Consider the following 115,343-nt stretch of genomic DNA (forward strand, 5'->3'; position numbering starts at 1 on the left):
ACCAGCGCAACGGCATCAGCCTTGAACTCATCGGAATAGGTTGGTCGAGCAGACATGGGCACAATCCTTTCAAACTGTGTCTCACATCAGTAGTACACCTCACTGGGTCCGGCCGTGCTCGCCACCGCCCCGGCGGGCCGGACAAAGCTCACCGCGGCCGGAAGCCCGGACGATGAGCGCATTGTGACCGGCGAACCGGCGGTTCAGTTCGACGTGAACCTCAGCCACGTCCTCGGGGCCGGTCCGAATCGATGGGTGAATCTGTACCGCAAGACCGATTACCTCGGCTTCCCGGTTCTCTATAAAGGTCCGGGAGGTGCCGAGAACGTCGGGACAGACCCCTACGCGCAGGAGATGGATCCCTTCACGTATCAGTTCCTCGTAGTAAGCCACAGCGACTACCTGCAGGCGCCCCAATACGACGCGGCGATTGCCGCCGTCGTCGATTCCCTGCCGGCTCCGGAGACGTAACCCGGGGCCTTGCGGTCTGTAGCGCGCGTCACAGATGGCAGGATGGTATGTATGACTTATTCAGCCGCGGAAGACCGCTATGAATCCATGCCCTACCGCCGCGTCGGACGCAGCGGACTGAAACTGCCGGCCATTTCCCTGGGACTGTGGCACAACTTCGGCGACGACAAGCCCTTCGAAGTGCAGCGGGCCATCCTGCGCCGCGCCTTCGATCTGGGCGTCACCCACTTCGACCTCGCGAACAACTACGGACCGCCCTACGGCGCCGCCGAGACCAACTTCGGCCGCCACTTCAAGGACGACTTCAAGCCGTACCGCGACGAACTCATCATCTCCAGCAAGGCCGGCTACGACATGTGGCCGGGCCCGTACGGCAACTTTGGCTCCCGCAAGTACCTGCTGGCCAGCCTGGACCAGTCCCTGGAGCGCATGGGCCTGGACTACGTGGACATCTTCTACAGCCACCGCCCGGACCCGGAAACGCCGATGGAAGAGACCATGGGCGCGCTGGACCAGGCCGTCCGCTCGGGCAAGGCGCTGTACGCGGGCATCTCGTCCTACACTCCGGAGCAGACCCTCGAGGCCGCGCGGATCCTGAAGGAACTCGGTACGCCGTTGCTGATCCACCAGCCGAGCTACTCCATGCTGAACCGCTGGACCGAGAACGGCAGCCCCAACCTGTACGAGGCCCTGGAGCAGGTGGGCGCCGGCTGCATCGCCTTCTCGCCGCTGGCCCAGGGAATGCTCACAGGCCGCTACCTCAACGGCGTGCCCGCGGATTCCCGGGCAGCGCAGCACAAGTCCCTGGACGAAGCCATGATCACTCCCGAGAACCTGGACCGCGTCCGCGGGCTCAACCGGATCGCCGAGGGGCGGGGCCAGACCCTCGCGCAAATGGCGATCGCCTGGATCCTCCGCGAGCAGGGCGAGGGCTCCTCCGTGACCTCCGCACTCGTCGGCGCTTCCAGCGTCCGGCAGCTGGAAGACACCCTGTCCGCCATCAACAACCTGGACTTCACCGCAGACGAGGTCAATGCCATCGACGAGTTCGCCGTCGAGTCGGACATCAACCTATGGAAGCAGAAGTAACAACGTAACGCTTCAACTGGCGGGGGCCGGGAACAATCCCGGCCCCCGCATGGTTGGGTAAGATGAAAAGGCGCCGAATGGCGCACTGCCAGCGTGCCGCCGTCGTACTTTCCGGTACTAACCGTCCTGGCGGCTGAAGTTGTCTTCAAAGGAGCTCCGTGTCTGCAAATCCGATTCGTGTTGCCATCGTTGGTGTGGGTAACTGCGCCGCCTCGCTCGTCCAGGGCGTGCATTATTACCGTGACGCCGATCCCCAGGCCACGATCCCGGGTCTGATGCACGTGGAGTTCGGCAAGTACCACGTCAACGATGTCCAGTTTGTTGCCGCCTTTGATGTTGACGGCAAGAAGGTGGGCGTGGACCTCGCCGATGCCATCCTGGCCAGCGAGAACAACACCATCAAGATCGCCGACGTGCCCCCGACCGGCGTGACCGTCCAGCGCGGCCACACCCTGGACGGCCTCGGCAAGTACTACCTCGAGACCATCGAACAGTCAACCGAAGAGCCCGTTGACATCGTCGCCGCGCTCCGCGAATCCAAGGCCGACGTTATGGTCTGCTACCTCCCGGTTGGTTCCGAGGATGCAGCGCACTTCTACGCGCAGGCTGCCATCGACGCCGGCGTGGCGTTCGTCAACGCCCTCCCCGTGTTCATCGCCGGCACCAAGGAATGGGCCGACAAGTTCACCGCCGCCGGCGTGCCGATCGTGGGCGACGACATCAAGAGCCAGATCGGTGCCACCATCACGCACCGCGTTATGGCCAAGCTCTTCGAAGACCGCGGCGTCACGCTGGACCGCACGTACCAGCTGAATGTCGGCGGCAACATGGACTTCAAGAACATGCTGGAGCGCGACCGCCTCGAGTCCAAGAAGATCTCCAAGACCCAGGCCGTGACCTCCAACGTTGAAGCCGAGATTGCACCGCGCAACGTCCACATCGGCCCGTCCGACTACGTCCAGTGGCTCGACGACCGCAAATGGGCCTTCGTCCGCCTCGAAGGCCGCAACTTCGGTGATGCCCCCGTATCGCTCGAATACAAGCTGGAAGTCTGGGACTCACCCAACTCCGCCGGCGTGATCATCGACGCCATCCGCGCCGCCAAGATCGGCCTGGACCGCGGCATCGGCGGCCCGCTGCTCTCGGCCTCGAGCTACTTCATGAAGTCCCCGCCGGAGCAGTTCAACGACGACCTCGCCCGTGACAAGGTCGAGGCCTTCATCCGCGGAGACCTCGAGCGCTAAACGCTCTCTCACCTTTGGTGGGTTTTTGCCGGACGCTCTCTCACTTTTTGGTGGGGGAGCGTCCGGCGTTTAAAGCCCCGTGCGACGCTCTCGCACCTTTGGGGCGTTTCTGGCGGACGCTCTCTCACTACATCGAATGCGAAAAGCCGGACACGACCGCGGGATCCACCCAGGCGGACCGCAGTTCCCTTTTGAGAATGCTGACGGCGCGTTCGAATCCATCGGCCAGATCCTCTTTACCGAAAATGAGGACCGTCCAGCCGGCGGCTTCGAAGGCCTTGTCCCGTCGCCGATCGCTGAGTTTCTGTTTGGGCATGAGGTGATGGCCGCCGTCGTACTGGATGGCCACGCGCCGATGGCGGTATCCCAGATCCGCCGACGGCGACAGCGGGTCTGCCTCGCGCAGCGTGAGCTGAAGCTGGGGCTCGGGGACCCCGGCGTCGAGCATTGCCAGCCGGAGCAGGGTCTCCGGGCCGGAATCCGCTCCGACTCGCATGAGTTCCAAGGCTTCGCGGGCGCGGACAATTCCCTGGAGGTTTTTGTGCCGACCCGTCAGGGCGCGCAATTCCTCAATGGTGGTGAACGGTACATCGCGGTTTTCAAACGCCTGCCGGGGCAACCGGATCAACTCGTCACCCAGGCATATGAGGTCCTTCAACGGCAGCACGCGGGCCATGTCCAGCCATGTGCGCGGACGCGTGCTGATGCGGATTCCGTCAACCGATTCGACCTCGTCATCAGCCGCGGTCACCGTATGTCCGATCACGCCTTTGCGGCGAACGCTCGGCAGGGACCGCGGCTTGCTCAGATGCAGTTCCGTGGAGTCAGAGAGCCACGGTGGAAGGCACGAACTGCGAAGACGTGCCGCCGTTACGTGCGAGATCCAGGCACCCGGAGTGGCTGCCGAGAGCGCGCGGGCGGCAGCCTCAAGTTCGAAATCCCAGTCTGCGGGACGGTACAGTCCGCGGCTGACATGCGCGACGTCGGGCCGAAGGAGACGATTCCGAGGTACGCCTTCGGCTGTGGCGTCCGTGAGCGTGAACGGGCCGGATGCCAATGTGGCGGGAAGCGCAGTCTGCGTGTGCATACCGGCATTGTTCCTCAGAGTCGCCGGTGCCCGCAGAAGTTATCCACAGGTGAGAGAGCGTTGCCTGGAAAGGCCCCAAAGGTGAGAGAGGGTTCGTTGGAAACCCACCATATGTGAGAGAGCGTCCGGGGTGGGGGCGGGATAGGTCAGAAGAGGCCGACCGGGTTGCCGTGCGCGTCGACGTCCATGCGCATCGCGGCGGGCTCCTTGGGTAAGCCGGGCATGGTCATGACGGCACCGGTCAGGGCCACGATGAAGCCGGCGCCGGTCTTCGGAATGAGGTCGCGTACGTGGATGATGAAGCCCTTGGGTGCGCCCAGCTGCGAGGCGTCGTCGGTGAACGAATACTGCGTCTTCGCCATACACACGGGCATTCCGCCCCAGCCGTGCTTCTCAATGTCGGCCAGCCTTTTGAGTGCCGGCACCGAGAACTCCACGCCGTCGGCCCCGTAGATCTCCTGCACAATCGTCCGGATCTTGTCCTCCACAGACAGGGTCAGCGGATACAGGTGCCGGAAGTCCGACGGCGCCGCCACCGCGGCGGCGACCTTCGCCGCGAGTTCATCGCCGCCGTCGCCCCCTCCGCCCCGGCCCCAGACGTCGGCGACCGCGGCCTGTACGCCTTCCCGGGCGCACCAGGCGAGCAGCCACTCCAGCTCTTCGGGCGTATCTGTGGCGAACTTGTTGATGGCCACCACCGGCGCGATGCCGAACTTCTCGACGTTGTGCACGTGCCGTTTCAGGTTCCCGACGCCGGCGGCCAGCGCCTCGACGTTCGGCTCCTTGAGCTGGTCCTTCGGGACGCCGCCGTGCATCTTGAGCGCCCGGACCGTCGCCACCACCACGACGGCGGACGGTGCCACGTCTGCGATGCGCGCCTTGATGTCCATGTACTTCTCAGCGCCGAGGTCCGCCCCGAAGCCGGCTTCCGTGACCACGATGTCGGCCAGCTGCTGCGCTGTCCGGGTGGCGATGAGGGAGTTGCAGCCGTGCGCGATGTTCGCGAACGGGCCGCCGTGGACAACGGCGGGCGTGCCGGCGATGGACTGGACAAGGTTGGGCTTGAGGGCATCCTTGAGCAGCATGGTCAGCGCGCCCTGGACACCCAGATCCGCCACCGTGACCGGCTGGCGGTCGTGGCTGTAGCCCACAGTGATGCGGCCTATGCGCTCGCGCAGATCGTCCAGGTCCGTGGCCAGGCAGAAGACGGCCATGATCTCGGAGGCCGCTGTGATGTCGAAACTGTCCTGGCGCGGCACGCCCTGCGCCGGTCCGCCGAGGCCGATGATCACCTCTCGGAGCGAGCGGTCGTTCATGTCCAGGACGCGCTTGAACGTCACGCGCCGCGGATCGATGTTCAGCTCATTCCCCTGAAAAATGTGGTTGTCCACAAGGGCCATGAGCGCGTTGTTGGCCGAAGTGATCGCGTGGAAGTCACCGGTGAAATGCAGGTTGATCTCGTCCATGGGCAGGACCTGGGAATAGCCGCCGCCCGCCGCCCCGCCCTTCATGCCCAGGATGGGGCCCAAGGACGGTTCGCGCAGCGCGATCATGACCTTGTGGCCCGCCCGTGCCAGCGAATCGGCCAGTCCCACCGTGGTGGTGGACTTTCCCTCGCCGGCCGGGGTGGGGGACATGGCCGAGACGAGGACCACTTTCCCGGCGGTCTTTCCCGCGGGGAGCCGCAGCCGGGCGGGGTCGATTTTCGCCTTGTACCGCCCATACGGCTCCACGGCATCGGCATTGATACCGGCCCGCTCCGCGATCTCCCCGATGGGCAGGATGGCGGCCCTTTGCGCGATCTCAAGATCGGTGAGGACCTTGTTTTCAGACATCGATGTCCTTTGGCTCTGTGCGGAACACTGTGCGCGACAATCTATCAGCCGACGATTCAAAGGTGAGAGAGGGTTGGGGGAAAAACGGCTCAAAGGTGAGAGAGGGTTGGGGAAGTTGGGGTCAGCCGGCTGGCCAACTGCTGTTCGACGGCGGCGTGGTACGTTTCCAGCGTGATGGCGGCAGTGCGGTTCCACCCCAGGTTCTCCGCCCGGATGGCCGCAGCCCGCCCCATATCGGCACGGGTGTCCGGATCGTCGTACATCGCTTCGAGCGCGTTCGCCCAGTCCTTGGCATGGTGCCCGTCCACCAGCAGCCCGGTTCGGCCATGGCAGATGGCGCGGGACAGCCCGCCCACCCGGGTGCCCACCACGGGCGTCCCGCAGGCCTGCGCTTCGATGGCCACCAGCCCGAACGATTCACTGTAGGAAGGCATCACCACAACATCCGCCGCCCGGAACCAGGACGCCAGGTCAGACGCGCTGACCGGGGGAAGGTGCGTGACGACGTCGTCCATGCCAGACTCAGCGATCAGGTGCCGGAGGTTGAAGTCCTTGTTGCCGCTGAGGGCACCAAGGATGGTGAGCCGGAGATTGATCTCCGGCCGCCGGGCCCGCAGCAATGCGGCGGCCTTGAGCAGTATCTGCGGGCCCTTCAGCCGCTGGATCCGGCCAGCGAAGACCAGGTGGAATGTCTCCGGCGAAACACCCCGTTCGGCCCGGGACCGCGCCCGGAAGGCGGGAGTGAAGGTGCTGAGGTCCACGCCCGGCGGTGCGACGTCGATCCGGTCGTAATCGGCACCGTAGTGGGACACCAGCTCTCCGGCTTCGGCGGTGGTGTTGGCGATCAGGCGGGCGGCGCCGTCGACGATCCGGTGCTCGCCCTCTTCGCGCCGCCGTGGCTCGGGCTGTTCGCCGGACTCCAGCAGGAGGTTTTTGACTTTGGCCATGGTGTGCATGGTGTGGACCAGCGGCACACCCCAGAGCTCCGAGAGCTCCAGGCCGGCGATTCCGGACACCCAATAGTGCGAATGGATAACGTCGTAGCGGCCGTGCGGCTGGCGCTGGCGGATCTGCTCGATCTCGGCGACCATGTGGTGCAGCAGCTCCGGCAGTTCTTCCTTGGGGATCTTCCGCGGCGGCCCGGCCAGCACGTTGTGGACGCACACGCCGGGGTCCGGATGTTCGACGGCGGCCTGGTTGGCTGACGTGGAGCGCGTGAAGATCTCCACCTCTACGCCGGTCTCGGCGAGCGCGGACGCCAGTTCCCGGATGTAGACGTTCATGCCGCCGGCGTCGCCGGAGCCTGGCTGCTCCATCGGGGAGGTGTGGAGGGAGAGTAACGCGACCCTGCGGATCAATGTCATGACTTCTCCTTCCCACCGCTGGCGCGGCGTGGGCCCCGCTGTTGCCCACTCGGTAAAACACTACTCCAGCCGCTCCCGGGCGGCCTCCCGGCACGTGGCCGGCTGCTAACGTGGCGCGTGTGAATGCAGCCACAACACCGCACAGTTCCGCGGAATACTCGATCCGCCCCGCCACGGACGCCGACTGGCCCGGCATGTGGGCCGTGCTGGAGCCCGTCATCCGGTCCGGCGAGACGTTCACCTGGGACCGGGACACAACTGAGGCCGACGCCCGGGCCCGCTGGTTCAAGGATGCCCCCGTCCAGGCGTTTGTGGCCGTGACGCCCGACGGCGGCGTGATCGGCACCGGCGAACTGCACCCCAACCAGGGCGGCGCGGGCAGCCACGTGGCCAACGCCGGCTACATGGTCCACAGCGGCCACGGCGGCAAAGGCGTGGCACGGGCCCTGTGCGCATACTCCCTGGACGCGGCACGGGACGCGGGCTTCCGGGCCATGCAGTTCAACGCCGTGGTGGAACGCAATGTCCGCGCGGTGGCCGCCTGGCAGGGGATGGGCTTCGAAATCCTCGCCACCATCCCCGAGGCGTTCAACCACCCCACGCTCGGATACGTGGGCCTGCACGTGATGTACCGGAAGCTCTAGCCGCGCCAAAGCCCGCGCAGCGCAGGGAACGCGTGCTCGTAGCCGGCCATGAGCTGTGCCCCCAGGGCGGGGGAATCCACCAGGGGATGCCGGCCGAAAGCGTCGACGGCGGCCGCCCGGTCTCCGTGCGTCGCTGCCCGGACGGTGAGCCGCTCCACCTCCTTGACGCGCTGGAGGAGGGTGAGTTGCTCCGGTCCCGGGGCTGACTGCGTAAGCGGCACCGCGCCGTCGGGCGTTACCGTGCAGGGGACCTCGACGACGGCGTCCGCCGGCAGTCCCGGAATGGCCGGTTCCGGGGTGGTGCCGCCGGGGGCGGTCGCCCCGCCAGGACCGGACGGAAGCGTGTTGGGCGTGTTGAGGATGAGCTGGGCGTCCCCGGCTCCCGCCAACGCGCGCATCACCGCCAGGGCGACGTGTTCGTAGCCGCCGCCGGCGAGGTCGTCCTCGTCGCGCTGCTCGCCGTGGGTCCGCGCCTCCGCGAGGTAGCCTTCCTCCCGCGAGCGGCGGGCGGCGTCCCACAGCGTGTACGCCTCCGCCCCGGCTGAGGCGAGCCGCGGATAGAGTTCGGCCTGCTGGTGGTGGATGGACTCGCCGCGGGTCTGGGCCATGGCGCGCATGGCCGCCGCGGCGCTGTCCCGCTGGTAGTAGTAATAGAGGTATTCGTTGGGCAGGGCGCCCAGGTCCTGGAGGAACGGCTGCGGGAAGAGCCGGCCTTCCTCGAAGGTGCTGAGGGCAGCGGCATCTGACAGCAGTGCGGGCAGCAGATCCTGGCCGCCGGACTCCAGCCGGTGGAGCCAGCCCAGGTGGTTCAACCCGTAGTAGTCCACGCCGTCGAGCGTTCCGTCGGGCAGCGTCAGGCCGGCGGCGCGGGCCGCCCGGTGCACCAGCCCACCCGCGGAATCGCAGATCCCGATGACCTGCCGGCCAAGGACCGGCAGCAGGGCTTCGGTGACCATGCCGGCCGGGTTGGTGAAGTTGATCAGCCAGGCGTCCGGGCAGAACTCCCGCATCTGCCGCGCCAGGTGCAGCATTTCCGGGATGGTGCGCAGGGCGTAGGAAATGCCGCCCGCGCCGGTGGTTTCCTGGCCGAGCAGGCCAAGGTCCTGGGCCACGCGTTCGTCCCTGATCCGGCCGGCCGTGCCGCCGGGGCGGATGGCGGCGAACACCAGGTCTGTACCCGCCAGGGCCTCCGGCAGGGACGTCGTGGTGTGGACGGCGGGGGCCTTGGCACCTGCGTTCGGGCCGGAGGTGGGGCCTCCGGCAGCGCCGCAGTCGGACTCGGGCATGGCGCGCAGCACCGCGGTGATGGCGCGGAGGCGGTCGGGATCGACGTCGAACAGCACCAGTTCGCTGACCAGCCCCGCAAACGCGCCGGACGCCAGCGCCCGGTACACAAGCGGCACGCGGAATCCGCCGCCGCCGGCAATCATAAGCCGCATAGTCAGCAGTCTAGGCGGGCGCCGGGCGCGCCCCTACCGTGGGGCCGCGGCAGGGCGTAGTGTGCCGGACATGGACGCCATCCCGGACCGCCGCTTCGACCCGCTCTCTGCCCTCCGGAAACCGTCCGACGGCGGGTTCGACCTCCTCCTGGCCGGCACTGTCTTCCAGGACATCATCTTCACGGGACTGCCCCACGCGCCCGAGCCGGGCACGGAAATCTGGAGCGAGGGCATGGGCAGCTGCCCCGGCGGCGTCGCGAACCAGGCAATTGCCGCGGCGAGGCTGGGACTGCGCACGGGACTGGCAGCCGCCTTCGGCGACGACGGCTACGGAGACTACAACTGGAAAATCCTGGCCGGGCAGGAACACGTGGACCTGAGCCTGTCGCGCCGCATCCCGGGGTGGCATTCCCCGGTGACCGTCTCGCTCAGCGTCCACAACGACCGTTCCCTGGTGACGCATGGCCACCCGGCGCCCGTGACGTCGTCGGAACTGATCGGTCCGCCCCCGCCGGCGCTCGCGGGCATTGCCGAGCTCGACGTCGAGATTGAACCCTGGGCTGTCGCCGCCCACCAGGCCGGCGTCAAACTGTTCGGGGATGTGGGCTGGGACCCCAGCGGCGAGTGGTCACCGGTCCGGCTGGAAAACCTGCAGTACTTCCACGCTTTCCTGCCCAACCAGCGGGAGGCCATGGCCTTCACGGGGAAGGACAACCCGTGGTCCGCACTCTATGCCTTGGCGGACCGTGTGCCCGTTGCAGTGGTGACGCTCGGGGCGCAGGGTGCCATGGCGGTTGACTCGGAAACCGGTGAGGAGGAGTGGGTGCCGTCGTTGCCGGTGACTGCCTTTGATCCCACCGGAGCCGGCGACTGCTTTGATGCAGCCTTCATCGTGGGCAGCCTGGCCGGATGGCCGCTGGGCAACCGGCTCCGTTTCGCCAACCTCTGCGCCTCCCTGGCCGTGCAGGAGGTGGGCGGTTCGCTGGCAGCGCCCGGCTGGGGAGACATCGCGGACTGGTGGAAGCGGGCCAACTCCCGGCCCGAACGCCAGAGCAGCCAGTGGCTCCGCCGCTTCGGTTTCCTGGCGGACATTATCAGCGACGTCCCGCTGGCAGCGCAGCGCCGCGCCACCGCCACCATCGCGCACCTGTCCGACGCCTGACGCCGTGGCGCCCTGAACCGTGCGCCGGGAACGCGGCGCGATTATCCCGGCCCGGGCCGCCGCACTAGAATCACTAGGGTGACTTATCCCGTAACGACCGGTGACTTCCGCGCGGCCTCAGGACCTGATCCTCAGTACGAGCGGTCCGCCGTCATTGACCTGGACGCCATCCGCCACAACGTGCGGCGGCTGGCAGACGCGGCCTCACCCGCGAGGGTCATGGCCGTGGTGAAGGCCGACGCCTACGGACACGGCGCGGTTCCGGTGGCCCGGGCCGCCCTCGAAGCCGGCGCGTCCTGGCTGGGGGTCGCGCACATCTCCGAGGCGCTGGCGCTGCGGGCCGCGGGCATCGACGCCCCCCTGCTGGCCTGGCTGCACACGGCGGAAAGCAACTTCGCCGCAGCGGTGGCTGCCGGCGTCGACATCGGCTGCTCCGGCTGGGAACTGGACCGGATTGTGGCCGCCGCGCGTGACCAGGAACGTCCCGCGCGGATCCACCTGAAAGTGGACACGGGCCTGGGCCGGAACGGCGTAGCGCTCGATGCCTGGGACCAGCTGCTGGGCGAAGCCATGGAGTACCAGGACCAGGGCCTCCTGCGCGTGGTGGGCATCTTCTCCCACCTGTCCGTGGCAGATGAACCCGAACGGCCGGAAACCGATGAACAATTGGCGGCCTTCCGCGAGGTGCTGGCTGTGGCCGAGGACGCCGGCGTGGACGCTGAAGTCCGTCACCTGGCCAACACCCCCGCCACGCTGTCCCGCCCCGATACTCACTTTGACCTGGTCCGCGTGGGCCTGGGCATCTACGGCCTCTCGCCCTTCGAAGGCCAGACGTCCGCCGAACTGGGCCTCCGGCCCGCGATGACGCTGCGCACCCTGGTGTCCCAATGCAAGCAGGTCCCCGACGGGCAGGGCGTCTCCTACGGCCTGCGCTACCGCACCAGCGGCCCCAGCACCCTGGCGCTGATCCCGCTGGGCTACGCCGACGGTGTGCCCCGCATTGCCACCGGCGGTCCCGTCCGGGTGGCTGGCCGGACCTACCCCGTGGTGGGGCGCATCGCCATGGATCAGATGGTCATCGACCTCGGCAACATCGGCCCCGCCGGCGCAGACCTCTTCGGCGCCGAGGCGGTGCTGTTCGGCAACGGGGACGACGGCGGGCCCACGGCGGACGACTGGGCGGTCGCCGCCGGCACCAACAACTACGAGATCGTGACCCGGATCAGCCCGCGGGTGCCGCGCCGGGTCATCAACGAAAGTCCCGCCGTCGAGCCTTCCGGCAGCCGCCCAGCCGGCGACGTTCCTGGCGCCGGGCGTTCTGCCATCGGCAATCCCGACGCCGGGCAGGCAACACCGTGAGCGTGCTCCCGGCAGAGATGCCCACCTGGGAACAGACGCGGAGAGTCACGACGGCGCATGAGACGCACGCGCTCGGTGCCGCTTTAGGGGCGGAGCTGCAGGCCGGGGATCTGTTGGTGCTGACCGGCGAGCTGGGGGCCGGCAAAACCACCTTCACGCAGGGGCTCGGCGAAGGCCTGGGCGTGCGCGCGGGAATCATCTCGCCCACGTTTGTCCTGGTCCGCATCCATCCCAACCTGCCCGACGGCCCGCGGCCCGGTGGCCCGGACCTGGTGCACGTGGACGCGTACCGGCTGGGATCGGCGTCGGAAATTGACGATATTGACCTGGAAAACACGCTGGACTCGTCCGTGACCGTGGTGGAATGGGGGCGCGGCCGGGTGGAGCACCTGAGCGAGAGCCGGCTGGAAGTGGACCTGCACCGGGCGATCGGGCTGGACGCCATAGGCGCCGCGGAACCAATGCCCGGCCACACCGAAATCCTCGACTTTGACACCGAGGACTTCGACGAACCCCGCACTATCGTGCTGCGCGGGTTTGGTCCCCGCTGGAGCACCAAGCCTGCTCTGGGCGGCGCCATCGAAGGGACACCCTGATGCTCATTCTCGCCATCGACACGTCCGCCGTGGCCAGTGCCGCACTCGTCTCGGACGACGCCCTCGAAGGCGTGGTGGCCAGCTTCTCCACCGAGGACACGCGCAGCCACGCCGAAGTGCTTGCACCCGGCATCGAGGACCTGCTGGCCTCTGCGGGCGTCACCGGCGGGGACATTGACGCGATCGTGACAGGCGTGGGCCCCGGCCCGTTTACCGGCCTGCGCTCGGGGATCGCAACCGCCCGGACGCTCGCCTTCGTCTGGGACAAACCGCTGTACGGGCTGATGAGCCTGGACGCCGTGGCACTGGAAGTGGCTGAGTCCACCGATGCCGCGGCCGAATTCCTGGTGGTCACGGATGCCCGGCGCAAAGAGGTCTACTGGGCGCGGTACAGCCTCGCCGACGGCCAGTTGCCGCAGCTCGAGGACGGCCCGCACGTCAGCTTCGCGGCCGACCTGCCGGACCTCCCGGCCTACGGCGCCGGCGCCGGACTCTACAGTGACGTGCTGCGCGCAGACCCGGGATTCAGCAACGAACAACCGGACGCCCTCTACCTCGGACAGTTCGCCTTGGCCCGGCTGGCAGCCGGCGGGCAGCTGCTCGACTCCACACCCCTGTACCTCCGGGAATCGGACGCCCAGGTCCCCGGCCCACGGAAGCGGGCCCTGTGAGCATGCCGACCAGCGCTGACGGAGTGGTTTTCCGGGACATGACCCTGAAGGACGTGCCCGCCGTGGACGCCCTCGAACAGCGGCTCTTCCCTGCGGACGCGTGGCCGCTGCACATGTTCCTGTCCGAACTGTCCCAGCCGGAAACGCGCCGTTACCTGGTGGCGGAAAGCGGCGGCGAGATAGTGGGCTACGCCGGCCTGATGTGCATCGAGCCCATCGCGGATGTCCAGACCATCGCCGTCGTGCCTGAATGCGAAGGCCGGGGCATAGGCTCTACGCTCCTGAACAGGCTGATCACGGAAGCCGGTCTCCGCGGGGCGGCGGACGTCCTCCTGGAGGTCCGCGCGGACAACCCCCGGGCGCAGCAGCTGTACGTGCGGTTCGGCTTCGAACAGATCCACGTCCGCCGCGGGTACTACCGCGACGGCGTTGACGCCCTCATCATGCGGCTGCAGCTGGTCCCCGAAGCCACTGCCGACCCGGCGTCAGCTGACCCCGCACCAGCCCAGGATCACACAACAGAAGCAGGCCAGCCATGAACCGTTCGCAGCCCCTGGTGCTGGGCATCGAATCCTCCTGCGACGAAACCGGCGTCGGCATCGTCCGCGGCACCACGCTGCTCACCAACACGGTGTCCTCCTCGATGGACGAGCACGTACGCTTCGGCGGCGTGATCCCCGAGATCGCCTCGCGCGCGCACCTTGACGCCTTTGTGCCTACCCTGCGCCAGGCCCTGGCCGACGCCGACGTGTCGCTGGAGGACGTGGACGCCCTTGCCGTCACCTCCGGGCCGGGGCTCGCAGGAGCACTGATGGTGGGGGTCTGCGCCGCGAAGGCCCTCGCCGTGGCCACCGGAAAACCGCTGTATGCCATCAACCACCTGGTGGCGCACGTCGGCGTCGGGCTGCTGGATGGGAAGTCCGACGGCGGAGCTGCCGCCGGCCGTGGGGCCAGCGGCACCGCCGGCCGTCCCGCCAGCCTTGCGGTTGGGCTCGGCCACGAAGGCCGTCTCCCGGAAAACCTGGGCGCCCTGCTGGTCTCCGGTGGGCATACCGAAATCCTGAAGATCCACAGCATCACCAGCGACGTCCAGCTCCTCGGCTCCACCATCGACGACGCCGCCGGCGAGGCATACGACAAGGTGGCCCGCATCCTGGGCCTCGGCTACCCGGGCGGCCCGGTCATCGACAGGCTGGCCCGCACCGGCAACGCCAAAGCCATCCGCTTCCCGCGCGGCCTCAGCCAGCCCAAGTACATGGGCACCGCCGAGGAGCCTGGAAAACACCGCTACGACTGGTCCTTCAGCGGCTTGAAGACGGCGGTGGCGCGGTGTGTCGAGCAGTTCGAGGCCCGCGGCGAAGACGTGCCGGTGGCCGACATCGCCGCAGCTTTCCAGGAAGCAGTGGTGGATGTGATCACGGCCAAGGCCGTCCTGGCCTGCCGGGAGCATGGCATCAAGGACGTGCTGCTGGGCGGGGGCGTGGCGGCCAACTCCAGGCTGCGCGAACTCACCGGCCAGCGTTGTGCGTCCGCCGGAATCAGACTCCACGTGCCACCGCTTGACCTGTGCACGGACAACGGCGCCATGGTGGCGGCCCTCGGTGCGCAGCTGGTGATGGCCGGGATCGGGCCCAGCGGCATCCGCTTCGCCCCGGATTCCTCGATGCCCGTCACCGCGGTCTCACTCCTGGCCTGACCCGACTGCCGCGAAGCTTCCGCCGGTTGAGCCTGTCGAAACCCCGCAGGGACTGCGTTACCCCGTCGGGCCGTTCCGCATCTGCTTGACCAGGTCCAGCACCACGGCCTGCAGGTCGCCGCCGTGCTCTGCAGCGACGCGTCGCTGCCGCTGGTACCCGGCGCCGCGGCGGATGATCTTCTCGACGTCGGCCAGTTCGTCGGGGCAGCCGAGCTTCGCTGCCACCGGCTCAAGCCGGTTCAGGGTCTCCAGGAGGTGGTCGGTGACCAGCTGTTCGTTGCCGGCGGCGTCGAGGATGATGATGGCCTCCATGCCGTAGCGGGCGGCACGCCACTTGTTCTCCTGGATGTGCCACGGCGGCATGGTGGGGATGGTGCCGCCGTTGTCCAGGGTCGTGGAAAATTCATCCACCAGGCACTGGGTGAGCGCGGCAATCGCGCCCACCTCCTCCAGGGTGGCCAGGCCGTCGCAGATGCGCATTTCGATGGTGCCGAGGTTCGGAACGGGCCGGATGTCCCAGCGGATCTCGGACAGGGTGTCGATCACGCCGGTGGTGAACATGTCCTGGACGTAGGACTCGTATTCGTCCCAGGACGGGAACTGGAAGGGCAGGCCCGCCGTCGGCAGCTGCTGGAACATCAGGGCCCGGTGCGACGCGTAGCCGGTGTCCTCGCCGCCCCAGAACGGGCTCGACGCCGAGAGCGCCTGGAAATGCGGGAAGTAATTGACCAGGCCGTCCAGCACGGGGAGTGCCTTTTCGCGCCGGTCGAGGCCTACGTGGACGTGCACGCCGTAGATGACCATCTGCCGGCCCCACCACTGGGTGCGGTCGATCAGCTTGGCATACCGGGCCTTGTCCGTCACGGGCTGCAACTGCGGCGGGCTGAACGGGTGGCTGCCGGCGCAGAAAACCTCCACGCCCATGGGGTCGGTGATTTCGCGCACCGCGGCCAGGGACCGGCTGAGGTCTTCTTTGGCTTCGGCGGCGGTCTCGCAGATGCCGGTGACCAGTTCCACGGTGTTGAGCAGGAGTTCCTGCTTGATGTGCGGGTGTTCGTCGTCTTCGTTGAGTTCGGGGTGCTTGGCGACGACGCCGCTGAGTACTTCGTTGGCCACTGATGCCAGTTCGCCGGTCTGGCCGTCCACCAGGGCAAGCTCCCATTCCACACCAAGAGTTGATTGCTTCGATGAAGCGAAATCAATCTTCATGCGTTCCCCTAACTGTTCAGATATCCCTGGGCACGCGCCGCCTTCAAGTCTAATGCAGGGGTAGCATCGTCTTGATGGCCTTGTTCCTTTGGACCCGTGACAGTATTCACAAAACCACTCTCCTTATTGCGTCCGCTGCCGTGGCCGCCCTGACTGCCTGCACGGCAGTTCCCGCCACCGCCCCGGCGGCCTCTGGCCCTGCACCGGCCTCAACCCCGGAATCAGAGCGGCCGACGACGGCACCTCCGTCCGCTTCTCCCTCACCTGACCCCGGGCTGCTGCCGCTGGGCTGGGGCCCCGAACAGCGGGACCAGGATGCCGCCGCGGCCGCCGTGGCGGCGATGTCGGTCGAGGAGAAGGCCGGCCAGGTGCTGATGCCGGTATACGCCGGTACCGACGCCGAAGCCCAGGCCGGCACCATTGAACGCCTCCATCTGGCCGGGTCCATCATTATGGGCGACAACATTCCGCTCGACGCGCGCGGTCAGGCGGATCCGGCTGCCATGAGTGTTGTCAACGCCCGGCTGGCCCAGGCCGCCAAGGCCGACGGCAGGCCTTGGCCCGGGCTCATCGGCGTGGACCAGGAGGGCGGGATTGTGGCGCGGCTGGGTGCGCCCCTGACCGAATGGCCAACGGCCCTGAGCTACGGGGCTGCCGGCAATGCGCCACTCGCCAAGGACGCCGGCCGCGCTCTGGCCGCGGAGATCGCGTCGCTGGGCTTCACGGTGGACTTCGCCCCCGATGCGGACGTGACCATCGGCCCAGCAGATCCCACCATCGGTGCCCGGTCAATGTCCGGCAATCCGGACGCGGCGGGAGCACTGGCGGTGGCGTTTTCCCAGGGCATGCAGGAGGCCGGCGTCCTGCCCGCCGTCAAGCATTTCCCCGGCCACGGCTCCGTCACCGTTGACTCGCACCAGGACCTCCCGGTGCAGCCCGCGAGCATCGCGGAACTCGAAGCCCGGGACTGGAAGCCGTTCCGGGCGGCCATCGCCGCCGGTATGCCCATGGTCATGACCGGGCACATCGCCGTACCGGCCCTGGAACCCGGCGTCCCGGCGTCGTTGTCCGGCCCCACCTATGCTGCGCTGCGCGGCATGGGCTTCAAGGGTGTGGCGGTGACCGATGCCCTCATCATGGGCGCAGTCCAGCAGCAATACCCGGGAGGCTCCGCAGCAACGGCGGCGCTCGCCGCGGGCGCGGACCTGCTCCTGATGCCCACGGACGTGGGGCAGGCCCACGCAGCCGTCGTTAGCGCTGTCGCGGCCGGAACACTGCCGGCGGCCCGCCTGGACGAAGCAGCTGTCCGCGTGGCCACCATGATGACCTGGCGCGGCCGCGTCACGTCGCCGCCTGCGCGGTCGGCCCCCGCCAGCGCAGCCCCCGGCAGCGGCGCCGACACCTCGGCCCGGGTCTCCGCGGCCGCCGTCACGGTGCTGTCCGGACACTGCGGCGTGCCAATCGTCGAGGGAAGCATCCGGATTGCCGGAGGATCAGCGCAGGACCGGGCGCGGTTTGAGGCTGCCGCAGCGAAGGCCGGGCTCGGCACCGGGGCGGGCCCCCTGGTCAGCCTCATCGGTTACGCCGGTCGGCCGGTTGGGGGCGATATCGCTGTGGCACTGGATGCGCCGTGGCCGCTGCAGGATTCCACTGCCCCGGTGAAGATTGCGCTGTACGGCCGCACGCCTGGCGCCTTTGACGCCCTTGTTGCCGTGTTGGCAGGCAAGGCGACTGCCCCGGGAAAGCTGCCCGCCGCCGTCGGAAGCTATCCGGCCGGGACAGGCTGCCCGTAACGAAAAGTACCCACCCCAACTAGGTAGCGCTATCTGTCGTTTTGAGACCTCAAAACGACAGATAGCGCTACCTAGTTGGGCGAGACGGGTTTAATGGACAGGTGCCCATTCTGAATAAAGACATGACCCTGTGTATTTCGCTGTCGGCCCGGCCCAGCAACAACGGGACGCGGTTCCACAACCACCTCTACGACCAGCTGCACCTGAACTGGATCTACAAGGCCTTCGCCCCCACCGACCTGGCCCAGGCGATCGCCGGCGTCAGGGGCCTGGGAATCCGCGGCTGCGCGGTGTCCATGCCGTACAAGGAGGACGTGATGGCCCTCGTGGATGAGCTGGATCCTTCCGCTAAAGCCATCGATTCGGTCAACACAATCGTGAACACTGACGGGCGTCTGTTGGCCTACAACACCGACTACACCGCCATCGAGCAGCTCCTCGCAAGCAACGCCGTGCCCACGGACTACTCGGTGCTGGTCCAGGGCGCCGGCGGCATGGCCAAGGCCACCGTCGCTGCCCTGCGGGACGCCGGCTTCACGGACGTCACCGTCATCGCCCGGAACAAAGACACCGGCAGGGCGCTCGCAGAGCAGTACGGGTTCCAGTGGCGGGCAACGCTCGACGGCGGCACGGCAGACCTGATCATCAACGTCACCCCCATCGGTATGGCAGGGGGCCCGGAACTGGACTCGCTGTCCTACCCGGAAGATGCGATCGCCGCAGCCAAAGTGGTGTTCGACGTCGTGGCGCTGCCCGCGGAGACGCCGCTGATCAAGGCGGCCCGCGGCGCCGGGAAACAGGTCATCACCGGCGCCGAAGTGGCCACCATCCAGGCGCTCGAGCAGTTTGTGCTCTACACCGGTGTCCGGCCCACCGATGAGCAGGTCCGGGCGGCAGAGGATTTCATGCGCGCCCAGTAGGACGCGCCCACTAGGACAACGTTTGGACAGGTTCCACCGAGATGGCCACCCGGTCCTCCCCAATGCGGGTCAGGACCAGGGTGGCTGTTTTTTGTCCGGCCTTTTTCCCGGCCACCTTGCTTCCGGCGAACAGCTGCTTGCGCAGTTCCTCCGGGGTTACCGAGGTGCCGCGCTTTTTGATGTCCAGCACCGTGATGCCGTTCTCCTTCACCCAGGCCTTGAGCGCCTTGACGTTGTACGGCATCAGTTCCAGGACCTTGTAGGCGCGGGCGAACGGCGTGTCCACCAGCTCCGGAGCGCAGATGTAGGCGATGTGCTCGTCCAGCAGGTGCCCGCCCAGTTGAAGCGCGACGTCGGCCACCAGGCCGGCGCGGATCACCGCGCCATCGGGCTCATACAGGTAGCCCGCTGCCGGACCCACCGGCGCGGCGGGACCGCCGTCGAAGTCTTCGGCGCTGGTCAGCTCGGCGGCACCCTGCGGGCCGAGCAGCAGCGCCGCGCGGCGGATTCCCGGCCGGCGCACGGAGTTGAACCACAGGGCCACTTCGGTGACGTCGCCGCCCACCGATACCCACTGCGCTTCGCAGCCGGCGGGAACTGACTCGTGCGGCATGCCGGGGCCCATTTTTACGCCAACGGCGCGCCCGGTTGCGGCGAGCGATTCCACAAAGGACAGCGGCGGTGAAAACGCCTCAGGATCCCAGATCCTCTTGGTACCCGAGGTGGAGGTGACCCGGCGTGCGGGATCCAGCCAGACGCCGTCGACCCCGTCCAACGGGACGGTGGTGGCGTCGGAGTGCACCACGGTGGCGTTGGGGAAGGGGATCAGGTTGACCGTGGCGCAGGCGGCCGTGGTTTCGTCCATTTCCACGGCCGTGACCGTGATGTCCATCGAAGCCAGGGCCAGAGAGTCTGCGGCAAGGCCGCAGCCGAGATCGGCCACGTGGCGGACACCGGCCTGCGCAAACCGCTCGGCATGCCTGGCGGCCACCGTGAGACGCGTGGCCTGTTCCAGCCCGGCCTGCGTGAAGAGCATGCTCCGGGCGAACTCGCCGAACTTCAGCTCCGCCTTGGTGCGCAGCCGGGACTGGGTGAGGACGGCGGAGACCAGTGCAGGGGAGTGCCCGGCCTTGCGGAGGGCCGCGTTGAGTTCCAAGGACTTGTCCTCGCGGTACGGGCCCAGGGACGCCAGGAGCTCCCAGCCTTCGCTCGTGAGCAGTGGGGCGATCTGGTCCTGCGGTGCTTGAGCCATGGGTTCAAGCCTAGTGGAGGTAGCCCGGCGGCCAGTTCCCGCTAGGGTTAAAGGCATGGAAGACAGCGCAGGCACCCAGCCGTCCGGACTACCCCAAGAAAGAGAGCCGGACCTGGTGAAGTTTGCCCGCCCCGCGCTGATTGCAGGATCCGCAGTGGCCGTGGTCTGCGTCGCGCTGCTGGTAATCATCCTCTTCCTGGACACGTTCAACGCCACCGTCTACTCCGTGGGCGGCAAGAACATCCAGGATGCCACGGACGAGGCACAGGAGATCCGCGGCCTCTACGCCGGGGCGCGCATAGGCGGCATCATCCTGCTGGTGGTCTCGCTGCTGGCTGCCGTGGGCGGCGCCGTGGTGATGTACCTGCGGCGGGGCGCCGTTGAGGAAGGGGACGACGGCGACGAGGACGTCGATCTCGAAGACCTCACCGGCCGGTAACAGCTGTTCGCCAGCGACATAATTCTGGCACTCGCCTTGACCGAGTGCTAACCAATACATAGAGTCATCATTAGCACTCTCCCTAGGAGGGTGCTAACACATGAAGAGCTGCCAGCCAGGCTGCTGCCGGCACCGCGACGACGGTTTGCCAGCCACGGCGAAGCAGCTCAACTGTCCATGAATTTGCTGACGTAGAAGGAGAGGTCCGAGTGTCGGTCTCTATTAAGCCTCTTGAGGATCGTATTGTTGTCCGCCCGCTCGAAGCCGAGCAGACCACGGCTTCCGGCCTGGTTATCCCGGACTCCGCACAGGAGAAGCCGCAGGAAGGCGAAGTTGTTGCAGTAGGCCCCGGCCGCTTTGACGACAACGGCAACCGCGTTCCGATCGATGTTGCCGTTGGCGACGTTGTTATCTACTCCAAGTACGGCGGAACTGAAGTCAAGACCGGTGGCACCGAGTACCTCGTGCTCTCCGCCCGCGACGTTCTGGCGATCGTCGTAAAGTAACTCTTTGGATCCCCGTACTGCTGTTCCGTCCCTGACCGAACAACAGTGCGGGGTTCTGTCTTTGAAAGGACAAAACCATGGCAAAGCAGCTTGCGTTTAACGACGCTGCACGCCGGTCGCTTGAAGCCGGCATCGATAAGCTCGCCAACACTGTCAAGGTGACGCTCGGCCCCCGCGGCCGCAACGTTGTCCTCGACAAAAAGTGGGGGGCACCCACCATCACCAATGACGGCGTCACCATCGCCCGCGAAATTGAGCTTGATGACCCGTATGAAAACCTTGGCGCGCAGCTGGCCAAGGAAGTAGCCACGAAGACCAACGATGTTGCCGGCGACGGCACCACCACGGCCACCGTGCTCGCCCAGGCCCTGGTCAAGGAAGGCCTGCGCAACGTTGCGGCGGGCGCCGCTCCGGGCCAGATTAAGCGTGGCATCGAGGTTTCCGTAGAAGCCATTGCAGCCCGCCTGCTCGAGAACGCACGCCCGGTTGAAGGCACGCAGGTTGCCAGCGTGGCAGCAATCTCGGCCCAGAGCGACGAAATCGGCGAGCTCCTCGCCGAGGCATTCGGCAAGGTCGGCAAGGATGGTGTGATCACCATCGAGGAGTCCTCCACCACGCAGACCGAGCTGGTCCTCACCGAGGGCATGCAGTTCGACAAGGGCTACCTGTCCCCGTACTTCGTGACCGACTCCGAACGCCAGGAAGCCGTCCTCGAAGACGCCCTTATCCTGATCAACCAGGGCAAGATCTCCTCCGTGCAGGACTTCCTGCCGCTGCTGGAGAAGGCGCTGCAGAGCTCCAAGCCGCTCTTCATCATTGCGGAAGACGTTGAGGGCGAGGCCCTGTCCACGCTGATCGTCAACCGCATCCGCGGCACGCTGAACGTTGTTGCCGTCAAGGCTCCGGGCTTCGGCGACCGCCGCAAGGCCATGCTGCAGGACATCGCCACCCTCACCGGTGCGCAGGTCATCTCCGCGGAACTGGGCCTCAGCCTGGATTCGGTTGGCCTTGAGGTGCTGGGTACTGCCCGCCGCATCACGGTCACCAAGGACAACACCACCATCGTTGACGGCGCCGGTTCCGCAGAAGACGTCGCAGCCCGGGTTTCCCAGCTGCGCGCCGAGCTGACCCGCACCGACTCCGACTGGGACCGCGAAAAGCTCCAGGAGCGCCTGGCCAAGCTGGCCGGCGGCATCGGTGTCATCAAGGTCGGCGCAGCCACCGAAGTTGAGCTGAAGGAAAAGAAGCACCGCATCGAAGATGCAGTGTCCTCCACCCGCGCCGCCCTCGAAGAGGGCATCGTGGCCGGTGGCGGTTCCGCGCTGATCCACGCACTGAAGGCCCTCGACGAGGACCCTGCAGTCAAGGCACTCGAAGGCGACGCCGCCGCTGCTGTGGGCATCGTCCGCCGCGCGCTGGTCCAGCCGCTTCGCTGGATCGCCCAGAACGCCGGTTTCGACGGCTACGTTGTCACCGCCAAGGTTGCCGAGCTCGAAACCAACAACGGCTTCAACGCCAAGACGGGCGAGTACGAGGACTTGATCGCCGCCGGTGTCATCGACCCGGTCAAGGTCACCCGTGCAGCCCTGCGCAACGCGGCATCCATCGCTGCGCTGGTTCTCACCACCGAGACCCTCGTAGTGGAGAAGCCCGCTAACGAAGACGAGCACGCAGGCCACAGCCACTAATCCCCACCGTCTCCCTCACCTCGCTTCGCTCGGTCAGGGAACCCTGACGGCGTGGGCCCACTCACCGTCTCCGCACAAGAACCGGTCCAGCTTCGGCTGGGCCGGTTTTTTGTGCCACAAACCACTCGCGGCCCGCTTTTCCCGCCTACGCGCCCGGCGTCGGCGGGCGTGGCAGACTGATGCCATGCTGCTAGACGAGCTCGTGAAAACCACGGATGCCGTCGCGTCGACCCGCTCCCGACTCGCGAAGATCGACGCACTGGCCGACCTGCTGCGCCGGCTCGAGCCCGTGGACATCGCGGCCGCCGTCGGCTTGCTCATCGCCAAGCCGCGGCAGGGCCGTGTTGGGATCGGCTGGCGCGGTATGACAGCAGCCATGGGGGAGCCGGCCGCCGAACCGAGCCTGACCGTCGCCGACCTCGACGCTGCGCTGGACCGGCTGCTTGTCACCGCAGGCGCTGGATCAGCCGCGGAGCGCGCCGCGACCCTCCGGATGCTCACAGCGGCAGCCACCGAGCGCGAGCAGGCCTTCATCGCCGGCGTGCTGCTCGGCGAACTGCGAACCGGCGCGCTCGAGGGGGTGCTGACGGATGCCGTTGCCCGCGCCGCCGACCGGCCCGTCGACGCCGTACGCCGCGCGGCGATGCTCTCCGGCGATCTCGGCGGGACCGCCCTGCTTGCGATCACGGGAACGGCGGCCGAGCTCGACGCCGTCGGCCTCGTCGTCGGCCGTCCCGTGCAGCCCATGCTCGCCGCAACCGCGGCCAGTGCCAGCGTGGCGCTGGAGGTGACGGGGGAAGCATCCGTGGAATACAAGCTCGACGGAGCGCGCATCCAGGTGCATCGCGTCGGCGACGAAGTTCGCATCTACACCCGCACCCTGGCCGACGTGACCCACCGGCTGCCCGAGGTGGTGGAGGTGGTGCGAGGGCTGCCGGTGCGCGATGTGATCCTCGACGGCGAGACCCTCGCCCTCGACGAGGCCGGCGGCCCGCGACCGTTCCAGGAGACCATGTCGCGGTTCGGGGCGGATGCGGCGCGCGCCACGGTGCTGCATCCCTGGTTCTTCGACGTGTTGCACATCGACGGGCGCGACCTGCTCGACGAACCGCTGGCGACGCGCCTCGGCGTGCTGGAGCGCATCGCCCCTGAGCACCGGATCCTGGGGGAGATCACGGCGGACGCGGCCGTTGCCGAGAGAGTGTCGCGTGATGCGCTCGCCGCGGGCCACGAGGGCGTGGTGGTGAAGGCGGTCGGATCGGCCTACGCGGCCGGGCGGCGTGGCTCCAACTGGATCAAGGTGAAGCCGGTGCTCACGTACGACCTGGTGGTGCTCGCCTGCGAGTGGGGGTCAGGCCGGCGGACAGGGCTGCTGTCGAACCTGCACCTCGGAGCCCTCGACCCGGCCGGCGAGTTCGGCGAACCCGGCGGCAACGTGATGGTGGGCAAGACATTCAAGGGCCTAACCGACGCGATGCTGCGCTGGCAGACCGAGATCTTCCAGGAGCTCGAGGTGCGGCGCACGGCGGGCACAGTCTGGATCGAGCCAGTCACCGTGGTCGAGGTCGCGATCGATGGCGTGCAGCGTTCCTCGCGCTATCCGGGCGGAATCGCGCTGCGATTCGCACGCGTCAAGCGCTACCGCGACGATAAGACGGCGGCGGAGGCCGACACCATTCAGACGCTGCGCGCGCTGCTGCGTTCGTAGTTGTGCCGCTTCTCCACCAGGCGTACCGTGGCGCTTAAGTACCGCCGCACCCAGCGTGCGCGGGCCAACAGGTTGGGCGGTTGGTGTCCGAAAGGGGCCAGATGTCAGCTGAAACAGGCATTGACCAGGGCAGGTCAGCCTTCCAGAAACATCGCTGGACCGAGGCATATCAGACTTTCCGTGAAGCCGATAAGCGTGGCGGGTTGCCGGCTGCCGACCTCGAACGGCTGGCTACGGCCGAGATCCTGACCGGGGAAAGCACCACAGGACTGGAGACCCTCACCCGTTCTCACGAGGAGTACCTTGTGATGGGCGACGCCGAGAGTGCCGCACGGTGCGCGGGCTGGATGGGCATGCAACTGATGTTCCTTGGGGAGCAGGCTCGGGCCGGAGGGTGGTTTGCCCGCGGCCAGCGGCTCGTGGATGAACTGGCCGAGCCCAGCGCAGTCCAGGGCCTGCTGCTTGTGCCGATGGGCCTGGGCAAACTTTACGGCGGTGATCCGGCGGGCGCCTTGCAGGTTTTCTCCCGCGTTGCCGAATTCGGCCAGCGGTTCCACGACAAGGACCTGTCCGCGCTGGGCCTCCTCGGCACAGGCCAGGCCACGCTGATGCTTGGTCACCCTGAGAAGGGACTCAAGATGTTCGACGAGGTCATGGTGGCCGTCACGGCAGGTGAACTCTCCCCGATCCCGTCGGGGATTATCTACTGCGCAGTCATCGGCAACTGCCACCTGGTCTTCGATCTGGAGAGGGCCTTGGAATGGACGGCTGCCCTGGATCGCTGGTGCCGTGCACGCCCTGACATGGTGTCCTTCAGCGGCCAGTGCCAGTCGCACCGCGCCGAACTCTTCATGCTCCATGGGGCCTGGGCCGAGGCACTGATGGCGGCTGCGGCTGCCCAGGGACTTGCCGTAAGGGGTGATCCCCAGGCGCTTTACGGAGGCTACTACCAGCAGGGGGAGGTGGAACGGCTGGGTGGAAAACTGGACGACGCCGAAGCTTCCTACCGGCAGGCGGCCCGATCTGGCTATGAGCCACAGCCTGGCCTCGCTCTGGTCTGGCTGGCCCGCGGTGATGCGCAGCAGGCACAAGCGATGATCCGGAGGGCAGCTGGCGCGGTAGACCTCGCTACCCGCCGGAACATGTTGCCGGCACTGGTGGAGATCGAGCTGGCCGCCTCCGACGTGGCAGCGGCGCGGCGAGGTTTTCAGGAGCTGGAAGCCCTGGCCCACGAATACCCTATGCCCATGATCCGGGCCGTTGCCGGCCAAGCGGACGGCGCGGTCCGACTGGCCGGCGGCGATCCCTCCGCTGCCCTGAAACCGCTCCGGGAGGCGTGGAGACTGTGGCAGGAGCTCGGTGTCCCGTACGAAGCGGCGCGCTGCGAGGCGTTGGCCGGCAGCGCCTGCCGCGCACTTGGCGATGAAGCCTCGGCGCTGATGTACCTGGAGGCGGCCCAGGCTTCGCTCCTGGACCTGGGCGCGGCGCCGGCGGCAACGTGGGCGGCATCCCTGCTGCACGAAGGCATGTTGGGTAGCGGGGCCACGCCAGGCACGGCTGGTCTCCTCACCCGCCGCGAGCTTGAAGTCCTTCAGCTGGTGGCAACCGGAAAGGGCAACCGGGCCATCGCCGGCGAGCTGTACCTGAGCGAAAAGACCGTGGCGCGGCATATCAGCAACATCTTCCTGAAACTGGGCCTGACGTCCCGGGCAGCCGCCACCAGCTATGCCTATGAAAACGGACTGACTACATAGAAATACCCAGCCCCATCGTGCATGAAAGTTGCATATTTTGGCCGACGCGGCCGGCAAGGGCACGGCCATAGCCTCAAAGCATGAACCTTCCAGTACTTGCCGGCACACTTTCCACCGTGCTGTTCGCCGTGGGAATGCTGCCGATGCTGGTCAAAGCGGCACGGACCAAGGACCTGGCTTCCTACAGCCTCAGCAACCTGATGCTAACCAACGTGGCCAACGCGGTCCACACCGTGTACGTTTTCAACCTCCCTGCCGGACCCATCTGGGCCCTGCACCTGGCCTACCTCCTGGCATCCGCGCTGATGCTGGCATGGTGGCTCCGGTACCGGGACGACGGACAGGACAGCCGGGCGGACCAGCCCCCGGAAGGTTCAGCCATCACCATCACCTCGGATACCAAAGGAGAGCAGCCATGAACAACAACGGCGTGACCGGCACGCTGGACACCCTGATCATCGGTGGCGGGCAAGCAGGCCTAGCCCTTGGCCACTACCTGAAACAGCAAAACCGCACGTTCCTCATCCTGGACGCACATCCAAGAACCGGCGACGCCTGGCGCCAGCGGTGGGATTCGCTGCGGGTTTTTACGCCCGCAAAATACGACGGACTGCCGGGAATGCCGTTCCCGGCGGACCCGCTGTCCTTCCCCAGCAAGGATGACGTTGCCGGATACCTTGAGGGCTACGCCGAAAAGTTCGGCCTGCCCGTCCTCAACAGTGTGCGGATCGAACACCTGTGGCGGGACGGGAACCGGTTTGTCGCCGCTTCCAACGGCCGGCGCTGGGAGGCGCACAACGTGGTGGTGGCCACCGGCTGCAGCCAAGCGCCGAAGCTACCGGACTTCGCTGCGGAACTGAACGCCGCCGTCGTCCAGTTTCATTCCAGTGAATACCGCAACCTGGGGCAGCTGCAGGAGGGCCCCGTCCTGGTAGTAGGGCTGGGGAACTCGGGAGCGGAGATTGGCCTTGAAGTGTCCCGGACGCATCCCACCATCGTGGCCGGCAAGCCCGGCGGTGAGATTCCCGTCAAGCACGGCCCGACGGCGGCACGGTACTTCCTGCCCGTGGTGCGGTTCGTCGGACTCCACGTCCTCACCCTCAACAACCCGATCGGCCGCAAAGCTGCACCGGCCTTCACAGCCCACGCGGCGCCCCTGATCAGGACAAAGTCCAAAGACCTGGCCGCCGCTGGCGTCAGGCGCGTGCCGCGGATTGCCGGGGTGGAGAATGGGCTGCCGGTGGTCGCGGACGGGACCCGGCTGGAGGTTTCAAACGTAATCTGGTGCACCGGGTTCCGGGATGACTTCGGCTGGATGGATCCGGTAATGCTCGACGGCGGCGCGCTGCCCAGGCAGCGGCGCGGCGTGGCACTGGATACCCCTGGGCTGTTCTTCCTGGGCCAGGAATTTATGTACGCGGCGGCGTCGGCAACGCTGCCCGGGGCATGCCGTGATGCGCGCTATCTGGCGGGCCGGATCCCGGTTCCGGTCACCCGCGAGTCCGCGTCAGCTGCCATCTGAGGCGCCGGGCGGCGGCTTCGGGCAAGCGCCGGGAAACCAGCCGGTAGAAGAACAGCACCAGAACTGCCGCCGCCACGATGCCCATCAGGTTGAGCGCCAGCTGCAGGGCCGACCCCGTTGCTTTCTCAAACTCGCCCAGCACGAGTGCTACGGCCACAAACCCGGCAGCAGGAACTGTGGTCACGGAGATGAAGACACCGATGAGTGCCGCTGACCGCCGGCTGATGACGGACAGCATGCCCGCCGTGCCGGCCAGAACGGCCACGATCAGGGAATAGGGTCCCGGGTGGTAAATGAACTCCACCGCAGACCCTGTGTCCAGGGTGTTGTCCGCGAAGAGGCCCAGTGCCGCGGAGACCCACGTGGTCAAGGCCGCCAGCAGCATGGCCAGCGGGAATCCCACACCAAGCGCCAGGGCAGCACGCCGGCCGAGTGCCCACTGGCGCCGGGCCAAGGCCACTGCCAGCGCCGCCAGGGGGCCGAACTCCGGCCCCACGGCCATCGCCCCCACGATGGCAATGGTGGAATTCGTCACGATGCCGATGGCGGCGAGCTGCGTGGCCAGTATCAGGAAGGCAAGGTAGCTCCACGTGAGCCGGGAGTCCTCGCCCGTCTGGCGGGTGACCTCGTCCCAGATCAAGGCGTCTGCGCCGTCTCCGGGGGCAGACGCCTCCGCTTTGTCCGCGCGCCGGGACAGGACGAGTTCCGGCATGGAGATGGCAATGGATCCCACCTCCTGCGCCTTCAGGACGTGGAGTTTTTCAAGCAGTTCCTCCACCGCTTCCCTGGCAACCTGGACTTCGATGACATCGCCCTGCGGCGACACGGATGCTCCCGGAAAGAGCGCTACCTCGGCGGTTCCCGTGTGCTCCTTGCAAGCGTCCAGCGTCACTGCCGACAGTTCACTGGGCACACAGATCCGCAGCTGCACAATCACTTGGTCTCCCTTCGCTGGCCTGTGGCCAGCATAGTTTGTGGCGCTCTCCGAGGGGCTCGAAGGCGGCCGTTGATTGGCCATCGGCCGCGCGGCTCCGTAGGCTTGATGCTTTGCTTACCCGCTTGGAGAGGTCCTCTGTGTCCAGTGCACCAGCCGAGGCTGCTCCGCGCACTGCGCTGGACGCAAAAACCGGCGAGCGGAAGCCTGCCCGGAAACCGACCTTCCGTCCCGAAGTCCAAGGCCTCCGCGCGCTCGCCGTCCTGATGGTGGTGACCTACCATGTGTGGCTTGGCCGGGTGTCCGGCGGGGTGGATATCTTCCTCCTGATCTCGGCCTTCCTGCTGACGCTGTCCTTCGTCCGGAAGGTGGAGGCCGGCACCTCCCTCAATCTCCTCCGGCACTGGCTGCACCTCTTCAAGCGGCTGCTGCCGGCCGCCGTCGTGGTGATCCTCGGGGTCCTGGCAGGCACCTGGCTGGTCCTCCCGCAAGGCCGCTGGCCCGTCATCCTGGACCAGGCCTGGGCGGCATTGCTGTACCGGCAGAACTGGCTGCTGGCGGATACCGCCGTGGATTACTACGCCCAGCAGCATGCCGCGGCCAGCCCCCTGCAGCACTTCTGGTCCCTGTCCATCCAAGGACAGGTCTTTATCCTGTGGCCTCTCGTCTTCGCCGCTTCCGCTGTTGTGTGGCGGCTCCTCCGGCACCGGTACAACGCCAGCTACCGCGCCGTGGTGGCAGCCGCGTTCGCCGGCGTCCTCGTTGCCTCGCTCGCGTTCTCGATTGACCAGACGGCCACAAACCAGGCCTACGCCTACTTCGACACCCGGACGCGGCTCTGGGAATTTGCGCTGGGCTCGCTGCTGGCCCTTGCCCTGCCGTACCTGAAACCCGGAAAACTCCTGCGTGTCGTGCTCGGCTGGGCCGGCCTGGTGGCCATGGTCTCCTGTGGTTTGCTGCTGACCGTGGACCGGGCGTTCCCCGGATTCGTGGCACTGTGGCCCACGCTGGCCGCAGCCGCGATCATTGTGGCCGGGCAGAGCGGGAGCCGGTTTGGTGTGGACCGCCTCCTGGGCTGGAAGCCGCTGGTTTCCCTGGGTGACAACTCCTACGCCCTCTATTTGTGGCACTGGCCCGTCCTGGTGCTTGCGCTGGCCGCTACCGGCGTTGAGGCCCCCAACCTCATCCAGGGCGCCGCGATCATCGCCGCCTCGGTGGTCCTGGCCGTCCTCACCACCCGCTTTGTGGAAAAACCCCTCCGGGAGTGGCGCTGGCCGCAGGTGCGCACCTGGCGCACCGCCGTCGTCGTGGTTTCCTGCTGTGTCCTGCTGGCCGGACCCGTGGCGGTCTGGCAGACGAGCCTCACCGCGGAGGAAGCCGCCACCGCCGCCCAGCCCCGCGAGCTGACGCCGGGAGCGGCCCTGCTGACCCCCGGTAACGCCGGAGCACCGGCACCGCAGGGCAGGATCATTCCTGGGCCCACCGCCCTGGACAACGACTGGGCCGGAATCCACCAGGCCTGTACGGGAGCGAATGCCACGGGGGACCCTGTTCTTGAAGGCTGCCGGCAGGCGCTCCCCGAAGGCGAACCCACCAAACGGATCGTTGTCCTGGGTGACTCCCATGCCCAGCAGTATCTGGCCGCACTGGCTCCCATCGCGGAAGCCCGCGGCTGGGAGCTGGTCACCCTGCTGATGCCGGCATGCCGTTTCGGGGCCGAATCCGAGACCCGGAACGCCGAGTGCAACGCCTACAACCGGGCCAGCGCAGCGTACGTGCTGGAGCACCGGCCGGATGCCGTCTTTACCGTGGCCACCCTGACCCATGAGGAAGCCCCGTTCGAGACCGAGGTGCCGGCGTACCTCGAAGGCATCCAGTCCATCGCGGATGCCGGCATCGAGATCGTCGGCATCCGGGACAACCCGCGCTTCACCATCAACATGCCCGAGTGCGTCCAGCGCCACAGTGCGGACGCCCCGGCGTGCAACCCGCCGCTGAACGAATCCCTGGTGGAGCCCTCGCCGCTGGAGAGTTACCGCGGGAAGGTGGACGGGCTGCACCTGATGGACCTGAGCGATTTCATCTGCGCCGGCGGTATCTGCCCGGCCGTGGTAGGCAACGTCTACGTGTACAAGGACGACAACCACCTGAGCCGGACGTATGTGGAAAGCATGATTCCCATGTTTGAGGAGCGGCTGCTGGCGGCGACGGGCTGGAACTGACACGCGGCTTTCGGTTATTGGGTGCCGTTGCTCACAATGTGCTCCCGGAATAGGGGGATCGGCGTGGAGGTTCTAATATTTACTCAAAGCTTTCTGCGCGGTGACCGCGCATGAGGCACCCGAATGTACTAAGGCCCTGCACGGACCAGTCCCGTAATGACGGGCTGGTCATTAGCTGCAACCCCTACCCGTGAACCCGTAACCAAGGTAAGAGGCGCACTCATGACCCAGCCCGAGCACAATCCTTTCGGCTTTATCGGCCTGACCTACGACGACGTCCTGCTCCTTCCGGGCCACACGGACGTCATCCCGTCTGAGGCTGACACGTCTTCGCGGATTTCCAAGCGGATCACCGTTCACACACCGCTGCTGTCCGCCGCCATGGACACGGTCACCGAATCTCGGATGGCCATTGCCATGGCTCGCCAGGGCGGCCTGGGCGTCATCCACCGCAACCTGTCCATCCAGGACCAGGCCGACCAGGTGGACCGCGTGAAGCGCAGCGAATCCGGGATGATCACCAACCCGCTGACCATCGGCCCCGAGGCCACGCTGGCCGAACTGGACGAGATCTGCTCGCAGTACCGGGTCTCCGGCCTCCCCGTGGTGGACGAGGGCATGCGGCTCCTCGGTATTGTCACCAACCGCGACACCCGCTTTGTGCCCGAAGCCGACTTCCCGCTGCGGCTGGTCAGCGACGTGATGACCAAGATGCCGCTGATCACCGGGCACGTAGGCATCAGCCGTGAGGAAGCCTCCCACAAGCTGGCCACGAACAAGATCGAAAAGCTTCCGCTCGTTGACGAGCAGGGCCGGCTCAAGGGCCTCATCACCACCAAGGACTTCACCAAGGCCGAGCAGTACCCGCTGGCCACCAAGGACGATGAGGGCCGGCTCCGCGTCGGTGCCGCCATCGGCTTCTTCGGTGACGGCTGGGAACGCGCCATGGCACTGGTCGACGCCGGAGTCGATGCACTGTTCGTTGACACGGCCAACGGCCACTCCCAGGGTGTGCTGGACATGATCCGCCGCCTGAAGTCCGATCCCGTAGCAGCGCACGTGGACATCATCGGCGGCCAGGCTGCCACCCGCGAAGGTGCCCAGGCCCTGATCGACGCCGGTGCCGACGGCATCAAGGTGGGCGTGGGCCCCGGCTCCATCTGCACCACCCGCGTGGTGGCCGGCGTGGGCGTCCCGCAGATCACCGCCATTTACGAGTCCGCCAAGGCAGCCATCCCGGCCGGCGTTCCGTTGATCGCCGACGGCGGCCTGCAGTACTCGGGCGACATCGGCAAGGCGCTGGTTGCCGGCGCCGACACCGTCATGCTGGGTTCCCTCCTGGCCGGTTGCGACGAGTCCCCGGGCGAGCTCATCTTCGTGAACGGCAAGCAGTTCAAGAGCTACCGCGGCATGGGCTCGCTGGGCGCCATGCAGTCCCGCGGCAAGAACACCTCCTACTCAAAGGACCGTTACTTCCAGGCAGATGTCTCCGGTGATGACAAGCTCATCCCCGAGGGCATCGAAGGCCGCGTCGCCTACCGCGGCCCGCTCGCCTCGGTGGCGTACCAGCTGGTGGGCGGCCTCCGCCAGACCATGTTCTACACCGGTGCGCCCACCATCCCGGAGCTCAAGGTCCGCGGCAAGTTCGTCCGCATCACCCCGGCCGGCCTCAAGGAATCGCACCCGCACGACATCCAGATGACCGTGGAGGCGCCGAACTACGGTTCGCGCTAATTCCCGGCGGTTGGAGCCATGTCCCAACCACGCCATCCCGCCGAACTGAACCCAAAAAAGGACCCTCAGCGGCGGTTGGCGCTGAGGCCCTACGCCCGGGCCGTGGCGCAGGTGCTGCGGGTCAGCTTCCGGGCCTCGCCAGCCGCCGTCGTTATGAAAGTAGTCGGTTCGCTCATTTCGGCGACGCTGCCTTTGGTGACCACGTACTTCGCAGCGCTGACCACCACGGCCCTGGCGGCCGCCTACGCCGGTGATTCCGCAGCAGGCCAACAGGCCATTGTGTACGTCATCATCACGGCTGCCCTGGGGCTCTTGTGGGGCGGCTTCAGCAGCGTGGACCGCTACATCCAGCAGCTCATGAGCTTCAAGGTGGGCGCCATCGTGGGCGACCAGATGTACGAGCGCTTCCTGGCGCTGGAGTTCTGGCGCTATGACGATAAGCAAACCGTGGACCTCTACGACCGGGCCAAACGGTTTTCCGATTCCTATGCCCGCGTGCTGGACAGGATCGCGGCTATCTTCACCCAGTTGGTCTCCGTGATCCTGGCCGTGGGCGCCCTGCTGCTGGTCAGCTGGTGGATCGCCGTGATTGTCCTGGTGGCGATTGTGCCCAGCGTCTACCTGCAGTTCAAGCTCTCGCGCGAACAGATCGCCCACTGGAACACCCAGGTGGACTCCCGCCGGCAACGCCGGATGATCGAAACCAACCTGCTCCGCCCCCAGCACATCGCCGAAATGCGGCTCTACGGGATCGTGGGCTACCTGATGGACCTCCGTTCCCAGCTGCGCGATGCTGACGAGCGGCGCCGCCTGGACTTCCAGAAGCGCTACATCCCCAAGCAGCTCGCCGCCGATGCCCTGCAGTACGGCGCCGAGGTGATCTCCCTGATCTGGGTGGTGGGCCAGATCATCGCCCGTGCCCAGCCCGTTGGCCAGTTCCTCTATGTCCAGCAGATCGTCAGCCGCGCACTGTCCACAGCCAACAGCCTGGTGTCCTCCCTCAGTTCGATCGACGAGGATCTCGCCAACCTCAAGGACTACGAGCTGTTCATGGCAATGCCGGTTCATTCGGACCATTCACCGCCGCTGCTCCAGGCGCCCAAAACTGTGGAACTGCGGGACATCCGCTTCACCTACACGGGCGGCGACACCGAGGTGATCCGCGGCATCAGCATGACCATCCGCGAAGGCCAGCACATCGCCGTCGTGGGTGAGAACGGGGCGGGAAAGTCCACACTGATCCGGATCCTCGCCGGCCTCTACCGCCCGGATTCCGGGCAGGTAATGCTCGACGGCGTCGACCTCGCCGCCGTCGACGTTAAGTCCTGGCACCGCCACCTGGCCGTCCTGAGCCAGGAATTCCTCAAGTACGAATTCGCCACGGCTGTCGACAACATCCGCTTTGGCGACGTGGACCCGCCCCGTGACGACGAACGGATCCGCCAGGCAGCCAGCGACGCCGAAGCGTTGGAGTTCATCAACAAGCTGCCCAACGGCCTGGACAACTATGTCAGCAACTGGATGGAGGATCCGCGCGGCCGGAAGGGGAGCGGGCTCTCCGGCGGCCAGTGGCAGCGGCTCGCGATGGCCCGGAATTTCTACCGCAACGCCACCTTCATGGTCATGGACGAGCCGACGTCCGCTATCGACGCACTGGCCGAGCACCGGATCTTCACCCGGCTTTTCGCGGACCGCAGCAGCACCATCATTGCCATCAGCCACCGGCTTGCCACCATTGAGAAGGCCGACATTGTCTACATGCTCGAGGACGGGCGGATTGTGGAACAGGGCACCCACAAGGAACTGGTGGCGCTGCGGGGCCGCTACTTCAGGATGTTCGAATACCAGCTGACGGTGGAGGAGGCCGAGGGCGTCTGACGACGGCAGGGCCTAGGGTCACGCACTCCACGCAGGAACCGCCGGCCGCGCTGCAAGGCGTGGCCGGCGGTCCCGGATTCGTGTGGCCCCGAGGCTAAGAGGTGGTCACCGCTGTGTCGTCGAGGTAGAAGTACGTCCCCAGCGACGAGTCCTCAACACCCAGGAAGCGCAGGGTCACGCTCTTGCCCTTGTAGGCGGAGAGGTCCAGCTGCTTCTGCAGATAGCCGGCGGACTCGTTGAGATTGGAGTAAGTGGCCAGCGTGGTGGTCACACCGTTGCTGACCGCCTGAACCCTCAGGGTGTCATAGGCCGCGCTGGATGTGGTCTCGTCCGACTGCACCTTCAGGTAGAAGGACAGTGACGCGGTGGCCACCGTGGACGGGACTGCAAACGCCTGGTCGAGCATGTAGGACGTTGCCTGGCCCCAGCCGTTGAGGCCGGCGAAGCCGGAACCGGTCCTGGCATTCGTTCCGGTCTCGAACGTGTCGGCGTGGTCAGAGGTCCAGGAGGCTGCGCCCGATTCGAAGCCCGGGTTCAGCAGCAGGTTGCCGGACGGCGGGGGAGTGACCCCGCCCAGCAGGCCCATGGTCTTGGTGGCGTCCGAAAGCCCTGTGCCGCAGCCCGTGGTGCAGCCGCCCGGCATTGCCCGGGTTCCCTGCTTGAGCGTGGACTCCACCTGGGCCGGGGTAAGCGTGGACGATTTGGACTTCATGAGTGCGGCCAGCCCGGCCACGTGCGGAGCTGCCATGGACGTTCCCTGGTAGCTGGCGTAGCCGGCGGAGCCCGGTGTGGAGGTACCGGTGTTGATAGTGGAGAGGATTCCGCCGCCCGCTACACGGACGTCGCCGCCGGGTGCGGTCAGGTCAACCGTGGAGCCGTAGTTGGAGTAGTAGGAGAGGCTGCCGCTCGGGTTGCTGGCGGCCACGCTCACAACGCTGTTGCAGTTGGCCGGGCGGAATCCGGAAGCATCCTGGTTGCTGTTGCCGGCCGCCACCACCACGGTGGCTCCCCGCGAAACTGCGGAGTTGATGGCTGCCTGGTACGTGCTGCCGCAGGCACCGGACCCGCCCAGGCTCATGTTGATGACCGTGGCGGGATTCGCGTTGGCCGGGATGCCCGGGACGGTGCCGCCGGCTGACCAGATAATCGCATCGGCAATGTCGGACAGTGACCCGCCGCACTTGGCCAGGACGCGTACCGGCACCACTTTGGCGTTGGGTGCGACGCCCGCCACGCCGGTGGCATTGCCGGTCACGGCTGCAACGGTGCCGGCGACGTGCGTGCCGTGCCAAGAGCTGTTGCCGGCTGTCGACTGGCCGCACTCGCCGGCGGCGTACCAGTCGCCCTGGTCCTGCGCATTCGCGTCCCGTCCGTTGCCGTCACGCGCTGCCGTGGCGTCGGAGACGAAGTCGTAGCCCGGCAGCACATTCACGTCGAGGTCCGGATGGGCCGTGATTCCGGTGTCGATCACGGCCACCGTCACGCCGGTGCCGGTAGCAACGTCCCAAGCCCCGGGGACCCGCATGCCGTTGGTGCCCGTGAAATCCCATTGCTCGCCATAGCGTGGGTCGTTGGGCGTGAGAGCCACCGTCATGCGGGCGTCAGGTTCGACGTAGTCGACCGATCCGGACGCCGCAATCTCGGCCATGAAGTCTTTGGCAGCCTGCCCGGACAGGGCCCTGTCCGCCTCGATCAGCGTTCCGCCGGTGGCCAGGGTGCGGAGTTCCTGCACCTTCACGCCCTGTGACTTGGCTGCTTTGCCCCAGGCATTGGCGCGGCCGTTCGGGGTGGCGTTCGCCGTGGTCTCCTTGAATTCGACGATGAACTTCGTGTAGGCCTCTCCGGCGGCCACGTCGTGCACCGCAGTGCCTTGGACGGCGGCCGGCCCGGCTGCAGTGCGGTCACCGTCTTCGGGGGTGGCGAAGACCGGCGAACCGGCGAAGGCCAGGGTGCCGACTGCTGCGGCGAGCGACAGGGCCAGGATGCGGTGGCGCCTGATTGATGAACGTCCCATAGGAGCTTCTTTCTCGGAACGGGCACAGGTGTGGCCCGTATGAAGGGGAGTGATGGGTGGTCACGTGGTGGATCAGGTGGTAACCGAGAGTAAACATAAAGGTATTTTCAAAACTTGTAAATGGTTGACAAAACATGTCAATAAAGTGTGGACTATCAGTTTCAGGATGAACCTAAGAGCAGGCGCCCCACCGCATCCCACGTGGTCAAGTAAAGTGGTCACGTGACTTACGAGATCGAGATTGGCCGTGGCAAGCGTGGGCGTCGTGCCTACTCCCTGGATGACATTGCGATTGTCCCTAACCGTCGTACCCGCGACCCCAAGGACGTGTCGGTCTCCTGGCAGATCGATGCCTACAAGTTCGACATGCCCGTGATTGCAGCCCCGATGGATTCGGCCATGTCCCCGGAGACGGCCATCTCCTTGGGCCGGCTCGGCGGGCTCGGCGTGCTGGACCTTGAGGGCCTCTGGACCCGCTACGAGGACCCGCAGCCCATCCTTGACGAGATCGGCGCCCTCGAAGACGAGGTCAACAGCCCCGCGGTGACCGGCCGTATGCAGGAGCTCTACCGCGCTCCCATCCAGCCGGAACTGATCACGTCCCGCCTGGCGGAGATCCGCGCCGCCGGCGTGACGGTGGCCGGCTCGCTGACCCCGCAACGCACGCAGGAACACTACAAGACCGTGGTGGCTGCCGGCGTCGACATCTTTGTGATCCGCGGGACCACCGTGTCAGCCGAGCACGTCTCGAAAGACCATGAACCCCTGAACCTCAAGCAGTTCATCTACGAACTGGACGTCCCCGTGATTGTGGGCGGCGCGGCCGGCTACACGCCCGCCCTGCACCTGATGCGCACCGGAGCCGCCGGCGTCCTGGTCGGCTTCGGCGGCGGAGCCACCGCCACCACGCGGCGCGCCCTGGGGATCCACTCGCCCATGGCCTCCGCCATCTCCGACGTCGCGGCCGCCCGCCGTGACTACATGGATGAATCCGGCGGACGGTACGTCCACGTAATTGCCGACGGCGGCATGGGCACCTCGGGTGACATCGTCAAGGCAATTGCCATGGGCGCCGACGCCGTGATGCTGGGCAGCGCCCTCGCCCGGGCCGAAGAGGCACCCGGCAAGGGCTGGCACTGGGGCCAGGAGGCCCACCACCTCGAACTGCCCCGCGGAGACCGCGCCAACGTCGGCACCGTCGGACCTCTCGAAGAGGTGCTCTTCGGGCCCGGCCACCACACCAACGGCACATCCAACCTGATCGGCGCACTCCGCCGTTCGATGGCGACCACCGGCTATTCGGACCTGAAGGAATTCCAGCGCGTCGACGTCGTAGTTTCTCCGTACACGGGTAACTGACGGCCTCTAACTGACGGGCGGCCGACGCCGCTGACGTCGTCCGGAGCGCCTCCCTCGTGGAACCTGCCCTGCCCAACTGTGCGGCAAGGAAGTACTGTGGTTTTACCACCGGCAGCAGCGGCAAGGGAGGCGTTCCGTGAACACTGTTCCAAACGAAGGCGGGGTCCTGGGGCCTGCGGCCAGGGAAGCATCGATCGCCAGGCTCAGGGCCACCTCGGAACCCGGCAACGAACTGGACATCCTGATCGTCGGCGGCGGCATCGTGGGCGCCGGTGCGGCGCTGGATGCCGTGACCCGCGGCCTCACCGTGGGGATCGTGGAGGCCAGCGACTGGGCCGCCGGCACGTCGTCACGGTCATCCAAGCTGATCCACGGCGGCCTGCGCTACTTGGAGATGCTGGATTTTGGGCTGGTTAAGGAAGCGCTGCACGAACGTGGCCTGATTCTTTCGGTCCTGGCCCCGCACCTGGCCCGGCCGGTGCCGTTCCTGTATCCGCTGACCAAACCGTTCTTCGAACGGCCCTATGTGGGGGCCGGGATCGCCCTGTATGACGCCATGTCCATTACGGGCGGGCACAGCCGCGGCGTGCCGTTCCACAAACACCTCAGCAGGCGGGGCACGCTGAGGGCCGCCCCCAGCCTGAAAAAAGACGCCTTTGTGGGCTCCATCCGCTACTACGACGGCCAGGTGGATGACGCCAAGTACGTGGCAAACCTCGTCCGGACGGCGGTGCACTACGGCGCCCATGCGGTGAACCAGATGGCGGTGGTGGACTTCCTGCGTGAAGGTGAGCGCGTGGTGGGGGCCAAAGTGGTCAACCACGAAGACGGTTCGAAATTCAACATCAAAGCCAAGCAGGTCATCAACGCCACCGGGGTGTGGACCGATGAAACCCAGGCCATGGTCACCGACCGCGGGCAGCTGAAGGTCCGGGCGTCCAAGGGCATCCACCTCGTAGTGCCCCGCGACCGGTTCCAGTCCACGGTGGGGCTGATTCTCCGCACCGAAAAGTCCGTGCTGTTCGTTATTCCGTGGGGCCGGCACTGGATCATCGGCACCACGGACACCGACTGGAACCTCGACAAGGCCCACCCGGCGGCCTCCAGCAAGGACATCGACTACATCCTCGAGCACGTCAACCGGGTCCTGAAACGCCCGCTGACCAGGGAGGATGTTGAAGGCGTCTACGCCGGACTGCGCCCGCTCCTGGCGGGGGAGAACGATTCCACGGCGAAACTGTCCCGTGAACACATCGTGGCCCACCCCGTACCGGGCCTGGTGGTGGTGGCCGGCGGCAAATGGACCACCTACCGGGTTATGGCCAAGGACGCCGTGGACGAGGCCACCCGCACCATGGATGAGCGGGTCCCGGCGAGCTGTACCGAAACCATCCCGCTGCTCGGTGCCAGCGGCTTCAAGGCTGCATGGAACCGCAGGAGCAGGACCGCTGAAGAGTCCGGCGTGCACGTGGCCCGGGTAGAGCACCTGCTCAACCGTTACGGGTCCATGACTCCGGAGGTGCTGGACATCATCGCCCGGAATCCTGAATTGGCGGAGCCGTTGCCCGGTGCTGACGACTACCTGCAGGCCGAAGCCGTCTACGCCGCAACCCACGAGGGCGCCCGGCACGTCCATGACGTCCTGACCCGGCGGACCCGCATCTCCATCGAGGCCTGGGACCGTGGCGTGTCGGCGGTGCCGGTTGTCGCTAAACTGATGGGCGAAGTCCTTGGCTGGAGCGATGTGCAGCGCGAAAGCGAAATAAAGCACTACATAGCACGCGTTGAAGCTGAACGGCTGAGCCAGCAGCAGCCGGATGACGAATCCGCCGACGCCGCACGGCTGGGCGTGGAGGACATCGTCCCTTTGCGCTGAGGCGGCACCGCACACCAGCAATTCTCCTGACTGAAGGGACACGCCTTGGCGGAACCACTTGACCGGTACGATGCCGATCTCACCACCTCCGATTTGGTGATTCTGGAGTTGGAGGCAACGGACAAGTCGGACGCCGCGGCGCAACTGGCAGAACGCCTCTTCGCCGCCGGGCGGGTCACGGACTTGCCGCGGTTCCTGGAGCACGTCAACGCCCGCGAACACCAGCTCGCCACCGGCCTGCCGGGCGGGATCGGGCTCCCGCACGCCCGCAGCGAGTTCGTCTCGCGGACGTCCATCGCCGTGGGCATCACCAAGTACGGCCACTCCCTGGACTTCGGTGCCGCCGACGGTCCGGCCACGGTTATTCTGCTGATCGCCACCCCTGCAAGCTCGTTTTCCGATCATCTGGAAGTCCTGGCCACCCTGGCTCGCTCCCTGTCCAAGGAGTCCTTCCGGGAGTCGCTGCGGCGGGCCTACGATGCCGAAGTCATCGCCGAGCTCATCAACTCCAGCCTGGTGTTCTTCGACCATTGAGTGGGGCAGGCCCTTTCGTGTCGACTCCGTCGCCACGTAGGGACCCTGCTGCCCCACTCCAAGGCCGGGACGTACCTGGTCGTTTAGTTGTTCTACAGAGGAACGAAGTACGGTTAACACGTGTGGAAAACAGCCCTTAAGCCCCGATGGATCGCAGGCCTGGTCTTCGCGATCGCGGTCTCAGGGGTGTTTGTCCTGCTCAGCCAGTGGCAGTTCGGTCGGTCCACGCAGCCCGAAGTTGTGGTCAGTCCCGCCACCGAGGACGTCAGGATGCTGACGGAGACGCTTGAGCCCGGAGTCTTCTTCCCCGGTTCAGTGTCAGACCAGATGGTCTCCGCCGAGGGAACCTACGACCCCGCAAAACAGGTCCTGGTGCCAGGCCGCCTGAAGAATGGTGCGAACGGCTACTGGGTGGTTTCCGCCTTCGCCGTGACCGGAGCGCCCGCGCTCACCGGCGTCGCTGCTTCACCCCAGACCTGGATTCCAGTAGCCCGCGGCTGGGTGGCGGATCCCGACGACGCCGGCGCACCGCCGTCGGGCGTTGTGAACCTGACCGGACGGCTGCTGCCGTCAGAATCACCGCTGCCGGCCACCGCACCGGAAGCCGGCCGCGCCTCCGCCGTGTCTGTTGCCGAACTCATCAACTACTGGGACGTCAGCATGTACCCGGGATTCGTGGCCGCAGCTTCCGAACTGGCGTCCGGGTCCGACCTGTCCGCCGCGGCGGTTGATGGTGCCCTGAAGCCCTTGGAAATCGGCCCCCAGCCGCCCGCGCAGCAGGTCAACTGGCTCAATCTCTTCTACTCGCTCGAATGGGTGGTGTTCGCCGGCTTCGCCCTGTTTATCTGGTGGCGCCTGGTCAAGGACGACTATCGGCGGGACCTCGAAGAGGAACACGACGACGATCCTCACCTGGGTACAGCGCCCACCCCAGCAACTTCTGAACAGCTCCAACAAAAGGTAAAGCCATGATCGAACCGAAACCGGCCGTCCAGCAGGATTCTCCGCAGGGCAAGGGCAAGAAGCGCCGCTTCGGCGGTACCGAGCGGCAGATCCGTTCCGCCCTGAAGTTCTACAAGGTGCTGGCGTACCTCACCGGCGCCATGCTGCTGCTGCTCTGCGCCGAACTCATCGCACGTTACGCCTTTGGCCAGTACCTGTTTGCCGGTGGCACCAACGCCGTCACGGGCCAACCGTTCGGCTTGGGTTTCGCCGACGCCGAGCCCAAGGGCGTGGTGGGCGGTGCGAACATCTCCGTCGCCGTGCTGATCGTCCACGGCTGGATGTACGTGGTGTACCTGATCTCCAACTTCCGCCTCTGGACTCTGATGCGGTGGCCGTTCACGAAGCTCGTCCTTCTGGCCCTGGGCGGCGTGGTGCCGTTCCTGTCCTTCGTGGTGGAGAAGAAGTTGCACGCCGAGGTGGAAGCCGAACTGGCCGCGAACCCGCAGGCCGCACAGCGGTACTGAACGCTGCAGCGGTGGGGGAGTCCCGCCGTCGGACGTTCACTGCGTCACACCCACGGTCCTGAATGTGCGGCGGGGCAACCGCGCAAAGTAGGCTAGTACGGTGACTACTCCCACTGCATCCCAGACTTCCCAGAAGCCGGTGCTGGTTGTTGACTACGGTGCCCAGTACGCGCAGCTGATTGCCCGCCGCGTCCGGGAAGCGAATGTGTATTCGGAAGTGGTTCCGCATACCTTCACCACCGAGCAGCTCCTGGCCAAGGACCCCGCCGCCATCATCCTTTCCGGTGGCCCCTCCAGCGTTTACGCGGACGGGGCACCCTCCGTCGGCGCCGACCTCTTTGAGGCCGGAATCCCGGTCTTCGGCATCTGCTATGGCTTCCAGGCCATGGCCAACGCCCTGGGCGGGAAGGTCGACAAGACGGGCCTGCGCGAGTACGGCTCCACCCAGACCACCATCCTCGGCGAGGGCCGCTCCGTCCTCGAGGGGATGCCGCAGCACCAGAACACCTGGATGAGCCACGGCGACTCCGTGCACGAGGCGCCCGAAGGCTTCGAAGTGCTGGCGACGACGGCCGGCGCTGAAGTGGCTGCCTTCGCCAACGAAGAGAAGGCCCTCTACGGCGTGCAGTGGCACCCCGAGGTCAAGCACTCGGCCTATGGCCAGCAGGTGCTGGAAAACTTCCTGTTCAAGGGCGCAAAGCTGGAGCCCAACTGGACCACGGGGAACATCCTCGAGGAGCAGGTGGACCGGATCCGTAAGCAGATCGGCGACGCCCGGGTTATCTGCGGGCTCTCCGGCGGCGTTGACTCCGCCGTTGCAGCGGCACTCGTCCAGCGGGCCGTCGGTGACCAGCTGACCTGTGTGTTCGTGGACCACGGCCTGCTGCGCGAAGGCGAAGCCGAGCAGGTGGAACGCGACTTCGTTGCCGCCACGGGCGTCAAGCTGTATGTAGCCAACGAGCAGGAGCGCTTCCTGTCCGCCCTGGCCGGCGTCAGCGATCCGGAAACCAAGCGCAAGATCATCGGCCGCGAGTTCATCCGCGCGTTCGAAGAGGCCGAGCTGGCCATCATCGCCGAGGCCGCGGCCCATGGCGAGAAGATCAAGTTCCTGGTCCAGGGCACGCTGTACCCGGACGTCGTCGAATCCGGCGGCGGGGAAGGTGCTGCGAACATCAAGAGCCACCACAATGTCGGTGGCCTTCCCGAGGACCTGCAGTTCGAACTGGTGGAACCGCTCCGGGCACTGTTCAAGGACGAGGTCCGCGCCGTCGGCGCCCAGCTGGGCCTGCCGCAGGAAATCGTCGGCCGCCAGCCGTTCCCCGGCCCCGGCCTGGGAATCCGCATCGTCGGCGACATCACGCAGGAGCGACTGGATCTGCTCCGCAAGGCGGACGCCATCGCGCGTGCCGAGCTGACCGCCGCCGGGCTGGACAACGAGGTGTGGCAGATGCCTGTGGTCCTGCTGGCCGACGTCCGCAGTGTGGGCGTCATGGGTGACGGCCGCACCTACGGCCACCCGATTGTGCTCCGCCCCGTTTCGTCCGAGGACGCCATGACGGCGGACTGGTCCCGCCTGCCGTACGATCTCCTGGCCCGGATTTCGAACCGGATCACCAACGAGGTGGAAGGCGTCAACCGCGTGGTGCTGGACGTGACCAGCAAGCCGCCGGGAACCATCGAGTGGGAATAACAGTGTGAGTGGCCGGTCTCCGTCAGCGGAGGCCGGCCATTGCTGTCATCCGTTGAAATCCGCCGCAATTTGGCCTGATCCAGTGTTGCGGTCTCTCATCCCGGCTCCTTTGCGGCTACGCTCGAAAGTATGCCGGTATGGTCCAGGGCGTCACGTGCAAACGCAGAAAAGAAGGCAGTAGTGTCAGTTGGTCAAGGCCACGCGGAGGGTTCTGAGGAGCTCGGAAAATGGCTGTCCGGGCTTAAACCCGTCACCGGGGCAGACTCCATGCTGCGTTTCACCAAGACCCCCGAAGGTTCCATTGACCTGACCCATGCGCACCCGTCAGGTCTGGCCCAGCTCATGGCCGGCCGCCGCACACGGTTGTCCACACTCATCCGCGACCACCAGCAGTACGTCGTCGCGGCCCGGGCATCGCGGAACATCCGCTCGAAAATCTTCGAACTCGGTAATGACCGTGGCATAGACGCCGGTTACCTTTCCGCAGGCACCGTTGTGTGGACCTCCGCTGTTGGTGGCAAACCCCAGCGGGTTTCCGCGCCGGTGATGCTCACCGCAATCTCGCTCACGGTCCGCCCGGGTGAGGACGACTACGAACTGCAGCTCACCGAGCAGGCCAACATCAACCCGGCCCTTGTCCGGCACCTGAAGACCATCCATGGCATTGTTTTTGACGTCAACGCCGTGACTCGCCTCGCGTACAGCACCGCACGCTTCGATCCCCAGCCTGTCCTGGATAAGCTTGCAACCCTCATCCGGCCCATCCATGGCGCCGAGGCCCAGCACAATCTGCTGGTGTCCACTTTTGCGGACCTCTCCGGCAACCTGGACGACCCCTGGATCAATGAGGGCAACCCGCTGGTCACCGCCCTGGCCAAGGCGGCCAGCGGTGAAGTCATTGATGTACCCGCGCCGGACCCCTCCCGCTTCCCGAGCGTGGACGCGCGCCACCCGGACGACGAACTCCTCCTTCTCGATGCCGATCCGGACCAGCAGTACGTCATTGATGCCGCCCGCGCAGGAGACTCGCTGGTGGTCAGCAGCCCGCCGGGCACGGGACAGACCCAGACGGCCATCAACACCATCGGTGCACTGGTGGACGCTGGGCGGTCAGTCCTGGTGGTGGGTGACCGCCGGGCCAGCCTGAATGAAGTATCGGCACAACTGGAATCGCTGGGACTTGAATCCATCCTGTTCCAGCTCTCCGGCACAGCCACACCACAGCAGCTCAAGGCCCAGCTGGTGCGGGCCATCGTACGGAACGAAAAGTCACTCGAACCGCAGCTGGGGAACCTCCACCGGACCCTCACCGAGCACCGGCACGCCCTGATGGACCACGTGGCGTCCCTGCATAACGTGCGCCAGCGCTGGGGCTGCTCGCCGTATCAGGCCATGCAGTCACTGGCCGAGCTGACCTCCATCCACCCCGCCCCCGCCACCACGGTGCGGCTCAAGCGCAGTGTGCTGGACAGCATCCGCGACCGCAACGAGCTCGCCGGCAGGCTTCGCCGCGCTGCCGAGCTTGGCAGCTTCAGCCGCGCCTCCACTACCAGCCCGTGGCACGGCGCCCGGCTGCTCACCCGCAAGGAGACCGAGGAGGCCCAGGAACTCGCCCGGTCAGTGGCCAGGAACCTGCCTGTCCTGCGCGACCGGATGAACAGCGTGGCCGAACATGCCGAAATCCGGCTTGGCACGTCCTTCTCGGAGTGGGGGGAGCAGCTCGAACTCCTCGTGGCTGTCCGCGAAAGCCTCGACAAGTTCACACCGGACATCTTCGACAGGCCGGTCAACGATCTCATCTCCGCCACGGCGTCCTCCGCCTGGCGCCGGGAGCGGAATGTCGACATGGCCTCCATGCAGCGTTCCCGCCTTCGCCGCGTCGCGAAGGAGTACGTCCGTCCGGGCGTCCACATCACCGATCTCCACAGCTCGCTGGTGCTGGTGCAGGACCAGCGTGCCCTCTGGTCCGGCTACGCCACCTCGCAGCGCCATCCGGCCGTCCCCTCGGGCCTTGCCGAAATGAACGTGATGTACCGGTCGCTGGACCGGGAGCTGACCCAGCTGGGTGAAGCCCTCCGGCACACCCAGGCCGGCGGGTCGCTGGCAACGGCCCGCTATGAGGAACTCATGGAGCGGCTGGAGCGGCTCGTGGCCGACACCCACACGCTGAAAACGCTGCCCGAGCGCACGCTGCTTGTGGAAAACATGCGCGAGCACGGCCTGGGGGAGCTCCTCGCCGATCTTGCGGAGCGGGAGGTTCCCGCAGAGTCCGTCGCAGCCGAGCTTGAGCTGGCCTGGTGGCAGTCCGCGCTGGAAGCGATGATCAGCGGCGACGATTACCTGGCCATGTCTGACGGGGACGCACTCCGGCAGCTTGAGGCCGAATACCGGCTCGCGGACAACGCCCATATTGCCAGCGGCGCGGCGCGCCTGCGCTGGGACCTGTCCGACCGGTGGCGGGCCGCGCTTGCGGAACACCCGCGCCAGGCCCAACTCCTCAGGAGCCTGCTTAAGGACGGCCGGGTTACCCTCGCCGCGCTGACGGCCCAGGCCGCCGAGCTGGTCCCCATGCTGGTGCCGGTCTGGTCGGTCAGCCCGTACCTCATGACCGGGCTCCTGCCGGCCGAACAGCGCTTCGACGCCGTGGTCATCCTGGACGCCGAAGCGACGTCGCTGCAGGCCGTCCTGCCCGCCATCGCCCGCGCCAGGCAGGTCATTGCTTTCGGTGATGACAAGATTGCCAGCCCCCGGACGTTCACTGTGGGTGTTGAGCGGCTGGCCGCCGGTGAAGCGGCCCACCAGCGCGTCGAAAGCGCGTTCTCGGCGCTGTCTGCCATCCTGCCTGTCTGGCGGTTGAATTTTGTCTACCGCGCGGTTGACGAGGACCTGGTCCTGCAGCTGAGCAAGAACTCTTACGACGGCGCCCTCCGCAGGCTCCCCGAGGGACAGTCCGCCACGGGCTTGGATAGGGCGCTCCTGGTGGAGTACCTTCCCGACGGCACCGGACTGCCCAGTGCCGACCACGAAGGCGTCGAATCCGTGGTGGCCGAGGTCAACCGGGTGGTGCAGCTGGTCTTTGAGCACGCCCGGACACGGCCGCGCACATCGCTGGCAGTGGTCACCGCCAGCCTTCGCCATGCTGCCCGGATCGGTGAGTCCATTCGTCTTCAGCTCCCGAACCACCCGGGCCTGGCCAGCTTCTTCAGCGCAGGATCCGAGTCGTTCCGGGTGGTTGACCTTGAGCGGGCGCAGGGCCTGGTCCGTGACCACGTGATCTTCTCACCCGGTTTTGGCCGCACTCCGCACGGCCGGGCGCTGCACAACTTCGGACCCCTGTCCGCTGAGGGCGGGCGGGAAAAATTCGCTTTGGCGATGACGCGTGCACGGCGTTCACTCCACGTCCTGACGTGTTTCCAGCCCGAAGACCTCGATCACACGCGGCTGTCCTACGGCGCGGTGGACTTCTACGAGCTCCTCAACCGTGAGATTGCGGGAAAGACTGATCTCGGAACTCCGGCCTCGCGTGCCGCCGCCAGTGAGCAGGCGCTTGGGGCCGATCCCCTCGTCGCCGATCTTGGTGACCGGCTGCGTGCCCGCGGCGCCCGCGTCTGGCACCAGTACGACGGCGTGATTGACGTGGTGGCCGCAGCAGACCCGCTCAGCACCATGGGTCAGGACGACGCCGAGATTCCGCGGCCGGTGGCCATAGAATCGGACGGCACGGAGCAATACCGCACCATGAGTGTCCGTGAGCGAAGCCGGCTCCGTCCGCAGCTGCTGGAACGGATGGGCTGGCGGTACATGCCGCTGTGGACCATCGAAGTCTTCACGGACCCGTCCGCCTGCGCGGACCGGATCGCGGGTTACCTGGGCCTTGAGAATGTTCTGCCGCCCGGACGGGGCACGGCCTCGGGCGGGTTCTTTGACGAGGACATGGACCCGCTCGCGCTTGCGAGCGAAGGAAACGAAGGGAACGACGACCAGGCCGGACGCCTGGCCAGTGAGGAGGCGGTTGTTGTGACCCCACGGAACGCCGATCAGGCAGATACACACGGTAACGACCAGGCGGACGACGCACGAAACGGGAACGCGGCTGTGCCGGAGCGCCAGCCGCCTGGGGCCGCGGGCATCCTGCCCAACAAGGCTGCGGAGGATGATCCGAAGCGCTGGGGCGATGGCCCCGACAACGATCACGACGCATGGCTGAAGGAAAACAAGCCGCCGCACTGGGGCTGACCTCCAGTCTGCAGCGGCGTCACCCGGCCCCGCCCTCGGGTCCCACCAGGACGAAAAACAGCTTACCCTGTGTGGAGGCCCCCGCCAGCCGGGCAGCCTGCTCCGGGGCTGCTGCCACGACGATCAGCCCGTCGGTTTCGCCGGTGCCCAACCACTGACCCGTCTTGCCGCCTTGTCCTGACGTCCACAGGACGGGAACGGAGGAAGCCAGCACCTCTGAGGGGGATTGCTGGTCGTAGCCGTTCGCCCCGGTCAGCACCACGTTGACCAGTTGCCCGGGCGATACGAGCTGGATGGAGGAAGCATCGGCCATCCTCAAGGGCACGGCAGCGGAGCCCGGTGGCGTTCCGGTCAGGAGACCGGGACCCAGCAGCAGGGAGTCCGTCACCAGTTGGCCCTTCCGCAACGGGGCTGCCAGTTGCTTTCCCGCGGCGTCACCGGTGTCGGACATAGACCCGGCAGTGAGCATCCCCGGCGGGATCTTCGTTGCCGTCAGGTCCGTGGCTGTCAAGGCCGTGCCTGCGGGGAGATCCCGCGCCGCCGCCAACACCGAGACCGTATCGGCGGGCGGGGGAGTGAGCTGATGGACCGTTATCCCGGCAGCAAGGCAGAGCAGGAGCGCTATTGCGAGGCGCCGGTTCCGGCCCAGCAAGGACAACAGCCTGTGGCCACCCGCGCCCCGCGAGCGTGCTGACGGGAGCGGGCGGCGGACCGGGAGTCCCGGCGGGGCGGATCCGCGGCTGGAACGAAAGAGGGTAGCGGGCATGCGAACCACGCTACGTACCGGCAACCACGTCCGACAGGAGCGAAGGTGCCTATGTGGACAACTGTGCCGCCGGCGTCGTACGTCTTTTTAACCGGAGGTCAGCTGGCCGCAGCGGCGGTGGCAGTTGCCGGCGCCGGTGCGGCCGCGGGGGCGGAGGGGGCAGCCGAAACGGTGCTTCCCTTTGCATCCCGGGAGTCGGTCCGGTAGAAACCGGAGCCCTTGAAGACCACGCCCACGCTGTTGAACTTCTTGCGCAAGGCGCCCTGGCACTCCGGGCATGAAGTCAGGGTGCTGTCGGTAAACGACTGGAAAACGTCGAAGGCGTGGCCGCAATCCTTGCAGGCGTAAGCATAAGTGGGCACTGGTGATCCTCCTCGGGGGCAAACGAGAGGTCCTGTACTGCGTTGAGCGGAAACTGTCCATTAGCAGTCGCAGGGCCTGAGTGCCAATTCTATCACCCCGGAAAGTAGCCCTGCCTCAGGCCGGGTCCGGCAGCCGGATCAAACCTGAGGGCGTGAGCGCGGCCGGAACCCTCCGGTCGAAGTCTTCGGCGGGAATGCTTCCGGCCGGAAGCAGCTCGGATTCGAAGACGACGGCCGCAAACGGGATCTCGAGGCCGTCCCCGGCCAGGGCGGCCAGCAGCACGTCATAGTAGCCGCCGCCCTGGCCGATGCGGTTGCCGTCCCTGTCCACGGCCGTGGCGGGGATGAAGAGGGCAGCAACGGACGCCATGATGCCGAGGTCAAGGCGAGGTCCAGCAGGTTCCAGCACCGGTGCATAGCGGCTGCGGACAAACTCGACGCCGGGGGTCCAGTACGTCCAGCTCAGCCTGCGGCCGGGTTCACAGACAGGGAGCAGGATGGTGTGGCCGCGGCGGTGGAGTTCGCTGATCAGGGGCAGCGTGGGCGGCTCTGGGGCCACGCCCAGGTAGGCACAAAAAGTCGACGGCGTCCCACCGGTCAGTTGTTCGGCCCATGCGGCGCCGTGGACGGCCAGGGCGGCACCGGCCACGTCGCGCTGGGTGGCGTCCGTCGCGGCGCGGCGCGCACGATGGCGTGCGCGGATGTCCGCCTTGGCTTCGCTACTTCCTTGGGACATGCCGCTCCTTCTCTGCCGTTAGGGTGGCCGTTGCAGCGTCTGCGCCGCGCCGGCTCAGGAGCCACCAATAATTACTGAATGGTCAGCCCCTCCGTTAGATTAGTCCAGTGACTACCACTCAGCAGACAGTACGCAAGGCCGTTATTCCCGCTGCCGGACTCGGCACCAGGTTCCTGCCGGCCACAAAAGCCATGCCCAAGGAAATGCTCCCGGTGGTGGACAAGCCGGCCATCCAGTACGTGGTTGAAGAGGCTGTCAATGTTGGCCTTAACGACATCCTGATGATCACGGGACGCAACAAGCGTGCCCTGGAGGACCACTTCGACAGGGTTCCTTCGTTGGAGGACACCCTGGAAGCCAAGGGCGACCTCGCGAAGCTTGAGTCCATCCAGGCAGCCAGCAACCTCGGTGACATCCACTACGTCCGCCAGGGTGACCCCAACGGCCTGGGCCACGCAGTACTGCGTGCAAAGCAGCACGTCGGCAACGAACCGTTTGCAGTCCTCCTGGGCGACGACCTGATCGATGCGCGGGACGAACTCCTCAGCACCATGATCGAAGTCCAGTCCAAGACCGGCGGATCGGTGGTGGCCCTCATCGAGGTGGAGCCCTCCCAGATCAGTGCCTACGGATGTGCCGACGTGCAGGAGATCGACGGTGAAGGCTACGTCAGGATCAACAAGCTCGTCGAAAAGCCCAGCGTGGACGAGGCGCCCTCAAACCTGGCCGTCATTGGCCGCTACGTCCTCCACCCCGCAGTTTTTGACGTACTCGAGCACACTGGCCCCGGCCGGGGCGGGGAAATCCAGCTGACCGACGCCCTGCAGGAACTGGCAGCCGGCGAAGGTGACGGCTACGGAGTTTACGGCGTGGTCTTCCGCGGCCGCCGCTACGACACCGGTGACAAGCTCAGCTACCTCAAGGCCTGCGTCCAGCTCGCCATTGACAGCGACGACCTTGGCCCCGGTCTGCGGGAGTGGCTGCCGGGCTTCACGGCCGGCCTCGCTAAATAACTGCCGTGCGCCCCGGACCCATCTGGCCCGTGACACTCGAATGCGGCGACCTGATCCTGCGCCCCATCCGGTACCGGGACAAGAAGGAATGGACCCAGGTCCGTGGGCGCAACAGCGAGTGGCTGGCGCCCTGGGAAGCATCCAATCCGGCACCTGGCGGTGCCCTGCCTGACTACCGGCAGATGGTGCGGTCCTTGAAAATCCAGGCCGCCCAGGGGACGGCCTTGCCGTTCCTGATCACTGAGCGCACACCCAGGTTGGCCGCCCCGGTCATCGTTGGCCAGCTGACTGTTTCCTCGATTGTGTGGGGTTCGGCCATGATGGCGACTCTGGGGTACTGGGTTGACCAGGCGCGCGCCGGTCACGGCATCGCACCCACGGCGGTGGCCATGGCCACTGACCATTGTTTCCAAGCAATGGGCCTGCACCGGATGGAGATCAACATCCGGCCCGAGAATGGCCCCAGCCTGCGCGTGGTTGAGAAGCTGGGCTTCCGCGACGAAGGCTACCGTCCACGCTTCCTTCACATCAACGGCGAGTGGGCGGACCACCGGTCCTTCGCGCTGACCGCTGACGAGGTCCCGGAGGGGCTGCTCGCCCCGTGGCTCGCGTCCCGGTCCTGACCCGCCGGACCTGAACCCGGCATGGGTACTTCCAAGGTCATAAATCCAATGAATTGCCACGTTGCCGGCGACACACCGTGGCTAATGCGGGGGCGGCTGCCCTAATGCTCATACGGTTTTGATTGTGGACTTCCCTCTAAGCAGCTCAGTGATCCTTGTGGTTGCCGTTGTGCTCTGGATCGTATGGGTTGCGCCCTACGTTCTGCGGAACCGCCGGCACCAGGCCCAGGCCGCTGGCGACTTCCTGGCGGAAGTACCAGCCATTGAATCATCGGACCCGAGAGCCGGGACGGTACTGAACATCACCGCCCAGCAGGAGAAAGCCATGGAGATCAGGAAGAGCCCCGAGACCGCAACGGAAACGTCCGGCAGTTTTACGACGGGCGGCGCGTTCCGGATCCGCTATGGCAGGACGGGGATCGCCCTCATTGGTGTCCTGGCGTTGCTGACCGCGTTTGTTTCGGGTGTTCTTCTGCCGTTCGGAATCGGAAGCGCCCTGCTGCCGGTCGCCGGCCTTGCCACCACCATTGCAGCCGTCTTCGTGCTGCGTTTCCTGGCTGTGCGTGACCGCAAAGCCAAAGTGAACGCAGCGTTCCGCTCAGCGATGAGTGCCCCCGTGCGGCGTCAGGGATCTATCGCCACGGACACCGCGGCGCGTCCGGCAGCCCGGCCGGAAAGCCGACTCTTTGACGCAGAGGCCCACCAGCCCAAGCCGAAGCCAAAGCCGCTGACAGCGATGGAACTCCGGGAAGCCGCACTGGCCGTCGCCGTTGCCGCCGGAGATGCCAGCGCCGCCGCCGCTTCGCTGGCGCCGGCCGACACAACCTGGGAACCGGTGGACGTGCCAAAGCCGGTGTACGTTGAGGCCGCCAAGGCCGAACGTCCGGCGCCCCAGCCGCTTGACCTTCCCGAGGCGCCCAAAGCCGTCGGTAAGCCGTCCCTGAAGCAGGGCGTTACCGCAGCCACGCCCGCCGCGCCTGCCGCCAAGCCCCTCACCAAGGCGCAGAGCGCCCTGAGCAACCTCGACGACGTCCTGCAGCGCCGCCGCGCCTGATACCTCGCGAGGTTCGCCCAAGCAGCACGAGCCCCGGTCGTCAGTGCGGGCGCGGAGTGTCAATTCGCAATGCGGGACGAAAATTTGTAGCCTAAGGTCACCGGTACCGCCGTTCCTTCCCGGGGACACGGACTGTTCCGGGGCTATAGCTCAGTTGGTAGAGCGCTTCGTTCGCATCGAAGAGGTCAGGAGTTCGAATCTCCTTAGCTCCACACATCATCTGTCTGGCCAGAACCGTGTTTCCCAGGCCCGCAGTTAGCTAGCACTGGATTGGACACCATCAATGAGTTTGATCCGGCTGAACGACGTCAACGTGAGCTTTGACAAAACCCAGGTTCTCCGCGAAGCATTTTTCAAGCTTGAAGCCGGGGACAGGGTTGGCCTGATCGGCAAGAACGGTTCGGGCAAGTCCACCATCCTGAAGCTGATCCAAGGCCAGGTGGCTCCCGATTCCGGGACCGTAGCCGTCGAGCTCGGAACCAAGGCCGCCTACTTCTCCCAGTTCTCGGAGCTGAACGGCGAATCCACCATAGCGGAGGTCCTGGACGGCCTGTTCGCCCACGTCAAGGAGATCGAAGCCGAACTTGCCGGCATCGACGCGGCCATCGCCGCCGACTCCTCCGACGCAGCGCGGCTGGATGAGCTGATCCACCGCCAGTCGGAACTCTTTGAGGCGATGGACCGTTTGGATGGCTGGGACTATCAGCGCAGCATCGATAAAGTGCTCACCACCCTCGGCTTCAGCGACCACCACCGCACCTGCGCCATCGATGAACTCTCCGGCGGCTGGCGGAACCGGGCAGCGCTGGCAAAGATCCTGCTGGAAGCCCCGGACGTCCTCCTGCTTGATGAACCCACCAACTACCTTGACGTGGCCGGCGTCGAATGGCTCGAAGGCTGGTTCCGGACCTTCAAAGGCGCTGCGATCATCGTCTCGCACGACCGGAAGTTCCTGGACTCCGTTGTCACCCGGATCATCGAAGTGGAGAACTTCCACCTCCACGAATACCCGGGAAACTTCGCCGAATACGTGGTGGCGAAGCAGTTCAAGCTCAAGAGCCTGGAGAGCCAGTTCGTTCACGAGTCCGAGCTGCTGGCCTTCGAGGCCGAAGGCATCTCCGACCGGCGGGAAGCGGCCAAGGCGGCCGGCAAGGGACTGGCAAACCAGCTGGCCAGGATCAAGAAGTCCCGGGCGCCACGGCCCGTGGACCAGATCATCACGGAGATTTACGGCGGCCTGTACGTCAAGGATGTCCTGTGCCGGGTGGAATCCCTGAGCAAGGCCTACGGCGGCCGTACGCTGTTCAGCGGCCTCAGTTTCGAGATCGGGCGCGGCAACCGCATCGCCGTCATCGGATCCAACGGCAGCGGCAAGACCACGCTGCTCCGGGCACTCACCGGCGAAGAGCCAGCCGATTCAGGCAGCGTGGCCTGGGCCAAGGGCGCCGGAATGGTCTCCTACAACCAGGTCCTGGAAGAACTGGACGACGACGACACGGTCACCCATGCGGTCAACGCGATGCCTGACAGCCTGGCCCTGACTGCGACGAAGAAGTCGGTGAACAGGTTCCTTGCCATGTTCCAGTTCTCCGAAGCTGATCTCAAGCAAAAGATCGGCAACCTCTCAGGCGGCCAGCGCGCCCGTGTGGCCATGGCCCAATGCCTGCTCTCGGGTGCTTCGGTGCTGCTGCTGGATGAACCCACCAACCACCTGGACCTCTCCAGTACCCAAGTTATGGAACGCGCCCTGCTGCATTTCCCGGGAGCAGTGGTTGTGGTCAGCCACGACCGCTTCTTCACCGACAAGATTGCCAACCGCCGGCTGGTATTCAGCGCTGCAGACTCAGGCCACGGGAGTGTGGAACTCCACGTCGCCTGAGGTTCGGCGGAGCCCGGGGGCCCGGAGCCGCCAGCCCTACAGCCAGCCTTTCCTCTTGAAAATGGCGTACATCAGGCCTGCGGTGCCGGCCATCAGCGCGATGGCCATCGGGTAGCCAATGGCCCAGTGGAGTTCGGGCATGTGGTCGAAGTTCATTCCGTAGACGCCGGCCACGAAGGACGGTGCAAAGAAGATCGCCGCCCAGGAGGAGATCTTCTTCACCTGTTCGTTCTGTTCGGCGCTGGCCTGGTTCTGCCGGTTGGCGGTCAGCGTTCCGTCCAGCGTGAGGGCGTTCTGCAACAGATCACGGAATGAATCGGCGCGCGAGATGACTCTCTCCACATGGTCCTCGACGTCCCGCAGGCTGTGCTGCAGTTCAGAGTCCACGCCGTACTTTTCAAAGCCACGCTTGAGCTGCTGCATCATGTCCGGCAGGGGATGGATGGCGCGCTGGAATTGGATCACTTCGCGGGCCAGTTCATAGATGCGGCGGGAGACGGTGGTGTCCCCGCTGAAGAGCTGGTCCTCGATCTCGTCAATGTCGTTTTCCAGCCCGGCCACCACCGGTGCGTAGTCGTCCACCACCAGGTCCAGCAGCGCGTAGAGAACGGCTTCCGGGCCGTGTCGGAGCAGGTCGGGTCGGCCCTCCAAGCGGCGCCTCACCCGGGCGACGCCGGCCATTTCGGCGTGGCGGATGGTGACCACGAAATTCCGGCCCGTGAAGATGTGCAGCTCGCCGAACTCCACGGTCTCGGTGGCGTCCAGGTACCGCGCCGGGCGGAGCACCGTAAAGAGGTTGTCCTCGTAGCGCTCAAGCTTGGGCCGCTGGTGCGCCGAGATGGCGTCCTCCACAGCCAGGGCGTGCAGCCCGAATTCGGTGGCAACGGACGTCATTTCCGCCGCCGTGGGCCGGTATAGCCCGATCCAGGCCATGCCCCCGTGCTCGGCGAGCGTTTCGAAGGTCTGTTCTAGGCTCTCCGGTTCCGCGCTGCGGACGCCGTCCACGTAGACGGCATTGTCGATGATGGTCACGTCAGGACATTGCCCCGATGATCGCGCCGGCCATCGTCATGGCGAGCAGGTCGTGTCCGGAATCGATCAGGGTGACCGTTGTCCGGCGGCCGGCGAACCCGTTATGGATGACGTGCCCGCCGGCGCGGAACACCAGCGCGAGCACCAGGGCGAACCCGCCGCCCGCCACAGCGTTGTCCAGGCCCAGCTTGCTGATCAGGACAGCCAGCAGGACGGCGGTCAGGGCGGCGGTGACCATCATGGGAACCCAGATCCCCGCGCCGCCGCTGATGTTCTTGAGGTCCTCTTCAGTCTTTCCGATGGCGGCCATCCACCGCTTGCCCAGCACGGCCGGCATGTACCAGACAAAGCCGATGGCCATGCTCGAGATGAAGGCCAGCGCCACGGCGAGCCAGTTGATCTGTGAAATATGCGAAAGCCAATCCATGCTGGAATCCTAACTGCCTTCGGCGGGCCCGCCGCCGCGCCCGGACAATTGCTTGGGCCGTGTTGGGGTGCCGGGCACGGCCTGTGCGAGGCGCCTGATCAGGGGTTCGGTCCGGTAAGGAATATGGGTGTGGAGAGCCAGGACAGTTTCGGTCCGGATGACGCCCTTGATGCGGAGGATCTGGCGGAGGGCGGACTGCAGGTTGTGCGTATCGGTGGCCACCACACGGCACCACACGTCACCCCGCCCCGAGATCTCATGGACCTCCAGGACCTGGGGGAGCAGCCGGAGGGCGCCCACGACTCCGTCCAGTTCCCGGTGCGTCACTTCGATCGTAACGAAGGCGACGACGTCGTACCCCACGGCCTCGAGGTCGATCTCGCGGCCGCCGTCGTGCAGCACTCCGGCCCGGAGCAGGCGCCGGACCCGCGACTGCGCTGTGTTGCGCGCAATCCCCAGCGCCTCGGCTAACTCGCCGATCTGGATGCGGGGATCGTGGATGAGTTCCAGGAGGATCTTCAGGTCAGTGGGATCAAGGGTAGGCAAACTGTCACTTTCAGTTATTGGCGCCGTAAAGAATTGCGTATTTTGCTCAATTGTTCCACGGACAAGCGCCCAAACCGTCACCTCTGAAGCATTCTATAGGTATCAATTTCCCCCGGGGGCGGCCTCCCACAAGGACCTCCCTCCCCGGTCGACGCCAAGGCAGCGCCAATGACAGTCTTTAATGAACTCCGCATGCGTCCGGCTACCGCCGGGCGTCAGGGCTGGGATGCATCCACCACCGCACGGCTGGCGATGGCCTGCGCCGTCATCTTCACCTTGCTGGTCGGTGCGAACCTGGCCACGCCCCTGTATCCGCTGCTCCAGGCAAACCTTGGCCTCTCGGCACTCGGCGTCACGGGGGCCTTTGCCAGCTATGTCCTGGCCCTGGTGGCAACGCTGATGCTGGCCGGGCACTGGTCGGACCACATCGGCCGGCGGGCGGCGCTCATCCTGGCTGTACTCGCCGGACTGGCGGGCAGTTGGGTCTTCTCGCAGGCCGAAAACCTGGTGGCGCTCTCTGCCGGACGGGCCCTTCAGGGTGTGGCCGTTGCCCTGGCCACGGGTGCCAGCGCAGCCGCACTGCGGGAACTGCTCCCGACCCGGCCGGAGTGGGCCACCCGTTTCACACTGCTGGCGACGGCGGGAGGCGTGGCGGCCGGTCCGGTCATCGGCGGCCTGCTGTCGCTGCTGCCCGGGCCCACCACGGCCCCGTACTATGTTCACTCGCTCGTCCTGGCGGCAATGCTGGTGCCGCTGTACCTGCTTCAGGCCCGGCCGGCCATCAAGCCTCCGGTCGGCCGTCGGCCGGTCCTGGTCCTGGCTCCCCGCCGGCCTTCGGTATCCACCGAGGCGAGGGGCGCTTTCTGGCTTGCGGCCGCCGTCGGCTTCCTCAGCTTCTCCGTCTTTGGATTTTGCCTCTCGCTGGCACCGGCGTATTTCGCCCCGATCATTCAGACCGATTCACGGCCGTTGATCGGCGCCTTGGCCGGGTTGACGCTGGCCGCCTCCGCCCTGAGCCAGGTGCTGTCCGTGCGGGGCCGCTTTGTAGTGCCCGTGGGGCTGGCGGTCCTGGGAGCCTCGGTGCTGCTCCTGGCTGCAGCGGCCGCCTGGAGCAGTCCGCTGCTGCTGGCCGTTGCCAGCGTCTGCGCGGGGCTGGGCCAGGGGGTCGCCTTCCGGACGGTCTTCAATGATGTGGCTGCCAAGGTGGAATCGTCACAGCACGCCCAGGTCATCAGCACGGTTTATGTCATCACGTACCTGGGCAGCGCCGTACCGGTCATCGGGCTGGGCTGGGCAACCGCGGTGTTCGGGCTGCCGACGGCGGTCGCGGGCTTCGTGGTGCTGTGCAGCGCCGCCGCACTGGCGCTGTCCGCCGTCACGCTTCGGACGGCGCTGCAGCGGACAGGCTAGTCCGGCAGCGGGCCGTGGTTCCCCTGGATGTGCTCAAAGACGAGGGTGGTCTCGGTGTGGCCCACCACGGGGTCGGTGGCGAGATTGTCCAGGACCCAGTCCCGTAGGTCCTCGGTGCTGGCAACGGCGATGTGCAGCAGGTAATCCACGGAGCCTGACGTGTGGAAGGTGGAGAGGACCGCGGGCAGGTGCGGAACGCGGGCTGTAAAGCGGTCGATCTGGTCCCTGTCGTGGGCCCGCAGCCGGACGGCCACAAGCGCCTGGACGGACCTGCCGATGGCCGAGAGTCTGAGCTTCGCCTCAAATCCCTGGACAATGCCACGTTCGGACAATGCGCGGGTCCGCATGAGCGCGGTGGACGGTGCAATGCCCACCAGTTCTGCCAACTGCTTGTTGGAGATCCGGGCATCGTCCACCAAGGCGGCCAGAAGCCGTTCATCGATGGCATCCAGCGGCTCAACGTGGCTGGCCGGCCGGATGCTTTTTGGGTTGCTGCTCATGGAATCTCCTTGAATGTCCGTCAGTTCATCCTAGACGCCGGATTCCTGTTGATCACCCCGGAACGCAACCATCCCTGCCGAACAACCGCCAGACACACGTGCCATTTAATGGCGGATAGTTCTACGGCCGCGCGGCGTCCGCCTGCCCTTGTGTGGCGGCCCGTGCGGTTTCGTCGTTCCCCCGGGGATGTACGACGGCGACTGTCACCGCTGTGATGCATGCCAGGGCCATGATTGCCACGGCAAGCGCCGTCCAGCCCAGGGACTGGAACACCAGTCCGCCCGCCCAGCCGATGACGCTCGAGCCCAGGTAATAGGCCAGGTTGTAGAGCGACGATGCCTGGGCGCGGCCGGTGGTGGCGATGTTTCCGGTCCAGCCTGCGCCGATGCTGTGCGCCGCGAAGAAGCCGCCCGTGAAGATCACCAGGCCAGCAAGGATCAGGGCGAGCAGCTGCGTAAGCGTCAGCGCCAGCCCGGCCACCATCAGGACGATGCCAGCCAGCAGTACATTCCTGCGGCCAAACCTGGCCGTCAACCCGCCGGCCCAGCGGGAAGAGAACGTTCCGGAAAGGTACGCAAGGAAGATCAGGCTGATCAGGGTGGCAGGCAGCGTGAAAGGCTCAGCGGTCAGCCGGAAGCCGAGGTAGTTGTAGACGGCCACAAACCCGCCCATCATCAGGAAGGCCTGCGTGTAGAGCGCCAGCAGCCGGGGATTGCGCACATGCCCGCCGAGCGTCGCCATGGCACCGCGCAGCCCGGCGGCCTTGGCGGCGGTGAATCCCTTCGCCTGCGGTACCAGACCCAGGAAGAGCACCGCGGCCACTGTTGCCAGCAGGGACACAGCCAGGGCGGCAGTGCGCCAGCCCCAGAGCTCACCTACCGGGCCTGCCACGAGCCGGCCGGCCAGCCCGCCCAGCGTTGTGCCGGCAACGTAGCTGCCTGCGGCCATGGCCGCATGGGCCCTGTTCACTTCCTCGTTCAGGTAGGCGATGGCGATGGCCGGGATCCCGCCCAGCGCCATGCCTTCCAGCAGCCGCAAGGCAAGCAGGGCGCCGAAAGTGGGGGCGAGCGGTACCAGCAAGCCCAGGATAGTGGCGGCGGAGATGCCCCATGCCATGGCCTTGACCCTGCCGATCCTGTCCGCGAGGAAGGACCACGGAATGACGGTGATAGCCAGGCCCACCGTGGCCAGCGAAATGGTCAGCGCGGCCTCTGCCGCGGTCACCTTCAGGTCTGCCGCCAGGAGCGGCAAGACCGCCTGGGTGGAGTAGAGCTGGGCGAACGTTGCCACGCCCGCGAAGGCCAGGCCGGCCAGAATCTTGTTGTAGGCAGCGGAGCCTTTGGGATGTCCCGCCCAGGGATCCTGCGCTGGACTGAAAGTTCCTGGGGCTGCGGTATTCAGTGGCATAGCTCAAGGGTAGGCTTCGGCAATGTATGCTTCCAATGCATCTTTTAGGCACATTTCATATCCAGAGTGGAACGTTTGAAAGGTGGAGCCGATGCACTCGGACCACAAACAGCTGGTGAAGCTCCTGCCGCTGCTCCCCATCCTGGCTGAACTGGGCCGGACCCAGCACGTCACTGAAACGGCCGAGCTCCTGGGAGTACCCCAGTCAACGGTGAGCCGGGCGCTGTCCCGGGCCAGCGCCGTCGTCGGAACAGAACTGCTGATCCGGGACGGACGGGGCATCCGCCTGACAGCGGCCGCCCGGACGCTGCTGCCGTACATCGAGTCGGCCCTGACCGAGTTCCAGGCCGGACTGGACCTGGTCCGGCACGAGTCGGACGTGGTGCGGGGGAAGGTGTCGCTGTCCTTTCAGCACACGTTCGGGGAGGCCACCTTGCCCCTGCTCATCAGTGCCTTCCGCAGCCGCCACCCGGAGGCCGGCTTCATCCTCAGCCAGGGGGCGCGGGACACCTGCCTGGCGGGGCTGGCCTCGGGTCAGGCGGACCTGGCACTGACCGCCCCTGTTCCGGCGGCAAGCAGCACCATCTCTTCGGCGTCGCTCTACCGTGAGCCCCTCCGGCTGGTGGTTCACCACGGCCACCCGCTGGCCGGACGGGACGCCGTCAGGATGCAGGACATCCGCAGGGACCCCTTCGTCGCGCTGGAGCCGGGGTACGGCATGCGGTCACTGACGGATGCCTTGTTCCGCGAGGCAGGCTTCCGGCCGCGGATCGCCTTCGAAAGCCAGGACACCCACACCGCCCGTGGTTTGGTCGCCGCGGGACTCGGCGTCAGCATCCTGCCGCCCGGGGGCAGTGCGCCGGGGCGCCACCTCAGTCCGGAAACGGGCAACTTGGGCTGGGTTGAACTTACCTTGGAATCCGGCCTTGCCTACCGCGAAATCGGGCTGGGCTGGCGCCGGCGGAAACCCGGCCCCGACGCCGAGCCCGATCCTGTCCGCTTCTTCCGGGAGATGGTCCTGCAGGAGGGCCCGCATTTGCTGGCGGGCCTCGTCGTCGCCCGTTCAGGCAGGGGATAGGCGGCGCGGTGCTGAGACACGACGGCCTCCCGCCGCCCGGCAGCGCTTCGCCGCCAGCGTTTCAGTAGGCTGGGGGACGTGACTGATAGCGAGCACCCCCAGACCACAACTTCCGGACACCACCCGCTGGGCGGCGCCACGTCCGCGGCCGCCACGGGTCCCCTCACGGGGGTCATCATCGGCCTGGACATCGGAGGTACAAAGACCCGCGGCGTCAGGTTTGAGGACGGCGTTGCCGTGGCCGACGAGTCCGCCGGCAGCTCCAACGTCCAGAACGTCAGCCGCGAACAGGCGGCGATGAACCTCGCGGATCTCTTCTCCCGGATCGGCGGCGGCCAGGTGGCCCAGGTGTATGCCGGGGCCGGTGGCATAGACACCGACGATGACGCCGCAGCCCTTGCCGCGCTGATCGAACCCCATGTTCCGGGAGCCAAAGTCACGGTAGTCCACGACTCACGGCTGCTGCTGGCCGCGGGCGGCGCCAGTACCGGCGTGGCCGTGATCGCGGGAACCGGCTCTGCAGCCTGGGGAAGGAATGCCGCCGGCGACGAAGCCCGGGCCGGCGGCTGGGGCTACCTGCTTGGGGATGAAGGCAGCGGCTACTGGCTCGGCCGTGAGGCGGTCCGGCACAGCCTGCGCCGGATGAACCAGGGACTCCCGGCGGACCAGCTGACCGAGGCGCTGCTTGCAGCCTGCGGAGTGGACCACCCCAACAAGCTGATTGCGCTCTTCCATTCCCCGGACACCGGCCGCCGGTTCTGGGCCCAGCAGGCACGCCTGGTGGTGGAGGCGGCTGCGGCGGGCCACCCGGTCAGCCAGGAGCTCCTGGACCAGGCCGGCCAAGACCTTGCCGGCCTGGCTGCGCAGGCCCTGCGGAAGCTTGGAATCGACGGCCCGGTAATTCTCGGCAGCGGACTCGGCATGAACGTGATTCCGCTGCAGGACTCTTTCCGGAGCCACCTGGCCGCCGCCGGCGTCTCCGATGTCCGTGTCCTGGACCAGGACCCTGTGTTTGGCGTCCTGAAGCTGGTCTCGGAAGCGTCAGGGGCCCACTGACCGCTTCCGGGGTGTCAGCCTGACGGCCGGCATGATGGGGGCGGGGATGCGTCCGGCTTCAGCGCCCGCATCCGGGCCGTGCCCTTCAACCAGCCCGTAGCGGGCTCCGCGGGCTGCAGCGTCAGGCAGTGCGGCCTGGGCTTCCCAGTCCGCACGGGCCTGCTCCACTTCGTCGTGCGTGCGGCCCACGAAGTTCCACCACATCAGCAGTTCCTCCTGGAACGGCTCCCCGCCGATCAGGAGGAACCGTGTGCCGGGCAGGGCCTGGAACTCCAGCGTCGTACGTCCCGCGCCCAGGTAGCCCAGCGGCCCGGGCGGGACCTCCTGCCCGTCCAGCGTCAGCCCGCCGTCGAGCACCAGGACAGCATGCTCAAAGTGAGCGTTCAGCGGCAGGACGGCCAGGCCGTCGCAGGAGATGTCCGCTCCGACGATGGGGGAGTACATCGTGGCCGGCGACACCGCCCCGGCGAATTCGCCCACCATCACAGTCGCAGTGAAACCCGGCCCCGTCACTGAAGGCAGTTCCCGGTGCTGCTCGAACGCGGGCTCGCGGCGGCGTTCCGAATCCGGCAACGCTACCCAGAGCTGCAGGCCGCGCTGCACGGGCAGCGGCGCGCCCGCGTCGGGATCCGGCAGGACGGCGAACTCGGAGTGGGACACCCCGTGCCCGGCGGTCATGATGTTCAGCTCACCTGGCCGGACCACAACATCGCTGCCCACGCTGTCCCGGTGCCGGATGTTCCCCGCAAGCGGCCAGGTGACCGTCTGCAGGCCCGTGTGCGGGTGGGGGAGTACGGACATGGCGATGCGGTCCGGACCGAAACTGTCCAGGAAGCACCAGGCTCCGATGGTGGGCAGGCCGCGCTGCGGGAGCGTGCGCCGGACGTTCATGGCCCGCACGCCGCCCAGCGGAACCTCGCGTTCGGGCCAGAGCTGCAGGCAAGGGCCGGACGTCCCTTCAGGGCCTGCGGGCGGACAAAGTTCCTGTTGCGGAGCCACTTCCAAGTTGGTCACAGTCCAACTCTAGGCGCGGGCAGAGCCGGGCGTAAGCGCAGCACCGGCACCTTGTGATCGAAGGACCCATCCGCGGGCGGCTGTCCAACGAATGGTTACAGTAGGGATTCTCTTGCCCGGATTGCCTTCGGATCCGGTTACGCTGTGAACGGATTGCGTTACCGTAAATATCAGTGAGCTTATGACCCAACACTGTCCGATGCCGTCCAACAGAACAGGTAAGTCCGGGAATGGACCAAGCCATGATTGAGTTCCAGAGCGTCACCAAGCAGTATCAGGGCGGGCAGCCCGCTGTGGACCAGCTCACCATGTCCATCGACAGGGGCTCCATCACCGTTTTTGTAGGGCCGTCCGGCTGCGGCAAGACCACCTCGCTGCGGATGATCAACCGCATGGTGGAACCGACGTCCGGCGTGATCACCGTGGACGGGCGGGACGTGACCTCGGTTCCTGCCGCGGAGCTGAGACGGTCCATGGGCTACGTCATGCAGTCCTCCGGGCTGATGCCGCACCGTTCCGTGCTGGACAACATCGCCACCGTGCCCCGGCTCAACGGCGTTTCCAAGGCTGAGGCCCGCAAGCGCGCCACGGAACTGCTCGACGTCGTCGGGCTGGCTTCCGCGCTCGGGAAACGGTACCCCTCCCAGCTCTCGGGCGGCCAGCAGCAGCGCGTCGGTGTGGCCCGGGCGCTCGCCGCCGATCCGCCCGTCCTGCTGATGGACGAACCGTTCAGCGCCGTTGACCCCGTGGTGCGTGACGAACTGCAGCAGGAACTCCTGAGGCTGCAGAAGGACCTCGCAAAAACCATCGTTTTCGTCACGCACGATATCGACGAGGCAACCGTTCTCGGCGACAAGGTGGCCGTTTTCGCCGTCGGCGGCCGGCTGGCCCAGTACGCCACCCCTGAGGAAATCCTCCGGGCACCGGCCAATGATTTTGTGGCGTCCTTCGTCGGCCGGGACCGTGGTTTCCGCCACCTCGGGTTCACCACGTCCGACGCCGTGTCCATCCACCCGGTGCCCACGCTCGTGATGAGTGCCGGCCAGTTCGCCGGCGATCCCGCTGGGGTGACCGACTGGCAGCTCGTGGTGGATGCGGACCTGCGCCCGCTGGGCTGGGCGAGGCCGGGGACGGACTCAGAGCTCATCCCGGGCGGGTCACTCTTCCGCCCCGGCGAGACGCTGCGGCGGGCGCTGGACTCGGCCCTTTCGTCCCCGTCCGGCCAAGGTGTGGCGGTGGATGGCGACGGCAAGGTCCTGGGAACCATCAGGGCACAGGAAGTCCTCGGCGTCATTGAGGAAGCCCGCCAGGTCAGGCAGGCTGCGCTCTGATGGAGTGGTTCCTGGCAAACAGCGGCATGGTCATGGGACTGGCGGGCCAGCACCTGGTCCTGGCCCTGATCCCGATGGTCCTGGGGCTGGTTATTTCCATTCCGCTGGCGCAGGTGGCGCGGACCCACCCTGCGCTTCGGTCGGTGGTGGTGACCGCCAGTTCACTGCTGTATACCGTCCCGTCGCTGGCGCTGTTCATCATCCTGCCCTCGATTCTCGGAACCCGGATCCTGGACCCGCTCAACGTCATTGTTGCCCTGACCATCTATGCGGTGGCGCTGCTGGTCCGGGCAGCCCTGGATGCTTTTGACTCCGTGGAGGAGGATCTCCGGCAAGCTGCGATTGCCATGGGGTACAAGCCGTGGCTGCGCTTTGTCCAGATCGACCTGCCGCTCTCCCTTCCGGTGATGTTCGCCGGGCTGCGGGTGGTCTCCGTCAGCAACATCTCCCTGGTTAGCGTCGCGGCACTGCTGGGCGTGGGGAACTTGGGCATGCTGTTTACCGATGGACTGCAACGGAACTTCGTCACGGAAGTGGTGGTGGGAATCATCGCCATCCTGGTGCTCGCGCTGCTGATGGATGCTGTACTGGTCGTCCTGGAAAGGCTGCTGACGCCTTGGACCCGCGCCGCTAAAGCCTCGGGCCCCGCGGCGCCTTCCGCCGCCAGCTACCTGGCCGACGCCAACATCCACACGGGGGCCGCGCCGTGAGCAACGTTTTCGTGGACACCCTGGCGTGGATTGCCGATCCGCTGCACTGGACCGGCAGTTCCGGCATCCCGGTCCGGCTGCTGGAGCACCTCCAATACAGCGGGCTGGTCTTGGTGATTGCCGCGGCCATCGCGGTTCCGGCAGGGCTTTACATCGGGCACACGGGCCGCGGACGCGTAGTGGCCGTAGCGGTGGCAGGGGCGCTGCGGGCCCTGCCTACCCTGGGCCTGCTGGTCCTCTTCGCCCTCCTGGCGGGAAGCAGCCTGATGCCGCCGGTGTGGGCGCTGGTCATCCTGACCGTGCCGCCGCTCCTTGCCGGAACTTATGCCGGCATTTCGAGTGTGGACCGGGCCGTGGTGGACGCTGCCCGGGCCATGGGCATGACCGAGCTGCAGATCCTGTTCCGGGTTGAGCTGCCCAACGGGCTGCAGGTCATGTTCGGCGGTGTCCGAACCGCCGTGCTGCAGGTCATCGCCACGGTGTCGGTGGTTGCCTACCTGCCCTTGGGCGGGCTGGGCCGCTACCTTTTTGACGGCTTGGCGCTGCAGGACTTCCCGCGGATGCTTGCCGGGTCGCTGCTGATTGCAGGGCTGGCCATCGTTGTTGACCTCATCCTGGCCGCGGTGCAAAGAGTCCTTCTTTCGCCCGGCCTCAAAACCGATCTGCGCGGTGGCCAGAAGGCCGCCGCTGATCTCCCAGCTGCCGCGCCTGCGCCAGCTGCCGTTCAAGGAGGTACCCCATGAAAGAGAACACCAGGACAATCCTTACCCGCCGGGGACTGGCTGGCATGGCTGCCGGCGTCGGCCTGGCCGTCGCGCTGACGGCCTGCGGCGGGAGTGATCCGTTGAAGACCCCCAGCACCAGCGCCGGAAGCGCCGGCGGCGGCTCCTTGGTGGTCGGCTCGGCTGACTTCCCGGAGAGCCAGATCGTCGCTGAGATCTATGCCGGCGCGCTGACTGCTGCAGGGGTCACGGCAACCACAAAGCCCAACATCGGTGCCCGCGAAATCTACTTCAAAGCGGTCCAGGACGGCTCGGTTGACCTTGTCCCGGATTACTCCGGCAACCTGCTCTCGCATGTGGATCCTGAAGCTGCCGAGGTCTCGGCCGACGACGTCTACAAGGCCTTGCCGGGGAAGCTCCCCGAAGGACTAGCAGTCCTGGAAGCATCGAAAGCTGAGTCCAAGGACGCCATGGTGGTCACCAAAGCCACCGCAGAGAAGTACCAGCTGAAGTCCATTGAGGACCTCGCCAAGGTCTGCAAGGACCTGACCATGGCGGCGCCGGCCACGTTCGAAACCCGCGCCTATGGCTTCCCGGGACTCAAAAAGAACTATGGCTGCGAACTCAAGGCACTGAAGCCCTTCAGCGACGGCGGCGGCAACCTGACCCTGCAGGCACTGCTGACCGACGACGTCCAGGTGGCTGACATCTACACCACCACACCGTCCATCGCGGACAACGACCTGGTGGTTCTGGAGGATCCCAAGAACAACTTCAAGGCCCAGCAGGTCCTGCCGCTGTACAACAAGGCAAAAATGACCGACAAGGCCATGGCCGCATTGAATGCCGTATCGAAGATCCTCACTACTGAGGACCTGGTCAACCTCAACCGCGCAGTCAGCGGCAGCCAGAAGCAAAATGCCAAAGACGCCGCCGCCACCTGGCTCAAGGACAAGGGCATCGTCAAGTAGCACCTGACTCCACAACGTAATCACGACGGCGGCTGCCGGACCCACACTGGCCGGCAGCCGCCGTCGTCCGCTCTCTGCACGTCTGTGTCTGAGGTCTCAACCGAAGTACATCCGTCATATGGCATATTTGATGGATGGCAGAATTCAAGCAGTCCACCAAGCTTCACAACGTCCTTTACGACATCCGTGGACCGATTCTTCAGGCCGCCCAGCAGATGGAGGCGGAGGGTCACCGGATCCTCAAACTGAACATCGGAAACCCTGCGCCGTTTGGATTTGAAGCCCCGGACGCGATCCTGGTGGACATGATCCGCCATCTGCCCCATGCCCAGGGTTACAGCGACTCCCGGGGCATCTTCTCGGCCCGGACCGCGGTCTCCCAGTACTACCAGACCCGTGGAATCCAGAACATCCATGTGGACGACATCTACCTGGGCAACGGCGTCAGCGAACTGATTACCATGTCGCTCATGGCGCTGCTCAACGACGGCGACGAGGTACTGATCCCCACACCGGACTACCCGCTGTGGACCGCTTCCGTTGCCCTTGCGAGCGGGAAGCCCGTGCACTACCTCTGCGATGAGGAATCAGGCTGGCAGCCGGACCTTGAGGATCTTGAAGCCAAGATCACGCCGCGCACCAAGGGCATCGTGGTGATCAACCCCAACAACCCCACGGGCGCGGTCTATCCCGAAGAGACGCTGGAGAAGATCGTGGCCCTGGCTGAAAAGCATGGCCTGATCCTTTTCGCGGATGAAATCTACGAAAAGATCCTGTACGAGGACGCCGTCCACATCAACATGGCCGCGCTTACGGGTGACGACGTCCTTTGCCTCACCTTCAGTGGACTGTCCAAGGCCTACCGCGTCTGCGGTTACCGTGCCGGCTGGATGGCCATCTCGGGCCCGAAGAAGGATGCCTCGGACTACCTGGAAGGCATCAGCCTCCTGGCCAACATGCGCTTGTGTGCGAATGTGCCCGCCCAGCATGCCATCCAGACCGCCCTCGGCGGCTACCAGAGCATCAACGACCTCATCCTGCCCGGCGGCAGGCTGCTGGAACAGCGAAACAAGGCCTATGACATGCTCAACGCCATCCCTGGTGTGAGCACGCAGCAGGCCCGTGGCGCCATGTACCTCTTTCCGAAGCTCGATCCCGAGGTCTTCCACATCCGCGATGACGAGAAGTTTGTCCTGGACCTGCTGCGCGAGCAAAAAATCCTGGTCTCCCACGGCCGCGCCTTCAACTGGGTCCGCCCGGACCACTTCCGGATGGTCACGCTGCCGCTGGTGAAGGACCTTGAGGAGGCCATCAACCGTATGGGGGACTTCCTGAGCAGGTACAAAGGGAACTAGCCTGTGGTGACGCGTCTTTCGGCGCGTGGAACCTTGGGAAAGGACCCCAATGGCCGACGTCGTTGAGTTCGAGAAGCACCCCGTCGATACGCTGAGGGTGGGGAAAGGCTTCTCGCTGGCCGACGCCGACCCTGACGCGACGCCCGGTTACAAGGGCAACAAAGCCGATGGCCAGGCAATTCTGGCTGAACTGGACGGCGCGTTGGCCGAACTTCAGGAAAAGCTGTTCGCGGCGTCGCGCTTCGGCGGGAGAAAACGGCTTCTGTTGATCCTGCAGGCCATGGACACCGCGGGCAAGGGCGGAATCGTCAACCATGTCATGGCCACCATGGATCCGCAGGGCGTCCAGTTCAAGGCTTTCAAGGCACCCACCGAGGAGGAGAAGTCCTATGACTTCCTCTGGCGGATCGAGAAGGAGGTGCCCGGAGCGGGCATGGTGGGCATCTTCGACCGCTCCCACTATGAGGACGTCCTAATCCACCGGGTCCATAACTGGGCGACGCCTGCCGAACTTAAGCGCCGCTACCGGGCCATCAATGAGTTCGAGGCGCGCCAGACCGATGCCGGAACCAAAATCATCAAGGTGATGCTCAACATCAGCAAGGATGAACAGAAGGCCCGGCTCCTTGCCCGGCTGGACAACCCTGCCAAGCACTGGAAATACAGCAGCAGTGACCTCAAGGAGCGGGCGTTCTGGGGCGACTACATGGGCGCCTACCAGGCTGCCTTCGACGAGACCAACACGGAAGCGGCACCCTGGCATGTGGTTCCGGCCAACAAAAAATGGTACGCCAGGATCGCGGTGCAGCAGTTGGTGCTGGGCGCGCTGTCTGACATGAAGCTGGAATGGCCGGAAGCTGAGTTCGATGTCCCGATCGAACGGGAACTGGTTGAGCGGTCCTGACCTGTTGGGGCGCGCCGTTCCGAGGGGTGGGCCGCCTGCAGTGACTGGTCAGAGCGGCTGGTCGCGGGCGGCAGCGAGCCGCTTGCGGGCGCCCTCCAGCCACTCTTCGCAGCGCTTTGCCAGGGCTTCGCCGCGTTCCCAGAGTGCCAGGGATTCCTCGAGGCTGGCGCCGCCCGCCTCAAGCTTCCCCACCACCTGCACCAGCTGTTCGCGGGCTTCCTCATAGCTCAGTGCTTGGATTTCCGGGTCAGGCTTTGTTTCGGGCATGTGCTTCTCCTTGTTGAAGTTCCCCAGTGGAAGTGGCGCCGAACAGGCCATGGGCCACGCGTACGGACAACGCAGTTCCCGACGGCGCCTCCGACGGGTCTCGAACCACAGCGTGGCCGGCAGCTTCAGTGGCACGGGCCGGCCGGCCGTTGGCCAGTTCGACCACGGCATAGCCGCGGTCCAGCGTCTTTTGTGGTGACAGGGCACGGACCTGGGCCTGCAGGTGAACCAGCTGGTCAGCTGCACGTACCACCGTTGAACTGACAGCGGCCGATGATCTCCGCAGGAGGCGTTCGATTTCCTCCGCTCGTCCGGTGACCATGGCTTCCGGGGTGGCCAGAACAGGCCGGGAATGGAGTGCGGACAACCTGTCCGACTCCCTGTCCACGAGCCTGCCGATGCTCCTGCGCAGGTGCTCCCGTGCCTGGCGCACGCCCGCCAGTTCCTCGGCAACGTCAGGAACGATCCGCTTAGCCGCATCAGTGGGCGTGGACGCGCGCAGGTCCGCCACGTCGTCTAGAAGGGGACGGTCCGCCTCATGTCCGATGGCGCTGACCACCGGGGTGGCCGTGGCCGCGACAGCACGGATCAGTTCCTCGCTGTTGAAAGGCAGCAGGTCCTCCAAGGCTCCGCCGCCCCGGGCGATGACAATGACGTCCACGTCGGGGCGGCTGTCCAGTTCCTGCAGGGCGCGGATAATTTGCGAGACCGCAGTGTTGCCCTGGACCGCCACTTCCCGGATCTCGAATTCAACTGCGGGCCAGCGGAGTGCGGCGTTTTGGACGACGTCTTTTTTGGCGTCGGAGTCCCGTCCGGTAATCAGTCCGATACGGTGCGGGAGCAGCGGCAGTGGTTTCTTCCGTGAATCGGCAAACAGCCCCTCGGCGGAGAGGGCCTGGCGCAACCGTTCGATCCGCGCCAGCAGGTCGCCAAGCCCTACAGGCCTGATGTCCCGAACCTGCATGTTGAGCCGCCCGGTCTTCAGCCAGAACTCCGGCTTGAGCAAGGCAACCACGCGGGAGCCACGCTCCAGGGGCATGTTCTGCCGGTCCAGAACCTTGGTCCAGACCGACGCCGGCAGGGAAACTTCCGCGTCCACGTCCCGGAGGGTGAGGTACGCGTTACCCCCGCGGCGGTTCAATTCGATGACCTGGCCTTCGACCCATGCGGACGGGGTGCGATCGATATGGGCCTTGAGTTTCTGGGACAGCAACTGCAGCGGCCATGGATTGTCCGGGCTGGTCTCACCGGCCGTGGCAGGCAACGTGGTGGCAGCAGTGCCCGGCAGCGCAGCCTGTTCAGACATGTCCGCTGCCCCGGGAAACTGTGGGTGGCGGCATGGTGGTCCTTTGTTCGGCAGGTAGCGGTTCGTGCTTGAAAGGCGGCCGTCAGTGAGCTGGCGGTTGCCATTCAACCTTATCCATAAGCTGTATCACCCGAGACTGACATTCTTTGTCCAGACACCAGCTCTATGATGGCTGTGCTGCCGCCAACCCGTGAGGACCCGTTTTGCGCACCTTCGTTTCAGCCATCGCCGTCGTCGTGGGCGTTTTGCTGTCCGCCCTGGCCGTACCCGCCATCTGGCTTGACCGCAACGTGGTTCAGGAGGATGGCTTTGTGGCCCTGGCCGCTCCCCTGGGGCAGGACGCAGAATTCCAGCAGAGGCTCGCCGCGGCCGCTGTGGGCACCATCGATACAGGGGCCATCCCGGACGCCCTGGCAGGTCTGGTCACGCCAGTGCTTGAGGCGGCTGCCAGTTCCCTCACAGCCTTGCCCGGCTACCCGGCGGCCTGGGAGGAAACACTGCGAAAGAGCCACCGGCTCAGCTTCGCCGCACCCGCATCGGCTCCCGCCGAACCTGACTCCCCGTCGTCGCTTACGTTGGACGTGGCACCCCTGGTGGCGCTGGCGACGAAGGAGCTCGCACGCACCACCGGGCTCCCGCTGACTGCGCCGGAGCAGACGCTGGTCAACGTTGGCGAGCCTGAGCAGCGCCAAATGGTCGAAAGAGCGTCCGCCTACGCGCCGCTCGGCTACTCCCTTGCCATTGGAGCGGGAATCGCCTTTGCGCTAGCGCTGGTGTCCGCGCGCCGTCGCTGGACCGTGATTCTCGCTGTGGGACTGGGGGCGCTGGCACTGGGGGGCCTGTGGGCTGCCGGCTCGCAGGTCGCCAGGGATGCCGTCGTGGGGACGGCTAGCGGCAATGGGCTTTCGGACATGTTCAAGGATGCGTTTGTGGCGGCCGCGTCCAGCAGCTTCCAATCCTGGGTCGGTGGTGCCGCGATAACCGGCGCTGTGCTTGTCGCTGCGGCCGTTGTGATCCGGATCGCTTCGCCGGGGCGGCGGGCCCCCACCCGGTAGCATGGAGGGATGACTTCCTCAGCTGTGTCCCTCTCGATGCCAACTGTCCCGCGCAGGCGGCGCTCGCCTGAGGAGGTAGCCGCCGCGGCTCCGGTGACCGGTCCCAAAAAGGTACTCCTGGCGGCGCCCCGCGGCTATTGCGCCGGTGTGGACCGGGCCGTGATCGCCGTCGAGAAGGCCTTGGAGCACTACGGTCCGCCGGTGTACGTCCGGAAGCAGATCGTGCACAACGTCCACGTGGTGAGCTCGCTGGAGGCACAGGGTGCCATCTTCGTCGATGAGACGGACGAGGTTCCGGAAGGCGCCCTGGTGATCTTTTCCGCCCACGGGGTATCGCCGGCCGTCGTCCAGTCAGCGGAGGACCGAGGGCTGCGCACCATTGACGCCACCTGCCCGTTGGTGACGAAGGTTCATAAGGAAGCCGTGAGGTTCGCCAAGGACGACTTCGACATCCTGCTGATCGGCCACGACGGTCACGAAGAAGTCGAGGGCACCGCCGGCGAAGCCCCGGAACACATCCAGATCATTAACGGTCCCCATGAAGTGGACAAGGTAACCGTCAGGGATCCGGAAAAGGTCATCTGGCTGTCCCAGACCACCCTCAGCGTGGACGAGACCATGGAAACGGTCCGCCTGCTGAAGGATCGGTTCCCCACCCTGCAGGATCCGCCCAGCGACGACATCTGCTACGCCACCACCAACCGTCAGGTGGCCATCAAGAAGATCTCCCCCCAGGCTGACCTGGTCATTGTGGTGGGATCGGCCAACTCCTCGAACTCTGTCCGTCTGGTCGAAGTTGCCCTGGAGTACGGGGCTAAGGCCTCCTACCGGGTGGACTTTGCCAACGAAGTGGACGAGGCGTGGTTTGAAGGCGTGGCAACGGTCGGAGTCACGTCAGGGGCTTCCGTGCCGGAAATCCTGGTCACGGACGTCCTGCGACTGCTGGCCGACTACGGCTATGGCTCCGTGGAGGAGGTTGTCACAGCCGAAGAAGACCTCCTGTTTTCGTTGCCTAAGGAACTCCGCGCGACCCTGAAGGAAGCCGGAGACGTCAGCCGGGCGCTCGGCGGACGCCGGTCCCGCGACTGACCAGTCTCCGGCAACGTCAGGCGGCTACCTCGCGTCAGGCGGCGGCTTCGTCCTGCTGAAACTCCGGGGCCGCCAGCGAACGCGGCGTGACCTCGAGTGCCGGCGGAGTGAGCAGCCCGGATTCATCCATGGCATTGAGCTTCCGTGCGGTAGGCAGGATCCGCGCTTCCAGGGTGCCGATCAGGGCGTTGTACCGGTCCACCGAGGACTTCAGGGACGAACCGAGCTTGCCCACGTTATCGCCGAGCGTTCCCATACGTTCGTACAGCTGGCGGGCGAGGTCGAACAGTTCCCGCGCGCTGTCCGTCAGCACGTCCTGGCGCCACGTGAAAGCCACCGATTTGAGCACCGCGAGCAGTGTACTGGGCGAGGCAAGAACCACATTCCTGGAAAGCGCGTAGTCCAACAGAGTCGCATCGGCTGTCAGGGCGGCGGCCAGGATGGATTCGGCCGGCAGGAAGCAGATCACCAGCTCGGGGGAGTTCCCGGGGATGTCCCAGTACTTCTTGTTGCTGAGCGAGTCCACGTGGGCCCGCAGCGCTTTGGCGTGGGCAGTCAGCAGGGATTGCTGGCTGCCGGGATTCCCGGTTGTACCCGTTTCCTGGCGCGCACCCAGCTCCTGGGCCTCCAGGTAGGAGGACAACGGCACCTTGGCGTCCACCACGAGCTGCTTCTGGCCCGGCAGCTGGACGACGAGGTCGGGACGGACCGCTGAATCGGCCCCGGCGCTGTGGACCTGCTCCAGGAAATCCACGTGCTTGAGCATGCCCGATGCCTCGACCACTCGGCGCAATTGAACTTCGCCCCACTGTCCACGAGCACTGTTGGAGCGCAACGCTGACTCGAGGGCGTGCGTGGACCGGATCAGCTGGGCATCGGAAAGCCTTGCCTCCTGAAGCTGTTGCGCCAGCTGGCCGTACTGTTCCAGGCGGTCGCGTTCCAGCAGTGCCACCTGCTGCTGCACCGCGGTCAGCTTTTCCGCCACGGGGGCGAGTGCCCGGAGGACGCTCCCGTCCTGATTGCGGGACTCGCCGAGTTCCCGGTTCTGCATCGAGAGCAGCCGGCGCTCCGCGTCCGCGGCGGCGAACTGGGCGCTGACCTCGGAAAGCCGCGACGAGACGGCGTCGAAGTCCTCCTCAAAGGCACGACTGTGCCGGCGGAGGGAAAAGTAGGTGGTGCCGGCGCCGGCGACGGCACCCACCAGCAGCATCAACAGGGCAAGAATCAGGGCTAGAGCATCCATATCCACACTGTGGCATACCCCTGTGACAATTTACGGAACCGACATATTCGACCAGACCTTCCAGCATGTGCCGACACTGCGGGGGACCGCCTGGGGCCCATGCGTCCGGCAACCGGTAGAATCAATGCTCGTGGCTCTTACTATTGGCATCGTCGGACTGCCCAACGTCGGCAAATCAACTCTTTTCAACGCACTGACCCGGAACCAGGTGCTGGCTGCGAACTATCCGTTCGCTACCATCGAACCCAATGTCGGCGTCGTGAACTTGCCGGATCCCCGGCTCCAGCAGCTAGCTGACATCTTTGGCTCGCAGCGCCTCCTGCCCGCTCCGGTGTCCTTCGTGGACATTGCCGGCATCGTGAAGGGTGCATCGGAGGGCGAAGGCCTGGGCAACAAGTTCCTTGCCAACATCCGTGAGGCCGAGGCCATTGCCCAGGTGGTCCGGGTGTTTGATGACCCCGACGTCATCCACGTCGACGGCAAAGTGGATCCCCGCTCGGACATGGAAACCATCAACACCGAGCTGATCCTGGCTGACCTTCAGACCATCGAAAATGCCATTCCTCGGATCGAAAAAGAAGTCAAGATCAAGAAGCGGGAGGCTGCCGAACTGGCGGCCATCAAGGCTGCGCAGGCGGTCCTGGAACGCGGGGACACGGTCTTCTCCTCGATCACGAGCGACAAGCTGGAGATGGAGTACCTCAAGGAGCTCAGCCTCCTGACCGCGAAGCCGTTCATCTACGTCTTCAACTCCGACGAAGGCATCCTGGGCAGCCCGGGGAAGCAGGACGAACTGCGGGCCATGGTGGCCCCGGCGGACGCCATCTTCCTGGACGCGAAGCTCGAATCCGACCTTGTGGAGCTGGACGAGGAGGAAGCGCGCGAAATGCTGGAAATGAACGGCCAGGACGAGTCCGGCCTCGACCAGCTGGCACGCGTCGGCTTCCACACCCTGGGCCTCCAGACGTACCTCACGGCCGGTCCGAAGGAAACACGCGCCTGGACCATCCACCAGGGCGACACCGCGCCGCAGGCAGCAGGCGTCATCCACAGCGACTTCCAGCGTGGCTTCATCAAGGCTGAAGTGGTTTCCTTCCATGACCTCATCGAGGCCGGTTCCATGGCTGAAGCCAAGTCCCGTGGCAAGGTACGCATCGAAGGTAAAGAGTACGTGATGGCTGACGGCGATGTGGTGGAGTTCCGCTTCAACGTCTGATTCCGGACAGGCAAAGGAGACGGCATGCCCGTGAGGCGTCTGATTCAGGTCATCACCGGGGCCGTCGCTGCGGCGCTGGTTATCTCGGGGTGCTCCGCTTCGGGGGGAGCGCCTCCGGTGGTGGTAGGTGAAACGAACCGCGGCGGCAGCGCCACCGTGGCCGAGGTGAACGCCTTCACGTCCTTCAACCCGTTCAGCGCCGACGGAAACACGGACATCAACACCAAGATCGGCCATATCACCCATTCCGGGTTCTACTACGTGGATGACACCGAGAAGGTGGTCCGGAACGAGAAATTCGGCCGGTACGAGAAGATCTCCGACAAGCCGCTGAAGGTGAAGTACACCGTCAATGAGGGTGTGAAATGGTCCGACGGCGAAGCCATCGACGCCGGCGACCTCCTCCTGTCCTGGGCCGCCGGCTCGGGCTACTTCGACGACGCTGAACCCCATACGGGGACCGGCACCTCGTACTTTTCGGCCGCGGCTGACAAGAGCGGCCTGGGGTCCACCGCGCTCCCGGAGATCGGCAGTGACGGGCGTTCCATCACGCTGGAATACGCCGCGCCGTACGCTGATTGGGAAGTAGCGTTCGACGTCGGGCTCCCGGCCCATGTTGTCGCCGCTAAAAGCGGCCTCAATGACGAAGGCGATCTTGTTGATCTGATCAGGGAGTCGCCCCGGGGCGACACCGGACAGCCCTCGGCCAACGCCCCGCTGAAGCGGGTCAGCGACTTCTGGAATTCCGGCTTCGACGCCAAGACGCTTCCTGACGATCCTGCGATGTACCTTTCAAGCGGCCCGTACATTGTCCGGGACATCGTTCCGGACGCCTCGATCCGGTTGGTCCGGAACAGGGACTATGTCTGGGGACCGGAGCCCTACCTCGATGACATCACCGTAAGGTTCACCGGTGCCGCCTCTACCGCCATCGCCGCCCTCAGGAACGGCCAGGCGGACATCATCGCCCCGCAGCCCTCTGCCGGCACCGAAAGCCTCTTCGACGGACTGGTGGAGCAGGGCAATACCGTCCAGCGCTACAGCCAGTCCGGCTACGACCACCTCGATCTCAACTTTTCGGGGCTGTTCGCGGACAAGAATGTCCGGGAGGCCTTCCTGAAGACTGTTCCGCGCCAGGAGATCGTGGATGACGTGGTGGGCGGATTTGTCGCCGACGCGAAACCCCTGGACTCGCACGTCTTCCTGCCACCCCATCCGAAGTATCCGGACGCCGTGAAAAACAACGGTTCGGCCGATTACTCTGACGTGGACATCCAAGGCGCGAAGTCGCAATTGCGGGATGCTGCCCCGACGGTCCGCATTCTGTACAACAGGGACAACCCCAACCGCGTGCGGGCCTTCTCCCTGATCCGCGACTCCGCCCGCCTCGCCGGATTCACCGTTGAAGACGCGGGCCTCGGCAGCTCGGACTGGGCGAAAGCGCTCGGCGGCGGCAGCTACGACGCAGCCATCCTCGGTTCTATCGGACCCGGGGTCGGCGTCAGCCGCGTCCCGCAGATCTTTAAGACCGGTGGCGGCAGCAACTTCAACGGATTTTCCGACGGCGACGCAGACAAAGCCATGGAGCAACTGTCCGGCACTACGGACCTTGCAAAGCAGGACGAACTGTTGGCTGACATCGACAAACGCGTGTGGTACAGCGCGTACGGCCTGCCGCTGTACCAGACCACTGGAACCGTGGCTTTCAGCAGCCGCGTGACGGGTATCAAGCCCAGCTCAGGCCCTTTGGGCGTTTGGTGGAATGTGTGGGAGTGGCGCCGGAAATAGGCCCTCCTGGGGCTTGTCGTCCTAGTGGGAGCCCGCCCCCGTCCTCGATTCGCAGCATCCCCTACCAACGAGTAGCATGTGATTTGCGCCACTTCCGGGTACCGGCTAGTTATTGGCGATTAACTGGTTACGGTTTAGCAACGGAGTACCAGTATTTGGACTTTGTGCGGTTAGGCTACTCATATATGTAGGCCACGTCACAGTGGGAACCTGTGACGGGCCTGCCGGGGAGCAAAAGATTTCCCCTGAACATCTCCCACAACTCATAGGAGGCGGAATGCGTTTCACGCGCACTTCCAAAGCACTCGGCATGGTGGCGATCGCAGCCCTTGCCCTGACAGGCTGCGGCGCTGGAGGCGGCAGCAATGATGGTGCCAGCCAGTCGGCCGGCGATCCCAACAAGGTGATCACCGCGTACAGCAACGAACCACAGAACCCCTTGCTACCGGCAAATACGAACGAAGTTTATGGCGGCCGCGTTGTCGAGCTGCTCTTCGAAGGCCTGCGGAGCTACGATGCCGACGGCAAGCCGGTCAACGCCCTGGCAGAGTCCATTGAGTCCTCTGACGCCCAGAACTGGACCATCAAGGTCAAGCAGGGCCAGAAGTTCACGAACGGTGAAGCGATCACCGCCAAGACGTTCGTTGATTCCTGGAACTTCGCAGCGAACTCCAAGAACCTGCAGAACAACGGATTCTTCTTCGAGTCCATCGCGGGCTATGCAGATGTCTCGGCCGTGACCACCGAAAAAGCAGCTGACGGCAAGACCACCACCACTCCGGCGCCCACCGCCGAGACAATGTCCGGCCTGACGGCCACGGATGATTCGACCCTCACGGTGAAGCTGGCTCAGCCGGAAGCTGACTGGTCGCTGCGCCTCGGTTACTCGGCGTTCTTCCCGCTGCCGTCCGCTGCTTTGGCGGATCCAAAGACCTTCGGCGAAAACCCCGTAGGCAACGGTCCGTACAAGTTCGAAAAGACCGGCTCCTGGGTCCATGACCAGTCGATCTCCCTCGTCAAGAACGCTGACTACAGCGGTCCGCGCGAATCGAAGAACGGTGGCGTGACCTTCAAGTTCTACACCGATCCGGGCCCCGCATACACGGATCTTCAGGCCAACAACCTGGACATCTCGGATGTACTGCCGTCCAACGCACTGAAGACCTACGTCTCAGACTTCCAGGACAGGAACGCCACGAAGCCGGTGGCCACCAACTCCACCCTGAACATCCCGGGTTACAACCCGAACTTCCAGGGTGAAGCCGGAAAGCTGCGCCGCCAGGCACTGTCGTACGCCATTAACCGCGAAGAGATCGCCAAGGTGGTCTTCAACGGAACCCGCACCCCGGCCAAGGCCTTCGCGCCGCCCGTTATCGACGGATTCAAGGAAGGCCTCAAGGGCAGCGAAATCCTGAAGTTTGACGCCGCGAAGGCCAAGGACCTGTGGGCCCAGGCTGACAAGATCCAGCCGTACGACAATTCCAAGCCGCTGCAGATTGCCTCCAACACTGATGGTGGCAACAAGGAATGGATTGACGCCGTTGCCAACGGCTTCAAGAACAACCTCGGCATTCAGGCCGAAATCCAGCCTTTTGCCAAGTTCGCTGAAGTGCTGAACCTGCGCAAGTCCCAGTCCCTCCCGGGCCTGAGCCGCGCCGGCTGGCAGGGTGACTACCCGTCGCTCTACAACTTCCTCGGACCGGTCTGGGCAACGGGCGCATCCTCCAACTACGAGAAGTACTCGAACCCTGAGTTCGACAAGCTGCTCCAGGAGGGCCTTGCCGCCAAGACCACTGATGAGGCGAACGGCAAGTTCAACCAGGCCCAGGAGATCCTCTTCGAGGACCTGCCCGGACTGCCGCTCTGGGACCAGGCAAAGCCGATTGTGTGGAGCGAAAACGTTGTGAAGGCCGAAACCGGCTGGAATGGCGGAATCCTCTACTACAACATCACGGCCAAGTAGTCTCCATGATCTAACTTGCCGCCAGGCGAATGGGGGTCCGGCACAAAGCCGGGCCCCCATTGTCCTGCACGGCAGGAAGGCACAAAATGAAACCCCTTTCTTCGCTCCCCGAAGGCCGGTGATCCAGTGGTCCGCTTTATCCTTCGCCGGCTCCTTCAGGCAATCCCCGTCTTACTTGGTACCACCCTCTTGGTTTATTACATGGTCTTCGCCCTTCCCGGCGATCCCATTGCCGCGCTCTTCGGAGATCGCCAGCCCCCGCAGGCAGTCATCGATACCCTGCGCAGCCAGTACCACCTCGATGAACCGTTTTGGGTCCAGTATGGACTTTTCCTCCAGAACATTTTCACCTTTAACCTCGGCAACGACTTCACCGGCCAGCCGATTGCAGCCTCGTTAGCGAGGGTCTTTCCAGTGACGGCGATGTTGGCCATAGAGGCGCTGGCTATCCAAACCGTATTCGGCGTGGGTTTCGGCGTCTTTGCGGGACTGCGTCGTGGTGGCTGGTTTGATTCCACCGTGCTGGTGGCTTCGCTCGTGGTCATCGCAGTTCCCACCTTCGTTCTCGGCTTTGCTTTCCAGTTGGTCTTCGGAGTCCAATTGGGCTGGGCCAAACCGACCGTCGGCGCCAACGCCGATTGGGGCAATTTATTGCTGCCGGCAACGGTTCTGGGCCTGGTGTCGTTTGCCTACGTGCTCCGGCTGACGCGGGCATCCGTCAGCGAGAGCATGAATGCCGACTACGTGCGGACAGCTACCGCCAAGGGTCTTTCCCGGCCCCGCGTTGTGGTGGCGCACATCCTGCGCAACTCCCTTATCCCCGTCGTAACGTTCCTAGGCGCAGACCTCGGCGGTCTGATGGGCGGTGCGATTGTCACGGAAGCCATCTTCAATGTTCCGGGGGTAGGCAACAAGCTCTACCAAGCCACTTTGCGGACTGAAGGGCCCACCATTGTTTCTATAGTCAGCGTGCTGGTGCTGGTGTTCGTGGTCGCCAACCTGCTCGTTGATCTCCTGTACGCCTGGCTGGACCCGAGGATTCGTTATGACCAGTAGAGATACCCATTTTGTTGCACCCATAGATGAGACGCCGCTGCAGGCAACAGATGCCCTGAAGACGGATCAGGCACCACTGAGCCTTTGGGCTGACGCCTGGCGCAAGCTTCGCCGTCGTCCGTTGTTCATCATTTCGTCGCTGTTGATTCTGACTTTGATCATCATCGCGTTGTTCCCGAGCCTCCTGTCGACGGTGCCGCCGAACGATGACTGCCAACTAGGCAATTCCGAGGCCGGTCCAGCGCCCGGGCACCCATTCGGGTTTACGTTCCAGGGGTGCGACATCTATTCGAGGGTGGTCCACGGAACGCAGGCTTCGCTCTCGGTGGGCGTCCTGTCTGTGCTCTGCGTCGTGATCATCGGCGTGACGATTGGTGCGATCGCGGGTTACTACGGCGGCTGGGTAGATTCCGTCTTGGCCCGGCTCAGTGATATCTTCTTCGCCTTGCCTTTGGTCCTTGGCGCTCTGGTCATTACCCAGTTGCCCGCCTTCCGGGAGAACAAGAGCGTATGGACCGTGGTGGTGATTATTGCCTTGCTCGCGTGGCCGCAAATGGCACGCATGGCTCGCGGCGCGGTCATCGAGGTCCGAAATGCTGATTTTGTCACAGCCGCCCGCGCTCTGGGCGTGTCGAAGGTTGGGGCACTCTTGCGCCATGTCCTGCCGAACGCACTGGCGCCGATCATCGTTTTGGCAACTTTGGATCTGGGCATATTCATTGTTCTGGAGGCCACACTGTCGTTCCTAGGCATTGGGTTGCCGCAAAGCATTATGTCCTGGGGCAATGACATTGCGGGTGCGCAGTCGTCCATTCGGACGAAGCCGGAAATCATGCTTTACCCGGCAGCTGCCCTGTCCATTACAGTGCTCAGCTTCATCATGCTGGGTGACGCTGTGCGTGACGCTCTTGACCCGAAGAGCCGGCAGCGATGAGAGGCGAAAAGATGACGATTCCCGACGTTCGCGTCGACGAGGCAGGGTATTCAGGAACCAGTCCCCTTCTGGAAATCCGCGACCTTGCCATCACGTTCAAGACCAGCACTGGCGAGGTTCAGGCAGTCCGCAACGCCCACCTGACCATCATGCCCGGGGAGACAGTGGCCATCGTGGGGGAGTCAGGCTCCGGCAAATCCACAACAGCATTGGCCGCCATCGGCCTGCTGCCCACCAATGGTGCGGTGTCCGGCGGACAGATCCTGCTCGACGGTGAAGACATCGCCCATGCCACCGAGAAACGGATGATCGAGCTCCGCGGCAATACCATCGGCATGGTTCCGCAGGACCCGATGTCCAACCTGAATCCGGTCTGGAAGATCGGCTATCAGGTCAAGGAGACCCTCCGCGCGAACGGCCGCCCCAGTGGTCCGGACGACATCGCAAAGGTACTGGCTCAGGCGGGACTTCCGGATGCCCACCGGCGCGCCAAACAGTACCCGCATGAGTTCTCCGGCGGTATGCGCCAGCGCGCCCTCATTGCCATCGGACTCTCCTGCCAGCCGCGGCTCCTGATCGCGGATGAGCCGACGTCGGCACTGGATGTCACGGTCCAGCGACAGATCCTAGATCACCTGGACACCATGACCACGGAATTGGGCACCGCTGTGCTGCTGATCACCCATGACTTGGGGCTGGCGGCCGAGCGTGCGGACAAGGTGGTGGTCATGTACCGGGGGCAGGTTGTAGAGGCTGGACCGTCGCTGGAGTTGCTCCAGAATCCGCAGCATCCTTACACGAAACGGCTGGTTGAGTCTGCGCCTTCACTGGCGAGCCGCCGGATCCAGGTCGCCAAGGAACAGGGCGTGGAAGCGTCTGATCTTCTCGCCCCTGATGCGGAGGCGGCTGCCGCGGACCATGTCCTGGAGATCAGGGACTTGCGCAAGGTCTACAAGCTGCGGCAAGGGCTGGGGAAGTCGACGGATTTCGCAGCCGTGGACGGGGTCAGCTTCGACGTCGCGAGGGGAACCACTACTGCAATTGTGGGGGAGTCCGGCTCGGGCAAGTCCACCGTGGCAAAAATGGTGCTGCAGCTCGAAAAGCCGACCGATGGAAAGATTCTTTTCGACGGCGTCGACACCTCGCTGCTGAAAGCGTCGGAACTGTTCAAATTCCGGCGGCGGGTGCAGCCCATCTTCCAGGATCCTTACGGCTCGTTGGACCCGATGTACAACATCTTCCGTACCATCGAGGAGCCGTTGCGCGTCCATAGGATCGGCGACAAAGCGAGCCGGGAGAAGAAGGTCCGCCAACTGCTCGACCATGTGGCGCTGCCGCAATCAAGCATGCAGCGGTTCCCGAACGAGCTCTCCGGCGGCCAGCGCCAGCGCGTTGCCATTGCCCGTGCGCTGGCACTGGATCCGGAAGTGATCATCTGCGACGAAGCCGTGTCCGCGTTGGACGTCCTGGTCCAGGCGCAGGTGCTGAACCTGCTCGCGGACCTGCAGGCCAACCTCGGGCTGACCTACCTCTTTATCACCCATGACCTGGCTGTGGTGCGGCAGATTGCCGACCACGTCTGTGTGATGGAAAAGGGCAAGCTGGTGGAGACCGGTTCCACGGACGACGTCTTCGAGTCCCCGCAGCAGGAGTACACGAAGGCGCTGCTCAACGCCATTCCCGGTGCGAAGCTGATGCTTCCGCCCGAAGTGGCCTGATCCGGCCGCAGCATCCCGGGTTAAGGATGGAGCCGGTGCCTTCAGGGCGCCGGCTCCATTCCTTTTTTCAGTCCGCTGGGGTGGCTTCGGAAGCTGCCACAGAGGCTGTTCCGTCCAGCGATGGGCCTTCGAGCCCCAGCTGCCTAAGCCTGGATCCAAGCAGCCCGCCCAGCGACCTGCGGCCTGCGGCATCCATGTGGACGGCATCTGCCAGGTTCTTCGCGAGGTTGTACTTCGACAGCCAGTCGCCCACGCCCACAAAGGGTATGCCGTTCCTGGCGGACACCGTGCCCAGCAGCGCGTCCACCTGGGTCCTCCGCCCGCCGCCATAGTTGGCGCCGCGGGCCAGGGTGCCTATCATGGCCATCCTGGCGCCTGGATAGCGTTCCCGGAGTGCCCCGATCAGGCGGTCGGCGTTGGCCACGATCTGGGCATCGGTGGCGCCGTGCGCGGCGTCGTTGCCGCCGCCCTGGATGACGATCAGCGCGGGCGTCCCGTACGGCAGTTTCCAGTCGCCGCGCTGCAAGGCGTCGATGTAGTTGCCCGTCTTGCCGTTGGACGCCACGAATCCCGTGCCGCCGAGCCCGCAGAAGTGGACCTTGTAACCAACGGCGGCAAGGCCAAGACGTGGCCACCCGTCAGTAGGTTCGGATTGGGAATCGCCTATGAGGAGGGCAGTGTGCCGCATGTCCGGCACCACCACCTCGTCACGCCCGCTGGCCGGGTTGCGGTACATAGAACCGGCAGGCAGGCTGATCGGATCGCCGCCGCGGGCCTGGTATGCGCCGGCCGCGGCCGCCTGCGCCGGGGATGGCACGCCGGAGTCCGGTGTTGCTGCTGGGGTCTGTCCGCAGCCGCCCAGGAGCGCGGCTACCGCGATTCCAGAGGCGACAAAGCGGGTCAGAGCCGAGGCTTTTCGCATCAGGGATTCTCCGGGCTTGCTGTGGCTATCACAGCAATGATGGTGCACCAAGTCACAAAAATCCAGTGAGCTTGGTCACTCTTTGGGCCGTGGCGCGCCGGAATTTCCCACCGGCCGGACTGGGCCGATCCGAGATTTTTAGGCCAACAATAGGCTCAGCGTTTAGAATGAGGGAAGGAGCCCTGTGTTATTGGGCTAATCCATCGTGCGTTCCGGTTGGAAATGTCGCGAAACAACAGCTGACTTCACCACTGAATCGAGCAATCACGCATGTCTGAAACCACCACCAACACCGCGGTAGCCACTGCATCACGCAGTGACCTCCGCAACGTCGCGATCGTGGCCCACGTTGACCACGGCAAGACCACTCTGGTCGACGCCATGCTCAAGCAGACCAACTCCTTTGCCGAACACAACCACCTCGAAGACCGCGTCATGGACTCCGGTGACCTGGAACGCGAAAAGGGCATCACCATCCTGGCCAAAAACACCACCGTGGCCTACAACGGACCGTCCTCCAACGGTGAAACCATCACCATCAACGTCATCGACACCCCCGGCCACGCCGACTTCGGCGGCGAAGTAGAGCGCGGCCTGTCCATGGTGGACGGCGTTGTACTCCTCGTGGACGCTTCCGAGGGCCCGCTGCCCCAGACCCGCTTTGTGCTGCGCAAGGCCCTGGCCGCGCACCTGCCGGTGATCCTCCTCGTCAACAAGACCGACCGCCCCGACGCCCGCATCGAGGAAGTTGTCCACGAGTCGATGGACCTCCTCCTGGGCCTCGCCTCGGACCTCGCCGACGAAGTTCCGGACCTGGACCTGGACAAGATCCTTGAAGTGCCGGTCGTCTATGCAGCAGCGAAGGTAGGCCGCGCCTCCCTGGACCAGCCCGCCGACGGCTCCGCTCCGGACAATGAGGACCTTGAGCCGCTGTTCAAGACCATCATCGAGCACATCCCGGCTCCGACGTACAACCCGAACGGCGTGCTCCAGGCACACGTCACCAACCTGGACGCCTCCCCGTTCCTGGGCCGTCTTGCCCTGCTGCGCATCTACAACGGCACCCTGCGCAAGGGCCAGACCGTTGCCTGGGCCCGCGCCAACGGCGAGCTCAAGAACGTCAAGATCACCGAACTGCTGGCCACCAAGGCACTGGACCGTGTTCCCACCGAGTCTGCAGGTCCGGGCGAAATCGTCGCCGTCGCCGGCATCGAGGAAATCACCATTGGTGAGACCCTGACCGATGTCGACAACCCGCAGCCGCTGCCCCTGATCACCGTGGACGATCCCGCGATCTCCATGACCATCGGTATCAACACCTCGCCGCTGGCCGGCAGGGTCAAGGGCGCCAAGGTCACGGCCCGCCAGGTGAAAGACCGCCTGGACAAGGAACTGATCGGTAACGTCTCCATCAAGGTTCTCCCCACCGAGCGTCCCGACGCCTGGGAAGTCCAGGGCCGTGGCGAGCTCGCGCTGGCCATCCTGGTCGAGCAGATGCGCCGTGAAGGCTTCGAACTGACTGTCGGCAAGCCGCAGGTTGTCACCCGGACCGTGGACGGCAAGATCCACGAGCCGATGGAACACATGACCATCGACGTGCCGGAAGAGTACCTCGGCGCCGTCACCCAGCTGATGGCCGCCCGCAAGGGCCGCATGACCAACATGGCCAACCACGGCACCGGCTGGTGCCGCATGGAGTTCATCGTTCCGGCCCGTGGCCTGATCGGGTTCCGCACCAAGTTCCTCACGGACACCCGCGGCGCCGGTATCGCAGCCTCCATCTCCGAGGGCTACGAGCCCTGGGCCGGCCCGATCGAGTACCGCACCAACGGTTCGATGGTGGCCGACCGCGCCGGCGTTGTGACGCCGTTCGCCATGATCAACCTGCAGGAACGTGGCTCCTTCTTCGTTCGTCCCACCTCCGAGGTTTACGAAGGCCAGATCGTCGGCGAGAACTCCCGCGCCGACGACATGGACGTCAACATCACCAAGGAAAAGAAGCTCACCAACATGCGTGCCGCTTCCTCGGACACCTTCGAGAACCTGACGCCCCCGCGCGACCTGACCCTCGAAGAGTCCCTCGAATTCGCCCGCGAAGACGAGTGCGTCGAGGTCACCCCGGAGTCCATCCGCATCCGGAAGCTCATCCTGGACGTCAACCAGCGCGCCAAGTCCACCCGGGCACGCGCCAAGGCCTAGTCCCAAATAGCACGTCACTGAAGCTGCCGGTACGGCAGGCGGGAATCCCGCCGTCGTGCCGGCGGCTTCCTTTGTGTCAGGAAAGCGTCAGTTGCGGACGCGAGCGGGGCGCCGCTCCGGCGCCGGCGGCACTTCCTTGGCAGCCACCACCAGGTCCAAGGGGATCACGACGTCGGCCTTCCGTGTGCGGACTGTGCAGCCGCCGTCGTCAGTGGCCACCAGATGCCCCAGGGCGTCCGTCAGGCCGCCGTCGATCCGGTAGCGGACTACAACCCGTGTTCCGGGCGGGGCGGTGGCCAGAAATTCTCGGGGCGTAGGCTGGGCGGGACTCACCAGTTCATACTAAGGCGGCCGGCTAGGTTCGCGTGGACGGGCTGGGAGATAATAGGCTCAGAAGTCAATAGTCCGGCCGGTGCCGGATTCAAGTGCCGGCCACTGCCGGGAAATATCGTGGAGAGGCAAGGGACGTGACGTACGTAATCGCGCAGCCGTGTGTAGATGTCAAGGACAAGGCATGTATCGAGGAATGCCCCGTTGACTGCATCTATGAGGGTGAGCGTTCCTTGTACATCCACCCCGATGAGTGTGTCGACTGTGGTGCCTGCGAGCCGGTATGCCCGGTGGAAGCCATCTACTACGAGGATGACACCCCCGAAGAGTGGGCTGACTACTACAAGGCCAACGTCGAATTCTTCGATGACCTTGGCTCGCCCGGTGGCGCCGCCAAGGTGGGCAACACGGGCAAGGATCACCCGATGATCGCCGCCCTGCCGCTGCAGAACCAAGACCACTGAGCCGGGCATCGCGTTGACCGCTGCCGTGAACAGCTTTGGCCTGAGCCTTCCCGACTACCCGTGGGAGGCCATGGCACCGTACCTGGCCAAAGCCTCTGAGCACCCCGGCGGGGCCGTGAACCTGTCGATCGGCACGCCAGTCGACCCCACTCCCGCTGTGATCCAGGATGCCCTCAGGGCCGCCGCGGACGCCCCGGGATACCCCACGGTCCACGGCACCGTTCCGTTGCGGGAAGCCATTGCGGCGTGGTTCGAGCGGCGCCGCGGCGTCCCCGGCCTGGACCCTAAGAACATTATGCCCACCGTCGGCTCCAAGGAGCTGGTGGCGTGGCTGCCGCTCCTGCTCGGGCTGAAGCCGGGCGACGTCGTCGTCCGCCCCAAGGTTGCCTACCCCACCTATGACATCGGGGCTACTTTCGCTGGCGTCACCTCCGTCGCTACCGACCACCTCGACGAGTTGGACCATGCCACCCGCGCACGCGTGCGGCTGATCTGGGTAAACTCCCCGGGCAACCCCACCGGAAGCGTCAGGGATGTTGAGTCCCTTAAAGCGCTTGTGGCGCAGGCCCGCGAACTGGGCGCCGTGGTGGCCTCGGACGAGTGCTACGCCGAACTCGGGTGGGGCGCGTGGGACACACAGCGCGGCGGCGAGCCCGTGCCCAGCATCCTGGATCCGCGCGTTTCCGGCGGGTCCCACGAGAGCCTTCTGGCCGTGTACTCGCTGAGCAAGCAGTCCAACGTGGCAGGTTACCGCGCAGCGTTTGTGGCCGGTGACCCGGCCATCATGGCCAACCTCGTCAACAGCCGCAAGCATGCCGGCATGATCGTCCCCTACCCGGTGCAGGAAGCAATGCGGGTTGCGTTGGGCGAGGACACCCACGTCCAGGCCCAGAAGGACCTCTACCGCGGACGCCGGGAGCGCCTGGTGCTGGCTTTGCAGGGCTTCGGGCTGGAGATCAAGGATTCCGACGCCGGACTGTACCTTTGGTCCACCGCGGGAGAGAGCACCTGGGACACCGTGGCCCGGCTTGCTGAGCGAGGCATCGTGGTGGGGCCAGGCGTCTTTTACGGCGAAGCCGGCAACGGGTTTGTGCGTGTCGCATTGACGGGCACTGATGAACGGATTGACGCCGCAGTGGCCAGACTGGCCACGGCGCCGTAACAATCATGTGACTCGCACCACAAAGGCGGCATTTTACGGGGGTTTCGCACGCCTCCGATTAGTGACACCCGCAAACGGGCGGTACTTTTTAAGTGACTATCAATGGTGGCTTTCTACAAGAAGGCAGCCCGGGTGTTGGATTCCTGGATGAACAGGGTCACTGCCACGGCTCACCGGATGTTGGATCAAGCTTTCGACAGAGGCCCACGCGCCTCATGAAGGGGACTCCATGACTGAGACCAACAGCGCAACCCTGCACCATGCAGGAGGCGAGCTCAAGCTCCCGCGCATCCAGGTTGTTGAAGGAAACGAAGGCTACGACGTTTCCAAGCTGCTCAAGCAGACGGGCGCAGTCACCTTTGACCCCGGCTTCATGAACACCGCAGCAACCACGTCCGCAATTACCTACATCGACGGCGATGCCGGCATCCTGCGTTACCGCGGGTACCCCATCGAACAGCTGGCGCAGCACTCCAGCTTCCTTGAGGTGTCCTACCTGCTGATCTACGGCAACCTGCCGACACCCACGGAACTGGAAGCCTTCGACCAGCGTATCCGTCACCACACGCTGCTGCACGAAGAGCTCAAGGGCTTCTTCAGCGGTTTCCCGCGTGATGCCCACCCGATGCCTGTGCTCTCTTCGGCCGTGTCGGCGCTGTCCACGTTCTACCAGGACTCGCTGGATCCGTTCAACGCTGAGCAGGTAGAAGTCTCCACGTACCGGCTGCTGGCCAAGATGCCGGTCATCGCCGCCTACGCCCTGAAGAAGAGCATCGGCCAGCCCATGCTGTACCCCGACAACTCCCACAACCTCGTGGAGAACTTCCTCCGCCTCAGCTTCGGCCTGCCGGCCGAGCAGTACGAAGTGGACCCGGTCATCGCCAAGGCGCTGGACCTTCTCCTCATCCTGCACGCTGACCACGAGCAGAACTGTTCCACCTCCACCGTGCGCCTGGTGGGCTCCTCCAACGCCAACCTCTTCGCCTCGGTGTCAGCCGGCATCAACGCCCTCTTCGGTCCCGCCCACGGCGGCGCCAACGAGGCAGTGCTGAAGATGCTCCGCCAGATCCAGGCCGACGGCACCAAGCCCGAGGACTACATGGAGAAGGTCAAGAACAAGGAAGACGGCGTCCGCCTCATGGGCTTCGGACACCGCGTCTACAAGAACTACGATCCGCGTGCCAAGATCGTCAAGGCCACGGCCCACGAAATCCTCACCAAGCTCGGCGGCAACGACGAACTGCTCGAGATCGCCATGCGCCTCGAAGAGAAGGCGCTGAACGACGACTACTTCATCCAGCGCAAGCTCTACCCGAACGTGGACTTCTACACCGGCCTGATCTACAAGGCCATGGGCTTCCCGGAGAAGATGTTCACCGTACTGTTCGCAATCGGCCGCCTGCCGGGCTGGATCGCCCAATGGCGTGAAATGATCAGCGACCCGAACACCAAGATCGGCCGCCCGCGCCAGCTGTACATCGGCGAACCCGAGCGCGACTACCCGGTCCGCTAAGCCGGCCCTGACTAAATAACGACGGCGGCCGGTCACCTTCTTCGCGAAGGTGGCCGGCCGCCGTCGTACTCTCATCGATTGCTCCGTAAACGCCGTTTTGAGCGTCCTAAAGGGCCGTTACGGAGCGATCGATGGGGAGCAACCGATGCTAGGAGGTGTAACCCAGGGGGTTGTTCTTCTGCCAGCGCCAGTGGTCCTCGCACATCTGGTCCACGGTCTTCGTGGTGGACCAGCTCAGGTCGGCCAGGGCGGAGGTGGCGTCGGCCCAGAAGGCCGGGAGGTCGCCCGCGCGGCGTCCGGTGATCTCGTAGGGGATGGGCTGGCCCACGGCCTTCTCGAAGGATCGCAGGACCTCCAGCACGGAGGAGCCCTTCCCGGAGCCAAGGTTCCAGCGGTAGACGCCTGAGCGGTCCGCCACGTGGTTGAGGGCTGCCACGTGGCCTTCGGCGAGGTCGACGACGTGGATGTAGTCCCGCAGGCAGGTGCCGTCAGGGGTGTCGTAGTCCCCGCCGAACACCATGAGCTTGTCGCGGCGTCCCACGGCCACCTGGGCGATGAAGGGCACCAGGTTGTTGGGGATGCCCTGCGGGTCCTCGCCGATGCGGCCGGACGGGTGTGCGCCCACCGGGTTGAAGTAGCGCAGCAGGGCAATGTGCCAACGCGTGTCAGCGGCGCCCAGATCGGCGAGGATGTCCTCGATCTGTTCCTTGGTGCGGCCGTAGGGGTTGTTGGCGCCAATCTCCATCTTTTCCACGTAGGGGATGGGATTGTGCTCGCCGTACACTGTGGCGGAGGAGCTGAAGACGATGGAGCGGACGTCGTGGCGGTCCATCACCCGGATCAGGTTCAGCGTGCCCACAAGGTTGTTGTAGTAGTACTTGAGCGGTTCGCGGACCGACTCACCAACCGCCTTGAGCCCGGCAAAGTGGATCACGGCGTCGATCGTGTGGGCGGCAAAGACGCCTTCCACTGCGGCTTCGTCCACCAGGTCCACCTTGTGGAATTCGGCGGTCTTGCCGCTGAGTTCGGCAACCCGGCGCAGTGACTCCTCGCTGGAGTTCACCAGGTTATCGATCACCACCACATCGTGGCCGGCTTCCTGCAGGGACAAGACTGTGTGCGAACCGATGTACCCGGTGCCACCTGTGACCAGAATTTTCATGCCTCCACGCTATCCCAATTCCGCGGATGCGTGGATTTAAGCACGGGTGTGCTAAATAATAGGAGTGCCCAAAATTGTTGATGCCGAAACCCGGCGCGCAGAAATCGTTGAAGCGGTCTTTAGGATCATCGCCGTCGACGGCCTCGAGCGGGCCTCACTGCGGGAGGTGGCGGACGAAGCAGGCCTCGCCGTTGGCTCCGTCCGGCACTATTTTGCCGGCAGTGAAGAACTGCTCAGCCATTCCTTTGCCGCCGTTGTGGACCGGATCACGGGCCGGCTCACCGCGGCATTGCCGGCGATGGCCGCCAGCAAACCCGGGACCGGCCCGCATCGTGAGGCGGTTTTAACCCTGCTGGGTGAATTTCTGCCGCTCGACGAGGAGCGGGCCGTGGACGCCTGCGTGTGGATGGCCTTCAAAAACGCGGCCAGGATCCGTCCTTTCCTCGCAGCCGAGGCGGATCGGAGCCACCGGGAGGTGGCAGCCGTCGTCGGGCAGGTCATCACGGGCCTGGTACCGGACGACGGCGACGGGCAGCAGTCGCTGGCCGTCGAGGCGGAGAGGCTGTTGGCTACGCTGGACGGGCTGTGCATGCACGCCCTCCTGCAGCCCGCCTGGATGACGGCACAGATGTGCCACGACGTCCTGGACCGGCACCTGAAGAGCCTGGCCGCCTGACATTACCGTCCGGTGGCAACGGGAATAGACTGGGAGCCGGGGGAGCGGAACCGGCTGGTCAGGCCGGTACAGGCAGGCCACAGGAGGAGTAGGGATGCATCACACAGGTGGTTCCGGCTGGCAGATCACCACGGATACGTCCGGGCCTCTGATGATCGCGCTCTTCGTCCGTGATGCGGCAGGACTCGACGGCGCCGGCCACCCCGCGTTGTCGCATGCCGCGCCGAAGATCCGCCATGCAGACCACTCGCACCTCACCGCCGACGTCGGCGGGCAGAGTGCGCTCAAGACCGAATGGGAGGCCTGGTGGGAGCAGCTGCTGAAGGCACACCCCCAGACGTCACCGGAGCTGTCCCCTCCGGATTTTGGGGAATTCGGGAATTCCCCGGCCCTCCAGCGTGTCCTGCAGGCGCATTTCGGGTCCGCGCTGACCTGGGCACGGGAGCGCCGCAGCGAGTACGTCCGGCTGGAAGCCGAACGGGTGGCCAGCGGTTCGGACCAGCTGTTGGGCGACATGGTGGATGACCGCCTGCTGGAGGTGGGCCGGGGGTCACGGGACTTCACCCTGACCATCATCGAACTGCCGCTGAACGAACAGCGGGCGTGGTACCTGGAGCCGGACAAGATCATCATGAGCCATAACCTCATGTCCGCGCCGGAGCTCTTCCGCAGCTACGTCCAGCCCGTGGTGGACATCCTGGTCTGAGGCGGGGCGGTCAGCATCCGGGCCGTCAGCTGCCGGTGCCGGCCGGTGCAACTGTAATGCGGACCTGTCCGGCGGGCGCGTCGGATTTTTGCCAGCCGCCCAGATCCTCACGGTCCCAGCTCCGGCCTGCAACGTCCACGCGCGTCACCGCCAGGCCCTTGGCATTGGCAACTGCCCACTGCGCCACGGACCAGGCCTGGCTGCCGTCAGCTGCCACCACGAGCGAATCATTCTCCGTGGTGATGGCGAGCGGCCCGAACGCCTGGGCTAGCTCGGATTCGACGGCGGCGGGGATGCCCGGTTCCTGCGGGGCACGCAAAGTGCACAGCAGCGAGGCGGGCGCCTGGCCGGTCAGGCCGGACGCGAAGGACCGGCCCATATCTTCGTGTTGGGCGTACGCGAGGGGGTAGGCCGAGCGCTGGACACGCTGGGCGGCGTCGGTGATTTCCAGGGACTCGTAGCCGGGAACCTTGACCAGGGCATCGTAGAAAGCATTGGCAGCGTAGTACGGGTCCATCACCTGGGCCTCGGTTCCCCACCCCTGCGAGGGACGTTGCTGGAAGAGTCCACGGGAGTCAGGGCCGGCCTGGTCGCCATGGGCGATGTTGCGCAGCTTGGATTCCTGCATGGCGGTGGCAAGGGCGATGCTGGCTGCCCGGGGAGGCAGCCCGCGCTGCACCGCCACCGCTGTAATCAGTGAGGCATTAACCGCCTGGTCCGTTGCAAGCTCTGCGCTTTGGGTCCCGACGTCGGCCGTGCAGCGCTCCGGGACCAGGGTTTCGGAGCGCTGCAGGAAGGAGACCGCTGTGTAGATGCCGGCGCCCGCCAGCGCCAGGGTAAGCAGCAGCACGGTGGGGCGAACGAAACTGCGTCCACGTGCCACCGACGGGTCAGTTGGCGTGGAGGGCGTCGTTGAGTTCCACCGTCTGGCCCTTGCGCGGCAGCGCCTCGACGGCGCCGGTGGTGGAGTTGCGCCGGAACAGGAGGTTGGGGACGCCGGACAGCTCGGCTGCCTTCACGATCTTGGCGGTGTCCTCGCCATTCTCGTCCTTGGGCCCGGGAACGAGCACACGGGTTCCAGCGGTGACGTAGAGGCCTGCCTCCACCACGGAGTCATCGCCGACGCTGATGCCGACGCCGGAGTTGGCGCCCAGCAGGACGCGCTCACCGATGACGATCTTTTCCTTGCCGCCCCCGGAGAGTGTGCCCATGATCGACGCGCCGCCTCCCACGTCGCTGCCGTCGCCGGCGACGACGCCGGCGGAGATGCGGCCTTCCACCATGGAGGCGCCCAGGGTGCCGGCGTTGAAGTTCACAAAGCCTTCGTGCATCACGGTGGTGCCTTCGGCGAGGTGGGCACCGAGACGGACACGGTCGGCGTCGGCGATCCGGACGCCGGCGGGCACCACATAGTCCACCATGCGGGGGAACTTGTCCACGCCGTAGACGGTGACGGCACCACGGCGGCGAAGTTTGGCGCGGGTCAGTTCGAAGCCTTCCACCGCGGCGGGGCCGAAGTTGGTCCACACCACGTTGGGCAGCTTGCCGAAGATGCCGTCCAGGTTGATCGTGTTGGGCCGGACCAGCCGGTGGGAAAGCAGGTGCAGCCGGAGGTACGCGTCTGCAGTGTCAGCCGGAGCTTCGTCAAGGTTGATCTGGACGAAGACCACTTTCTGCTCGGTCCCGCGGTCAGCGTCTGTGCCGCTCGCGGCGAGCTGGACCAGGGTTTCGTCCGCATTCTCCACGGCGCGCAGGTTTTCGGCCGCAACGCCCAGCGCGGGCGCGGGGAACCAGACGTCAAGGACGGTGGCTTCGGCATTTTCCCCGCCCGTTGCGGTGGCGATGGTTGCCAAGCCGAAGCCGTAGGCGGAGCGGGCTTCGGAAGTTGCGTTCTGGTCTTTGGGCGCGGCGGAGGTAGCGGTCTCAGTCATGGCCCCAGTCTACCGAGAGGCGGGCACCGGGTTCGAACTAGACTGGCAACGTGACTGCCGAAACCGCCCCTGAATCGATCACCGTGCCTTTGGACCTCCGCCAGGACGTCTCCGTGCTGACCGCCGCCCTGATGGACATCAACAGTGTCTCCGGGAATGAGACGGAACTGGCGGACGCTGTCGAAGTGGCTCTGCGGGCCATCCCGGAACTCCAGGTGGTCCGCGACGGTGACGCCATCATCGCGCGCACGGAACTCGGCAGGGCGGAACGCGTCATCCTCGCCGGACACCTGGACACAGTGCCGCTGCCGGTTACTGAAGGCGCGCGCGGTACCGTCCCGTCCACCTGGGATTCGGGTGTCCCCGGGGAGGGCGTGCTCTACGGACGAGGAGCCACGGACATGAAGGGCGGTGTCGCCGTGCAGCTCGCGCTGGCGGCCACAATGTTCGACGGCGGCGGGGCGCCCCAGCGGGACGTCACCTTCGTGTTCTACGACCATGAGGAAGTGGAAGCGGTCAAGAGCGGACTGGGCCGCCTGGTCCGCAACCACGGCAGCCTCCTGGGCGGCGATTTTGCCATCCTCCTGGAGCCGACCCATGGCACCGTCGAGGGTGGCTGCAACGGCACCAGCCGCTTTGAGGCCACCACGGTGGGCGAGGCAGCACACTCTGCCCGTGCGTGGATGGGCAGCAACGCCATCCACGCGGCGGCACCCATCCTGGCCCGGCTGGCAGCCTACGAGCCGCGGACCATCAACGTGGACGGCCTCGACTACCGCGAGAGCCTCAACGCCGTGAAGATCAACGGCGGCACGGCCGGCAACGTCATCCCGGACCGCTGCGTCGTCGAAATCAACTACCGCTTCGCCCCCGACAAGACGCCGGACCAGGCGGAGGCGCATGTGCGCGAACTGTTGGCGGGCTTCGCTGTGGTCCGCACCGACGCCGCCGCCGGTGCGCGCCCGGGACTGAACCACCCGGCCGTCGCGTCCTTCGTGGCCGCCGTCGGAGCCGAGCCGAAACCGAAATACGGCTGGACCGACGTCGCGCGTTTCAGCGAACTGGGGATCCCGGCAGTGAACTTCGGCCCCGGCGATCCGCTGCTGGCCCACAAGGACAACGAGCACGTCGACGCCGACGCCATCCGGGAATGCCTGCGGGCGCTTCGGAGTTGGCTTGCGGCGTAAGCCTGCACGCAGAAGGGTCCGCAGCCTGCAGGCTGCGGACCCTTCTGCGTGTGTGGATGTGGCTACTTGGATTCGCGTACATCCGGTAGTTCCGGTGCGACCACAGCGGTTGGCGCTTTGGCAACACCGCCTGCCGTCTTCGTGGAACCGCGGCGCTCGATCCAGATTGCGAGCCGGGAAACGCAGATGTTGATCACAATGTAGATGGCGGCAGCCACAAAGAAGATGGGGAACAGGAACGCGTTCCCGAGGAAGTCCGCCATGACCTGCACTGCGCGCAGAAGTTCGCCGTACGCCACGATGTAGCCCAGGGAGGTGTCCTTCAGGAGCACCACGAGTTGGGCAACCAGCGACGGCATCATACGGCGGACAGCCTGCGGCAGCTCGATGAGCATCCGGGACTGGAAGCTGGTCAGGCCGATGGTCAGGCCCGCCTCCCGCTGTCCCTTCGGCAGTGATTGGATGCCGGCCCGGATGATCTCCGCGAAGATAGCGGTGTTGTAGAGGACGAGCCCGGCCACCACCGCGACGAAGGAACTCGTCCCGAACACCAGCAGAACGAAGAGCATCATCAGCACAACCGGCATGCCGCGCAGGAACTCCAGGACCACGCGGGCGGGAATCCGGATCCAGGCGACCAGCGAGATGCGCAGCAGGCAGAACATCAGGCCGAGGGGAAACGCGATCACTGCGGCGAGGGCGGCGGCGGTGAGCGTTGCGCCGAGGCCATTGGCGAGCAGCGTCCAGACGTCGCCCCGGGTGAAGATCGCCCAGCGGCGACCTTCAAAAATGCCCTGCTGGGCGAGAGTCATGCCAATCCATGCCAGAAGGCCCAGGATCAGCACGGTTCCAACCACGGAACCGATCAGCGAGACCCGGCGCGCTTTGGGGCCGGGAACGTCGTAGAGGACTGAAGTCATCGGGCAATCGCCACCTTTCGTTCCACGGTGCTGGCAAGGATGCCCAGCGGAATGGTGAGGAGCAGATAGAAGAACGCGACGCCGAGCAGTACTGCCATGACCTGGTCACCGTTGGCGTTGGCCATTTGGCGGCCGTAGCCGAACAGTTCCAGGACAAAGAACGCGCCGGCGACGGAGGAGTTCTTGACGAGGGCAATCAGGATGTTGATCAGCGGCGGGATCACGGTCCGAAGCGCCTGCGGCAGGATGATGAGATTCAGGACCTGGCCGAAGTTCATGCCGATGCTGCGCGCGGCCTCAGCCTGGCCGAGCGGGACGCTGTTAACGCCTGAGCGGACGGCTTCAGCGATGAAGGCCGCTGTATAGGCGCTGAGGGCGATGATCGCTGCGACCTCGAACTGCTGGAAGGTCACGCCGAGACGGGGCAGGACGATCGCTGCGAAGAAGAAGGCAATGGTCAGTGGGGTGTTCCGGAGGATTTCCACGTAGACGGTGCTGAATCCCCGGAGGGCCGCAACGGGGGAAACTCGGGCTGCTGCCAGGAGTGTTCCGAGGATAAGGGCGATGATGCCGGAGACGACGGACAGGAAAAGGGTGCGAAGAAGGCCTTCCCAATAAAGGGGCAGGTTTTCAATGATGACTTCCATAGGATCCTTCGGCTCTGGGCGTAGGGGGTCAAAAAGCAGGCCGGCGGCTTCCGGGGAACGCGGTCAACGAATTCCCCGGAAGCCGCCGTGGCTACCTAGTAGCGCTTGATGGCGGGAAGTTCAGGGGCGGTCTTGATGACCGAACCTGCGGTTGCTTCCCAGGCCTTCTTGTAGGACCCGTCCTTGCCAAACGCCTCGAGCTGGTCGTTGATCCAGTTGCGGAATTCGGTGTCGTCCTTCTTCAGGCCAATGCCGTACGGCTCTTTGGTGAAGGTTTGATCCGACGCCAGCTTGAAGGCATCCGGTTCCTTGTCCACAAAGCCGGCCAGGATCACGTTGTCCGTGGTGATCGCTTCGACCTGCTTGTTGCGCAGCGGCTCAAGGCAGGCGGAGTAGGTGGCTGCCGGCACGAGCTCGGCCTTGTACTTGTCCACGATTGTCGCGGCAGGGGTAGAACCGGTGACGGAGCACACCTTCTTGCCTGCGACGTCCTCAGGCTTGGTGATGGACGTGTTGTCCTTGTTCACCATCAGCGCCTGGCCGGCCTCGTAGTACGGGCCCGCGAAGCTGACAACCTGCTTGCGCTTGTCATTGATCGTGTAGGTGGCGATGACAATATCCACCTTGCCCTGCTCGATGAAGGGTTCGCGGTTGGCTGAGACAGTCTCTGACCATTCGATCTTGTCCGCGGCGATGCCCAGCTTGGCTGCGATCAGCTTGCCCATCTCGACGTCGAAGCCTACCGGCTTGCCGTCCAGGCCCACCTGGCCGAAGAGCGGCTGGTCGTACTTTGTGCCGATCTTGATGGTGCCTGCGGCGGACAGCTTGGCCATGGTGGTGCCGGCGGCAAACGTCGGCTTGTCGGCAACAGTGGGATCGCTGGTGGTGCCGGGGGTGGTGCCGCCGCATGCGCTCAGGGACAACGCCAGGGCAGCAGTAGCCGCCACGAAGAACGACTTCCGGCGGGTCATAAATGCCTTCATGACATTCCTTTCATTGGTCGGCCGTGGGTCACGGCCTGGGTGCGAACTGGAGTGTGTGTTCGTTGATGGAAAATCAGTGGGTGAGCAGCTTGGACAGGAAGTCCTTCGCTCGGTCACTCTTCGGGTTGGTGAAGAATTCTTCCGGCTTGGCATCCTCCACGATCTGGCCATCCGCCATGAAAACCACACGGTCGGCGGCTTTCCGGGCGAAACCCATTTCGTGCGTGACCACAACCATGGTCATGCCTTCCTTGGCCAGCTGGATCATGACGTCAAGGACCTCGTTGATCATCTCGGGGTCCAGCGCAGAGGTGGGCTCATCAAAGAGCATGACCTTTGGTTTCATCGCCAGGGCGCGGGCGATGGCCACGCGTTGCTGCTGGCCGCCGGAGAGCTGCGCCGGGAGTTTGGGGGCCTGGTGCCCCACGCCCACGCGCTCCAGCAATGCCATGGCTTCCTTGTCCGCCTGGGCCTTGGCAACGCCTTTGACTTTGATGGGGCCAAGCGTCACGTTCTCAAGGATGGTCTTGTGCGCGAAGAGGTTGAAGGACTGAAAGACCATCCCGACGTCGGCGCGGAGCTGGGCCAGCTCCTTCCCCTCCTCCGGCAACACCTTTCCATCAATGCTGATGGTGCCGCCTTCGATGGTTTCCAGACGGTTGATGGCACGGCACAACGTGGACTTTCCTGAGCCTGACGGGCCAATGACCACCACCACTTCGCCCTTACGGACGTGGAGATTGATGTCCTTCAAAACGTGCAACTGACCGTAATGCTTATTCACACCATTCAGGGAGACGAGCGCATCGCCGGGCACATGAGTAGTCATAAAGAAGAATCTAGCGAACATTGGCTGGTTATGAGGTGAATCACGCCAAGTTCGCGCGGATCGTGATTCAAGAGATACCTGCCACAGGCACGCTGGCCTTGGCATTAGCCTTGGGGGATGAGCATCAACGCAGATCCGGCCAAAACTACCCAGCCGCGCCGTAAGGGGCCCCTTGAACTCCGTCGCAAGCAGGCGGCTGTGGAAATGTCCGACCAGCATTTGCTTGATACCAAAGGCGCAGGACAGTTCGTCCATTCGGACCCCTGGCGCGTCCTCCGGATCCAGAGCGAGTTCGTCGAGGGGTTCGGCGCGCTTGCCGATCTGGGGCCCGCCGTCAGTGTCTTCGGCTCGGCGCGCACCAAGCCCGGCAGCCCGTACTACGAAATGGGCATGGAAGTAGGCCGGAAGCTGGCAGCCGCGGGCGTGGCCGTCATTACCGGCGGCGGTCCGGGCTCCATGGAGGCCGCCAACCGCGGCACCGTGGAAGGCAACGGCGTCTCCGTCGGCCTGGGCATTGAATTGCCCTTCGAGCAGGGCCTGAACCAGTGGGTGGACCTCGGCATTAACTTCCGCTACTTCTTTGCCCGGAAGACCATGTTCGTCAAGTATGCCCAGGGCTTCATCGTTCTTCCCGGCGGGTTGGGAACGCTGGATGAACTCTTTGAAGCCATGGTCCTGGTCCAGACGCGGAAGGTGACCTCCTTCCCGATCGTGCTCCTCGGCGTCGACTTCTGGGGGCCGATGATCGAATGGATCAAGGGCACCCTCGTGGCCGAGGGAATGGTCTCCGCAAAGGACCTGGACCTCATCCAGGTGGTGGACGATCCCGCCGAAGCGGTGCAGCTGGTGCTGCACTGGACGCCCCCGGTTTCCACCAACGGCGAGCAACGGCCCGAATAGGGCGTCGGCCCATATCTGGCACGATGGGTGCTGTGAGTTTTTTCCTGGTCTACCTCGCCATCGTGCTGATCGCCGCCACCCTGTGGGCAGGCGCCGGTGGCCGCCGCGGCATTCTGCGCAGCCTCCGCCGGGGCAGTGAACCGGCCACAGGCTCCGAGGTCCCGGAGAATCCGATTCTCTACCGGGGGTTCGGGCAGCCGCCCGCCAACCTTCCGCCGGTGCTGCTGCCCGCGGACGCTGCACCTGGCGACGTCGACCGGGTCCGCTTCTCTCTCGGCCTGCGTGGATACCGGATGGATCAGGTGGACCAGGTCCTCGACGAACTGCGGGACCAAATCGCGGCCAAAGACGAAGAAATGGGCAGGCTCCGGGCACGGCTGCTGGAATCGGAACGGGCGGCGCGCCCGGAGGCCGGCGCTTGAGCACTGACACGGGGGACCGGACGGGCCCGACGGCGTTGATCACCGCATTCGGCGCCCGCGCCAGGTGGGCGGTCCAACGCTGGCCCTGGTGGCTGCAGGTTGCCTCCCTCTACGCCACTGCCCGGCTGGTCAGCGCCTGCATCTTTATGGCAGCAGCCCTGCACCAAGGGCCTAACCCGTGGTTTCCGGCCGGCCCTGACTACTGGAACTTCATCAATATCTGGGATGCGCGATGGTACGGCCGGATCATCACCGACGGTTATCCCTCACCGCTTCCAACGGATGCCGCCGGCAACGTGCAGGAAAATGCGTGGGCCTTCTATCCGCTCTTCCCGGCCCTGGGCCGTGCGCTCGCAGGCCTGACCGGAATCAGCCCTGCCGTGGCGCTTACGGTCGTCGCCATGCTGGCGGGGTTAGGTGCGGCGCTGGTTTTGTACTGTCTGTTCAGGCACAAGGCTTCGCACACTGCGGCGCTTTGGGGCGTGGCATTCTTCGCGACCTTTCCGGTGTCCGCCATTCTCCAGGTCCCGTACGCGGAGCCCCTGACTGTTTTCCTGCTGGCCACCGCCCTGCTGCTCGTCATCAGGCGTCATTATTTCGTTGCCATGCCGGTGGTCCTGCTGCTGTGCCTCTCCCGACCCGTGGGCGTTCCCTTTGCCGCCATGGTGGGGCTTCTCTTCCTTTGGCGACTGTTCGAACCGGGGCGCGGGGAGCGGCCGGGCACCCACAGCCTCGGGGAGTTGGCGTCCCTGGCGGGCCTAACCGTGGTGTGCGGTGCCTCGGCACTGCTGTGGCCGGCAGCGGCCTGGGCCGCCACCGGAGATATTGAGGCGTATACCAAAACCGAAACAGTGTGGCGCGGCCATGACCTGGTGCCCTTCAAGCCCTGGTTCGACGCCGGCGTCGACCTCTTTGGCCCCGTCCTGGGGATCGTGGCGCCATTCGTCTTTGCCGGCCTCTTTGCGCTCCTGCTGTTCTCCCCGCCGGTGGTCCGGCTTGGTGTGGAACTGCGCTTGTGGTGCGCCTGCTACATGGGCTACCTCCTGGTGTTCCTCCACCCCCAGACCAGTACTTTCCGGATGCTGCTCCCGCTGTTCCCGTTGGCCCTGGCTGCCGCGCTCTTGTCCCGGTCGAAGGCATACCGCGGCACGGTCCTGACAATGTTTGTCCTGCTCCAGATCGTGTGGATCGTCTGGCTGTGGGCATGGGCGCAGCTTCCGGGCGGCGGCGATTATCCGCCGTGATCGCGGGCGGCGCCTGGCCGGCAGATTGGGGAATCCGACGCGGCCGTAAATGTCCATCGATTAGCTACGTGCGGGTCATTACGGGATAATAGTAAGTAAGCAGGGACAAAAAGCATTCAGAAATGTTCAGCCATGGCGGCATCAGTACGGGCCGCCATAGCGGCTTGATTTGACCATGCGGACACAGCCCATCCGGGCTGATATGTCCTGGGACTAAATGGAGGGGAAATTCCTCATGGCGGCTATGAAACCACGCACCGGCGACGGCCCTATGGAAGTCACCAAAGAGGGCCGTAGCCTTATCATGCGCGTACCGCTCGAAGGCGGCGGACGGCTTGTGGTGGAACTGAACGCTGCGGAGGCGGCCAACCTTAAGGAATGCCTCGTCGGCGTGACTGAATAATCCCGTTCGGCGTTGCCGAATAATCCCGCAAGGCCAAGGTCCGCAGCCAACCCGCTGCGGACCTTGGCTTATTTGCTGTGGATCTACTTCTTAACCGCGACCAGCAGGCCGTCGCCCGTGGGAAGCATCGCGGACGCCAGACGGTCGTCGTCGCGGATTGCCTTGCCCACCTGGCGGAGCACCACCGTGTTGGACTCCCGGACAGCCGGATTGGCCACGCGGTCCTTGTCCAGTGCGTCATTGATGATGAGCAGCCCGCCGGCCTTCAGGAGCCGGACGGCCTGTTCCACGTAGCCGGGCAGACCGGGCTTGTCCGCATCAACAAACACCAGGTCATAAGCGGAGTCGGTCAGGCGCGGGAGGACATCACCGGCGCGGCCGGAAATGGTACGGGTGCGGTTGGCCGGACTGCCTGCCTCCGAAAAGGCTTCACGTGCCGCCTTCAGATGTTCGACGTCCACGTCGATGGTGGTCAGCACGGCCTGCGGTCCGAGCCCCCGCAGGATGCATACCCCCGAGACACCTGCGCCTGTGCCGATTTCGACGGCGGTCTGGGCCTTCGAGCCCGCAGCCAACACCGTCAGGACCGCACCAACACCTGCGCCGATGGGCGTCACGCCCAGTTCGAAAGAGCGCTCCCTGGCACGAAGCATAACCTCATCCTCTGCGGGCAGATCTTCTGCATAGGACCAGCTCGTGGATTTGTCGGCGCTCATGTGATTCGCTTTCTGGGCGGCAGGGGAGTGTTTAGTACAGCCTACTGTGTGAGGGGGTGCCAGCCGCGGAAGGGAATCGTTGTGCCTCTGGCTGAAGAACCGCCCCGGTCAGGAAATTCCCAGCCAACTTTGAAATGATGGATATCCGGTCATCCGAGAGGTGATCGGCGCCGAACAAGAGATGTCAACAGTATCCGGGCGATAGCAATCCACGATGGGAGTGGACGAATGTCAGCATCAGGTATGGCGCCTGTCCCTGCGACGCAAGATTCCGCCGCTGTATGGGTCAGGCCCACTTGGGAGGAAGTGGTGGCCAACCACTCCGCCAAGGTCTACCGGCTGGCTTACCGCCTGACGGGGAACAAGTTCGACGCCGAGGACCTCACCCAGGAGGTGTTCGTCCGCGTCTTCCGGTCGCTGGAGAATTTCAAGCCAGGGACACTGGATGGCTGGCTGCACCGCATCACCACCAACCTGTTCCTGGACCAGGCCCGCCGGAAAACCCGCATCCGGTTTGACGCGCTGGCCGATGACGCCGAATCCCGGATTCCCGGGCGTGAACCCGGACCGGAACAGAGCTTCGAACTGAACAACCTGGACCTCGATGTCCAGGCTGCCTTGGAGGAGCTGCCCCCGGACTTCCGCGCCGCCGTCGTGCTTTGCGACCTGGAAGGCCTGTCCTACGACGAAGTGGCCGCTGCACTCGGCGTCAAACTGGGTACCGTCCGTTCCCGTATCCACCGGGGCCGGACCATGCTGCGCGAAAAGCTGGCGCACCGCGATCCCAGGCCACAGCAAGGACGCACGCCGAAGCTTTCGCTGCCGCGCATCGCCAGCATCCTCTGATCGGCACCATGACGCCCCAGAACCCCTTCGGCCGCCGGCATCACCGCGGCGCCGACCACGTGCAAACCTGCGCAGAATGTGCAGCGGCGCTGAAGCGTGAACGCCAGTACATCGAGCGGCTCCGTGACGCGGCCGTGCCGCCTGCCAGCGAGGACCTGACGGCCCGGCTGCTGGTCAGGACGCAGCTGCTCGCGGCCGCGGCCGAGCCAGCCCCGAGCCCGTACCGGGCCGCGCGAGCCGTGGCACTTGCCGCCGGCGGGACAGCAGCAGCCGCTGGAGTTCTTGCCGTCAGCGCTTTTGCGCTGGCGGGGGACAGCCTGCCCGTCGCCCAATCCGCCATCAACGGGAGTCTGGTGCAGCATACGGCCCGGCTACCGGCCGACGGCAGGGAGATCAGTGCTCCGCAATTGTTGGCCCTGCGCTCTGAAGGCTGGGTCTGTCCGGAACTGGCGTCACTCGGCTTCCACGTCCGGAGCGCCAATGCCATAACGCTGAATGGGCGGCCGGCGGTGGAAATGCACCTGACCGATGGGCAACACTATGCCACTATCGTGGAACAGCATCCCGTGGACGCCGAGCAGCAGTCGGGCGAGGACACCCAGCAGAACTCCGAACAGATCGCCGGTCAGAACGAGGGGAAGCTGCTGGTCAGCAGCCAGGCGCCCTGGAGGGCCACCGTAGAGACCACGGCAGGAACTTTCATTGTTGAGTCCGACCTCCCGGCGGAGCAGGCTGATGACGCCGTTCCAGTGCTGCAGCGGCTCAGCGTCCTCGCCGTAGAAGGAATTAACGCGGGTGTCAGCACCGCGCCTGCCGACTCCCCGGTGACCGCAGCGGACGACTCTCCCGCCGCCCGGTTGGAGCGGGGAATCCGCAAACTCGGGGAGATGCTGGCTCCGTGATGCAGGCACTGTGCGACGCTGGCGGGCAGGAATCGTCAGCGGGGCTCCGGAGAGGGTAATCTTCCTAAAGTGTTTGGAATCAACGGCCCGGAGTTCTTCCTCCTGCTGATCATCGGCATCCTGGTGATCGGTCCCCAGCGCCTGCCCGAATACACCCAGAAACTTGCGAATCTCGTGAAGGAAGTCCGCCGGATGGCCTCCGGTGCGCGGGAGCAGATCAAGGAAGAAGTGGGCATCGACATCGACGATGTCGACTGGAAGAAATACGATCCCCGCCAGTATGATCCGCGGCGCATCATCAAGGAAGCCCTCCTGGACGACGACACCAAGTCCGTCAGTGCTGGAGCGCCGGCCGCGGTGGCTGCCGTCGCCGGTGCAGGGGCGGTTGCCACAGGCGGGGCGGCTTCCTCCCGTCCCGAACGTGTGGTTCAGTCACTGCCTCAGGGCGAACCCGCCCCGTTCGATACCGAAGCCACTTAGGCCACACTTAGGCCCCGTCGCCTCTGGTCGGCAACCGCTGCGTTATCGCGGCTGCAGCCCCAGTCTCATCCCCGTCAGGCCCCTGGGCCTGGCAGCAAGTTTTCCGGCAATTTCGGTCAAAGCAACGGCTGCCGGAGTTTCTGGCCGGCCAAGCACGATGGGCGTGCCGGCGTCGCCGCCTTCCCGCAGCAGGATGTCCAGCGGAATCTGTCCCAGGAGCGGCACATCGGTGCCCACCGTCGTCGTGAGCCGTTCGGCGAGGACCGCCCCCCCGCCGCTTCCGAACAGCTCCATCCGGCCGCCGTCGGGCATTTCCAGGTATGACATGTTCTCGATGACGCCGGCCACCGTCTGACCTGTCTGGGTGGCGATGGCACCGGCGCGCTCGGCGACGTCGGCAGCTGCGGCCTGGGGTGTGGTGACCACCAGGATCTCAGCCTTCGGCAGCAACTGGGCCACCGAAATCGCGATGTCACCGGTGCCGGGCGGCAGGTCGAGGAACAAGGCGTCGAGGTCGCCGAAGTAGACGTCCGTCAGGAACTGTTCCAGGGCCCGGTGGAGCATCGGCCCACGCCAGGCAACCGGCTGGTTTCCGGCGACGAACATACCGATGGAAATCACTTTTACGCCGTAGGCCACCGGGGGCAGGATCATGTCGTCCACCCGGGTGGGCGCCTGCGTGATGCCCATCAGGGCCGGAACCGAGAAGCCATGGACGTCGGCGTCCACAATGCCCACTCGGAGGCCCTGGGCGGCCAGGGCGCAGGCAAGGTTGACGGTCAGCGATGACTTGCCCACACCACCCTTTCCGCTTGCCACCGCGAACACCTTGGTCAGGGACCCCGGCTCGTTGAACGGAATCCCGCGCTGCCCGGAGGCGCCGCGGAGCTGTTCCTTCAGGGCGTCTCGCTGGGCCTGGTTCATCACTTTCAGTTCAACCTCGACGCCGGTCACGCCCGGAACTGCGGACAGCGCCTTCTCAGAGTCTGCGGTAATGGTCCCGCGCAGGGGGCAGCCCGCGATGGTCAGCAGGACAGCCAGCCTGACCTGGCCGTCCGCAGCGACATCCACGGACTCCACCATGCCCAGTTCCGTGATGGGACGGCGGAGCTCAGGATCGATCACGGTGGCCAGCGCAGCGTGGACTGCCTGCTCCAGGGAGGCGCTCATGCGGGCGGGGCTCAGCTTTCGGTGGTGGGGTTGTGCTTGGGGACGGCCGGATCCTGGATTGCGGGGTCGGTGGCGGCAGTGTCCTTGGTGACGGCGTCCTTGGCGGCGGTTTCCGTGGCGACATGGCTGGGTTTGACTTTGGGAATCTGCTGCGTGCGGGGGTTCCGCTGTTTGTCGCGCTTTTCCTTCAGCTTTTCCTTGACCTTCTCACGCGGGGACTCATGGCTGCCGGATCCGGCGGGATCGTGGGTCCGCAGTTCCTCCTGCGCTTCCAGCATGTCCTCGAGGAGTGTTCGCAGCTCCGCCCGGACGTAGTCGCGGGTGGCAACCTCGCGCAGCGCAATTCTCAGCGACGCCAGCTCCCGGGTGAGGTACTCGGTGTCGGCCAGGTTGCGTGCCGCCTGTTGGCGATCCTGCTGGAGGGAGACCCGGTCGCGGTCGTCCTGCCGGTTCTGGGCCAGCAGCAGCAGCGGGGCCGCGTAGGAGGCCTGCAGCGAAAGCATTAGTGTCAGGAGGGTGTAGCCCAGGAGGCGCGAATCGAACTGCCACTCCGCCGGTGCCCACGTGTTCCAGACCAGCCAGATGACGACGAAGACCGTCATGTAGACCAGGAACTGCGGCGTGCCCATAAACCGGGCGAACCCTTCCGTCGCATGGCCGAATGCATCCGGGTCGGGTGAGAACTTCGGCAGGATGCGCTGGCGGCCACTCAGGGGTGTGTCGAGTCCGCCCTTGGCCGCCGCCTTCTTATTGGGATGCTTGGGGGCGCCAGTGTCAGCCAATGCGGCCTCCCAGTTTTCTTATCGGGGCTTCGCCATCATAGGCGCGCCAGTCATCCGGCAACAGATGATCCAAAACGTCATCAACAGTCACCGCCCCCACGAGCCGGCCTGCGTCATTGACCACGGGAAGACAGTTCAGGTTGTAGGTAGCGAGGGTGCGCGCCACCTCGCTGATGTGGGCCTGGTCGGAGACCGGCTCAAGGTTCTTGTCCACGAGGTTGCCCAGGGGCTCCGGCGGCGGATAGCGGAGCAGTTGCTGGATGTGCACAACGCCCAGGAACCGTCCCGTGGGGGTTTCCAACGGCGGCCGGGTGATGAAAATGGACGAGGCGAGGGCGGGGGAGAGTTCCTCACGGCGGACGTGGGCCAGTGCCTCGGCGACAGTTGCCTCCGGGGGGAGGATCACCGGAACAGGCGTCATCAGGCCACCGGCGGTGTCCTCGTCGTATTCGAGGAGCCGCCTGACGTCCTCGGCGCCTTCGGGTTCCATGAGGCGGAGAAGCTCCTCCGCCTGTGCAGAGGGGAGCTCGGCGAGGAGGTCGGCGGCGTCGTCGGGGTCCATTTCCTCCAGGACGTCCGCCGCGCGTTCGACGTCGAGGGCGGAGAGGATCTCCACCTGGTCGTCTTCGGGCATTTCCTGCAGCACGTCGGCCAGGCGTTCGTCCTGGAGTTCGCTGGCCACTTCGAAGCGGCGTTTGTCGCTCATTTCCTGCAGGGCCTCGGCGAAGTCTGCGGGTTTGAGGTCCTCGTGGTTGGCCACGAACTGGGTGGCTGCCTGGGGTTCGGTGCGGGCACCTTGGAGGGCGTCGGCCCAGTCGATGATCATGGTCTCGTTCCGGCGCAGCCGGCTGAGCGGGGACAGGGAGTGGCCCCGGCGGACGAACAGCTTGCTCACGAACCAGTCGCGGGACCGGTGCTGGTCCATGGCGATGTCCTCGATGGTGGCGTCGCCGCTGCCGTCCCGGAGAGTGACGCGGCGGTCGAACATTTCCGCGACCACCAGCGTCTCCGCGCCGCGCTGTTCAAAGCGCCGGAGGTTAACCAGTCCCGTGCAGATGATCTGTGTCTGGTCGATGGAGGTAATGCGTGTCATCGGCACAAAGACGCGCTTTTTACCGGGAACTTCGACGACGATGCCCACCACGTGCGGGGCGCCGCGGCTGCCACGCGAGAGCACCACCACATCGCGCAACCTGCCCAAGCGGTCGCCCAAGGGGTCGAAGACGTCGAGACCCAGCAGGCGGGCCACGAAGACGCGCGAAAGATTTGTACTCACGTCTACAGGCTACCGAGTCTGCTCTCTTTTAGCTGAATTTACAGGCGGCATACATGCTGATGGGCAAGAATGGATGTATGTCAAACATTTTTGGTGCTCCCAAGGCCGGTGGCCCCAGTGGGCCCGACGACGCCCGCACGGTGCCCACCGGTGACACCGTAGGCTCGTACACCTCTTACTTGGATGCCCAGAAGGCGGTGGACTACCTCGCCGACCAGCAGTTCCCGGTCCAGATGGTTTCCATCGTGGGCAACGAACTTAAGATGGTTGAGCGGGTGACCGGCCGCCTCAGCTACCCTCGGGTGGCACTCTCCGGGGCGCTCAGCGGTATGTGGTTCGGCCTCTTCGTTGGCGTCATGCTTTCCTTCTTCGCACCGTCGCCCGGCTATTTCTCCATCCTGGCGTCTGTGCTGATGGGGGCTGCCTTCTTTATGCTGTTCGGCATCGTCACGTATGCCATGCAGCGTGGAAAGCGGGATTTCACCTCCACCAGCCAGGTGGTGGCCACCAGCTACGACGTTGTGGTGTCGGTGGAAGCTGCCCATGATGCGCGCCGGCTGCTCCAGCAACTGCCCATGACCCGCTCGGACGCAGCAGCCGCCGCCCCGTACAATCCCCAGGGCTACCAGAACCAGCAGTATGGCCAGACGGGTCAGCAGGGTCAGCAGCCCGGCCAGGAGGGCCAGCCGGGCAACCAGCCTGGTCCGGCACCCGCACGCCCTGCCACTTGGAATGACCCCTACGGACAGCAGGGTGCCGGTACTTCGGGCCAAGGGACAGCCCAAGGCGTGGGCCAGGCCGCCGGCCCGGACCAGGGAACGCAGCCGGAGGCAGCGGCCCAGCCGGAGGCAGCGGCCCAGCCGGCCAAGGCTCCCGCGGCCGCCGTCCGCTACCCGGACCTCCCTGACGGCCGGCCCCAGTACGGCGTCCGTGTCACAGATCAGGCCGCCACAGACCAGGCCACCACAGGCCAGACCGGCGCCGAACAGCCTGGCACCGAACAGACCGGCTCAGAACAGCCTGCCGCAGATCGGTCCCGGACGCAGTCCCAGCCTGACTCCACCAAGGACTCCGGCGAATCCACACCTTAGGCGGCGCCGCCGGAGGCCAGGTTTACCCAAGGCCCGAAGAACACGGCCCGCAACAAACAACTCCGCCCGGTACAGCAACTGCTGTACCGGGCGGAGTTGTTTGTGGTTCGAAGCTGTCTTACTTGACGCTGCCGGCTGTCAGGCCACCAACGAGGTACTTCTGGAACATGAAGTACAGCACCACCACAGGGACGGCACAAACCAGCGAAGCCGCCATCAACTGCGAATACACCGGGATCGCGCCACCCTCGACGGCCGACGCGAAGACCTGGAGCGCAACTGCGGCAGTGTGCGTGTCCGGCCGGGTGAACACCGACGCGAACAGCACGTCATTCCAGCCCAGCAGGAAGGCGAAAATAGCGGAAACGATGATTCCCGGCCAGCTGAGCGGAATGATGATCCGGAACAGGATCCCGAGGTTGGAAGCGCCATCGATGCGCGCCGCTTCCTCCAATTCCCTCGGCAGGCCGCGGAGGTACGTGACCATCACCCAGGTTGAGAACGGCAGCGCGAACGTCAGGTAGGCGATAAACAGGCCCCAGAGCGTGCCGATGACGGTCACGCCCAGGTAAGTGCCGGCGGAGGAGAAGAGCACAAAGACCGGCAGGAGCATCAGGGTGCCCGGGACGGACTGGAGACCCAGCAGCCCGCGCAGCACCGTCAGGCGCCCACGGAACTCAAACCGGACCAGCACGTAGGCCGTGCCGATGGCCATAATGGCCGAGACGACTGCTGTGGCGCCGGAAACGATCAGGCTGTTGCCGATGGCCTTCGCCAGCCCCACGGAATCCCAGATCTTGGTGTAGCTGTCCAAGGAGAAGCTGCTCGGCCAGAACTCGCCGCTGGCAACTCCCACATCCGTGTTCAGTGAGGCCAGGAAGATATACACGATCGGGATGAGGACCAGGGCGCAGAGCAGGACTGTGAGGGTGGCCAGCAGCGGCCGCGGCATCAGGCGTGTGACCTCCAGGGCCGCGTCACGCCGGATGGGCTGCTTCTTCTGCTGCTCGATCGGGTTTGCCGCGTCGATGGTCATTTCTTTCCTCCTTCGTGCACATCAAGCCGGACTGCGCGCAGGTAGATGAAGAGCGGAATGGCGATCAGGATCAGCGAAACGACCGCCATCGCGGCGCTGAGGCCAAACCGGAAGCTCTGGAAGCTGGTGACGTATACCAGGATCGGCAGCACATTCACATCGGACGGTGCCGGCGCACCAAACAGGACATAGGGCAGAGTGAAGTTGTTGATGTGGTTCAACGTGGCAAGCAGGAAGGCCAGCGAAACCGGTCCCTTCAGGTAAGGGAAGATCACGTACCGCAGCTTGTTCCACCACAGTGCCCCGTCCAGGGCCGACGCCTCGTGGACCTCGTGGTCCACAGCTTGCAGACCGGACAGTGCCAGCAAGTAGATGAACGGCCAGGCCGCCCAGATTTCCACCCACACCAGTGTCCAGTACGCGTTGGGGCCGTTAAGCCACAGTCCGCCGTCCATTCCCATGTTGGTCAGGGTCACGTTGACGATGCCATCTGGCTGCAGCATGGTCCGCCACACGCTGGCCACAACAAACGACGGCAGGACATAGGGGATCAGGAAGATGGAGCGGACCACAGCACGGCCACGGTAAGCGTTCTGGGTGACGACGGCGGCAGCCACGCCCAGCGGGATGGTCACCACCGTGGAGATCACCGCGAAGGAAACAGAAAGCCAGATGGAGCGGAGCAACTCGCTGCTGAGCGCCGCCTCAATGTAGTTCTGGATGCCGATGAATTCGGCGCTGACCCATTGGCGAAGGGTGTACTGATCCAGATCGATCAGCGACATCCAGATGCCCATTGCCAGGGGGACCAGGATGACGATCGTCATCAGCAGCCCGCCCGGAATCAGGAGCCACAGGGGCCGGTTCTTCTCGCTGAGTCCCTTGCGGCGCTTCCCAGGGGGTGTGGTTTCGCCGGGTTCGGCGGCCGCCCCGGCCGCCGGACTGCTGTCCGACGGCCGGGGCTCGGTAACGCTGCTAGCCATTTTCCGTAACCTTCCGCAGTTGGTGGGTCGGTCTTACTTCTTGGCCCGGTCCAGTGCGGTCTGCGATTTGGCCTGTTCGTCCTTGAGTCGCTGGGACAGGTTGGAGTCGCTGACTGCACCGGAGGAAAGATCCGGAATGGACTGGACAACTACGTTGGTCAGTGACAGTTGGACATCGCCCCACGCACCGCTGAACGGCGTCGCGACGGATTTGGCTCCCGACTCAAGGGCCGGCGCAATCACTTCGTTGGTTGCAAGTTCCTTCGCGGCTTCCTGGTTGGCGGGAAGCTGGCCGAAGACCTTGAAGTAGTTGAGCTGGACATCCTTGTCGGTGATCATCTTGATGAACGCGAAGGCGAGGTCCTTCTGCTTCGAGTAGTCAGCGACCACGAGGTTGTCACCGGAGAGGATGCTCGTGGCAGGCTTGCCGGCCGAAGGATTGGAGGTTTCGCCCGGGGGAACGGTGGGCATCAGGGCGTACTTGTACTTGCCCTTGACAGCGGATGCATCCAGGGCGGGAATGGACAGCGGCGACGTCATGGGGAAGTACGCTGCCTTGCCGGCTGCGAAGGCAGCCAACGCCTGCGGGTTGGCCCAGCCAACGGAAGAGGGGTCAACCACCTTGTCCGTGGTTACCCAACCGAAGTAGGTCTCGTAGGCCTTCTTGGTGATCGGGTCATCGAGACGGACCTCGGTTCCGTCAATGATGGGATTACCGGCCTGGATGGACATGCCCCAGATGTACTTCCAGGGGTCGAAGTTGTCCTTGTAGGCGACGGCGACACCGTACTGGTCGCCCGTGGTGAGCTTCTTGGCGTGCTCGGTGAATTCATCCCAGGTGGTGGCAGGCTTTTCGATGCCGGCAGCTGCCAGCAGCTCGGTGTTGTAGGCCATCACGAACGGCCTGCTCACGAACGGGATACCGATCTGGTTGGCTTCGTCCGGCCCGGAGATGCCCAGGGCTGCGGGAACGAACTTGTCTTTGCCGCCGAGCTGGTTCCATTCGTTGTCGCCCAGCTTGACGAACGCCCCGGTGGAGTAGGCGGTGGGGGTGAACGTGGTGCCGAGCCCGTAGACGTCCGGTCCCTGGCCCGAGACCACTGACGTCTGGATCCGGGTCATCTCGTCATTAGCGGTGGCGAAGGTCTCCCACTGGATGTCGGCGCCGGTTTCGGCCTTGAACTTGGTGCTCATTTCCTTGAACCAGGCCTGCTGTTCCTGGGGATACTGCGCGGTGACGTTCATCAGGACGTTGAGCGTTTTTCCAGTGCCGTCCACTTTGCCGCCCGTGGCGCCAGAGGTGGTGCCGCCTGACCCGCCCGAGCCGCCGCAGGCGGCAAGCATCAGGACAGAAATGGCCGCAGCGGCGATGGTGCCAATGCGACGTGGTTTGGACATACCCATGAGACTTCTCCTTTGAAGACATACATTGCGGCAGAGACCCGAGACTAAAACTCAGTCTACGATTTCTTTCTCCGCGGCTAGCGTAATCATCAACGCCAACTTTTGGCAAGCGATTGCCAAAAACTGTTATGAGAGCTTCACCAAGGGGTGTGACCGTCCAGCGCATCCCTGCGGGGATGCGCTGGACGTACGTTCTCTAGCGGTTAGCGCCGCTTGGCAACCCGCCGTCCAGCTCCTGGTAGATGCCTGCCATCCAGGACTGGATGTCGTCGGCTTTGCGGGGCAGTGCGGCGCTGAGGTTCACCGGACCATCGGCGGTCATCAGGATGTCGTCCTCGATCCGCACTCCGATGCCGCGGTACTCCGCGGGGATGGCCAGGTCCTCGTTCTTGAAATACAGGCCGGGTTCGATGGTGAAGACCATGCCCGCCGTGAGGATGCCGTCAAGGTAAAGTTCGCGTTTCGCCTGTGCGCAGTCATGGACATCCAGGCCAAGGTGGTGGCTGGTGCCGTGCGGCATCCAGCGGCGGTGCTGCTGGCCTTCCTGGCTGACGGCTTCCTCGACACTCACAGGGAGCAGCCCCCACTCGGCCAGACGTTCCGCCAATACGGTGGTGGCAGCAGTGTGGATGTCACGGAACTTGGCACCTGGCTGGGCTGCGGCGAATCCGGCGTCGGCAGCATCCAGGACTGCCTCGTAGACCTTGCGCTGGACTGCGGTGAACGTGCCGTTGACAGGCAGGGTCCGGGTGACGTCGGCGGTGTAGAGCGAGTCCGCTTCAACGCCGGCGTCCAGCAGCAGCAGTTCGCCGGCGTTGATCCTGCCGGTGTTCCGCGTCCAGTGCAGGACTGTGGCGTTGTTGCCGGCGGCGGCGATGGTGTCGTAGCCCAGTTCGTTGCCTACCTCGCGGGCGCGGGCAAAGAACGCGCCTTCCACCACGCGCTCGCCGCGGGCATGGGTCAGGGCGCGGGGCAGGGCCTTGACTACCTCCACGAAGCCCTCGACAGTCGCAGCTACTGCAGTCATCATCTGTTCGATTTCCCACTCATCCTTTAGGAGGCGGAGTTCAGACAGCGCTTCGGAAAGCTTTTCATCCAGTGCATCCAGGACAGCCAGGTCCAGGTTGTCCGGGTCCTTGGCAGTGTTGTACCGGGCAGTATCCACCAGGGCGTCGATGTTCTCGTCCACCTTGCGCACCAGCCGGATGGAGATGCCGCCGATCTCCGGGGCACCCACGTTCTTGGTGATCGCCGATTCAAGTCCATCGATGTGGACGGTGGCCAGGCCCAGGCGCGCTTCGAACTCGGCCAGGGTGGGCCGTGCACCGATCCAGAACTCGCCGGAACGGGAGTCAGCGTAGAACTGTTCTGTATCCCGGCCGACCAGCGGACGGAAGTACAGCGTGGCACGGTGGTGACTGCCGCCGTCGCCCTTTCCTTCACCGGCCGGTTCCAGAATGAGCACGGCGTCCGGCTCATGATCCAGGCCCAGTCCGGTGAGATGCGCGAAGCCGGAATGCGGACGGAACCGGTAGTCGCAGTCGTTGGAGCGGACCTTCAGCGGACCGGCGGGGATGACCAGGCGTTCGCCTTTGAACTTCTCTGAGATGGCCTTGCGCCGGGCCGCGGCGTAGTTGGCCACGGCGTCGAGCGCCGGCAGGTGCTGCCCGGACGGCGCCCAGTTACTGGCCATAAAGGCCTTGAAAGCAGCGGAACTGGGCCGCTGAGAGCGGTTGTTGACGCGCTCGTCGAGGGGCTGGGAGACAGAGGTCGGGGTGTTTTCGGCATCGTTCACGGCACCATCGTCTCACCAGCACCGAGCCGGGGGCCAATACCGGCGCGGACGCGGTCAACTAGGCTGGGCAAGTGAGGATTGACCTGCATGCCCACTCGAACGTTTCGGACGGCACCGAAACACCCGCCGACGTGATGGCTTCGGCTGCCCGGGCGGGCCTGGACGTGGTGGCACTAACCGATCACGACTCCACGGACGGCTGGGCCGAAGCATCCCTCGCGGCGCTGGAAAACGGGGTGGCCCTGGTCCCCGGCATGGAGGTCTCCTGCCGGACCGCGCAAGGCATCAGTGTGCATCTGCTGAGTTACCTGCACGATCCTGCCCACCCTGGGCTGCTTGAAGAGATCACCAAGGCTAAGGACGCGCGCCTCACGCGGGCCGAACGCATGGTGACCCTGCTCGCCGAAGACTACCCGCTGACGTGGGACGACGTCATCCACCATGTGGCTCCCGGGGCTACCCTGGGCCGGCCGCACATCGCTGATGCCCTGGTGGCGGCCGGTGTGGTGGCAGACCGCTCGGAGGCGTTCACGTCCATCCTGACGTCCCATTCGCGCTACTTTGTCCAGCACTACGCACCCGACCCCGCCACCGCCGTCGAACTGGTCTGTGCCGCTGGTGGTGTTCCCGTGTTCGCGCATCCCGTGGCGTCCGGCCGGGGCCGGATCGTGGGGGAGCGCACCTACCGCGACATGATCGACGCCGGCCTGGCGGGCCTGGAGATCGACCACCGCGACAACCCCGAGGAGGGGCGGGAATTCCTCAGGGGCCTGGCATCCAAGCACGGACTGCTGATCACGGGCTCTTCGGATTACCACGGAACGGGCAAGCCGAACCTGCTCGGAGAAAACATGACCACTGCGGACGTGCTGGCACGGATCGAGGAACTCGGCACGGGAACCGCCGTGGTGCGTGCGGGATAGTAGTTATTACGATGTATTGACTAATCGTCAACGCTGAGTACCCTAGCGCTTACTGGGGAGAAGCGCATGCCGCGCTATCGAAGGTCTCGTCGTCATGCACCATCCATCACGGTAGACGGAGAGAAATCATGTTTAGAAAGTCACTCGCCGCGGCCGGCCTTGCCGCCGCTTTTATGTTTGTTCCCACAGCCGCCAATGCGCTGGACTGTACCAACGTCAGCCGCCCGCCTGCGGCGTGCGGCTCGAACTGCACCGAAGGCCCCGTGTTTACCGGAAACTGGGCCTGGCTCCCGAGCGTCTTCCCTGGCGCGCCCGAAGCCTGGGTATTTGTCCCGCCGGGATCGCTCAAGGAGCTAGACTCCAAAGCACCCATCGGCCAGAAAGGCAACTTCCAGAATGGCGAGGGCTATGCCCTGTTAGTCAACGCCATCTGCGATTCCCAGGGATCGGTGCTCGTGCATCGGCAGACCGACCATGGCATCCAGTTGATGGAAGGCTGCCTGGGAGGCCACTGACACAAGTAGGTCGCAGCAGGTGTCGTTTTGGAGGCTCAGAACGACACCTGCTGCTACTTAGACTGGGGGGAACGAGGTGAACTCGGCCTTGGCACCCAACCGCTTGGCCATCACGTCGATGGCCGGCTGGTTCTGGTCCACACACACGAACTTCCGGTCCAGTTTGGCCGCCACGGCGCCCAGGGTTCCGGAACCGGCGAAGAAGTCCAGGCACCAGTCACCGGGCCGGCTTGACGCCGACACCACACGGCGGATGAGGCCCTCGGGCTTCTGCGTGGGGTAGCCGGTTTTTTCCTTGCCTGTGGGGGAGACGATGGTGTGCCACCAGACGTCGGTGGGCAGCTTCCCGAGCTCCCGCTTCGCCGGTGTCACCAGGCCCGGCGCCATGTACGGCTCGCGGTCCACCTCGGCGTTGTCGAAGTGGTATTTCGCCGGGTTCTTGACGTACACGAGGATATTGTCGTGCTTGGTGGGCCAGCGGTACTTGGCGCGGGCACCGTAGTCGTAGGCCCAGATGATCTCATTGAGGAAGCATTCCCGGCCGAAGATCGCGTCAAGCATCACCTTGGCGTAATGGACCTCCCGGTAATCCAGGTGGAGGTACAGCGTGCCGTCGTCAGCCAGCAGCCGCCAGGCCTCCACGAGCCGGGGTTCCAGGAATGACCAGTAGTCACTGAAGGCGTCATCGTACCGGTGCAGGGCGCCCTTGATGGTGTCGTAGGAACGCCCCTTGAAGCCCACGCGGTCGCCGTCACCGTCGGTGTTCAGCACCATCCGGGTTTCCTGGCGCTTCTGGACCCTGCCGGTGTTGAACGGCGGGTCAACGTATATCAAGGTGAAGGCGCCGTCCGGCAGCGAGGGGAGGAACTCCGCGTTGTCCGCGTGAACCACCAGGTTG

The 115,343-nt window shown here is 65.3% G+C and carries 105 protein-coding genes and 1 tRNA gene (1 of these 106 running past the window's edge); 68 read left to right on the forward strand and 38 right to left on the reverse strand.

From position 1 onward, the window contains the following. Nucleotides 1-114 precede the first annotated feature (114 nt). The 3 genes from NG698_RS06605 to NG698_RS06615 all read left to right on the forward strand — a co-directional run bounded on the left by NG698_RS06605 (nt 115) and on the right by NG698_RS06615 (nt 2,804). Nucleotides 115-471: a hypothetical protein gene (locus NG698_RS06605; protein WP_252608926.1), complete on the forward strand. Its 357-nt coding sequence runs from the start codon at nt 115-117 to the stop codon at nt 469-471. A gap of 51 nt (nt 472-522) precedes the next feature. Next, nucleotides 523-1,560 carry an L-glyceraldehyde 3-phosphate reductase gene (mgrA, locus tag NG698_RS06610; protein ID WP_252598360.1) on the forward strand — a complete coding sequence of 346 codons (1,038 nt, stop codon included), beginning with the start codon at nt 523-525 and terminating at the stop codon, nt 1,558-1,560. A gap of 158 nt (nt 1,561-1,718) precedes the next feature. Continuing rightward, a complete protein-coding gene (locus NG698_RS06615) occupies nt 1,719-2,804 on the forward strand; it encodes an inositol-3-phosphate synthase (RefSeq protein ID WP_252608928.1) in 1,086 nt (361 codons plus the stop codon). 127 nt (nt 2,805-2,931) lie between these two features. On the opposite strand, the gene NG698_RS06620 is transcribed toward NG698_RS06615, so the two are convergent. The 3 genes from NG698_RS06620 to mshA all read right to left on the reverse strand — a co-directional run bounded on the left by NG698_RS06620 (nt 2,932) and on the right by mshA (nt 7,090). Next, nucleotides 2,932-3,891 carry a DUF559 domain-containing protein gene (locus NG698_RS06620; RefSeq protein ID WP_252598358.1) on the reverse strand — a complete coding sequence of 320 codons (960 nt, stop codon included), beginning with the start codon at nt 3,889-3,891 and terminating at the stop codon, nt 2,932-2,934. A gap of 146 nt (nt 3,892-4,037) precedes the next feature. Next, nucleotides 4,038-5,726, reverse strand: a complete 1,689-nt coding sequence (locus NG698_RS06625) for a formate--tetrahydrofolate ligase (RefSeq protein WP_252608930.1) — start codon at nt 5,724-5,726, stop codon at nt 4,038-4,040. An 89-nt stretch (nt 5,727-5,815) separates the two neighbouring features. Further along, entirely contained in the window at nt 5,816-7,090 is a 1,275-nt protein-coding gene (mshA, locus tag NG698_RS06630) for a D-inositol-3-phosphate glycosyltransferase (protein WP_252608932.1), read from the reverse strand. 119 nt (nt 7,091-7,209) lie between these two features. On the opposite strand from mshA, the gene NG698_RS06635 reads away from it, so the two are divergent. Beyond that, nucleotides 7,210-7,734: a GNAT family N-acetyltransferase gene (locus NG698_RS06635; RefSeq protein ID WP_308293019.1), complete on the forward strand. Its 525-nt coding sequence runs from the start codon at nt 7,210-7,212 to the stop codon at nt 7,732-7,734. On the opposite strand, the gene NG698_RS06640 is transcribed toward NG698_RS06635, so the two are convergent. Further along, nucleotides 7,731-9,173: a family 4 glycosyl hydrolase gene (locus tag NG698_RS06640; protein WP_252608934.1), complete on the reverse strand. Its 1,443-nt coding sequence runs from the start codon at nt 9,171-9,173 to the stop codon at nt 7,731-7,733. The two genes, NG698_RS06635 and NG698_RS06640, sit on opposite strands and share 4 nt — an antisense overlap. Nucleotides 9,174-9,243: 70 nt before the next feature. Here NG698_RS06640 and NG698_RS06645 point away from each other — a divergent pair, with 70 nt between their 5' ends. The 6 genes from NG698_RS06645 (at nt 9,244) to NG698_RS06670 (ending at nt 14,657) form a co-directional block, all read left to right on the forward strand. Continuing rightward, a complete protein-coding gene (locus NG698_RS06645; RefSeq protein ID WP_252608936.1) occupies nt 9,244-10,335 on the forward strand; it encodes a carbohydrate kinase family protein in 1,092 nt (363 codons plus the stop codon). 78 nt (nt 10,336-10,413) lie between these two features. After that, nucleotides 10,414-11,694 (forward strand): alanine racemase, encoded by a 1,281-nt coding sequence (alr, locus tag NG698_RS06650; RefSeq protein ID WP_252598353.1) that lies wholly within the window; start codon nt 10,414-10,416, stop codon nt 11,692-11,694. Between the two features lie 17 nt (nt 11,695-11,711). Further along, complete coding sequence (tsaE, locus tag NG698_RS06655; RefSeq protein WP_252609080.1) at nt 11,712-12,290, forward strand: tRNA (adenosine(37)-N6)-threonylcarbamoyltransferase complex ATPase subunit type 1 TsaE; 579 nt, start codon at nt 11,712-11,714, stop codon at nt 12,288-12,290. Next, nucleotides 12,290-12,961 (forward strand): tRNA (adenosine(37)-N6)-threonylcarbamoyltransferase complex dimerization subunit type 1 TsaB, encoded by a 672-nt coding sequence (gene tsaB / locus NG698_RS06660; protein WP_056344197.1) that lies wholly within the window; start codon nt 12,290-12,292, stop codon nt 12,959-12,961. Before tsaE ends, tsaB begins: the two co-directional genes overlap by 1 nt. Nucleotides 12,962-12,963: 2 nt before the next feature. Further along, nucleotides 12,964-13,500: a ribosomal protein S18-alanine N-acetyltransferase gene (gene rimI / locus NG698_RS06665; protein WP_252598657.1), complete on the forward strand. Its 537-nt coding sequence runs from the start codon at nt 12,964-12,966 to the stop codon at nt 13,498-13,500. Next, entirely contained in the window at nt 13,497-14,657 is a 1,161-nt protein-coding gene (locus NG698_RS06670) for a tRNA (adenosine(37)-N6)-threonylcarbamoyltransferase complex transferase subunit TsaD (RefSeq protein ID WP_252608938.1), read from the forward strand. Before rimI ends, NG698_RS06670 begins: the two co-directional genes overlap by 4 nt. A gap of 57 nt (nt 14,658-14,714) precedes the next feature. Here the strand turns inward: NG698_RS06670 and NG698_RS06675 are convergent, their stop codons facing one another. After that, nucleotides 14,715-15,866, reverse strand: coding sequence for a glutamate--cysteine ligase (locus NG698_RS06675; RefSeq protein ID WP_252608939.1), 1,152 nt, complete (start codon nt 15,864-15,866; stop codon nt 14,715-14,717). A gap of 341 nt (nt 15,867-16,207) precedes the next feature. On the opposite strand from NG698_RS06675, the gene NG698_RS06680 reads away from it, so the two are divergent. Beyond that, entirely contained in the window at nt 16,208-17,659 is a 1,452-nt protein-coding gene (locus tag NG698_RS06680; RefSeq protein ID WP_252609081.1) for a glycoside hydrolase family 3 N-terminal domain-containing protein, read from the forward strand. Between the two features lie 101 nt (nt 17,660-17,760). Further along, nucleotides 17,761-18,579 (forward strand): shikimate 5-dehydrogenase, encoded by an 819-nt coding sequence (locus NG698_RS06685; RefSeq protein ID WP_308216144.1) that lies wholly within the window; start codon nt 17,761-17,763, stop codon nt 18,577-18,579. A gap of 10 nt (nt 18,580-18,589) precedes the next feature. Here the strand turns inward: NG698_RS06685 and NG698_RS06690 are convergent, their stop codons facing one another. Continuing rightward, nucleotides 18,590-19,831 (reverse strand): class I SAM-dependent methyltransferase, encoded by a 1,242-nt coding sequence (locus NG698_RS06690; protein ID WP_252598350.1) that lies wholly within the window; start codon nt 19,829-19,831, stop codon nt 18,590-18,592. A 55-nt stretch (nt 19,832-19,886) separates the two neighbouring features. On the opposite strand from NG698_RS06690, the gene NG698_RS06695 reads away from it, so the two are divergent. The 7 genes from NG698_RS06695 (at nt 19,887) to NG698_RS06725 (ending at nt 27,448) form a co-directional block, all read left to right on the forward strand. Continuing rightward, on the forward strand, nt 19,887-20,270 hold the full coding sequence (locus NG698_RS06695) for a hypothetical protein (RefSeq protein ID WP_252598349.1): 384 nt from the start codon (nt 19,887-19,889) through the stop codon (nt 20,268-20,270). Between the two features lie 209 nt (nt 20,271-20,479). Beyond that, nucleotides 20,480-20,776: a co-chaperone GroES gene (gene groES, locus NG698_RS06700; RefSeq protein ID WP_018773735.1), complete on the forward strand. Its 297-nt coding sequence runs from the start codon at nt 20,480-20,482 to the stop codon at nt 20,774-20,776. A gap of 77 nt (nt 20,777-20,853) precedes the next feature. After that, nucleotides 20,854-22,464 carry a chaperonin GroEL gene (gene groL, locus NG698_RS06705; protein WP_058931792.1) on the forward strand — a complete coding sequence of 537 codons (1,611 nt, stop codon included), beginning with the start codon at nt 20,854-20,856 and terminating at the stop codon, nt 22,462-22,464. A gap of 184 nt (nt 22,465-22,648) precedes the next feature. Further along, nucleotides 22,649-24,172, forward strand: coding sequence for an ATP-dependent DNA ligase (locus tag NG698_RS06710; protein ID WP_252608941.1), 1,524 nt, complete (start codon nt 22,649-22,651; stop codon nt 24,170-24,172). A gap of 101 nt (nt 24,173-24,273) precedes the next feature. After that, entirely contained in the window at nt 24,274-25,926 is a 1,653-nt protein-coding gene (locus tag NG698_RS06715) for a helix-turn-helix transcriptional regulator (protein WP_252608943.1), read from the forward strand. A gap of 80 nt (nt 25,927-26,006) precedes the next feature. After that, entirely contained in the window at nt 26,007-26,345 is a 339-nt protein-coding gene (locus tag NG698_RS06720; RefSeq protein WP_252608945.1) for a hypothetical protein, read from the forward strand. Then, nucleotides 26,342-27,448: a flavin-containing monooxygenase gene (locus NG698_RS06725; RefSeq protein WP_252608947.1), complete on the forward strand. Its 1,107-nt coding sequence runs from the start codon at nt 26,342-26,344 to the stop codon at nt 27,446-27,448. The genes NG698_RS06720 and NG698_RS06725 overlap by 4 nt, the downstream gene beginning before the upstream one ends. Here the strand turns inward: NG698_RS06725 and NG698_RS06730 are convergent. After that, nucleotides 27,417-28,385, reverse strand: a complete 969-nt coding sequence (locus NG698_RS06730) for a DUF389 domain-containing protein (RefSeq protein ID WP_252608949.1) — start codon at nt 28,383-28,385, stop codon at nt 27,417-27,419. The genes NG698_RS06725 and NG698_RS06730 overlap by 32 nt on opposite strands. Nucleotides 28,386-28,561: 176 nt before the next feature. Here NG698_RS06730 and NG698_RS06735 point away from each other — a divergent pair, with 176 nt between their 5' ends. The 3 genes from NG698_RS06735 (at nt 28,562) to NG698_RS06745 (ending at nt 34,216) form a co-directional block, all read left to right on the forward strand. Next, nucleotides 28,562-30,604 (forward strand): acyltransferase family protein, encoded by a 2,043-nt coding sequence (locus NG698_RS06735; protein WP_252609082.1) that lies wholly within the window; start codon nt 28,562-28,564, stop codon nt 30,602-30,604. Between the two features lie 222 nt (nt 30,605-30,826). Next, complete coding sequence (gene guaB, locus NG698_RS06740; protein WP_104062565.1) at nt 30,827-32,338, forward strand: IMP dehydrogenase; 1,512 nt, start codon at nt 30,827-30,829, stop codon at nt 32,336-32,338. A gap of 18 nt (nt 32,339-32,356) precedes the next feature. Further along, a complete protein-coding gene (locus tag NG698_RS06745) occupies nt 32,357-34,216 on the forward strand; it encodes an ABC transporter ATP-binding protein (RefSeq protein ID WP_252608950.1) in 1,860 nt (619 codons plus the stop codon). Nucleotides 34,217-34,310: 94 nt separating this feature from the next. On the opposite strand, the gene NG698_RS06750 is transcribed toward NG698_RS06745, so the two are convergent. Next, on the reverse strand, nt 34,311-36,230 hold the full coding sequence (locus NG698_RS06750) for a S8 family peptidase (RefSeq protein ID WP_252608952.1): 1,920 nt from the start codon (nt 36,228-36,230) through the stop codon (nt 34,311-34,313). A gap of 222 nt (nt 36,231-36,452) precedes the next feature. Here NG698_RS06750 and NG698_RS06755 point away from each other — a divergent pair, with 222 nt between their 5' ends. From NG698_RS06755 to NG698_RS06785, 7 genes are all read left to right on the forward strand, one after another. Continuing rightward, complete coding sequence (locus NG698_RS06755) at nt 36,453-37,589, forward strand: GuaB3 family IMP dehydrogenase-related protein (RefSeq protein ID WP_252598341.1); 1,137 nt, start codon at nt 36,453-36,455, stop codon at nt 37,587-37,589. 136 nt (nt 37,590-37,725) lie between these two features. Further along, nucleotides 37,726-39,465 carry a glycerol-3-phosphate dehydrogenase/oxidase gene (locus NG698_RS06760; protein ID WP_252598340.1) on the forward strand — a complete coding sequence of 580 codons (1,740 nt, stop codon included), beginning with the start codon at nt 37,726-37,728 and terminating at the stop codon, nt 39,463-39,465. Between the two features lie 45 nt (nt 39,466-39,510). Then, the gene (locus tag NG698_RS06765) at nt 39,511-39,999 is read left to right on the forward strand and encodes a PTS sugar transporter subunit IIA (RefSeq protein WP_141141159.1); all 489 of its coding nucleotides are present in this window, start codon (nt 39,511-39,513) and stop codon (nt 39,997-39,999) included. A gap of 120 nt (nt 40,000-40,119) precedes the next feature. Then, entirely contained in the window at nt 40,120-40,971 is an 852-nt protein-coding gene (locus tag NG698_RS06770; protein ID WP_252598339.1) for an SURF1 family protein, read from the forward strand. Then, entirely contained in the window at nt 40,968-41,468 is a 501-nt protein-coding gene (locus NG698_RS06775) for a DUF3817 domain-containing protein (protein WP_252598338.1), read from the forward strand. Before NG698_RS06770 ends, NG698_RS06775 begins: the two co-directional genes overlap by 4 nt. 100 nt (nt 41,469-41,568) lie before the next feature. Then, entirely contained in the window at nt 41,569-43,158 is a 1,590-nt protein-coding gene (gene guaA / locus NG698_RS06780) for a glutamine-hydrolyzing GMP synthase (protein WP_252598337.1), read from the forward strand. Nucleotides 43,159-43,287: 129 nt separating this feature from the next. Then, nucleotides 43,288-47,394, forward strand: a complete 4,107-nt coding sequence (locus tag NG698_RS06785; protein ID WP_252608954.1) for an AAA family ATPase — start codon at nt 43,288-43,290, stop codon at nt 47,392-47,394. A gap of 19 nt (nt 47,395-47,413) precedes the next feature. Here NG698_RS06785 and cpaB read toward each other — a convergent pair whose 3' ends face one another. The 3 genes from cpaB to NG698_RS06800 all read right to left on the reverse strand — a co-directional run bounded on the left by cpaB (nt 47,414) and on the right by NG698_RS06800 (nt 49,258). Then, a complete protein-coding gene (gene cpaB, locus NG698_RS06790) occupies nt 47,414-48,160 on the reverse strand; it encodes a Flp pilus assembly protein CpaB (RefSeq protein ID WP_252598335.1) in 747 nt (248 codons plus the stop codon). A 98-nt stretch (nt 48,161-48,258) separates the two neighbouring features. Further along, nucleotides 48,259-48,522 (reverse strand): FmdB family zinc ribbon protein, encoded by a 264-nt coding sequence (locus NG698_RS06795; protein WP_252608956.1) that lies wholly within the window; start codon nt 48,520-48,522, stop codon nt 48,259-48,261. Nucleotides 48,523-48,637: 115 nt separating this feature from the next. After that, nucleotides 48,638-49,258, reverse strand: a complete 621-nt coding sequence (locus tag NG698_RS06800; protein ID WP_252608958.1) for a 5-formyltetrahydrofolate cyclo-ligase — start codon at nt 49,256-49,258, stop codon at nt 48,638-48,640. Nucleotides 49,259-49,365: 107 nt separating this feature from the next. Here NG698_RS06800 and galU point away from each other — a divergent pair, with 107 nt between their 5' ends. The 5 genes from galU (at nt 49,366) to NG698_RS06825 (ending at nt 53,827) form a co-directional block, all read left to right on the forward strand. Continuing rightward, nucleotides 49,366-50,271 (forward strand): UTP--glucose-1-phosphate uridylyltransferase GalU, encoded by a 906-nt coding sequence (gene galU / locus NG698_RS06805; protein WP_058931809.1) that lies wholly within the window; start codon nt 49,366-49,368, stop codon nt 50,269-50,271. Between the two features lie 5 nt (nt 50,272-50,276). After that, nucleotides 50,277-50,894: a GNAT family N-acetyltransferase gene (locus NG698_RS06810; protein WP_252567513.1), complete on the forward strand. Its 618-nt coding sequence runs from the start codon at nt 50,277-50,279 to the stop codon at nt 50,892-50,894. Between the two features lie 148 nt (nt 50,895-51,042). Beyond that, a complete protein-coding gene (locus NG698_RS06815) occupies nt 51,043-51,948 on the forward strand; it encodes a hypothetical protein (protein ID WP_252598653.1) in 906 nt (301 codons plus the stop codon). 139 nt (nt 51,949-52,087) lie between these two features. Further along, a tRNA-Ala gene (locus tag NG698_RS06820) sits at nt 52,088-52,160 on the forward strand. 71 nt (nt 52,161-52,231) lie between these two features. Beyond that, nucleotides 52,232-53,827 (forward strand): ABC-F family ATP-binding cassette domain-containing protein, encoded by a 1,596-nt coding sequence (locus NG698_RS06825; RefSeq protein WP_252598333.1) that lies wholly within the window; start codon nt 52,232-52,234, stop codon nt 53,825-53,827. Nucleotides 53,828-53,863: 36 nt separating this feature from the next. Here NG698_RS06825 and corA read toward each other — a convergent pair whose 3' ends face one another. From corA to NG698_RS06840, 3 genes are read right to left on the reverse strand one after another with little or no spacing between them, the layout of a single operon-like run. Continuing rightward, the gene (corA, locus tag NG698_RS06830) at nt 53,864-54,859 is read right to left on the reverse strand and encodes a magnesium/cobalt transporter CorA (RefSeq protein ID WP_252608967.1); all 996 of its coding nucleotides are present in this window, start codon (nt 54,857-54,859) and stop codon (nt 53,864-53,866) included. 1 nt (nt 54,860) lies between these two features. Beyond that, the gene (locus NG698_RS06835; protein ID WP_252608969.1) at nt 54,861-55,286 is read right to left on the reverse strand and encodes a DUF1761 domain-containing protein; all 426 of its coding nucleotides are present in this window, start codon (nt 55,284-55,286) and stop codon (nt 54,861-54,863) included. Nucleotides 55,287-55,295: 9 nt separating this feature from the next. Then, on the reverse strand, nt 55,296-55,832 hold the full coding sequence (locus tag NG698_RS06840) for an Lrp/AsnC family transcriptional regulator (protein ID WP_252608971.1): 537 nt from the start codon (nt 55,830-55,832) through the stop codon (nt 55,296-55,298). A gap of 168 nt (nt 55,833-56,000) precedes the next feature. On the opposite strand from NG698_RS06840, the gene NG698_RS06845 reads away from it, so the two are divergent. Next, nucleotides 56,001-57,242 (forward strand): MFS transporter, encoded by a 1,242-nt coding sequence (locus tag NG698_RS06845; protein ID WP_252608973.1) that lies wholly within the window; start codon nt 56,001-56,003, stop codon nt 57,240-57,242. Here NG698_RS06845 and NG698_RS06850 read toward each other — a convergent pair. Beyond that, entirely contained in the window at nt 57,239-57,742 is a 504-nt protein-coding gene (locus tag NG698_RS06850; protein WP_252598328.1) for an Lrp/AsnC family transcriptional regulator, read from the reverse strand. The genes NG698_RS06845 and NG698_RS06850 overlap by 4 nt on opposite strands. A 121-nt stretch (nt 57,743-57,863) precedes the next feature. Continuing rightward, nucleotides 57,864-59,150, reverse strand: a complete 1,287-nt coding sequence (locus NG698_RS06855; protein WP_252598327.1) for an MFS transporter — start codon at nt 59,148-59,150, stop codon at nt 57,864-57,866. 91 nt (nt 59,151-59,241) lie between these two features. Between NG698_RS06855 and NG698_RS06860 the strand changes: the two genes are divergently transcribed. Then, nucleotides 59,242-60,228 carry a LysR substrate-binding domain-containing protein gene (locus tag NG698_RS06860; protein WP_252598326.1) on the forward strand — a complete coding sequence of 329 codons (987 nt, stop codon included), beginning with the start codon at nt 59,242-59,244 and terminating at the stop codon, nt 60,226-60,228. Nucleotides 60,229-60,354: 126 nt separating this feature from the next. Further along, complete coding sequence (locus NG698_RS06865; RefSeq protein ID WP_252609083.1) at nt 60,355-61,284, forward strand: N-acetylglucosamine kinase; 930 nt, start codon at nt 60,355-60,357, stop codon at nt 61,282-61,284. Here the strand turns inward: NG698_RS06865 and NG698_RS06870 are convergent. Continuing rightward, nucleotides 61,270-62,298 carry a pirin family protein gene (locus NG698_RS06870; protein ID WP_252608975.1) on the reverse strand — a complete coding sequence of 343 codons (1,029 nt, stop codon included), beginning with the start codon at nt 62,296-62,298 and terminating at the stop codon, nt 61,270-61,272. The genes NG698_RS06865 and NG698_RS06870 overlap by 15 nt on opposite strands. A 230-nt stretch (nt 62,299-62,528) precedes the next feature. Here NG698_RS06870 and NG698_RS06875 point away from each other — a divergent pair, with 230 nt between their 5' ends. The 6 genes from NG698_RS06875 to NG698_RS06900 all read left to right on the forward strand — a co-directional run bounded on the left by NG698_RS06875 (nt 62,529) and on the right by NG698_RS06900 (nt 68,291). Beyond that, on the forward strand, nt 62,529-63,629 hold the full coding sequence (locus NG698_RS06875; RefSeq protein WP_305884352.1) for an ABC transporter ATP-binding protein: 1,101 nt from the start codon (nt 62,529-62,531) through the stop codon (nt 63,627-63,629). After that, nucleotides 63,629-64,339, forward strand: coding sequence for an ABC transporter permease (locus NG698_RS06880; protein ID WP_252598324.1), 711 nt, complete (start codon nt 63,629-63,631; stop codon nt 64,337-64,339). The genes NG698_RS06875 and NG698_RS06880 overlap by 1 nt, the downstream gene beginning before the upstream one ends. Continuing rightward, a complete protein-coding gene (locus tag NG698_RS06885; RefSeq protein ID WP_252608977.1) occupies nt 64,336-65,082 on the forward strand; it encodes an ABC transporter permease in 747 nt (248 codons plus the stop codon). The genes NG698_RS06880 and NG698_RS06885 overlap by 4 nt, the downstream gene beginning before the upstream one ends. Next, nucleotides 65,079-66,032 (forward strand): ABC transporter substrate-binding protein, encoded by a 954-nt coding sequence (locus NG698_RS06890; protein WP_252598322.1) that lies wholly within the window; start codon nt 65,079-65,081, stop codon nt 66,030-66,032. Before NG698_RS06885 ends, NG698_RS06890 begins: the two co-directional genes overlap by 4 nt. A gap of 134 nt (nt 66,033-66,166) precedes the next feature. Further along, nucleotides 66,167-67,387: a pyridoxal phosphate-dependent aminotransferase gene (locus NG698_RS06895; protein WP_252598321.1), complete on the forward strand. Its 1,221-nt coding sequence runs from the start codon at nt 66,167-66,169 to the stop codon at nt 67,385-67,387. Nucleotides 67,388-67,436: 49 nt separating this feature from the next. Beyond that, nucleotides 67,437-68,291 (forward strand): polyphosphate kinase 2 family protein, encoded by an 855-nt coding sequence (locus NG698_RS06900; RefSeq protein ID WP_252598320.1) that lies wholly within the window; start codon nt 67,437-67,439, stop codon nt 68,289-68,291. Nucleotides 68,292-68,339: 48 nt separating this feature from the next. On the opposite strand, the gene NG698_RS06905 is transcribed toward NG698_RS06900, so the two are convergent. Further along, nucleotides 68,340-68,558, reverse strand: coding sequence for an exodeoxyribonuclease VII small subunit (locus NG698_RS06905; protein WP_058931826.1), 219 nt, complete (start codon nt 68,556-68,558; stop codon nt 68,340-68,342). Further along, nucleotides 68,539-69,864 (reverse strand): exodeoxyribonuclease VII large subunit, encoded by a 1,326-nt coding sequence (gene xseA, locus NG698_RS06910; protein WP_252598319.1) that lies wholly within the window; start codon nt 69,862-69,864, stop codon nt 68,539-68,541. Before xseA ends, NG698_RS06905 begins: the two co-directional genes overlap by 20 nt. Before the next feature lie 203 nt (nt 69,865-70,067). Here xseA and NG698_RS06915 point away from each other — a divergent pair, with 203 nt between their 5' ends. Then, nucleotides 70,068-70,919, forward strand: coding sequence for a hypothetical protein (locus NG698_RS06915; RefSeq protein WP_252608979.1), 852 nt, complete (start codon nt 70,068-70,070; stop codon nt 70,917-70,919). Nucleotides 70,920-70,928: 9 nt separating this feature from the next. Next, complete coding sequence (locus tag NG698_RS06920; RefSeq protein ID WP_248759714.1) at nt 70,929-72,008, forward strand: 4-hydroxy-3-methylbut-2-enyl diphosphate reductase; 1,080 nt, start codon at nt 70,929-70,931, stop codon at nt 72,006-72,008. A 34-nt stretch (nt 72,009-72,042) separates the two neighbouring features. Here NG698_RS06920 and NG698_RS06925 read toward each other — a convergent pair whose 3' ends face one another. Continuing rightward, complete coding sequence (locus NG698_RS06925) at nt 72,043-73,251, reverse strand: DNA recombination protein RmuC (protein WP_252598317.1); 1,209 nt, start codon at nt 73,249-73,251, stop codon at nt 72,043-72,045. Between the two features lie 130 nt (nt 73,252-73,381). Between NG698_RS06925 and ychF the strand changes: the two genes are divergently transcribed. From ychF to NG698_RS06955, 6 genes are all read left to right on the forward strand, one after another. Beyond that, on the forward strand, nt 73,382-74,467 hold the full coding sequence (ychF, locus tag NG698_RS06930; RefSeq protein ID WP_252608987.1) for a redox-regulated ATPase YchF: 1,086 nt from the start codon (nt 73,382-73,384) through the stop codon (nt 74,465-74,467). 24 nt (nt 74,468-74,491) lie between these two features. Then, complete coding sequence (locus NG698_RS06935; protein WP_252608989.1) at nt 74,492-76,255, forward strand: ABC transporter family substrate-binding protein; 1,764 nt, start codon at nt 74,492-74,494, stop codon at nt 76,253-76,255. A gap of 277 nt (nt 76,256-76,532) precedes the next feature. Next, the gene (locus NG698_RS06940) at nt 76,533-78,218 is read left to right on the forward strand and encodes a peptide ABC transporter substrate-binding protein (RefSeq protein ID WP_252598314.1); all 1,686 of its coding nucleotides are present in this window, start codon (nt 76,533-76,535) and stop codon (nt 78,216-78,218) included. A 126-nt stretch (nt 78,219-78,344) separates the two neighbouring features. Beyond that, nucleotides 78,345-79,274: an ABC transporter permease gene (locus NG698_RS06945; RefSeq protein ID WP_252608991.1), complete on the forward strand. Its 930-nt coding sequence runs from the start codon at nt 78,345-78,347 to the stop codon at nt 79,272-79,274. After that, nucleotides 79,264-80,208: an ABC transporter permease gene (locus NG698_RS06950; protein ID WP_252598312.1), complete on the forward strand. Its 945-nt coding sequence runs from the start codon at nt 79,264-79,266 to the stop codon at nt 80,206-80,208. Before NG698_RS06945 ends, NG698_RS06950 begins: the two co-directional genes overlap by 11 nt. 11 nt (nt 80,209-80,219) lie before the next feature. After that, nucleotides 80,220-81,926: a dipeptide ABC transporter ATP-binding protein gene (locus tag NG698_RS06955; protein WP_252598311.1), complete on the forward strand. Its 1,707-nt coding sequence runs from the start codon at nt 80,220-80,222 to the stop codon at nt 81,924-81,926. A gap of 67 nt (nt 81,927-81,993) precedes the next feature. On the opposite strand, the gene NG698_RS06960 is transcribed toward NG698_RS06955, so the two are convergent. After that, nucleotides 81,994-82,848: an SGNH/GDSL hydrolase family protein gene (locus tag NG698_RS06960; protein ID WP_252598310.1), complete on the reverse strand. Its 855-nt coding sequence runs from the start codon at nt 82,846-82,848 to the stop codon at nt 81,994-81,996. Nucleotides 82,849-83,118: 270 nt separating this feature from the next. Between NG698_RS06960 and typA the strand changes: the two genes are divergently transcribed. Next, nucleotides 83,119-85,047 carry a translational GTPase TypA gene (typA, locus tag NG698_RS06965; RefSeq protein ID WP_058931842.1) on the forward strand — a complete coding sequence of 643 codons (1,929 nt, stop codon included), beginning with the start codon at nt 83,119-83,121 and terminating at the stop codon, nt 85,045-85,047. Nucleotides 85,048-85,134: 87 nt separating this feature from the next. Here the strand turns inward: typA and NG698_RS06970 are convergent, their stop codons facing one another. Then, complete coding sequence (locus tag NG698_RS06970; RefSeq protein WP_082575922.1) at nt 85,135-85,380, reverse strand: putative acetyltransferase; 246 nt, start codon at nt 85,378-85,380, stop codon at nt 85,135-85,137. Between the two features lie 134 nt (nt 85,381-85,514). On the opposite strand from NG698_RS06970, the gene fdxA reads away from it, so the two are divergent. The 3 genes from fdxA to NG698_RS06985 all read left to right on the forward strand — a co-directional run bounded on the left by fdxA (nt 85,515) and on the right by NG698_RS06985 (nt 88,516). Then, nucleotides 85,515-85,841, forward strand: coding sequence for a ferredoxin (gene fdxA / locus NG698_RS06975; protein WP_056344030.1), 327 nt, complete (start codon nt 85,515-85,517; stop codon nt 85,839-85,841). Between the two features lie 13 nt (nt 85,842-85,854). Then, nucleotides 85,855-87,003 carry a succinyldiaminopimelate transaminase gene (gene dapC / locus NG698_RS06980; RefSeq protein WP_256470862.1) on the forward strand — a complete coding sequence of 383 codons (1,149 nt, stop codon included), beginning with the start codon at nt 85,855-85,857 and terminating at the stop codon, nt 87,001-87,003. Between the two features lie 229 nt (nt 87,004-87,232). Then, a complete protein-coding gene (locus tag NG698_RS06985) occupies nt 87,233-88,516 on the forward strand; it encodes a citrate synthase (RefSeq protein WP_104062127.1) in 1,284 nt (427 codons plus the stop codon). 148 nt (nt 88,517-88,664) lie between these two features. Here the strand turns inward: NG698_RS06985 and galE are convergent, their stop codons facing one another. After that, on the reverse strand, nt 88,665-89,678 hold the full coding sequence (gene galE / locus NG698_RS06990) for a UDP-glucose 4-epimerase GalE (RefSeq protein ID WP_252598309.1): 1,014 nt from the start codon (nt 89,676-89,678) through the stop codon (nt 88,665-88,667). A gap of 64 nt (nt 89,679-89,742) precedes the next feature. Here galE and NG698_RS06995 point away from each other — a divergent pair, with 64 nt between their 5' ends. Then, a complete protein-coding gene (locus NG698_RS06995; protein ID WP_252598308.1) occupies nt 89,743-90,354 on the forward strand; it encodes a TetR/AcrR family transcriptional regulator in 612 nt (203 codons plus the stop codon). Nucleotides 90,355-90,448: 94 nt separating this feature from the next. Next, nucleotides 90,449-91,060: a hypothetical protein gene (locus NG698_RS07000; protein WP_252608993.1), complete on the forward strand. Its 612-nt coding sequence runs from the start codon at nt 90,449-90,451 to the stop codon at nt 91,058-91,060. 25 nt (nt 91,061-91,085) lie between these two features. On the opposite strand, the gene NG698_RS07005 is transcribed toward NG698_RS07000, so the two are convergent. Continuing rightward, nucleotides 91,086-91,943 carry a transglycosylase SLT domain-containing protein gene (locus tag NG698_RS07005; protein ID WP_374210086.1) on the reverse strand — a complete coding sequence of 286 codons (858 nt, stop codon included), beginning with the start codon at nt 91,941-91,943 and terminating at the stop codon, nt 91,086-91,088. A 7-nt stretch (nt 91,944-91,950) separates the two neighbouring features. After that, nucleotides 91,951-92,991: a 2,3,4,5-tetrahydropyridine-2,6-dicarboxylate N-succinyltransferase gene (gene dapD, locus NG698_RS07010; RefSeq protein WP_252598305.1), complete on the reverse strand. Its 1,041-nt coding sequence runs from the start codon at nt 92,989-92,991 to the stop codon at nt 91,951-91,953. 50 nt (nt 92,992-93,041) lie between these two features. Between dapD and dapE the strand changes: the two genes are divergently transcribed. Continuing rightward, a complete protein-coding gene (dapE, locus tag NG698_RS07015; protein WP_252608997.1) occupies nt 93,042-94,178 on the forward strand; it encodes a succinyl-diaminopimelate desuccinylase in 1,137 nt (378 codons plus the stop codon). Between the two features lie 62 nt (nt 94,179-94,240). Here the strand turns inward: dapE and NG698_RS07020 are convergent, their stop codons facing one another. The 4 genes from NG698_RS07020 to NG698_RS07035 form a co-directional block, all read right to left on the reverse strand. Beyond that, nucleotides 94,241-95,098: an amino acid ABC transporter permease gene (locus NG698_RS07020; RefSeq protein ID WP_104062134.1), complete on the reverse strand. Its 858-nt coding sequence runs from the start codon at nt 95,096-95,098 to the stop codon at nt 94,241-94,243. Next, nucleotides 95,095-95,745, reverse strand: coding sequence for an amino acid ABC transporter permease (locus NG698_RS07025; RefSeq protein ID WP_056343998.1), 651 nt, complete (start codon nt 95,743-95,745; stop codon nt 95,095-95,097). The genes NG698_RS07020 and NG698_RS07025 overlap by 4 nt, the downstream gene beginning before the upstream one ends. Before the next feature lie 95 nt (nt 95,746-95,840). Further along, nucleotides 95,841-96,728 carry a glutamate ABC transporter substrate-binding protein gene (locus tag NG698_RS07030; RefSeq protein WP_252598303.1) on the reverse strand — a complete coding sequence of 296 codons (888 nt, stop codon included), beginning with the start codon at nt 96,726-96,728 and terminating at the stop codon, nt 95,841-95,843. 73 nt (nt 96,729-96,801) lie between these two features. Then, nucleotides 96,802-97,557 (reverse strand): amino acid ABC transporter ATP-binding protein, encoded by a 756-nt coding sequence (locus tag NG698_RS07035; protein ID WP_104062136.1) that lies wholly within the window; start codon nt 97,555-97,557, stop codon nt 96,802-96,804. Nucleotides 97,558-97,674: 117 nt separating this feature from the next. On the opposite strand from NG698_RS07035, the gene NG698_RS07040 reads away from it, so the two are divergent. The 4 genes from NG698_RS07040 to NG698_RS07055 all read left to right on the forward strand — a co-directional run bounded on the left by NG698_RS07040 (nt 97,675) and on the right by NG698_RS07055 (nt 100,526). Next, the gene (locus NG698_RS07040; protein ID WP_252598302.1) at nt 97,675-98,457 is read left to right on the forward strand and encodes an LOG family protein; all 783 of its coding nucleotides are present in this window, start codon (nt 97,675-97,677) and stop codon (nt 98,455-98,457) included. 23 nt (nt 98,458-98,480) lie between these two features. Further along, entirely contained in the window at nt 98,481-98,879 is a 399-nt protein-coding gene (locus NG698_RS07045; protein ID WP_252598301.1) for a DivIVA domain-containing protein, read from the forward strand. 35 nt (nt 98,880-98,914) lie between these two features. Beyond that, nucleotides 98,915-100,123, forward strand: coding sequence for a putative hexosyltransferase (locus tag NG698_RS07050; protein ID WP_252609085.1), 1,209 nt, complete (start codon nt 98,915-98,917; stop codon nt 100,121-100,123). A 235-nt stretch (nt 100,124-100,358) separates the two neighbouring features. After that, nucleotides 100,359-100,526, forward strand: a complete 168-nt coding sequence (locus NG698_RS07055) for a DUF3117 domain-containing protein (protein ID WP_009357720.1) — start codon at nt 100,359-100,361, stop codon at nt 100,524-100,526. An 83-nt stretch (nt 100,527-100,609) separates the two neighbouring features. Here NG698_RS07055 and NG698_RS07060 read toward each other — a convergent pair whose 3' ends face one another. Beyond that, nucleotides 100,610-101,242 carry an O-methyltransferase gene (locus NG698_RS07060; RefSeq protein ID WP_056343985.1) on the reverse strand — a complete coding sequence of 211 codons (633 nt, stop codon included), beginning with the start codon at nt 101,240-101,242 and terminating at the stop codon, nt 100,610-100,612. A gap of 228 nt (nt 101,243-101,470) precedes the next feature. On the opposite strand from NG698_RS07060, the gene sigE reads away from it, so the two are divergent. From sigE to NG698_RS07075, 3 genes are all read left to right on the forward strand, one after another. After that, the gene (gene sigE / locus NG698_RS07065; protein WP_252598300.1) at nt 101,471-102,088 is read left to right on the forward strand and encodes an RNA polymerase sigma factor SigE; all 618 of its coding nucleotides are present in this window, start codon (nt 101,471-101,473) and stop codon (nt 102,086-102,088) included. Between the two features lie 8 nt (nt 102,089-102,096). Then, nucleotides 102,097-102,990, forward strand: a complete 894-nt coding sequence (locus NG698_RS07070; protein WP_252598299.1) for an anti-sigma factor — start codon at nt 102,097-102,099, stop codon at nt 102,988-102,990. A gap of 69 nt (nt 102,991-103,059) precedes the next feature. Then, on the forward strand, nt 103,060-103,470 hold the full coding sequence (locus tag NG698_RS07075; protein WP_252598298.1) for a twin-arginine translocase TatA/TatE family subunit: 411 nt from the start codon (nt 103,060-103,062) through the stop codon (nt 103,468-103,470). A gap of 42 nt (nt 103,471-103,512) precedes the next feature. Here NG698_RS07075 and NG698_RS07080 read toward each other — a convergent pair whose 3' ends face one another. From NG698_RS07080 to NG698_RS07090, 3 genes are read right to left on the reverse strand one after another with little or no spacing between them, the layout of a single operon-like run. Continuing rightward, nucleotides 103,513-104,640: an Mrp/NBP35 family ATP-binding protein gene (locus NG698_RS07080; RefSeq protein ID WP_252598297.1), complete on the reverse strand. Its 1,128-nt coding sequence runs from the start codon at nt 104,638-104,640 to the stop codon at nt 103,513-103,515. 11 nt (nt 104,641-104,651) lie between these two features. Beyond that, nucleotides 104,652-105,422, reverse strand: a complete 771-nt coding sequence (locus tag NG698_RS07085) for a DUF1003 domain-containing protein (protein WP_252598296.1) — start codon at nt 105,420-105,422, stop codon at nt 104,652-104,654. Continuing rightward, the gene (locus NG698_RS07090; protein WP_056343970.1) at nt 105,415-106,698 is read right to left on the reverse strand and encodes a magnesium transporter MgtE N-terminal domain-containing protein; all 1,284 of its coding nucleotides are present in this window, start codon (nt 106,696-106,698) and stop codon (nt 105,415-105,417) included. The genes NG698_RS07085 and NG698_RS07090 overlap by 8 nt, the downstream gene beginning before the upstream one ends. A gap of 77 nt (nt 106,699-106,775) precedes the next feature. Here NG698_RS07090 and NG698_RS07095 point away from each other — a divergent pair, with 77 nt between their 5' ends. Next, nucleotides 106,776-107,789, forward strand: coding sequence for a YflT domain-containing protein (locus NG698_RS07095; protein WP_252608999.1), 1,014 nt, complete (start codon nt 106,776-106,778; stop codon nt 107,787-107,789). A gap of 118 nt (nt 107,790-107,907) precedes the next feature. Here the strand turns inward: NG698_RS07095 and NG698_RS07100 are convergent, their stop codons facing one another. The 4 genes from NG698_RS07100 to NG698_RS07115 all read right to left on the reverse strand — a co-directional run bounded on the left by NG698_RS07100 (nt 107,908) and on the right by NG698_RS07115 (nt 113,007). Continuing rightward, entirely contained in the window at nt 107,908-108,741 is an 834-nt protein-coding gene (locus NG698_RS07100; RefSeq protein WP_252567658.1) for a carbohydrate ABC transporter permease, read from the reverse strand. Between the two features lie 80 nt (nt 108,742-108,821). Beyond that, the gene (locus tag NG698_RS07105; protein ID WP_252598294.1) at nt 108,822-109,808 is read right to left on the reverse strand and encodes a carbohydrate ABC transporter permease; all 987 of its coding nucleotides are present in this window, start codon (nt 109,806-109,808) and stop codon (nt 108,822-108,824) included. Nucleotides 109,809-109,841: 33 nt separating this feature from the next. Continuing rightward, nucleotides 109,842-111,206: an ABC transporter substrate-binding protein gene (locus NG698_RS07110; protein ID WP_252598293.1), complete on the reverse strand. Its 1,365-nt coding sequence runs from the start codon at nt 111,204-111,206 to the stop codon at nt 109,842-109,844. Between the two features lie 202 nt (nt 111,207-111,408). Further along, nucleotides 111,409-113,007, reverse strand: a complete 1,599-nt coding sequence (locus NG698_RS07115) for an aminopeptidase P family protein (RefSeq protein ID WP_252609001.1) — start codon at nt 113,005-113,007, stop codon at nt 111,409-111,411. Nucleotides 113,008-113,078: 71 nt separating this feature from the next. Between NG698_RS07115 and NG698_RS07120 the strand changes: the two genes are divergently transcribed. Beyond that, nucleotides 113,079-113,930 (forward strand): PHP domain-containing protein, encoded by an 852-nt coding sequence (locus NG698_RS07120; protein ID WP_252598291.1) that lies wholly within the window; start codon nt 113,079-113,081, stop codon nt 113,928-113,930. Nucleotides 113,931-114,058: 128 nt separating this feature from the next. Then, on the forward strand, nt 114,059-114,445 hold the full coding sequence (locus tag NG698_RS07125) for a hypothetical protein (RefSeq protein ID WP_252598290.1): 387 nt from the start codon (nt 114,059-114,061) through the stop codon (nt 114,443-114,445). Between the two features lie 57 nt (nt 114,446-114,502). On the opposite strand, the gene NG698_RS07130 is transcribed toward NG698_RS07125, so the two are convergent. Further along, nucleotides 114,503-115,343, reverse strand: the 3' portion of a protein-coding gene (locus NG698_RS07130) for a DNA-methyltransferase (protein WP_252598289.1). Its footprint extends 32 nt past the window's final position; 841 of the gene's 873 nt are visible here — the last part of the coding sequence; its start codon lies off the right edge, out of view; the stop codon is at nt 114,503-114,505.

Source organism: Pseudarthrobacter raffinosi, from assembly GCF_023913735.1.
GTDB lineage: Bacteria > Actinomycetota > Actinomycetes > Actinomycetales > Micrococcaceae > Arthrobacter > Arthrobacter raffinosi.

Coding starts and splice junctions, on each gene's coding strand:
- mgrA (WP_252598360.1), top strand. CDS start 523: ATGACTTATTCAGCCGCGGAAGACCGCTATGAATCCATGCCCTACCGC.
- NG698_RS06620 (WP_252598358.1), bottom strand. CDS start 3,891: ATGCACACGCAGACTGCGCTTCCCGCCACATTGGCATCCGGCCCGTTC.
- NG698_RS06625 (WP_252608930.1), bottom strand. CDS start 5,726: ATGTCTGAAAACAAGGTCCTCACCGATCTTGAGATCGCGCAAAGGGCC.
- mshA (WP_252608932.1), bottom strand. CDS start 7,090: ATGACATTGATCCGCAGGGTCGCGTTACTCTCCCTCCACACCTCCCCG.
- NG698_RS06640 (WP_252608934.1), bottom strand. CDS start 9,173: ATGCGGCTTATGATTGCCGGCGGCGGCGGATTCCGCGTGCCGCTTGTG.
- NG698_RS06645 (WP_252608936.1), top strand. CDS start 9,244: ATGGACGCCATCCCGGACCGCCGCTTCGACCCGCTCTCTGCCCTCCGG.
- tsaE (WP_252609080.1), top strand. CDS start 11,712: ATGCCCACCTGGGAACAGACGCGGAGAGTCACGACGGCGCATGAGACG.
- tsaB (WP_056344197.1), top strand. CDS start 12,290: ATGCTCATTCTCGCCATCGACACGTCCGCCGTGGCCAGTGCCGCACTC.
- rimI (WP_252598657.1), top strand. CDS start 12,964: ATGCCGACCAGCGCTGACGGAGTGGTTTTCCGGGACATGACCCTGAAG.
- NG698_RS06670 (WP_252608938.1), top strand. CDS start 13,497: ATGAACCGTTCGCAGCCCCTGGTGCTGGGCATCGAATCCTCCTGCGAC.
- NG698_RS06675 (WP_252608939.1), bottom strand. CDS start 15,866: ATGAAGATTGATTTCGCTTCATCGAAGCAATCAACTCTTGGTGTGGAA.
- NG698_RS06680 (WP_252609081.1), top strand. CDS start 16,208: ATGTCGGTCGAGGAGAAGGCCGGCCAGGTGCTGATGCCGGTATACGCC.
- NG698_RS06690 (WP_252598350.1), bottom strand. CDS start 19,831: ATGGCTCAAGCACCGCAGGACCAGATCGCCCCACTGCTCACGAGCGAA.
- NG698_RS06695 (WP_252598349.1), top strand. CDS start 19,887: ATGGAAGACAGCGCAGGCACCCAGCCGTCCGGACTACCCCAAGAAAGA.
- groL (WP_058931792.1), top strand. CDS start 20,854: ATGGCAAAGCAGCTTGCGTTTAACGACGCTGCACGCCGGTCGCTTGAA.
- NG698_RS06710 (WP_252608941.1), top strand. CDS start 22,649: ATGCTGCTAGACGAGCTCGTGAAAACCACGGATGCCGTCGCGTCGACC.
- NG698_RS06715 (WP_252608943.1), top strand. CDS start 24,274: ATGTCAGCTGAAACAGGCATTGACCAGGGCAGGTCAGCCTTCCAGAAA.
- NG698_RS06720 (WP_252608945.1), top strand. CDS start 26,007: ATGAACCTTCCAGTACTTGCCGGCACACTTTCCACCGTGCTGTTCGCC.
- NG698_RS06725 (WP_252608947.1), top strand. CDS start 26,342: ATGAACAACAACGGCGTGACCGGCACGCTGGACACCCTGATCATCGGT.
- guaB (WP_104062565.1), top strand. CDS start 30,827: ATGACCCAGCCCGAGCACAATCCTTTCGGCTTTATCGGCCTGACCTAC.
- NG698_RS06745 (WP_252608950.1), top strand. CDS start 32,357: ATGTCCCAACCACGCCATCCCGCCGAACTGAACCCAAAAAAGGACCCT.
- NG698_RS06750 (WP_252608952.1), bottom strand. CDS start 36,230: ATGGGACGTTCATCAATCAGGCGCCACCGCATCCTGGCCCTGTCGCTC.
- NG698_RS06775 (WP_252598338.1), top strand. CDS start 40,968: ATGATCGAACCGAAACCGGCCGTCCAGCAGGATTCTCCGCAGGGCAAG.
- NG698_RS06785 (WP_252608954.1), top strand. CDS start 43,288: ATGCCGGTATGGTCCAGGGCGTCACGTGCAAACGCAGAAAAGAAGGCA.
- cpaB (WP_252598335.1), bottom strand. CDS start 48,160: ATGCCCGCTACCCTCTTTCGTTCCAGCCGCGGATCCGCCCCGCCGGGA.
- NG698_RS06800 (WP_252608958.1), bottom strand. CDS start 49,258: ATGTCCCAAGGAAGTAGCGAAGCCAAGGCGGACATCCGCGCACGCCAT.
- NG698_RS06825 (WP_252598333.1), top strand. CDS start 52,232: ATGAGTTTGATCCGGCTGAACGACGTCAACGTGAGCTTTGACAAAACC.
- NG698_RS06835 (WP_252608969.1), bottom strand. CDS start 55,286: ATGGATTGGCTTTCGCATATTTCACAGATCAACTGGCTCGCCGTGGCG.
- NG698_RS06845 (WP_252608973.1), top strand. CDS start 56,001: ATGACAGTCTTTAATGAACTCCGCATGCGTCCGGCTACCGCCGGGCGT.
- NG698_RS06850 (WP_252598328.1), bottom strand. CDS start 57,742: ATGAGCAGCAACCCAAAAAGCATCCGGCCGGCCAGCCACGTTGAGCCG.
- NG698_RS06855 (WP_252598327.1), bottom strand. CDS start 59,150: ATGCCACTGAATACCGCAGCCCCAGGAACTTTCAGTCCAGCGCAGGAT.
- NG698_RS06860 (WP_252598326.1), top strand. CDS start 59,242: ATGCACTCGGACCACAAACAGCTGGTGAAGCTCCTGCCGCTGCTCCCC.
- NG698_RS06875 (WP_305884352.1), top strand. CDS start 62,529: ATGGACCAAGCCATGATTGAGTTCCAGAGCGTCACCAAGCAGTATCAG.
- NG698_RS06880 (WP_252598324.1), top strand. CDS start 63,629: ATGGAGTGGTTCCTGGCAAACAGCGGCATGGTCATGGGACTGGCGGGC.
- NG698_RS06890 (WP_252598322.1), top strand. CDS start 65,079: ATGAAAGAGAACACCAGGACAATCCTTACCCGCCGGGGACTGGCTGGC.
- NG698_RS06895 (WP_252598321.1), top strand. CDS start 66,167: ATGGCAGAATTCAAGCAGTCCACCAAGCTTCACAACGTCCTTTACGAC.
- NG698_RS06900 (WP_252598320.1), top strand. CDS start 67,437: ATGGCCGACGTCGTTGAGTTCGAGAAGCACCCCGTCGATACGCTGAGG.
- NG698_RS06905 (WP_058931826.1), bottom strand. CDS start 68,558: ATGCCCGAAACAAAGCCTGACCCGGAAATCCAAGCACTGAGCTATGAG.
- xseA (WP_252598319.1), bottom strand. CDS start 69,864: ATGTCTGAACAGGCTGCGCTGCCGGGCACTGCTGCCACCACGTTGCCT.
- NG698_RS06920 (WP_248759714.1), top strand. CDS start 70,929: ATGACTTCCTCAGCTGTGTCCCTCTCGATGCCAACTGTCCCGCGCAGG.
- NG698_RS06925 (WP_252598317.1), bottom strand. CDS start 73,251: ATGGATGCTCTAGCCCTGATTCTTGCCCTGTTGATGCTGCTGGTGGGT.
- NG698_RS06935 (WP_252608989.1), top strand. CDS start 74,492: ATGCCCGTGAGGCGTCTGATTCAGGTCATCACCGGGGCCGTCGCTGCG.
- NG698_RS06940 (WP_252598314.1), top strand. CDS start 76,533: ATGCGTTTCACGCGCACTTCCAAAGCACTCGGCATGGTGGCGATCGCA.
- NG698_RS06950 (WP_252598312.1), top strand. CDS start 79,264: ATGACCAGTAGAGATACCCATTTTGTTGCACCCATAGATGAGACGCCG.
- NG698_RS06955 (WP_252598311.1), top strand. CDS start 80,220: ATGACGATTCCCGACGTTCGCGTCGACGAGGCAGGGTATTCAGGAACC.
- NG698_RS06960 (WP_252598310.1), bottom strand. CDS start 82,848: ATGCGAAAAGCCTCGGCTCTGACCCGCTTTGTCGCCTCTGGAATCGCG.
- typA (WP_058931842.1), top strand. CDS start 83,119: ATGTCTGAAACCACCACCAACACCGCGGTAGCCACTGCATCACGCAGT.
- NG698_RS06985 (WP_104062127.1), top strand. CDS start 87,233: ATGACTGAGACCAACAGCGCAACCCTGCACCATGCAGGAGGCGAGCTC.
- galE (WP_252598309.1), bottom strand. CDS start 89,678: ATGAAAATTCTGGTCACAGGTGGCACCGGGTACATCGGTTCGCACACA.
- NG698_RS07000 (WP_252608993.1), top strand. CDS start 90,449: ATGCATCACACAGGTGGTTCCGGCTGGCAGATCACCACGGATACGTCC.
- dapD (WP_252598305.1), bottom strand. CDS start 92,991: ATGACTGAGACCGCTACCTCCGCCGCGCCCAAAGACCAGAACGCAACT.
- NG698_RS07020 (WP_104062134.1), bottom strand. CDS start 95,098: ATGACTTCAGTCCTCTACGACGTTCCCGGCCCCAAAGCGCGCCGGGTC.
- NG698_RS07025 (WP_056343998.1), bottom strand. CDS start 95,745: ATGGAAGTCATCATTGAAAACCTGCCCCTTTATTGGGAAGGCCTTCTT.
- NG698_RS07030 (WP_252598303.1), bottom strand. CDS start 96,728: ATGAAGGCATTTATGACCCGCCGGAAGTCGTTCTTCGTGGCGGCTACT.
- NG698_RS07035 (WP_104062136.1), bottom strand. CDS start 97,557: ATGACTACTCATGTGCCCGGCGATGCGCTCGTCTCCCTGAATGGTGTG.
- NG698_RS07040 (WP_252598302.1), top strand. CDS start 97,675: ATGAGCATCAACGCAGATCCGGCCAAAACTACCCAGCCGCGCCGTAAG.
- NG698_RS07045 (WP_252598301.1), top strand. CDS start 98,481: ATGGGTGCTGTGAGTTTTTTCCTGGTCTACCTCGCCATCGTGCTGATC.
- NG698_RS07055 (WP_009357720.1), top strand. CDS start 100,359: ATGGCGGCTATGAAACCACGCACCGGCGACGGCCCTATGGAAGTCACC.
- NG698_RS07060 (WP_056343985.1), bottom strand. CDS start 101,242: ATGAGCGCCGACAAATCCACGAGCTGGTCCTATGCAGAAGATCTGCCC.
- sigE (WP_252598300.1), top strand. CDS start 101,471: ATGTCAGCATCAGGTATGGCGCCTGTCCCTGCGACGCAAGATTCCGCC.
- NG698_RS07070 (WP_252598299.1), top strand. CDS start 102,097: ATGACGCCCCAGAACCCCTTCGGCCGCCGGCATCACCGCGGCGCCGAC.
- NG698_RS07080 (WP_252598297.1), bottom strand. CDS start 104,640: ATGAGCGCCTCCCTGGAGCAGGCAGTCCACGCTGCGCTGGCCACCGTG.
- NG698_RS07095 (WP_252608999.1), top strand. CDS start 106,776: ATGTCAAACATTTTTGGTGCTCCCAAGGCCGGTGGCCCCAGTGGGCCC.
- NG698_RS07100 (WP_252567658.1), bottom strand. CDS start 108,741: ATGCCGCGGCCGCTGCTGGCCACCCTCACAGTCCTGCTCTGCGCCCTG.
- NG698_RS07105 (WP_252598294.1), bottom strand. CDS start 109,808: ATGGCTAGCAGCGTTACCGAGCCCCGGCCGTCGGACAGCAGTCCGGCG.
- NG698_RS07110 (WP_252598293.1), bottom strand. CDS start 111,206: ATGTCCAAACCACGTCGCATTGGCACCATCGCCGCTGCGGCCATTTCT.
- NG698_RS07125 (WP_252598290.1), top strand. CDS start 114,059: ATGTTTAGAAAGTCACTCGCCGCGGCCGGCCTTGCCGCCGCTTTTATG.